Below are 115,343 nucleotides of genomic sequence, written 5' to 3' on the forward strand. Positions count from 1 at the left end.
AAAACAATAATATGGAGGTGTGTTTAAAATGGCATATCAGATTAGCAGCGATTGCATTTCCTGCGGTGCTTGCGCCGGGGAGTGTCCGGTTAACGCAATTTCTGAGGGTGACGGCAAGTACGTCATCGATGAAAGTGCGTGCATTTCCTGTGGTTCCTGCGCAGGTGTCTGCCCTGTCGGAGCTCCGAAAGAGGCTTAATGCGTTGCAAAAGAAAGGGCGGTGTGCCAGACACACCGCCTTTTTTCTATGGCCTTTTATAAAAAATGGGAGTATGGTACAGCATATCTGTGTATTCCCAATTTTTACTTTATTATTAATTATTAGAAAAATTACAGGAATTGTACGGAAAGGAGCGGTAAAATGCAGCTGCAGTACGGGGAACGGCTGGAGCCGATCGGTGGCGGGCGCAGCGTGATTGTCAGTCAGCAGTACCGCTTTACGACAGACACAATTCTGCTGGCAGATTATTCTATGCCGCAGAAAGGCGAGCACTGCGCAGAGCTTGGCACCGGCTGCGGGTTGGTACCGCTTTTGTGGTGCAGCCGCGGGGCCCCGGCAGAGGTCTATGCGCTGGAAATACAGCCGCAGGCCTGTGAAATGGCCCGGCGCAGCGCGGCCGGCGGCGGATTTTCGCAGATTCATGTATTGCAGTATGATTTGAGGAAAATTCGGCAGGAAAAGGCGGCCGATTTGCCGCTTCCCCTGGGGCTTGACCTGGTTGCATGCAACCCGCCTTATCAGCCGCGGACAGATGGCTGCCCAAGCCCGCAGGAAAGTCTTGCAGAGGCTCGGCATGAGCTTAGCTGTACCTTTGCTGAGGTCGCTGAGGCTGCGGCCCGCCTGCTGCGCTGGAGAGGACGCTTTGTCTGCTGCCTGCGCCCACAGCGTATGCCAGAAGCATTTGCCGCCCTGTCAAATGCAGGGCTGGAGCCAAAGCGGATGCGGCTGGTGCAGCACCGCCTGCAGAAAGCACCCTCTCTGTTTTTGCTGGAGGCCCGCCGAGGCGGCCGCCCCGGCCTGAAAGTGGAGCCGGTGCTGCTGATGGAGGATGCTACCGGCGCAGTTTCACACGAGATGGAAAAAATCTACGGACCATACCGGGAGGGAAAATATTGAGCGGTACATTATATGTAGTGGGTACACCGATTGGAAATCTGGGCGACCTTTCCCCGCGCGCGGCCGAGATTTTGGGCAGCGTCGACTTTGTCGCGGCAGAGGATACACGGGTTACACGAAAGCTTTTGACACATTTCGGTATCAAAAAACCTTTAATCAGCTATTTTGAACACAATAAATGGCAGCGTGGCGATATTATTTTAGACCGCATTGAGACGGGCGAAAACTGTGCGCTGGTCAGCGATGCCGGCATGCCGGCTATTTCTGATCCCGGCGAGCTGCTGGTGCGGCAGGCTGCACAGCGCGGTGTGCCGGTTGCGGCTGTGCCGGGGCCGAGCGCGGTTGTTACGGCGCTGGCGGTTTCGGGGCTGCCGACCGGCCGCTTTACGTTTGAGGGGTTCCTGAGCGTCAGCAAAAAGAGCCGCCGCGAACATTTGGAAGAAGTGAAGCACGAACAGCGTACAATGGTCTTTTATGAGGCACCGCATAAGCTGCTGACGACTTTGCAGGATATGCTGGCAACATGGGGCGACCGTGAACTGGCGCTGGTGCGCGAGCTGACAAAGGTACACGAAGAGGTGCGCCGCACAACCCTTTCGGAAGCGGTTGCATATTATACGGAGAATCCGCCGCGCGGCGAGTTTGTCCTGGTTATCCGCGGTGCAGAGGCACCGCAGGAGGAGACAACGTCTTTGGCAGATGCTGCGGCGCGAGCCCGTGCGCTGATGGAAGCGGGCGCCTCTGCTTCTGCCGCGGCAAAACAGGCCGCTGCTGAAACCGGCCGCCGGAAAAATGAAATTTATCGTGCTCTTTCGGAGGAACCGCAGGAATAACGACAGACTTTCAACAAATTTTGCAGATTTGGTTGAAAACAGAAAGCGCCTTCGAGGAATTAGCTGTGCATACGCTGATGAAAGCGGGTGCCTTTAACACAGAAAGAAACGCTGCACCGAAACAAAGCTGCACCCCAAAAGCAAACCAACGAATTGGCATTACTTGGGGTGCAGGTGTAAGTTTCAGTGCGGCGTTTTGCTGCGCTTATTTATTCAGTTTCGTCTAAATCATCTAAGACAATGCGGTTTTCGCGACGGGTTGCATTCAGGTCAATCATCCGCTGATTGCTGCTTCCGCGAAAATGCAGGGTCAGGTCGCGCTGTGCTTCCACATAAGGGCCGTCAACCAGATAGTCGGCTAGGTCCAGCAGGCGCTGTACATCGGGCTCTGACTGGGCCTTTTCCAACAGCTGCTCATAGGTCCAGCCGGAGTAAGTGGTGATGTCCAGTTTGGTCTCTTTTTTCAGGCGCTCGGCAAGGTCTGCAAGACCGCCGGCCTGGCTGAAAGGTTCACCGCCGGAGAAAGTGACTCCCCGCAGAAGCGGATTTTCTTTTATTTCAGCAATAAGAGAATCAATGGAAACCAGGGTTCCGCCGGAAAAATCGTGCGTCTGCGGATTTTGGCAGCCGGGGCAGTCATGCGGGCAGCCCTGTACAAAAACAGTGTAACGAATGCCGCGCCCGTCTACGATAGATTCCGGTTCGGTGCCGGCAAGGCGCAGCTCAGTGCAGGCCATGCTTGACACGATCCCGTTCTTCAGCGCGCTTTGCGTCATTCCAGCGATCCATTGTACCGACCAAGTAGCCGGTGATGCGGCGGATACGGTCAAAGTGAACACCTTCGCCAACGGTGTTGTTTTCTTTATCTACGGTCAACTGCTGTACCATAAAAAACACTCCTTTTGCTTATCTTAAGGTTTATCCTCTATTTTTGAAAATAAACGACCCTGCAGAATTACCGTCCATCACAGCCGCAGCCGTCGACAACCGGTACATTCGGGTACTTTTTGCGCAGTTCATTTAGGCGCTCAATGCTTACCGGCTCACCCTCGCGGCGGCCGCAGCGAGGACAAACGTTGTCGATTACGCCATTGTAGCCGCACACTGGGTCGCGGTCTACCGGGTGGTTGACACTGCCGTAGCCGATACCGGATTCTTTCATGCAGCGAATGACTGCTTCAAAAGCATCCAGGTTTTTGCAGGTATCGCCGTCCAGCTCTACATAAGAGATATGGCCGGCGTTGGTCAGCGCGTGGTAAGGCGCCTCGATTTTAATCTTCTTAAAGGCACTAATGGGGTAATAAACCGGAACATGGAAAGAATTGGTGTAGTATTCGCGGTCTGTAACACCCGGCAGCACGCCGTACTTTACCTTATCAATCTTTACGAATTGGCCAGAAAGGCCCTCTGCCGGGGTTGCCAACAGGGTAAAGTTGAGGTGGCGCTTCTTACTTTCGTCGTCCATACGCTTGCGCATGTGGCCGATAATATCGAGGCCGAGTTTTTGGCTTGCTTCGCTTTCGCCGTGGTGTTTGCCAGTCAAGGCAACCAGTGTTTCGGCAAGACCGATAAAGCCGACCGACAGAGTGCCGTTTTTCAGTACTTCGGCAACGCTGTCATCGGGGCCCAGCTTGTCGGAGTCGATCCACACACCCTGTCCCATCAGGAATGGATAGTTGTACACCTTTTTGCTGCACTGAATTTTAAAGCGGTGCAGCAGCTGCCGAATGCACAGGTCGATGCGATCATCTAAAATTTTATAGAAGCGGTCGATGTCGTGGTGCGCCTCAATGCCGACACGCGGCAGGTTAATGCTGGTAAAGCTCAGGTTGCCGCGCCCGCAGGTCACTTCTTTGTCGGGATTGTATACATTGCCCATCACACGCGTGCGGCAGCCCATATAGGCGACTTCACTGTTGTAGGTTCCATCGTAGTACTGCAGGTTGTACGGTGCGTCGATAAAGCTGAAATTCGGGAACAGACGCTTTGCACTGGTTTTCATGGCGAGTTTAAATAGGTCGTAGTTCGGGTCACCGGGGTTGTAATTTACGCCCTCTTTGACCTTGAAAATCTGTACCGGGAAAATCGGCGTTTCGCCGTCGCCAAGGCCGGCCTCTGTGGCCAAAAGCAGGTCGCGCATTACCATGCGGCCCTCCTGGCTGACGCAGGTGCCGTAGTTGATGCTGGAAAACGGAACCTGTGCGCCAGCGCGGGAATTCATGGTATTCAGATTGTGAATCAGCGCTTCCATTGCCTGGTAAGTTGCTTTGTCTGTTTGATTCCATGCGGTCTGTGCAGCAAAGCGGTGTGCAGCGTGGGCCTGCTCTTCGGTGATTTCCTGGTAGCCGTTTTCACGCTGATGTGTCGGCAGAATTTCTGCCAGCTTTTTGTCCAGTGCATCGCCGTTGTCCATGCGGATTTCGTCGGGATCCAACTGGTCATACAGATAGGCGGCAAGCGCCTCTGCATCGTGAACGCTCATGGAAAGCATGGACTCAAACCAAAGGGCAAGGCCTGTTCGGTACAGTTTGCGGTACGTTTTTGCGACGCCCGGCGCCATGGAATAGTCAAAGTTCGGAACTGCCTGGCCGCCGTGCATTTCGTTTTGGTTTGCCTGAATGGCAATACATGCCAGCGCCGCGTAAGAGCGGATGTCGTTTGGCTCGCGCAGGGTGCCGTGTCCGGTGCAGAAACCGCCGTGAAACAGCTTGAGCAGGTCGATTTGGCAGCAGGTCTCGGTTAGCATATAAAAGTCTTCGTCGTGAATGTGAATGTCGCCGTCAAGGTGGGCAGCGGCAATGTCTTTTGGTAGCACATAGTTGTTGATGAAGTACTTACTGCCCTCACTGCCGTATTTCAGCATGGTGCCCATAGAGGTATCGGCATCAATATTGGCGTTTTCGCGCTTCAGGTCAACATCCTTTGCATCGCAGAAAGTCAGCTCTTTATAAATATCCATCAGGTCACCCTCGGCCTGACGGATCTTATTGTGTTCTGCACGGTAAAGGATATAGGCTTTTGCAGTTTTTGCAAAGTCAGCAGCAATGAGCTGAGCCTCTACTTCGTCCTGCACCTGCTCTACAGCAGGTACTTTGCCAACAGGCAAAGCGGCAACTACTTTGTCGGTTATCGTGTCCAGCTGTCGGGCAGTTATGGTTTCTCCCGCAACGGACTGGTTTGCTTTTTCGATGGCACGGCTGATCTTTTTCCGGTCAAAAGGAACAAGGTCACCGTTTCGTTTGCGAATCTGCGTAAACACTAAGATCACTCACTTATCCGTAAGATTAAAAATTTCTGACCGGTTGGAAACAGAAGCATTGATAAATCAATGCTTCTGTTTTACTGGTCTGTGCTTAAAATAATAGCACGTTGCGCAGGGGTTGTCAATCAAAAAATACCCCATGTAGCTGAAAGGACTTTGCGTACAACTACATATTGTGTATCGAGTAAAAACAGTTTTCAAATTATCCACCGAATATTCCACAGCCTGGTTGAAGAAAGGCGGCCTTTTACAGGGAAATTTTTCTGTTTTCCACTTCTTTCAACCAGTTATCAACAGTAAAATGGTCATAAAAGAAGGTTATGTCATCTACTATCTGTAGTGTCCGCGGGTAAAAAATCTTCAGCCCAGCTGCAAAGCTGTGCAGCCGCCTTTAGGGCATCGGCAGAGTGGCTGGTCAGGCGGTACTCAACCCGTGGCGGAATCTGCGGAAACTGCCGGCGGGCGATGAGCCCGTCGGCACAAAGCTCCTTTAAACTTTGGCTGAGCATCATGTCGGTAATGCCGGTGACGCGGCCGCGAATCTCGCCGTAGCGCAGGCTTTCGCTGCCGGAAAGCGCCAACAGAATCCGTAGCTTCCATTTGCCGCCGATTGCCTGCAGCGCGCGGGTGAGCAGAGCGTCCTGTTTTGCGGCGTCGGCATGGTCGGTTTCAGTTGGTTTGTCGGGGGGCAGAGCGCGCAGGCGCTTTTTGCTTTTTTTCTCTTTGTTTTTTTCTTTTTTCATTGCGGGTCCCCTTTCAGGCGGCGGGCAGCTTCGGCGGCGGAGTATACGCAGCCACAGTAATTTTGGCGGTAAAGATGGTACTGATGTGAAAGCAGAATGCTGCGCTGAAAGCCGCCGCGCTTTTTAAAGTCATTTGGCAGCCAGGCGATGCCGGTAGTTTCTGCCAGCTCTGCGCCGATTTCGTTGAGCTTCTGCGCGTTTTTGTGCGGGCTGATGGAAAGTGTCGTGGCAAAATAATCGAATCCGCCGGCCTTGGCGGCCTTGGCGGCCTCTGACAGGCGCAGCCGGTAGCAGATAAAGCAGCGTTCGCCGCCCTCGGGCAGGTTTTCCAAGCCTTTTATAGCAGCGAAAAAGCGCTCAGGGTCATAGCGCCCCGGCAGAAACTGTACCGGCGTGGGCAGCGGCATTTCCCGGAGCAGGCGGCGGACTTCCGCCACGCGTTTATCGTATTCTTCCTGTGAAGAAATATTCGGATTGTAGTAAAATAGGGTAATTGCAAAGTAAGCGGAGAGGTACTCTAATACATAACTGCTGCAGGGTGCACAGCAGGCGTGCAGCAGCAGCCGCGGCTTTTTCCCCTGCGGCAGATTTTGCAGCACTTTGTCGAGCGCCAGTTGATAATTCTGTTTCTGCAATTTTTAAAACTCCTTTATCGTACAGTGAAGGCCGCGCTTGGTGCCTGCGCGGCCTTTGCAGCAAAAAGCAGTTTATTCTTTCTTTTCGGCTGTGGCAATGTGCAGCTCATCAAGCTGCTGCTGGTCCACAATATCCGGTGCGTGCGACATCAGGTCTGCAGAAGAAGAGACCTTTGGGAAAGCAACTGTGTCGCGCATGTCATCAATGCCCAAAAGGACCATGACCAGGCGCTCGAGGCCCCAGGCCATGCCGCCGTGCGGCGGTGCGCCGTATTTCAGGGCGTTGAGCAGAAAACCAAAGCGGCGCTCGGCTTCTTCTGGTGTAAAGCCGAGGGCTTCCAGCATGCGTTCCTGTAGTTTTGTATCATGAATACGAATGCTGCCGCCGCCGGCCTCATAGCCGTTGATGACCATATCATAGGCAATGGAGCGCACAGAACCGGGGTCGCTTTCCAGCCGGTCCAAATCCTCTGGATTCGGCATGGTAAAGGGGTGGTGCATTGCCATCCAGCGGCCCTCTTCTTTGCTGTACTCAAACATCGGGAAGTCAGTGATCCACAAAAGGCACGGATTGGATTTGTCAATGAGATTAAAGCGGCGTGCAAGCTCGCAGCGCAGGGCGCCTAATGCGGCATAGACAACGGTGTTGTCGTCGCTGGCCACTAAGAACAACACGTCGCCTGGCTGTGCGTCCATGGTTTCACGAATGGCCTTGGTCTCTTCTGGCGCAAGGAACTTTTCGTAGCTGCTGGTTTCTTTGTCGGCAAGACGGGTCCAGGCAAGGCCCTTTGCGCCGTAGCTCTTGATCCATTCGCCCAATTTGTCGATTTCTTTGCGGGAAAGGTCCTTTGCGTGGCCTTTCAGGTTGATGCCGCGTACAGAACCCGCAGGCAGAGCACCGGAAAATACGCGGAATGCCGTATTTTTCACGCAGCTGCTCACATCGTGCAGCTCCATGCCAAAGCGCAGGTCTGGCTTGTCCGAACCGAAGCGGTCCATCGCTTCCTGCCACTTCATGCGCGGCAGAGGCGTGGGAATGTCGATATTCAGCAGCTCTTTGTAGACTTTTTGAATAAAGCCCTCGCCAATGGCCATTACATCGTCCTGTTCGACAAAGCTCATTTCAAAGTCGATTTGGGTAAATTCGGGCTGGCGGTCGGCACGCAGATCTTCATCGCGGAAGCAGCGTGCAATCTGCATATAGCGGTCAAAACCGGAAATCATCAAAAGCTGCTTGTAGAGCTGAGGGCTCTGTGGCAGGGCAAAAAACTTACCGGGGAAAATACGGCTGGGCACCAGATAATCGCGTGCACCCTCTGGGGTGGATTTGATAAGGTCCGGGGTCTCAATTTCCAAAAATCCGTTGTCGTCAAAGTAATCGTGTGCGCACTTCGTAATGCGGTGGCGCGCCATCAGGATACGCTGCATGTCAGGGCGGCGCAGGTCCAAAAAGCGGTAGCGCAGGCGGGTTTCATTTGAAACGTTGGAGTTTTCCTCGATTGCAAAGGGCGGCGTTTCACTTTTGGAAAGAATGCGCAGTTCCCTGACAGCCAGCTCCACATCGCCGGTGGGCAGGTCAGGGTTTTTGCTGGTGCGTTCGCGCACCACGCCGGTTGCCGCCAGAACAAACTCGCTGCGGCAGGTAAAGGCCTTGTGAAAGACCTCTTTGTCGGTTTCTTCGTCAAACGCAAGCTGCATAATGCCAGAGCGGTCGCGCAGGTCAATAAAAATCAGCTGGCCCAGGTCGCGCTGACGCTGTACCCAGCCGCATAAAGTCAGTGTTTTTCCGGCATCGGAAAGCCGCGGCTCGCTGCAGTAACAGCTGCGCTTCAGCCCCGTCATAAATTCTGCCATAATGTGCCTCCAGTAAATAACATTTATATTAAGGACTTTTACTGCATGCAGTAAAAGAAAATATTGAATGGAACTTCTGCTGCCGAGCGGTTACCCTCGCCCGCATCCTTTTATCATGAAGTACTGCTGTTAAAAAGCCTGAATTAAAGAGGAGTACCGGTCCATAGCAGCAAAAGCTTTGGCAAAGTTTTCGTTAAGCGGCAGGTCGTTCTGCTCACCGGTCTCCATATTTTTAACAGAAACCTTTTGGTTGGTGAGTTCGTCGTCGCCAAGCACCATGCTGTAGCGTGCCCCGATTTTATTGGCGTACTTCATCTGTGCTTTCAGCCCGCGGCCCAGGTCATCAAAAGCGGCGGCAATGCCGGATGAGCGCAGTTCTGCAGCGAGTACAAGGCTCTTCTGCCGGGCAGCATCACCAATGCTTGCAATGTACAGGTCACACTTTTGAGCCTGCGGAAATTCAATTTTTTGTGCTTCCATCAAAAGCAGCAGGCGGTCAAGCCCCAGGCCGAAGCCGAGCGCCGGCATAGCGGGACCGCCCAGTTCCTCTACTAAACCGTCATAGCGCCCGCCGCCGCATACGGTGCCCTGGCTGCCGAGGTCGTTGGTTGTAAATTCAAAAACGGTACGGGTATAGTAATCCAACCCACGCACAATGCGGTCGTTGATTTGATAGGAAATGCCCAGGGCAGTCAGCGCTGCTTTCACTTTTTCAAAGTGTGCTTTGCAGTCCTCACAGAGATAGTCGAGAATTGAGGGCGCATTTTCGCCGATTTTATGGCAGATTTCCGACTTGCAGTCTAAAATGCGCATGGGGTTGCGGTCAAGCCGGGAAAGGCAGGTTTCGCACAGCTGGTCTTTATATTGGCCAAAGTAGTCCTGCAGGGCTTTGGTATAAGCCGCGCGGCAGGTCGGGCAGCCGATAGAGTTGAGTTCAAGTGCCAGGTCTTTTACGCCCAGGCGTTTAAAAATAGAGTCTGCAATCGAGATGACTTCGGCGTCGGCCAGCGGGTCGGCAGAGCCGTACATTTCCACACCGAACTGGTGAAATTCACGCAGACGGCCTTTCTGTGCCTTTTCATAGCGGTAACAGGAAGTTTCATACCACAGTTTCTGCGGCAGAGCAGCGGCATAAAGGCCGTGCTCAAGCAGGGCGCGGGTCGCGCCGGCAGTGCCTTCTGGCCGCAGCGTAATGGAACGGTCACCTCTGTCGCGGAAGGTATACATTTCTTTTTGCACAACGTCGGTGGTGTCGCCTACACCGCGCTGAAACAGTTCCGTATGTTCAAAAACCGGTGTGCGCACTTCCGCAAAGCCGTGCAGAGCGGCTTCTTCGCGCAGTACCTGCTCAACAGTCTGCCACTTTTCGCTTTGCCCGGGCAAAATATCTTGTGTGCCGCGGGGCGCTTGTGTAATCAGTTCCATGAAAATTCCCTCCTGTATTCTGACCTGCTCATTATAACATATTAAAATAGCAAAGGAAAGGGCAAAGTACCCCTGCCGCAAAGACGCCGCGGGCGGCCATCTGAAGACGTATGCCTGTCATAAAGTGCAGTTTTCACGCTCCGTTCAGCTCTTTCCCGACTGCTTATTTTTACACTTCTTTGATTTCACAAGGTGCGCCGCCGGGCCTTTCGACATAAAAAGCAACAAAAAAATTTTGCACGATGTAATTTCGTTATTGACAAATTAAAAGGGAATAGTATACCTTGGACAATAAAAAATAACGGAATTTTAAACAAAAAGAAAAGCTTTACACGATTTCGCGTACAAAGTAAGATTAAAATCCAATGCAAGGACAATCAATGCAGTTTGTGGCAAATCGCACCAACAAGAATCCCCTAAAGCACGGCAGCCAGGAATATTTGTATGTGAACTGCTTGTCCTTTTTATCGGCTGAAAAAGCGCAGGCGGTTTGACATAGGTACTTAAAATTCAACTTCTGAAAAGATAAGTAAAATGACAAGAGACCAAAAAATTCTTGCCGCAGCCGCATCTTTTGCAATTATGGCTGCGTGCGCTGTTCCTGCTTTTGCAGGGAGTGATGGCTGGACTGATTGTGGATTGCCAATGTACCGCAATGGATCTACATTAGCCGTTGCACCGGTCTGGAGTGGTTATCCTGCCGTTTCAACTTCCAGAGGCGTTGAGCCGGCGATAATGTGGCAAGCCACACATTTCTAAACGTTTACACGGAAAAAGTATTGACCTTCGGCCTGCGGAAGTGGCGGAAAAAATTTGATTTGAACATTGGGAGTCAGACACTGCAATTGGCCAAAAAAGAAGGGCGGACCGGTGACGTTCACGATTGTGGAACGCCTGACCGGCGGGGTACTATCTTACCATTCGTATTCAGGAGAAAACGACACAGGGCGTTGCGGATGTCATGCGGCAGCTGCACCATGAATTATGCAGTCAGTTTTCCAAAGCTTTTCGCACGATGACTACCAATAATGGTAGCGAGTTCGCCGCTTTATGCCCAAAGGAATATCTACGAACAACTACACTGATGAACAGGTCCTCATATTCTCTGATGGAATCAATGCGATGCCCAGAAAGCGGCTGAACTTATATACTCCTGAGAAATTGTTTGAAGAACACCTTGACCTAATTTACAAACTTAAAATTTGGGATACTTTATTCTGACGCAGTGTTCAATTCGTTATTATGATTTTATAATTTTCGAAAGATATTGCGGAAACCGAAAATGCCTAATTGTTTACGCATGGAAGTGTTTTGCAGAGAGATTCGTTTATTTGCCGCATTCATAAAGGAAAGGTGCGGGTCCTGAAAAGAATATAAAAAGCCGCACAGCGATAAAAGCTGTGCGGCTTTTTGATTGTAGAGGGAAATAGAAAGGAAACTTAACCTTTTGGATTTAAAATATTGCGCCAGTCAAGGTCGCCGCGCTCCAGTCCGTGAATCAGGACTTCAGCGGTGGCAATGTTGGTGGCAACCGGGATATTGTGCATGTCGCACAGGCGCAGCATATTCATATCGTTTGGTTCGCTCGGTTTTGCCGTCAGCGGGTCACGGAAAAAGAGCAGCAAATCCACTTCATTGCACGCAATGCGCGCGGCGATTTGCTGGTCGCCGCCCTGGCTGCCGCTCAAGAATTTCTGAATTGGAAGGCCGGTCGCTTCGCTGACCAGCTTGCCGGTCGTCCCTGTCGCGCACAGATCATGCCGGCTGAGTACACCGCAGTATGCGATACAAAACTGTACCATCAATTCTTTTTTTGCGTCATGCGCAATCAATGCAATGTTCATGGAACCAAAGGCCTCCTTCAAAGGCACCCCTGCATGTGCAGAGGGGAGATATATGTAAGGTAAAATCACGAAGAACAAATCAGTCTAAAGCTTTTGCAGCGAGGGCAGCGGTACATCGCGGCCCTCCAGGCGCAGCGCAAGCCGGGCAAATGCCATAGCGGCCGGGCTGTTTTTAGGCGGCAGTTCTTTGGCTGCGGTTGCCTGCAGGGCGGGGTCCTCGGGAATAACGGCGATCAGCTGAATACCAGTCGCATCAATGACGGCGTCCAAATCACTGAAAAAGTGGGCACGGCGGAAACACTCCGGCGAAAAGCGGTTGATTACCAGGCGCTGTTCACGAATCCCCTGCTCTAACAGCTGACCACGCACCTTTGCTGCTGCTGCTGCGCTGACTCCGTCCGGTGTAGAGACAACAACCGCGCGGTCAGCTGCAGCGCACGCGCTGCGAAAACCAGCGCCTACGCCGGCGGGGCAGTCGATGAGGATATGGTCATAGTGGCGCGCGAGCGCTGGAACCAGCTGACGCATGACGCCCGTACTGACAAGATCCTCTTCATGGAGCGGGGCAGGAATTAGGAATAGACCGGGCATAAAGGGACTTTGGTAAATGGCCTTTGCCGGTGAGGTGGTGCCGGCGACAACATCAGAAAGGTCAAAGACGCGCCGTTGTGAAACGCCCAGCAGCATGTCCAGGCAGCCCAATCCCGCATCACAATCCAGCAGCAAAACCCGTCTGCCGCGTGCAGCGAGGGCAAGGCCCATATGCGCGGTTGTGGTGGATTTGCCAACCCCGCCTTTTCCAGATGTAATTACCGTTACTGCTCCCATACTAACAACCTCATGATAATACTAGCACATTAAACCGATATAGTCAAAGATTTTATCTTTCGTTTTCATTTCTTTGTGAAATGTACCCAAAAAACAGGCCTTAAATTTTATAAAGCAACTTGCACAAAAACAATTAACATACTTATGCACTATTGCGACGCTGAAGAACTTGATGAGGACTGGTTTACTTTGAAGTAGGCATCGTAAATAGCCTTTGCCACGTTTTGGCTGTACTTACCTTTTTCGCCGTGCTCAATCACCACTGCAATTGCAATCTGTGGGTTATCGTAAGGCGCAAAAGTAATGAATGTCGTGTTGGAGGCGCGACTGGTTTCTGCGGTACCGGTTTTTGCAGCCACCGCAATGGGGTAACTGGCAAAGGTACCAGAGGCAGTGCCACTGGTGCACACTTTGCGCATACCGGCTTTTACAATATCCAGATTTTCTTTGGAAAGAAAACTGTAAGAGCTGTTGTCGGTGTACGTTTCAGGTGTTACAGTGGAAATAACTTTCTTGCGGCTGTAGTCGGTCACGTGGTCTACCAGATGCTCTTGCTTGCGGGTGCCGTTGTTTGCGATTGTAGCTACATAAGAGGCCAGCTGTGCCGGCGTAAAGGCGTTATCGCTCTGTCCGATAGCGGCCTGAATGGTATCTGTTTCGTACCAAGTGCCGCCGCTGGCTTTCTTCTCACCGGGGCCGGCAAGGGTGCCGGTGCTTTCTGCTATTTCCACGCCGGTTTTTTCACCAAGACCGAGCTTTTTGCAGTAGACGTTCATGTTTGCAATTTTTGTATGATAGCCGGTCTCAAAGAAGAAAATGTTGCAGGACTTTGCCAGTGCATCTTCCACGGTAATTGCGCCGTGGTTGCCTTCACAGGTCGGGGTGTAGCCGCTGCTTTCAAAGCGCAGGTAGCGGTGGTTGCACACAAAGGTCGTGTTGCTGTTGATAATGCCCTCCTGCAGTGCGGCAAGAGCAACCGCCGGCTTAAAAATAGAACCAGGCGTATAGGCGCTGCCAAAAGAGCGGTCAATCAGCGGATTAGAGGAATCGCTGAGCAGCTTTTCTGTATAAGCCGTGTCCGAGGGGTACTTGGAAAGGTCATACGTGGGATAAGAGGCCGCAGCCAGTACAGAAAAATCTTTTACATTTAATACAACAACGCCGCCGCCTTTGCACATGCTCTGTGCAGAGTGGGCAGCCTGCACGTTTGTGGCCAACGCCTGCGCGGCCACTTTCTGCAGGTTTGCATCAATCGTCAAAAAAACGGTGTTGCCGTTGACCGGCGCAGTCAAGACGGTCGAGCCAGTCACCTTGCCTTTTGAGTCGACAACCAGATTCTTTTTGCCTTCTGTGCCGCGCAGGGTGCTTTCCATAGCGCTTTCAATACCGGAAGTGCCCAGCCGGTCGTCCAGGTGGTAGCCTTTACTTTTCAGCTTGCTGTACTGCTTTTCAGAAATGGCGCCCATTGTACCCACAACCTGGGGAATCAGAGAACTGTTTGGATTTTGGCGGGTCGTGGTGACTTTTGATACTACACCGGGCAGGCTGTCGCTGTTTTCGCTGACGATTTCTACGGTCTCGCGGCTGATGTCCTCTGCAAACGTGTAGGGCGTATTTAAAGAATAATCAAATCCCTGCAGGGTCATTGCGTAGCGCACCGAAACAACTTTGCGCAGGTCTGCTTTGCTGTAGCCGGCGGTAGGGCTGCTGCTGGACGTGGTGCTTTTAAAGTATTTGCTGATGAGATTCTGCATGCAGGTCTGTGCGTTTGCATAGGTGTTTACATCCAGAAAGTCTTTCGATTTTAAATATTTGATTTCCGACTCAGAATTGGCCTTAAAGGAATAGTTTCCGCTTGCGTCCATGACAATCGGCAGGGTATCCAGCCACTTTTCGCCGCGCTTTTCCAGCAGGTTTATCAGCCGCAGAATTGTGGAGTTCTCTGAAGAAGAAGTCATATAGGCGTGGTCAAACTGCAGAGAATAGCCGGTTTTGTTGGTGGCAAGGCCGACACCGTTTTTGTCAACGATTTCGCCGCGATTTGTGGACATAGTCACTGAGGTCTGGCTGCTTTTTTCGGCGTCTTGCAGAGCAGCGGCACCGTCGACAATCTGCCACTGAAAAAGGCGCGCAATAAACACCGCTGCCAGCAGCAGCGACACAGCGGCGCAAAAAATGTAGCGGCCGGTAAGTGTATGTTTGCGTTTTATGGGACGGCGCATTAGAGGATCCTCCTTTTCTGCAGAAATCGCAGCTTTACAATATGCGCAGGGCTATGACACGGTTTAGCGCATAAATCGGGAAAGAAAGCGCGATAGTATAAAGGAACTGCGGCAAATAGTGCTGTAGCAGCGCGTAGGCGGGGTCTGCATACCCCAGAGAAACGTAAAACAGAAGCCACTGCAGCAAAACGGTAATCGCCATGGCAATGCTGCACACAAGAAAGGCAGTCATAACATTTGCCTGCAGCAGCTCGGTTGCAAGATAACTGACAATAAAACAGACAACAGTTAAGATAATTGCGTGCAGGCCAAGAACCCCGCTGTTTGTGCCCGCGTCGATGAGCAGGCCGCAGAACAGGCCAAATACGGTAGAGGCTGTCTGCGGCTCAAACAGGGCAATGGTCACCGCGGCCGGCACCAGCAGCAGCGGCCGCGCATAGTGGATAACCGGCAGAAGATCCGGTGTCTGTTGCAATAGGAAAAACAGCAGAATCTCTAGGAAAAATGCCAGATACCGCAGGTGCTTTGCGTGCTTCATTTCGATGCCCCGCTTGCAGAGGAAGAACTGCTGCTTTGGCTCGACGCAGCCTTGGCAGACTCTGCTTTGCCGGCGAAGTCGGTAATCACCATGACATCGCGCACTTTGGCAGGCGAAACATAGGGCTTGATTTCTGCATAAAGAGAAACATCATAGGGGCTGCTCTTGACAGCGGTCACTTTGCCTACCGGCAGTCCGCGCGGAAATTTCCCGCCAAAGCCGCTTTCCACAGCCAGACCGCTGGTGACAATCTGGTCGCCGGCCTTTACGGTGGTGCCGCTCGCCAGATATGACATTTTCACCAGGCCGCTGTCGGCAAGCTTTAGCTCGCTGCCCAAGACACCGGTGTCGCGGTTGGCGGTGTCACGTACGCCAAACTGCGCGCTGGTGTCGTAAATAGTGGTTACTTTAGCGGAAAGTGCGCTGACCTCACTGACCCAGCCAACCAAACCTGCCGAGGTGATAACCGGGCAGTCTTTGGTTACGCCCGAAGAAGAGCCTTGGTCGATGGTAAAGCTGTTGGAAAGGGAATTGGGGTCGCGGGCGATCACCGTGGCCGAGAGTAGCTGGTAATCTTTATTTTCATTTTTAATGCCTAAAAACTGCTTGTACTGTTCGTTTTGCTGCAAAGCGGTGTAATAATTTGTCAGCTTTTGGTTGAGTTCATTTACCTGCTTTTGCAGCTGGTTGTTTTCGCTTAAAAGCTCCTCTTTGCTTTTGCTGATGCTTTCGGTACTGGTGGCGGCTTTGCCGCTGAGTACAGAAATCACCTTTTGCATAGGCATGACCGCGCTGTTCAGCAAGTCGCCTACTGCGCCCTGCCCAGCGGTACTGGTGTACAAAAGCAGACTGAAAAGCAGAAACAGCACAATGATAAGGCCTTTGAATTTATTTGTCTGAAAGAACCGGTTCACAAAGAGCCTCCTTCATCAAATAGGGGAATGCCAACGTTTTTGCTTATTCTTCCGGCTTTTGCGCGGAGGTGTCCGGCGTGCTTCTCTGGGTGCTGCCACGGGAAATGGCTTCCAGGTATTTGCCTGCGCCGTTTGCAACGCAGTCCAGCGGGCTTTCGGCTACCCGCACTGGCATGCCGGTTTCCTGGTGCAGTAGGGGCGCCATGCCGTGCAGCAGCGCACCGCCGCCGGTGATGGTGATACCGTGGTCGATAATATCGGCACACAGTTCCGGCGGGGTCTTTTCCAGTGTTGCATGGACAGCGTCTACAATCAGGTGCAGAGAATCCGAAAGTGCTTCGCGTACTTCCTCTGCGGTGACCGTGATGTTCTTTGCCAGGCCGTCGACTAAGCTGCGGCCCTTTACCTGTAAAGCAGCATTGGCGGTGTCGTCTGTCGGGTAGGCGGAGCCAATCTGTTTTTTGATTTCTTCAGCGGTCTGCTGACCAATCAGCAGATCGTATTTTTTGCGGATATACTGAATAATAGATTCATCAAATTTGTTGCCGGCCACCCGGATGCTTTCGTAGGCGACAATGTCACCCAGAGAGATGACGGCCACTTCACTGGTGCCGCCGCCAATATCCAGTACCATAGAGCCAACCGGGTCATCTACCGGAAGCCCGGCGCCGATGGCTGCGGCCTTTGGTTCAGGCAGAAAGTCCAGCACGCGCGCGCCGGCTTTTTCTATCGCATCTTTTACGGCCTGCCGCTCAACTTCTGTTACGCCGGAAGGAATGCAGACGACGACATTTGCTTTGGAAAAGCGGCCGGCTTTTGTAGCCATTTGTATAAAATGCTTCAGCATGGTGGCTGTAATATCAAAGTCGGCGATTACGCCGTCGCGCAGCGGGCTTACTGCCACAATCGAGCCCGGCGTGCGGCCAATCATATCTTTTGCCTTGCTGCCTACTTCTACCACCGCGTCAGTGCGCACATCCACCGCGACGACGGAGGGTTCGCGCATAATAATGCCTTTTCCTTTCATATATGCCAGCGTGTTCGCTGTGCCAAGGTCAATGCCGATTTCTTTCGCCATAGTTTTAAAATTACCCCTTTCGGCGCAGAATGCGCACGTGGATTCTTTCTATTATACATCTCATAGGCAAAGTTCTCAACCAAATCCCGTATAAAATTATGTAAACGAATTGCGTGCAGCGCTACTTTCCTGTAGAACCAAAACCGCCTGCGCCGCGCGCAGTCTGCGGCAAATCTTCTGTTTCCTGCAGTGCCGGGGAAAAAACCGGCAGAACCAAAAGCTGCGCAAAGCGCTCGCCGGGTGTCAGTGTATAGGGTGTTTCGCCTACATTGCACAGGCCTACCAGAATTTCGCCCCGGTAGTCGCTGTCGATGACGCCGACGCTGTTGCTCGGGGTGATGCCGTGCTTTACGCCAAGGCCGCTGCGCCCGCACAAAAGACCAACGGTGTTTTCCGGCAGAGCCACCGCAATGCCAGTGGGCACGCGGCAAAGCTGCCCGGGCGCAATGGTCAGCGGGGCATCAAGGCAGGCGCACAGATCAAGCCCGGCGGAACCGCCGGTTGCGCGTACGGGCAGCACAGCGTTTTCGCGCAGTTTCTTCATATATAAGGTCATTCTTAAATTACTCCTCTATCATAGAGTCCGTGCGTTACACTGCCGGCAAGCGGCCGGTCTGCGGCAGCCAGCTGCAAAATATGCGCGCGCTCCTCAGGTGTTTCGGTTGTAAAGCGCAGCATACCGAAATCTTCCCGTCCAGAAAGCTCCCCCAGCCGCCCCAAAAGCGACAACGGCACACTGTTGAGCACTTCACTGCAGCCGCCGAAGCACTGTACCGGGAACTTAATTCCTTTGCGGTCAGTTAAAGCAGCGGCTGTTTTGCAGTGCCGGCAGCCGCCGCCGTTTGCAATCGGGCAGTTGCGCGTCAGCATCAGGGGAAGGCGGCCGTAAATCAACAGACCGCGCGGCAGCTCCCCGCCAATTTCCGCCGCCTGGTGCAGGGTTAACTCAAAGCTTAATTCTGTGTCGGAAAGACCGAATTCAGTATACCAGCGAAGTGCAGCGGAATTTGTCACATTCAGCGAAAAACCGCCGTGCAGCGTAAGCCCCAGTTCTTTAGCAAGGGCGGCGCTGTTCAGGGTGCCGGCCCACACTTCATAGAAGCCGGCACCTGCCGCGCGCCGCAGCACCGTACGGATCGGCTCTTCGGTGCCAAACATGCCGCGCGGCAGCTCCAGCACAACGGAAAGGCCGCGCTGGTTGAGTGTCTGCAGTTCGGAAAGGGGCAAATCGTACGGTACCAGAATGCTTTCGCACAGGGCCGCTTCTTTTGGCACATTCCCGTCTGGAAAACGCGCGCGCAGCCGCAAAGGAGCTGCCTTGTGCGGCACGGCAGCAAAGGGAACCGGCGTAAACGGAACTGGCCGGCGGGCTCCCCGCTTTGCCAGCAGCTGTGCCAGTGCATCCCGGCGCAGATGGTTTAAAACTGCGGCCGGCAGCGACAGTCCCTCGTCAATTTGGCAGGTGACTGTCTTTGCGTAAAATGGTGTGCCGCCGGTTTTCTGCAGGTGTTCTATACAGTATGGTTCTGTCAGCGGCTGACTGCGCGCGGGCTGCGGAGGGTCGGCGCTCTGCACAGCGGTATTGCCCGCTATGTCGCGCACCTGCAGCAGCACAGGCTTTCCGGCCTGCACGGTCAGCAAAAACGCGACTGGTATGCGGGAAAGCTCCCGTCGGTATAGCCCGCGCAGACGGGAGCAGGCCTCAGACGTTTGGGCAGTATCTTCTCTGCTGCGCGTACCGAACATTTCCCGCCCAAGGCGGCCGTCCGGGTATCCGGTGGTAAAACCGGAGCGCGAAAAGACGCTGTGCAGGTCCTGCAGCAGCTGCGGGGGCAGCGGCTCACCGTCGGCGGCAAGCCGGCAGGCGCGGGTCGCTGCGGCAACGTACTCGGGGCGTTTCATGCGGCCCTCAATTTTAAAGGAATCAATGCCCGCGTCAGAAAGTTCCTGCAGGCGCGGAATCATAGACAAATCTTTTAAGGAAAGGTCATGCCCGGTGCCGCCCGGCGCAGCAAACGGCAGCCGGCAGGGCTGTGCACATTGGCCGCGGTTGCCGCTGCGCCGGCCTAAGATAGCACTGAACCAGCACTGCCCGGAAACACTCATGCACAAAGCACCGTGCACGAAAGATTCCAGTTCCGCCTGCGGGCAGGCTCGGCGAATTTCCCGGATTTCCGGCAGACTGAGTTCGCGCGAAAGGACCACACGCGAAAAGCCCGCTTCAAGGCACGCACGCACGCCGGCGGGCGTGTGAATGCTCATCTGTGTGCTGGCGTGCAGCGGCAGCTTTGGGCAGCAGCGCCGCAGCAGGGACAAAAGACCGGGGTCCTGCACCAGCACCGCATCAACTGGCAGCGTGCAGGCCCAGCGAATCAAATCGAGCGCAGCAGGCAATTCATCGTTTCGCAGCAGAATATTTACCGCGAGATGCACCCGCACCCCGCGTTCGTGGCAAAAACGGACGGCTGCCGACAGCTCTTCCCGGGAAAAATTGTGGGCGCCGGCCCTTGCAGAAAAAGAGCTGGCACCCAAATAGACAGCGTCTGCGCCGGCCCGCACAGCGGCGGTCAGGCTCTCCGGGCTGCCGGCAGGCGCCAGAACTTCAGTATTATTCTTTCGTTTCATGTTCATCCTCGAAATACTGCAGAAAGGACTCTGAGTCTTTCTCTGAAGCCGGCAGCGGCCGGGTAAAGCTGCCGGTGCTGCTGCGCTGCAGCGGGCCTGCGTCAGCTGCCTTTTCGGGCAGAGGGACAGACTCTTGGCTAAGGCGGCTGCGCAGGGCGGCGTTTTCCCGGTGCAGGCGCTCTGTTTCCTGCCGGGCCTGCTGGGCTTCGCGGTGTGCTTCTTCACTGTCTTTTAAGCAGACCTGCAGCTGCTTTTGCAGCGTGTCTGCCTGTTCTTTGATTTTATGAGAATCATCGCAGAAAGAGAGAGCCGCCACGATTGCGGTTACGGCCCCGGAGGCATGACAGCTTTGGCGGGAAAGCGAGAGCATGCAGGCCTGCACTTCACTGGCAAGCGAGCGCACGTACGCCTCGTTGTTATCTGTGCCGACAATACACTCGGTACCGCACACGGTCAGCCGGATGCTGTTTTTGCTCATCTGCAAAGGACTCCTTTCTTTAGAAAGAGTGCTGGTAACATTATACCCTATTTTAGCGCTGGAAGAAAGCACTTTCGGCAAATTTCGCGCGTCTGACGTTTCACACAAGAAAAACGACAAAAAATTTTGATTTTATGCAAACTGTACAATAATTCGGGGATATTTCTACATAGGGAGGCCCCCTTTTTTAGACATAAAAAAGGCCGAAAAACCGCATGAATCAGCCATAATTCATGAAAAACAGGGCAAAACGGCAAATTTACCTTCGGTCATTGAAAAGCTGTGCAATTTGGCATATAATAGATGCAAATACAGTTGCTGCTTTCTGCAGCACAGAAAAAAGAATACCCTGCCCGAAACGGAGGAATTTGCTCATGGAATATAAGCATTCGGTCCCGCAGATCAAAAAACAGATTCTTGCAAAGCTGGAACACAACTTTGGTGTCGACTTGGAAAATGCCACAAACGACCAGATTTACAAGTCTGTTGCGTTGATTGCCCGCGAAATGATGGAGCAGGGACGCAGCGAATTTATGGCAGAGGCCGAAAAAACAGAGACAAAGCATGTGTACTATCTCTGTATGGAATTTCTGCTTGGCCGCAGCCTGAAAAACACCCTGTTTAACCTTGGAATAGAGGACGAATTCCGCGAGGCACTGAAAGAAATGGATGTCAAGCTGGATTCCCTGTATGAATGTGAGCCGGATGCCGGCCTTGGCAACGGCGGCTTGGGGCGTTTGGCTGCCTGCTTTATGGATGCACTGGCAACGCAGCGCTACCCTGCCACCGGCTACAGCCTGTGCTATGAGTACGGTATTTTCCGCCAAAAGCTGGTTGACGGCTGGCAGACAGAACTGCCCGATTTTTGGCTGCCCGGCGGGCGTATTTGGATGCGCGAAATCCCCGAAAAAGCGGTGGAAGTGCATTTCCGCGGCCATGTGGAGGAGCGCTGGGATAAAAATTACCATGAGTCTATTCATAAAGACTACACCACCATTATGGCAATTCCCTGTGATATGTTTATCGCGGGTATGGGCGGCAAAGGCATTTCCCGTCTGCGTCTGTGGAAAAGCAAAGGCCATGAGTTCGATATGGGCCTGTTTAATTCCGGCAACTATATGCGCGCGATGGAGCAAAATGCAATGGCTGAGTCCATTACAAAGGTGCTTTACCCCGAGGACAACCACCCCGAGGGCAAAAGCCTGCGCCTGACGCAGCAGTATTTCCTGGTTTCTGCTTCAATTCAGGATATTATTCGTACACATCTGTTTAAATACAATACATTGGATAACCTGCCCGATATGGTTGCCATTCACCTGAACGATACCCACCCGGTCCTTGCTATTCCCGAGCTGATGCGCATTATGCTGGATGAGTGCGGCTATGATTGGGACCACGCGTGGGATATCACCACCCGCACTGTTGCCTATACCAACCACACTGTTATGAAAGAAGCGCTGGAGTGCTGGGGACAGGACCTGTTCCAGATGCAGCTGCCGCGTATTTACCAGATTGTAGAGGAAATCAACCGCCGCTTCTGCCAGCAGATGCACGACCTTGGCGTAGACGGCTACAAAGTGGGCCGCATGGCACCGCTGAACGACGGCTATGTCAAAATGGCAAACCTTGCGGTTGTCGGCAGCCACAGCGTCAACGGCGTGTCCGGTCTGCACAGTGAAATTCTGAAAAACACCGTGTTTCATGACTTCTATACTGAAATGCCCGATAAATTCACCAATGTTACAAACGGCATTGCCCACCGCCGCTGGCTCAATCAGTCCAATCCCGCGCTTGCCGCGCTGCTCACCAAAAAGATCGGCAAGGGCTATATTTACGATGCCTCCAAACTAAAAAAGTTTGAGGCCTTTAAAGACGACAAAAATGTGCTACAGGAGCTTGCTACAATTAAACACAGCAACAAAGAGCGGCTGGCAGCATACATCAAGAAAGCAAACAACGTGGTCGTTGACCCCGATTCTATTTTTGATGTACAGGTCAAGCGCATGCATGAATACAAGCGCCAGCACCTGAATGCTTTGAATATCCTTGCGACCTACCTGTGGCTGAAAGACAACCCGAATGCTGACTTTACGCCGCACACCTATGTTTTTGGTGCCAAAGCTGCACCCGGCTACTACTTTGCCAAGCAGATGATTCGCTTTATCTATGAACTGGGCCAGATTATCAACAACGACCCCGCTGTCAAAGATAAAATGAAAGTCGTTTATATCGAAGACTACCGTGTTACACTGGCAGAATTGCTGATTCCCGCAGCAGATATCAGCGAGCAGATTTCCCTTGCCGGTACAGAGGCTTCTGGTACCAGCAACATGAAATTTATGATTAACGGCGCTGTGACCTTGGGTACACTGGATGGCGCAAATGTCGAAATCCATGATTCCGTCGGCGACGACAATATGCTGTTGTTTGGTATGACAACACCAGAGGTCGAGACCCTGCGTTCAGACGGCTATCACCCGGACCAGATTTACTACAACAATCCGGCGGCACACCGCGCAATTGATTTTCTGCGTGGTGGTCTCAATGGCGTGGACTTCGGCGATATTGTGCAGTCCCTGACGGAAAATGACCCCTATATGGTGCTGGCGGATTTTGACAGCTACCAGAAAGCGCAGGAGCGGGCCATGCAGCTTTACGGCGACCAGGAAACCTGGCAGCGCATGTGCCTGATCAATATTGCAAATGCGGGCCGCTTTGCAGCAGACCGCGCAATCCGCGAATATGCGGACAACATCTGGCACTGTCAGCCGGTGCCGCGCGCTGTGGAAGCTGGCAAAAATCCTTTTGCTGAGGAATAAGCGCACTGCTTTAACCGGCAAGTATCTTTTCAGGTCACCAAAGGAGTAAGCAGAGTATGTTCAATTCACGCAACCCGGCTTTTCGCTATCCGACAGGTGCGGTGGCGAACTGCCTGCCTGTTCATTTTAAAATCGATATGCCCCGCGACCTGCACTGCAGCGCGGCCCGCCTGCTGGTCCAAGAGGACAGCACGGGAAAAACGCAGACATTAGATATGTTTTGGTGTGGAATGAACGGCGACAACCACGAGTGGTGGGAGTGTCACTTTGCCGCGCAGAACCCCGGCCTGTATTTTTATCATTTTGAGGTGACGACCTGGCGCGGCGTGCTGCAGATGCACCGTACGTTCGGTGCGACTGGCACCCTTTCGCCCGACGTTAAAGAGGATTGGCAGATGACCGTGTACGACCGCTCTTTTCATACACCCGAGTGGCTGGTCGGCGGCATTATGTACCAGGTCTTTCCGGACCGCTTCTTTTCTTCCGGAAAACCCAAGACAGATGTGCCCAAAGACCGCACACTGCATAAAGACTGGTCGGAAGAACCCGAATGGAAGCCAAATGAAAAAGGAATTGTATCCAATTCGGATTATTTCGGCGGCGACCTTGCGGGAATTACCGAAAAGCTGGACTACTTAAAGAGTTTAGGTGTGACCTGCCTGTACCTGAACCCAATTTTCGAGGCGCATTCTAACCACCGCTACAATACAGCCAATTATGAAAAGGTTGACCCGCTTTTAGGAAATGAAGAGGATTTTCGCACCCTGTGCCAAGAAGCGAAGAAACGCGGAATCCATGTTTTGCTGGACGGCGTTTTCAGCCATACCGGCAGCGATAGCGTCTACTTTAACCGCGAGGGCCGCTACAAAACCGCTGGCGCCTACAACAGTAAGGAATCGCCATACAGTTCTTGGTATCATTTTCGAAACTGGCCGGATGATTATGAATGCTGGTGGAATTTCAATACGCTGCCGGATGTAACGGAAACAAACCCCGCGTATGACCAGTATATCAATGGAAAAGGCGGTATTGTGCGCCGCTGGCTAAAAGCCGGGGCTTCCGGCTGGCGGCTGGATGTGGCAGATGAGCTGCCCGATGCTTTTTTGGACAATTTGCGTATGGCGGCAAAAATGGAAGACACAAATGCACTGGTTTTGGGCGAGGTATGGGAAGACGCCAGTACAAAATCGGCGTACGGCAAGCGCCGCAAGTATCTTTTGGGCGGCCAGCTGGACAGTGTCATGAATTATCCGTTCCGTGACGCAATCCTGGGGTACTTAAAGGGCGGGGATCCAGCACAGATGCTGGAGATTATTCTGAATATTCTGGAAAATTATCCCCCGCAGGTGATTCGCCTGCTGATGAACCATATTGGTACGCATGATACCGAGCGCGCGCTGACTATGCTGGGCGGGGAACCTACAGGCAGCCATGACCGCGCGTGGCAGGCGCAGCAGGAGCTGACCCCGCAGCAGCGGGAGCTTGGCCTCAAGCGCCTGAAATTGGCGGCAGTAATGCAGTATACCCTGCCAGGTGTCCCGTGCGTGTATTATGGCGATGAGGCCGGTATGGAGGGATACAAAGATCCCTTTAACCGCGGTACTTTTCCGTGGGGAAAAGAAAATGCAGACCTGCTGGCATGGTACCGCAAACTGGGCAAACTGCGCGGTATGCTTTCCTGCTTGAAAGAGGGCAGCTTTGCGCCTCTGAAAGCGGATGAACATACGCTGGTCTATTTCCGTGAAGACTCTATTGATGCAATTTTAGTGGCACTGAATGCGGGGGAAAACCCGTATGAACTTTACCTGCCCGATGAGTGGCGTACAGCTGAGCCGGTTTTTGGCGAAGCACCTGACCGCAACAGCGGAATTGACCTGCTGCCGCTCTCTGCAACGGTTTTGGTACGCCAGAAAAACCCGTCTCCCTCTGGGCCGTTTCCGCTGGGAAAACCAGAGACGCCGGAAGAAGCGGTAGAATCCATAAAAGATAAGATTATGGAGAATATTGAAAAGCAGCCGGAAATCAAAAAAGAACTTTTGGATTTTTTGAAAAAAGTCTAAAAAGAGCTTGACTTTTCATGCGCGTTCCCTTATAATAATTAAGCTGTCTTTCATAAGAGAGACAGCAAATATGCGCTCGTAGCTCAGCTGGATAGAGTGTCTGACTACGAATCAGAAGGTCCTGGGTTCGAATCCCCGCGGGCGCACCAAAGCAAAAGCCGTACAGCAAACTTTTTAAGTTTGCTGTACGGCTTTTTTTGCTCCTATGTTTTAAAAAAGCCAAACGTCTGCTATTTGATCTTTGTCAAAAAAGAAAACAAAGCATGCACATGTGCATGTATCAGGGAAGCGCAATCGCTTTGATAACTCTATTTGCAGAAGGAGCATTGCTCTTTTCCTGCTTTTGTTTGACAATTTTTGCGAAAGATTTGTGTACACGCAAATCTTTGGTCAGCTCTGGATGAAACGCGGTGACAAGCTGATTCCCCTGCCGGGCAGCCACAATTTTGCTGTCTGCTTTTTTGTACTGTATTTTGAAATAATCATTAAGCGAGAATTACAAGCTTTCCCAATTCGGGAAAGCTTTTTGTTTTATGCTGGGATACCAAGATACCATTTTTGCGCGTAGCCTTTTATGACAGGATCTTTTCCCCACTGCTCACTTTTATAGAAGCTATTTAAGCTTGATAGAATTTAATTGAAAAAGCATTCATAGAACCCATAAAATCAAGGAAAAGTTAAATCAAAATGGTAAACTCATGCAATCCATTGTGCAACTACTTGCAATAAAAGGCAGCATGCTTTATAATACTCTATGGTAAGGAAAAATACGGTATTTTTAGTTCTTTAGATGAAAAGTGGCGAGATGTAGGATGAAATCAAATACTGGATTTTCAATCCTTCTTGGAAGATCAGTGGAAAACCAGAAAGAAATAAATGCAGCATAATAAAATCATGCGGATTCAGCTGTCCCTCTTCCTTTCAATTTCAAATGGAGGACGACTACCGACAAAGGAACAGCACAAAAAACGAGTCGGATTTTGAGATACGGAATCAGAATGAGAGCAGGCTGTGGGACAGCATATGCAGGTGCAGATGGGAGAGCAGACGTGGGAAACTGAAAGATTATCCAGAACTACATTAGCTGCAGCAATTTATTTATAGAGTATGAATTCAGCCTGTCCGTACCGACTGCTGACTTTCTTTAGACCTGCGAAAAAGCCATGCGTTCTTTGAAGAGATGCGCAGCTTATGCAGCGAGTGAAGGGCAAAAAATTTAATTAGCTGCTTCATGCAGCTTCCTAACTGGCAAAGAAATTTTGAATTGCAGCACCTAAAAAATTTTATAGCAGGCGTACTACGACAAAACCTGTCAAAGAGTGGCAGGGCACTTTACAAGAAGAAATCGTTTTATGGTTGCGGCAAGCTCTTGAAAATGCGTGAAGTAAAGTCACGATCTGACAATACTAATACTGCTACATGGCTTATTGCTTAAAATTCATTTTTTTAAAAATTAAAACAAGATAGTTATGATATTCATCATTCAATAAAAAATAGAATTAAAACGAAATAAATGATTGACTGTAGGATACTGCCAATCATTTTGATGTGTAGAATACCAATGGATAGGGGCGTATGTTATGGGAAAACGCAGAGTTTATTCTGTCAAAAAGGTGAAAAAGCACAGGAAAATAACCATTATCTGTGTAGTGACGATTTGTGTTTGCGTGCTGTCAGTTCTTTTTAATATCAACAATACAATTTCAAAAATCCATTATATGCCGACAACTGCGTCAAACAAGCAAATATCTGTTTCGTCCTCTGTACCGGAGGGCGTCAAGTACCATGAGGATGTACTAAATGTTCTGCTGATTGGAACAGATAACCGGGCGGGTGTAGAGGGCAGCCGCTCAGATACAATGATTTTACTTTCTATTAACCGCAATACTTCAAAGGTAGTAATGACTTCCTTTATGCGCGATATTTATCTGCCAATACCGGGGCATGGAAGCAACCGCTTAAATGCGGCATATTCTTTTGGCGGCGCAGATCTATTGATGCAGACATTAGAGCAAAATTTTAAAATTCCGATTGACCGGTATGCACAGGTTGATTTCTCGTCCTTTGTAGATATTATAGATCATCTGGGCGGGATCCAGGTGGATGTAACAGAACAGGAATTGCCCATTTTAAATCAGTACGTCAAAGAAATCAATACTTTGCAAAAAAAGCCTGCGGCAGACGGGCTTTTGCAGCATGCAGGAAAGAACGTCACTTTAAGCGGGAAGCAGGCTCTTAGTTATTCTCGTATCCGCTATGTGGGGAACGGAGATTACCAGCGTACAGAGCGCCAGCGTACGATATTGATGAAAGTCGTGGAAAAAATGAAAAGCCTCAATTTGGTACAGCTCAATGAAACCATGAACCGCTTGCTTCCAGATATTAGCACAAATTTCACCCAGAATGAAGTTTGGTCGCTGGTTCGCTCTAGCCTTTCTATTATGAAGTACAAGTTTGTACAGGATAGGATTCCAATCGACGGCTCGCAAACAAGCAAAACTGTGAATGGAATGGATGTTCTGCAAGTTGACTTTGATAAGAACATCACAGAACTACAAGGAAAAATCTATGGATAGAGCATCTATTTTCGTCCTGCTTGAAAAAGACACATGGTTATCACTCCAAGAACAAAACCAATTACAATACCGACCATCAGTTGCATAATTGCTCCTTACTTTGATTCCTATTAGCCTTTTCATTATATCATGATTTATACGATTTTGATAATATAAAACGTCCTTTTAAAAGAAAATTTGGATGAAACTTGATTGTGTACTGCGTAGAGGGAAGAATTTAGATGAGAAGTGTCGAACGTGCGAATGCCTTAGGAAACGGCAACAATCCAAGTTCAAGCTGTGAACATTTTCAGGTAAAAATGATTACACGGACAAAAAGAAAAAACCAATTATACATATATTCTTTTATGAAGAGAATGGTGGACTGCATTTTCAGCTTACTGGCACTTATTCTATTGTCCCCGCTGATGCTTCTTGCTGCCATTGCAATTAAAATGGATACCCCAGGCCCTGTCTTTTTTATACAGGAGCGGGTAGGGAAAAACAAAAAACGCTTTCGAATGTACAAATTTCGAAGTATGTGTGAGGATGCAGAGCAAAGGCTGCAGGATTTCAAAGAAAAAAATGAGCGGGATGGGCCGGCGTTTAAACTATCGGATGACCCGAGAATTACCAGAGTCGGAAAGATCCTTAGAGAGACCTGTATTGATGAGCTTCCTCAGCTGCTAAATATTTTAAAAGGGGATATGAGCATTGTCGGGCCGCGCCCACCGCTGCCCGAAGAAGTAGAACAGTATTCCGCGTATCAGTGTAGGCGCCTTGAGGTAAAACCAGGATTGACTTGCTATTGGCAGATTCATAAGGGTGAAGTAAAAACATTTGATGAGTGGGTCAACCTGGATTTACGGTACATAGAAGAACGAAACTTGTGGGTGGACTTAAAGCTGATTTTTAAAACGGTTGCTTTTGTTTTGCATCGCAGAGGTGAGGAATAAGCTTGATTCTCTATTCAAATTATTGTGTTAAAGGAATGAAATTATGAAGAACGAAGCGAGCGAAGACATGGAAATTGACTTAAGCCGGGTGCTGTTTGCACTGAAACGCCATATCATCTGGCTTTTGATTGGACTTCTTGTCGGTGCAGTTAGCGTTTATGCTGTTTCCGCTTATCTGGTGCCGAAAAAGTATACGTCATCCGTTTCCCTGTATGTCAACAACACAAAAAATACGACTTCGCAACAATACAGTGTCCAGGAAGCGGATATTAACGCCTCACAAAAGTTGGTGGATACCTACATTGTTATTTTAAATGATGACCAAATTATGCAGGAAGTAGCTGACAAATTGAGCCAGCGTCTGTCCGTAAAAGAATTGAAGCAGCTGATCAAAATGGAAACAGTCAATAATACAGAGGTTCTGAAAATTTCCGCGGAAACAGGGAACGCAGACTTTTCTGCCGAAATCTGCAATACGGTTGCGAAAGTAGCACCGGATGTATTAAAACGAGTGGTGAAAGCAGGCTCGGTGGAGGTGATCGGAAAGGCTACACCGGCGGTCAACCCTTCTTCTCCAAATGTCATCCGCAACACAGCGATTGGCGCAGTGATAGGGCTGCTCATTATGATAATTGCAGCGATTGCCGCTGAACTGCTGGACCGGACCGTGAAAGGGGAAGCAGATGTGAAAGAACATTTGGACGTGCCTGTTTTAGGAGAAATCCCACACATTAAAAAGGAGGACGGAAAATGAAATGGAATGGGAAAAAGTCGGATTTGCAGTACCATGCGCTTCGATTGGGAGACCATACTGACTTCCGCACGACGGAAGCCTATAAGATGCTTCGCACAAACCTCCTTTTTACATTAGCTTCCTCCAAAAGCAATGTCGTGCTTTTTTCAAGTGTAGAGGCTTCAGTGGGGAAATCCGTTATCTGTGCGAATTTAGCCGTTTCTATGATACAAAACGGAGCAACCGCTTTAATCATTGATGCAGATATGCGAAAGCCTGTGCAGCACCGCATCTTTCAAATCCCAAATCGGCAAGGGCTCTCTACACTTTTAAGCGGTCAAGTACAGTTGAGTGACGTGCAGTATACCAGTAACAGTATGTCCTTTTCCGTCATCACGGCAGGGTCAATTCCACCCAATCCGGTAGAGCTGCTCGGTTCTCAAAGAATGGAGGACCTGCTAAATACTGTTTCCACTCAATTTGACTATGTATTTGTTGATTTGCCACCCATTAATATCCTTTCAGACTGCCTTGTGCTTGCTTGGAAAACAGCCGGTGTCGTATTAGTCGCGAGGCAAAACCAAACGACATATGATGCCCTGCAGCGGGCCGTAGAGAGTGTTAAACAAGCCAAAGGGAAAGTGCTGGGTGTAGTTGTCAATGATGTTGATGATAAGCACAAGCCATATGGCTATAAATATGGAAAACGTGATGGCAAATATGGTGCGTACGATCACTATAGTCAGCCGTAACGCAAAAATTAAGGTGGATTTTAAATCCTGTTAGGAGAAAGCTTGCAGTATGTGGACTGACTTCCATTTGCACGTCCTGCCAGGAATAGACGACGGCGCAGAAAGAGAAAATGTTTCTATTAAAATGCTTTCTATTTTGCAGCAGCAGCAGGTTGATGCTGTCTTTGCGACGCCTCATTTCTATTTGCATCGACAGGCGGTTCCTGATTTCGTCGAGAACCGCGCGAAAGCGTACCAAACGCTTTCCCAAAACGAACAGTATGCTGCGTTGCCGCAAGTGCGGTTAGCCGCTGAAGTTGCTTTGGAGCCCGGCCTTTCCCGCCAGAATTGTCAGCCTTTATGTTATGAAGGTTTGCCGGCAATCTTACTGGAATTGCCCCGCGCCGAATATCAGCCATGGATTATGGAAGAAATCGAAAATATCCACTACGGATTTTCTGTGGTACCGGTGTTGGCACATCTCGAAAGGTACCTCTGGTATCGCCCTGCTGTTTTACGGGAGCTACTTCAAATTCCGGAAGTCATTGTGCAAATAAATGCTGCCGCCTTTGCCACAAAAGACGGAATAAAATTGGTGAAGGAACTGTATGAAGCCGATAAGCCGGTTCTTATCGGCTCTGATTCACATCATTGTGAGAGCCGGCCGCCAGATTTTAATATTGTGAATACAGTTTTGCAAAAGAGGCATTATCAAGTCAACCATCGATTCAAGAGCCTGGCTTCGTGGCTTTTAGACAATCAGGAGTGGTTTCTATCGAAATGAAAAAAAAGAAGCAAACGAAAATGGAACTTCCATTTCTTTTTCTGGGGTTAGCCTGTGTTTGTCTGGTTATGATTTTTTGTTTTTCCAGTCAGACGTTCTCACAAAGCAATACATTAAGCGGATATTTGGCCAACTCTATTTGCAGGCTTTTAGAAAAAGGACATTTTCGTGTTCCTGATTCTCAGAATATCAACTTGATCATTCGAAAATGCGCACATTTTACAGAGTATTTTTTACTGGGGCTCTGCTTAAGTTGTTTTTCTTTTTTCCGGAGAGAGCATTTCCTGAAGAAGGGCATTCTGTGTGTGACACTTTTGTCCTTTTTGTTTGCCTGCAGCGATGAAATCCATCAAATTTTTGTTTCTGCAAGAACAGCTTCCTTTTGGGATGTCCTCCTTGATACAGGAGGCGCCTTTTTTGCTGCACTGCTGCTGAATCTTCTGCTGAAGAGAAGGAAACGTACAAAAAGCTGATTTAAGCCTGCGGCGAATGGTGAGTGTTTTTGATTTGCTGTGGATCACCACTATGGTATGGAAATATTCCGATTTTTATATTGAAAAATACACACGAAAACTGACCTTTTTATTAAAAAAATATTCAAAGAATTGGGGAGAGTCAAGAAATGCAAGCAATGCCTGTTTTCAAAGGAAAAACACTGATGATTACGGGCGGCACCGGCAGCTTTGGCCATGCCGTACTGAAAAAATTTCTGGTTACTGAAATTCATGAGATACGCATTTTTTCTCGCGATGAAAAAAAGCAAGATGAGATGCGCCATGAATTGCAGGCAAAATACCCCGAATATTTTCACAAAGTAAAATTTTACATTGGGGATGTACGAAATATACAGTCGCTGAATGACGCAATGCCCGGAGTGGATTATGTATTTCATGCTGCGGCATTAAAAGAGGTGCCTAGCTGCGAATTTTTCCCGATGGAGGCTGTGCGCACAAATAATATTGGTACAGATAATGTCATCCATGCGGCTGTTCATAATCATGTAAAAAATGTTGTCTGCTTATCGACTGATAAAGCAGCTTATCCTATTAACGCAATGGGTGTTTCAAAAGCAATGATGGAGCATATCGTATATGCGAATGCTCGCGTTGCAGCAGCGTACGGGACGGTACTGTGCTGCACACGCTATGGGAATGTCATGTGCAGCCGCGGCAGTGTTATTCCATTATTTGTAGATCAGATTCGCAATCATCACCCGATTACAATTACGGACCCCAATATGACGCGATTTATGATGAATTTGGATGAAGCGGTTGACTTAGTGATGTTTGCTTTCCAACATGCAAATCCGGGTGATTTGTTTATCCAAAAAGCTGACGCTTCCACCATTCATGACTTAGCAAAAGCTATTCAGGAATTGTTTGGAGATACGGGAACCCGTATCATTGGCACACGTCACGGAGAAAAACTTTTTGAAACATTGATGACCCGTGAAGAGCGTCTGCGCAGTGAAAATATGGGAAACTATTATCGCGTAGCGGCTGACAGCCGTGACCTCAATTATGATCAGTTTGTGGTAAAGGGAGAAGTGCAGACGATGGCAAATGAATCCTACACCAGCCACAATACCAGACGGCTTGATGTAGAGGAAACCAAACAAAAATTACTGACCACAGATTACATAAGGGAACAGTTAGCTGAGTGGAAAAATAAAAAATAGCCAGCAAGGAACGAATAAGACAGTTTAGAAAAAATGCCTTAAAGGAGAATCACATACATGAATCAATCATCACCAATCTTAATTACAGGTTCAGGGGGATTTGTGGGGAAAAATTTGGTTGCCACCTTAAAGGCAGCCGGTTATAAAGATTTGATGTGCTTTGAAAAAGAGGATACGCCTGAAACACTGAAAGCATTTTGCAAACGCGCAGATTTTGTGATTCACTTGGCGGGTATCAACCGCCCAAAGAACCCGTCTGAATTTTATGTTGGCAACGCTGGCCTTACGGAAACGCTTCTTTCAAATTTGGAAGAAGCCGGCAGCCACGCCCCTGTGCTGGTAACTTCCAGTACACAGGCAGCGCTTGATAATGATTACGGAAAGAGCAAGCTGGAAGCGGAAAATGCTGTTTTTGCTCATGGGGAAAAGCTGGGGTCTAAAGTCTACGTATTTCGCATGGAAGGGGTATTTGGAAAGTGGTGCCGGCCAAATTACAATAGTGTAGTGGCTACTTTTTGCTATAATGTCGCACATGGAATGCCAATCCAGGTGCGGGACCCTGACTATGAATTGCCGCTTGTCTATATTGATGATGTTGTTCGGTGCATTTTAGAGGCAATGGATGGAAAAGTCAGTGAAGATTCATCGCCGCGCCCTATTTGCCATATTCATCCGGTACATAAGACGACTCTTGGACATTTAGCTGAAACCATTCAAAAGTTTGCAGAAAGCCGCACAACACTTGCTGTCCCCAGCTTAGCCCAAGGCACCTTTGAAAAAAAGCTCTACAGCACCTATGTATCTTATCTTCCGGAAGAAGCTTTTTTTTACCCGCTTACCATGCATGCTGATCAGCGAGGCAGCTTTACGGAAATTTTGCGCACACCCGAGCGCGGTCAGTTCAGTGTAAATATCATACATCCGGGTATTGTAAAAGGAAATCACTGGCATCATTCTAAGACAGAAAAGTATCTGGTCGTATCTGGTACCTGCACCACGCGGCTGCGCAAACTGGGTACGGACAAAGTATATGAAATTGTTACTTCCAGTAAAGAAATGAAGATCATTGATATTCCTACTGGCTATACGCACAATATTGAAAATACCGGCAGCACAGATGCGGCTGTTTTTATGTGGGTCAATGAGCCGTTTGACCCACAAAACCCGGATACTTTTATGCTGAAAGTGTGAAAAAATATGAAAAAGATCAAACTTATGACGATCATCGGTACAAGGCCAGAGATTATCCGTTTGTCGGCTGTCATTAAAAAATGCGATCAGTATTTTGACCAGATACTGGTTCATACAGGCCAAAATTATGATTATTGCCTCAATCAGGTTTTTTTTGAAGATTTGGGCCTGCGTGCACCGGATTTTTATTTAGATGCAGTAGGGAAAAATTTGGGAGAAACGATCGGCAGCATTATTTCAAAAAGCTATACCTTAATGACAGAGCAAAAACCGGATGCGCTGTTGATCTTAGGAGATACCAACAGCTGCTTAGCCGCAATTTCAGCCAAGCGCCTTCATATTCCCATTTTTCACATGGAGGCAGGAAACCGCTGCTTTGATGAATGCTTGCCGGAAGAAACCAACCGGCGTATTGTGGACCATATTTCAGATGTGAATCTATGTTATTCTGAGCATGCCCGCCGGTATTTGAATGCAGAGGGTATTTGCAAAGAACGTACTTTTGTTACAGGCAGCCCTATGGCCGAAGTGCTGCATGCAAATTTTAAACAGATAGAAGCCAGCAATATTCTTGAGCGGTTGCAATTAGAGCCGCAGAAATATATGCTTCTTTCCGCACACCGAGAAGAGAATATTGATACAGAGAAGAATTTCGTAGATTTGTTTACAAGCATCAATGCCTTGGCGGAAAAATACGATCTTCCCATTTTGTATTCCTGCCACCCGCGCAGCAAAAAATATTTGGCCGCTCGGCATTTCAAGCTGGATCCGCGCGTGAAACTCCATGAACCTTTGGGTTTTCATGATTACAACCATTTGCAGATGAATGCGTATTGTGTCATTTCCGATTCCGGGACACTGCCGGAAGAATCCAGTTTCTTCACCAGTGTGGGTCATCCGTTCCCCGCCGTATGTATTCGCACCTCTACAGAGCGCCCTGAAGCATTGGATAAAGGCTGCTTTGTGTTAGCGGGTATTTCACAGGGCGGAGTCGAACAAGCTGTGGAAACGGCAATTGCCATGAACAAGAATGGGGATATCGGCACCCCTGTACCGTGTTATATGGAATCTGTTTCGACAAAAGTTGTAAAAATCATCCAGAGCTATACGGGCATCGTCAACAAAACAGTTTGGAAAAAATATTGAATAGAAAAGGATGAATCCGTTGGAAAGCAAACAAAAAGTCCTTCTCGTTCATAATTTTTATAAAATTGGTGGAGGCGAACACACGGTTTATGAAAATGAACGGCGTCTTCTTCAGGAACATGGACATGAAGTATATACATATACCCGCGACAATCATGAATTAGATACTTCACTGACAAAAAAATTGCTTTTGCCCTTTACAACAGTATTTTCTTTTAAAACATTCCGGGAAGCAAAGTCGCTAATTCAAGAAAAGCATATAGACTTAGTTCATTGTCATAACACATTCCCGCTCATAAGTCCTTCCATTTATTACGCCGCCCAAAGCTGCGGCATACCGATCCTTCAAACGATTCATAATTTCCGCTTTTTGTGCCCATGCGGAATCTTTTACCGCAATGGGCAGATATGCGAAGATTGTGTAAACAATGGCCTCCACTGTGCTATTCAGCACGGCTGTTACCGTCAATCAAAATTACAGACAGCAGTTGTTGTTAATATGCTTTGGCTGCACCGAAAGATGGGTACCTATCAAAAAATCCATTACATATTTTTAACGGAATTCAACCGCCAAAAGTTTCAAAAGCTTTTGGGCACCCATCTGAAAACGGAGTTTGTAAAACCAAATTTTGAGTATGTCAATATACAGCCTGCACCACAGAAATGTATCCATCACAGAAGGTATGTTTTCGTTGGCAGACTCGACGAAAGCAAAGGAATTGGCTTTTTGCTAAAGGTTTGGGCAAAGGCCAAAGGAAGAGAATTAGTGATTTTCGGGTCTGGTGCAATGGAACCACAGGTCAAAAATGCCGCTGCCAAGAATGCTAAAATTATTTTTAAAGGCTTTCAAAACAGGGAAACAATTTTGAAAGAATTGAGCACAGCGGAGGCCATGATATTTTCGAGTGAATGGTATGAAGGCTTTAGTATGACATTAATAGAAGCCTTTGCCGCGGGGACACCAGTTGTTTGCTCAAACATAGGGAATTCTGCAGATATTGTCCAAAACGCGAAAGCGGGCTGTTTATATAAGCTCTATGATGCAGAAGACTTTATACGGCAAATTGAGAACATTGAGAGAAAAAACACGGAATTTAGAACAAACGCACGTCGTGCCTATGAGCAGTTTTATACTCCAGATAAAAATTACGAAATATTAAAGCACATATATGATAAGGTGTGTGAATCAAATCATGAGAGAACCGCGGGTTAATATTATTGGCGTACCAATCTCTGCTGTGAATATGGAAAGCTGTATAAAGAATATTTTTGCTAATTGGGAAGCCGCGTGTGGAAATTATATTTGTGTTTCTAATGTACATACGACAGTCATGGCACACAATCATCCGGAGTACCTCAAAATACAGAAAGATTCATTTCTTTCTGTACCAGATGGCAAACCGCTTTCTGTCCTCGGCAAAAAACAATATCCGGAAATGGGCCGAGTCACAGGGCCTGATCTCATGCGGCGAATTTTTGAAGAGTCCAAAGTCAGACCGCTCCGTCATTACTTTTATGGAAACACGCGGGAACATTTGGACCAACTTCTGCAAAAGCTTGCGGTAGACTATCCGTGGGTGAAAATTGTGGGGAGTGAGCCCTCTGTTTTTCGGGATATGACTCCCCAGGAGGAGCAACAGCTTGTTGAGCGCATTAACTCAACCAATCCGGATTTCGTTTGGGTAGCACTAGGAGCACCGCGGCAGGAATTCTTTTGCTCACGAATGAAAGGAAAAATTCAGGGCCTTATGGTGGGAGTAGGCGGCGCGTTCAATGTGTTGGCGGGCATTGTTCCAGAGGCCCCAAAATGGATGCAGAACTGTAGCCTGGAATGGCTTTATCGCTTAATGCAGGAGCCAAGGCGGCTTTTCAAGCGGTACTTTGCAACCAACTTAGAATTTATCTTTTATCTAATTCATTAATGGAGTGTTCAACTCATGCTGCGAGTTTCAAAACAATTTCTGCTGTGGGTTCCTTTTGTCATTGCATATTCGGTTACTTTTCATCAGGTGTTCCTCTGGATTCCCTTTGCTTTGCTGTGTGCCCGCCTGTTGATGAATGCCACACATAAGATTACTGCCGATCATTTATTGGAATTGATATTATACAGCATCATTATTCCGAATAACTACGTTATTATAGCGGTTGTTGTTCTTGCAATGCTTTTTGCTGTTTTCAATCCGGTTAAGCGCCATGTGTTTCCGGCTCCGCTTGTGGTAGTAACCGTGGTTTATCTGATAGGGAATATGTTGGTTTGCAAAACGCCGTGGATGAATTCCCTCTTTGTATGTATATATCTTTGTGCAATACCGGCTGTTTGCTGTTTGCTCTCACATCTTGAATTTACACCCACTTTACAAATACATATTAAACAAACTGTGAAAGATATTATTTTGCTGCAATTAGTTTGGCTGATTTTCTATACAGCTTCCCATCTTTCAGCCATAAAATCATCGCCAGATATGGATTGGGTGGCAGGTACTTTTGGTGTCAAACAGGGAAATATATTCTTTCTGTTTTGTGCTTTTTCTTCTTTCATTTTTCTACAGTCTTTTTTAAAAACTTTCTGCAAAAAAGATATGGCTTATTATATTATCTGTGTTGGTTTGATCATGTGTACAGGCTCCATAGGCCTTTGTGCCATATACTTGTTTACTATTCTAGTTTTTGTGCTGATGCAGCCGACGGTTCGCCTAAAGTATAAAGCTGTGGGTTTGGTGACGATTGGAATTGCTGTTGTCATAGTGATGCAGGTGAATCCAACTTGGGTGGTAAATGATATTTTAAAAATGAATAATATAAATTCTGCCAGCCATCGAGTCGCGAAAACTGTAATCTATCAGCGTGTATTTTGCACTTTACCGTCTGAAGACCCTACCTTTGCAGTCTTTGGGACTGGAATCGGGCAGGGATGTTCCCGTGCGAGTATTACCTGTACAGGGTGGTATATTGATTCTTATTCTAAAAATTTTCCAATCTACATTTCCAGCTTCATTCAAAACAATATTTTTTCGGATTTAAAAGTCTTTCTTGCAGGACAGGGCGGAATGGCACAGGCTCCTTTTTCCTCTATTTTGTCGGTACAATCCGAACTGGGGTGGATTGGTACTGTCTTATTAGCCGTACATTTTGGATATCTTTTAAAAAGCAGCAGCAAATTTTCCAAAATCGTTATTTTGTTTTTTGCCTTCACATTATTTTGGGACAATTATTTGGAATATGCAAAAGTTATAGCCTCTTTCGCAATTGTACTGTTTTGGTGCAATTCTTCTACTTACAATACCCCCAAAAATGTTTTACAAAAGAATACGGATAATCAAGGAGAGGAGTAGCACAAGCATGAGCGCAAAGGTTTCCGTTGTCGTTCCAGTTTACAAAGTAGAAAAATACCTGAATGCCTGTGTGAGCAGTCTTGTAAATCAGACCTTAAAGGAAATGGAAATCATTTTGGTCGATGACGGATCTTCAGATAACTGCCCCCAAATGTGCGATAACTGGGCGCTGCGCGATAAACGGATAAAAGTTGTTCATCAGAAAAACAGAGGGATCTCTGCCGCAAGGAATGTGGGTGTCTCAGTGGCTTCAGGAACTTACCTTGCGTTTGTGGACAGCGATGATACCGTTATGCCGCAGATGTATGAGCGCCTTTTGAAAACGGCGGAGGAAAAGCAGGCCGACGTTGTATTTTGCGGATTACAAAGAGTCAATGTGGCTCATGTGCCGAAAATGAAGGAAACAGCTATTTCGCCAGAGCTACTCACCACGGAGTCAGCACTGGTCTTAGGCCTGACCGGAAAAATGCCGCTATACGGTTGTAACTTTTTGGTGAAATTAAGTGACTGGAACCACCTGCCTTTGAAATTTGATGAAACTCTTTGTTTCCAGGAAGATGCCGAGCTGGTTTTTCGCATGATTGCAAATGCAGAGAAAATAGCGTATTTGCCAGAGCCGCTCTATTGTTACTGGAGACATGGCGGTGCCATGACAGTTGCTCCAAAACTGCAGTATGTTGCGGCAATCCCTGTACTTCTAAAAAAAATCAAGTTGACACTGAAAGGGTCAAAGGATTCTGTTTGCCGGGCGCTTTCTGTGTATGAAGTATCAGAATATACATTTGCCTATCATCTTTATCTTTGCAGCAAAGAACCAAACAAGCCCAAACAACTTAGAGCGGAAGTGCTGACGGACTTGCGTGAGGGGGTGCGCCGGTGCCCTTTTCATGACTGGCGAAAAAACAGCAATGCGCTGGAGACGCTTTTATCTGTGCTCCATTTGCTGCCACTTGCTGTTTGGGTTCGTTATGGGAGGAAAGACTAATATGAATACTCTGATTTCAATTATTGTGCCTGTTTACAAAACGGAACCGTATTTACAAAAATGTTTGCAGAGTATTGTCAATCAAACTTATCGCAATCTTGAGATTATTCTGGTGGATGATGGTTCGCCGGATCGTTGTCCACAGATATGCGATGAGTGGGCAAAAAAAGACAGCCGCATTTCGGTCATTCATCAGGAAAACAGTGGCCTTGGCAAAGCGCGGAACAGTGGAATAGAAAAAGCAAAGGGTAGCTATCTCGCGTTTGTGGATTCTGATGATGAGATAGAGCCAGATATGTATGAAAAATTATTAGCTGCAGCCGAAAGCTGTAAAGCCGATATTTGTTACTGTGGGTGCAAAGATGTTTCATCTAAGGGAGTGGTTGCCGGAACGCCGCCTTTGAAATTTTCTTATAAAGGCGATGAGATCCGTACGGAATTCATTCCACAGGTTTTAGGGACGCTCCCTTCCGACCGGCATACTGTCTTTTGCGGGGTCTCGTCAACGTCGGCATTGTACCATGCTGCGCTGCTTCAAAAAGCTGGAATTCGGTTCCTTTCGGAACGAAGCGACAATATTTCAGAGGATTTAGATTTTAATCTCAAGACTTGCTGCCATGCTGAAATCATTCAGATTATTCCTGATACGCCGTATTTATACATAAAGCGCGAGATCAATTCTCTTACAAGTTCTTATCGCAGCGACAGGTTTGAGATGGTAAAAAAACTTTACCGGTAGCTAATGTCCTTTGCGGAAAGCCAGAGGATTGCGCCCGTTTGCCAGCAGAGGATTGAAACCACTTTTCTAAATGGGATGATTGGTGTTATCAAAACGCTTGTAGCAGCCAAGAAAGCGAAGATTTTTACAGGCGATCTTCATGAAGAAATGAACCAAATATGCCGTGACCCGATGGTTTCCAGTGTCCTGAAAGACTATCCGATTTTTCAGCTGCCATGGAAACAAAAAGTACTTTGGTATACCGTAAAATGGCACTGGAGCAGCATTGCCATCCTTATAACGAAAATACGCATGAAAAGCAACTGAGAACAGGCAACAAAGCTACATTGGGGGGACAGAAGAAATTGCGGAAAAAGGGTGGCGGCAACAGATTATTACAGGGTGGCATTTCGGTCTTTATTGCGCTTCTTTTTGTGAAATGTTTTGGCCTGCTTTTGCAGATCGGAATCGCTTGTGTTTTTGGTGCATCTGCAGCAAGTGACGCGTTTTTGACGGCATTTTCTATACCCAATATTTTACTCGCCGGAATCATCGCGGCCGCCGGGAACGTTTACATCCCACTTTATCAAAAACAACTTAACATTGACAAAAAGCATCTAAAGCAGTTTAATGGAAATATTACAGCACTGCTCACCTTGATAGGCATTGCCATGGCTGTTCTTCTTGCACTTTTCCCACAGGTTGGCATTTCTTTGTTTGCAAGCGGTTTGGAAAAGAAATCCTTTCAAACCGCTTGTATTCTGCTGCGCATTATGGCTGTTGTATCGATACCGATTACCATACAAAGCATTTTCAATGGCTATTTACAGATAAAAGGGAAATTTTTTCTTTCCAGCGTGGCACCCGCATTGGTCAATCTTCCAATCCTTGCAGCGCTGTTTTTTGCCTCTAAACATCAAGAGGTTACATCGCTGGCATATGGTACCGTTATCGGTTATCTGCTCAGTGCCGCCGTGCTATGGATAGGGTGTTTACGCAGTGACTTTCCATTTCGACCGTACTTTAATCTCAAGTGTGGGTACATGCGCTCTTTCTTTTCGCTGTTCTTTCCGATCTATCTTAGCATAATGGTTTCTCAACTCAATACCATGATTGACCGGAATTTTGCTTCCACTTTGGTGGCAGGGACAGTGTCGGCGCTTATTTACGCCGATAAAATAAATGAAGCAATCGGGCGGATCTGTATTTCCCCCGTAACGACAGTCATTTATCCAGAACTTTCAAAATGCGCAGCGAACCACGATAAGGAGAAGTTAAAAAAGTATCTTTCGGAAAGCATGACAATGGTATTTTTGATTATGCTCCCTGTATCAGCGGCGCTTTTCTGCTTCTCTGGTCCATTGGTAAACATCCTGTTTCGGCGCGGTCAATTCAATGAGCAGGCTGTACAAATAACCAGTGAGTACTTAAAATTCCTTGCCATTGGTTTTAGCTTTCCACATGTTAGTAATCTTTTGGAATTGGTTTGTTACTCGCTCAACGATGGGAAAATACCGATGGTCAATTCTTTGCTGGCCCTAGGTATAAATATCATATTGAATTTTTTGCTGATTGGCCCGCTAAAGCATATTGGTCTTGCGGTGGCAACCAGTGTGTCCGGAATTGTTACGACAGTATTGCTCATTTTTTCGCTGCATCGAAAAATTGGCACCTTCGTTTTACCTGACTTCCGAAAGGACTTATTGAAAATGATAGCGGCAACAGGCTTGATGTGTGCGGTCTGTCTGCCAGTTTATCGGCTGCTGCAGCCGCAGATTAGCGGCAACCTGTCTTTTTTGATTTGCGCTGTAATAGGAATCCTAGTTTATAGTGTCTGTATGCAAAATATGAAGGTGAGCATTTGGAAGAGATACATAACCAGCTGCCTGCATAAGATAAAGAAAGATGTTAAGCAGTGATAATTGATTTTTATCACATGAAATGGCGGCAGTGCATCACGCGTGTGCAGGCTGGCAAATTTTGCAAATTGCTGTACAGCAGAGCGCGTCTGCTCTTGTGAGGCCAGAGAGTTTATAGCTGGCTTTACTTTTTGTAGGTGCTTTTTTCTCACTTTGATCTGAGGCAATCCTAGCGGTAGGGTTGCCTCTCTTTTTGCATATAGGAAACCTCTTGCTGGGTTGTTTCTCACTTGCTTTTCTTTCTACTCAAAGGAAAAGCGGCAAAAACGGCGATGCTTGCAAATGCTGTTGTACGGATTAAAAAGCCAAGCATTCCTGTGCTGGGTGGGAAGATCGGGTATCAATGGAGCTGCAAACCGTATATAAACAGTAATATAGCTATGGACAAAGGCTCAAAAAATGAGGGAATAACAAGTAAAATAAAAGGCAGCGTCCATCCTCTTCGTAGAGTTAGACAGCAGCCTTTATTATGTCGATATTGTCTTAAAAGTTTTGGTTAGCATGGCCTAGCAGATCCATTAGACGAAAAGATACTCTGCAACAATTTTACAGAGTATCGGGACAAGCAATATCCGTCCATTCCAAAACAGCTCTTCTGTGGCTATATAAAATTCACAAGCTCTGTTTTACGCCGATCTCAGCCTTTACACAAAATTCAGGATACGCCCTTACGCTGCTAGATATCCAACTGGGATTTTTCAGAATCATTTTTAAATCTGATTTGAACAGCTTGTTTTCGCACCTTGTTCGCATACATTGTATGGTAGTCTGCCTTTCCCCAGCAGATAAAGTTTGCTGTACGGCTTTGTTTTAAAGGTTAAACGCCTGCTGTTCGATCTTTGTCAAAAAAGAAAACAAAGCATACGCATATGTGTGTATACAGGGGAACTCAATCGCTTAGCTGCATTTTACAGAATCGCTTTCGATCACTCTATTTGCAGAAGGAGCATTGCTCCTCTCCTGATTTTGTTTGACAATTTTTGCGAAATATTGGTGTACACGCAAATCTTTGGTCAGCTCTGGGTGAAACGCGGTGACAAGCTGATTCCCCTGCCGGGCAGCCACAATTTTGCTGCCCACTTGTGCTAATGCTTCTGTATTGTCAGAAATAGACGCAATATACGGTGCGCGAATAAACGTCATGGGAAGCGTTCCAATTCCTTTGAATGCAGCTGCAGTTTCAAAGCTGCCCAGCTGTCTGCCATAAGCGTTTCGTACTGCTTTTATGTCCATTGTAGAAAGATAGAGCCGCCTGTCGTTATCTATGTTTTTTGCGAGGAGCAGAAGCCCCGCGCAAGTGCCAAATACCGGCAGCCCATTTTGTATCTTTTTTTGTAGGGGCTCAAATAGCCCGAGCTCCCGCAGAAGCTTTCCTTGTACGGTGCTTTCACCGCCGGGAATAATCAATCCGTCAAAAGGAGCCTGCATATCTTTCACCTGCCTGATTTCAAAGGACGCAATCCCTAAAGCGGAAAGCATTTTTTCATGTTCGATAAATGCTCCCTGCAGAGCAAGAACGCCGATACGCATTTTATTTTCCTCTTTCTGCCATGAGCAGGTCTATTTCCTGTTCATTGATTCCCACCATTGCTTCCCCTAGGTCTTCTGAAAGCAGCGCAATTTGTTCTGCATCGGTAAAGTTGGTGACTGCCTTGACGATAGCAGCAGCACGCTTTTCTGGATTGCCGGATTTAAAAATGCCGGAACCGACAAATACGCCTTCTGCGCCCAGCTGCATCATCAGGGCTGCATCGGCAGGCGTAGCAATTCCCCCGGCGGCAAAATTGACGACAGGCAGTCTCTTGTTTTTATGGACGGAGGCCACTAAATCGTAGGGAACCTGCAGCTGCTTTGCGGCATCGTACAGTTCATCGCTGGCCATAGCGCTAATGCGACGGATTTCCCCCTGCATCATGCGCATATGGCGAACAGCCTGTACAACATCGCCGGTGCCCGGCTCTCCTTTGGTGCGAATCATAGCCGCGCCCTCATTGATGCGGCGGAGCGCTTCTCCCAAGTCCTTTGCACCGCAGACAAAAGGAACGTTAAACGCGGTTTTATCAATGTGATATTTGTCATCGGCAGGAGAAAGGACCTCACTTTCATCAATATAATCAATCTCGATAGCCTGCAAAATCTGTGCTTCTACAAAATGCCCGATACGGCATTTTGCCATGACGGGAATTGACACTGCATTTTGAATCCCTTTAATCATTTTGGGGTCGCTCATGCGAGAGACGCCGCCTGCTGCACGAATATCGGCGGGAATCCGCTCAAGAGCCATTACCGCACAGGCCCCGGCCGCTTCGGCAATTTTTGCCTGCTCTGGAGTAGTGACATCCATAATGACGCCGCCTTTTAACATTTGCGCAAGGTTTTTATTTAATTCAAATCTTTTGTTTTCCATCAAATCCGTCTCCTTGTATAATAATGGTTACAAATATTATACGAGAACTCAATTATATGTAAATATTCAAAACGGATTCTTTTTATGTATCCAGATTACGGAACTGCTTCCTTTTTTTACGCCTCACTCGGTTTATGTGCCGCTCAAAATCGCCGCTGCTTATCAGTTCTGCCAATACGTACTGGTCAAATACAGGAACGGTACAGGAATAAAAACCGAGCCTTTCTTCATAGCGCGGTACCATAGAGGGCGGCAGCACCATATATCCAACGCGCACAGAGGGGGATATGGTTTGCGAAAAAGTGTTGATGTACAGGACACGGCCGCTATTGTCCAGAGAAAACACGGTATCTTCATTCGTTTTAGATATTGTCAGTTCCGAGTCGTAATTATCTTCTACGAGAAAGCCGTGCCGCTCTGCAGCCCAGCGCAGGTATTCCTGACGCTTTGGTGCGCTTGCAGTGATGTGACTTGGATAGCTGTTAAAGGGCGTAATATGCAGAACAGCAGCATTCGTTGCCTTTAGCAGGGAAGTCTTTATGCCGTTTGCACCTAAATCAAGGAGTTCACACCGAACGCCGTGGGCTTTGTACACCTGCTGTATTTTTTGATAAGATGGTTTTTCCAATGCGTAAATTTTGTCTTTGCCCAAAAGCTGTACAACAAGACTGTACAGATACTCGGCACCTGCACCGATAATTACTTGCCGCGGGTCAGCGGTGATACCCACGGACCGTTTCAAGTACGTACAGATTACTTCCCTAAGTCGCAGGCACCCTTTGTTATGAGATCTTTCAAAGATAGACGGCCCGTAGTCAGACAAAACCTTTCTCATCGTTTTTGCCACAACAGAAAAGGGAAATCCCGTGGCTGAAGCCGCGAGGTTGTGTATTGGGGGAGCGGCGCACAAAGCAGCATCTTTTCCGGGTGACATAAAGTCGCTTTTCTGATAAATGATAAAGTATCCGCTGCGCTGCCGGGACTCTATGTAGCCCTCATCACCCAAAAGAGAGTAGGCGTGCTGTACAGTAACGACGCTTAGCCCCATTTCTTCTGCCAGAATCCTTTTCGAGGGTAATTTGCTGCCCAAAGGATATGCGCCTGATACAATATCATTGCGCAGCTGGCTGTATAATTGCAAATAAGCCGGCTTATCGCTTTGCTTAAAAATAGTGTATTTCATGATTGCAGGTTGCTCCTTTACAAGGTTTCTTTACGGCTTTTTTCAAAGCCATTGGCGGTATGCCGGTGTGGACAGAAGATAGAGAAAGCAGTGCATATTATACACCAAATTCAATTATTTGGGAAATATTAGGTTTGACAATTTCGATGGAAAACATTGTTATATAGAAGGGGAAGGGGTTTCTTTACTTCTGTGATAAAATGTGTCAAAAAGGCGCAAAGGATTTCTTCCTTTGCGCCTTTTTGTAACAAAATACTTTAATGGAGGGGCTTTTTTAAAATGTTGTACTCTTTATTGAACTTTTGTGTTGGCAAGTGCATACTTTTCAATGGCAAGGGCAGCGCCATCTTTTGTGTTTGTGTCTGTAGTGTTGTCAGCAGCTTTGCGTACCGATTCTGGAGCATTGCCCATGGCAATGCCAATGCCGCATTCTGTAAGCATTTCTATATCATTTTCACTGTCACCGATAGCCATGATGTTCTCTTTTTTTAAGGTGGTTCCATTCTTTTTCAGCCAATCACAAAAGCCGTGCAGTCCCTGCGCTTTGGTTGAGACTGCATTCATTATTTCAAAGCCATGCTGGGTTTGCAAAATGGAAAAGCGGGAATCTTTGTAGAACTTTTGCTGCAAAGTTTTGCAATAAGCATCGGGAAAAGTCGGCAGATTGATTTTTTCAATCCGTTCTGGCAGAAGCTCGGGATCCCGGAGAGATCCATTTACAGGAACACCAATTTTTTTGAGAACTTCTAGGTGGAAAGGGTTTTGTGGATATTCGTTTTTCTTATTAATCAAGCGGTTTTCTATGTAGATATTGCCTTCAGACCAAACTTCTATCCATGAAGATTCTGGAAGCAATCGAAGAAGCTGCAGAGCTTTTTCCTTAGGAATATAGTTAGAATAGATAACTTTTTTGTCTTTTAGCTGATAAGCAAGAGAACCATTCGAAGTAATAGCATATTGAATACCAGGAACAGAAAGAACAGCTTGCGGCAGTACGGTTAAAATACGGCCGCTTGTTGGAACAACCAGAATATTTTGTTTGGCTGCCTTTATGAGTACATTTTTTGTTCGCTCAGAAATACTTTTATGGTCATTTAAAAGGGTCGTTCCATCCAAGTCCAGAGCAATTAATTTAATCTTCACAGGGACCCCCCATGCTGCTATTTTATCTGATTGATGATTTCCTTTGTTTTTACCAAGTACTCTTTTGTTAAGCTGATATTTTCTTTTGCAAGGCCCAGATACAAGAGGTCTGTTATGGCAAGAGACGCATTTCTTGAAGCGATAGCGCCCAGACGCAGCTCACGCTCAGTGGTTGGAATATAAAGATTGATATCAGCGAGCTTACATAACGGCGTCTTGCTGAACTGTGTAATCGCGATTGTAGCGGCACCATGCTCTTTTGCGTATTTTACTGCGGTATTTACATCATGTGTTCTTCCGCCGTAACTGATAGCCAGAGCGGCATCCTTCGAGGTGATATGTGCTTCAGCGGCCAGCTGATTGTGAAAGTCGCTGTGATAAACCGCCCTGCGGTTAATGCGGGACAGCTTTTCCATAAAGTCCATACAGACAATACCGGAACCGCTAATGCCAAACAGATACACAGTATCGCAGTTCAGCAAAATATTTACGGCCTTTTCCAGGCTTTCAAAATTAATCAGTCGGTATGTCTGCTCTAAAAGCATGCTGCTTAAGTTCTTTGACTTTTGCACAACGACGTCCATAGAGTCGTTTTCTTTTATGACATCATCAAAATCCAAAACTTCTTTGCTGCTGTCTCTGGCGAGGTCTACTTTTAATGCCGTAAATCCCTTATATCCAATTTTATGGGAAAATCGAATCACTGCAGATGCAGAAACGCCGATGCGTTCGCCAAGAGTCTGCACAGAATTTTGAATCACTTCATTTTTGTTTTGAAGAATGTAATCTGCAATTTTCTTTTCTGTACTGGTATAGCTGCCCATACCGGTGCGGATTTTGTAAACACAACTCATTTATGCATCACCCCGATTTCAAGTAAATAAAACAGGAAATTATTCCGCAGTTAAAGAATGAATTGCTTTGGAAATATTTCCGCCGGCCTTTCTCAGTATTATATCACAATCTTCTTTAGAGCGGTGTGTAATTGTCATACAGATTGCGAGTTTTACATTAGAACCGCTTTTTTCGAGGTACTTGTCGGCTTCTTGATAGCAGCAGCCACTGCTTTCCATAATGATTTGTTTTGCGCGCTCAATGAGCTTTTCGTTGGTAGGTTGTACATCTACCATAAGATTATGATAAACCTTGCCATACTGAATCATTAAGGAAGTTGAAATCATATTTAAAATCATTTTTTGTGCAGTACCGGCTTTCATGCGAGTGGAACCTGTGATAACTTCTGGGCCAACGATCGCTTCGATTTTCACATCTGCATGGCTGGAAATGCGGGCATTTGTGACACAGCTGATGGCACCGGTGAGTGCGCCGATAGAATGGGCATAATCAAGACCACCAATGACATAAGGTGTTCTGCCGCTGGCAGCAAGACCGATAACGGTATCTTTATCGGTTAAGCCGGCATTCATCAGGTCTTTTGCTGCGAGGTCCATATCATCTTCTGCGCCCTCTTTTGCGGTTAAAAGAGCGCCATACCCCCCGGCAATCAATCCTTTTATCAGGTTTGGATCAACGCCATAGGTTGGCGGGCATTCACTGGCATCTAGGACACCAAGACGACCAGATGTGCCGGCACCAATGTAAATGACATGGCCGCCTTCGGCCATGTTGGGTGCAATACGGTCGATGAGTTCACTTATTTTGGGGAGGACTGTTTCAACTGCTCCTGCAACCTGCTGATCTTCATGGTTGATAACATGCAGAATCTGAATGGTATCCATGGTATCAATATCTCTGCTGTTTGGGTTTGACTGCTCTGTTTCCAGCGCATTTAAGTTAATTGGCATAGTTAAGGTCTCCTTTACCGTTGTCTGTTGTCTGCATTCTAAAAGCAGCATCGGAATTTGTAAAAAATCAAGATACGCTGCGTTTGTATTTCTTCTACTTCATTATAACAAAATAAAATATTATTTCAATATAATTATATAAAATAGTAAATAATATTTTTAAAATAGTGGGGAAAAAGAAAAGCATGAAGTAGAAACAGAGAAAATACGGAAATCTCAAACGAAAAATAAAGAAAAATATCTTTTGAAATAAGCAACTAATTTTTTAATGATTACGACATTATTTTATTTAATACAGAACTCAAAATGCATGAAAAAGATTAGATGCGTGGAAATGATTTCTAAAAAATAGGGCAAAAGCTTTATTTTCCACTGAATTATGATTTTACATAGCAGTATAGAGAAAAAACATGTTTTTGAGAAATTCGATATAATCGCTTCAATATTATTGAGGGCATATAAAATAAAGTTTTATAAATTTATCAAAAATTTGTGAAATAATATTGACAAAAGAAATTAACTAGTTATAATTATGGATATGAGCGAAAGGAAAAATTGACTAATTCGACAGAGAAAGAAGGAAGAAATTATGAATTATGAACAAACAGCTCAAAAGGTACTAACTGCAATTGGGGGGAAAGCAAATGTTGTGGCAAATATGACCTGCATGACACGGCTTCGGGTGAGTCTGCGTGATGCAAGCAAAGTCAATATGGACACCCTGAAAAAAATTGATGGGGTGCTTGGCGTTGTTCAGTCGGAGAATCTGCAGATCGTTTTTGGCCCGGGCGTAGTCAGAAAAGTCGGCGATGAATTTGCAAAGCTCACAGGACTAGCCTTGGGCGCAGACAACGCCGACAATACAACCGATGTTAAAGCAGTTGCAAAGGAAAACAAGGCAGCTAACAAGAAAAAACACGACGGACCGGTACAAAGATTTTTAAAGCACATTGCAAATGTCTTTATTCCTATCTTGCCCGGTATTATTGCTGCTGGTTTGATCAATGGTATTATTAATGTTATCAATGTCTCTACAAAGAATGCTTTTGCCGGAGTATGGTGGTATCAGACAATCCATGTAATAGGCTGGGCACTGTTCCTTTATCTGCCTATTTTTGTGGGCATGAATGCGGCAAAAGAGTTTCGTGGTTCCCCCATTCTTGGTGCACTGGCTGGTTCGTATTTCGTGGTTCACCCGCTGATGCCTTTGATTGCGAAAGCGGCCAGCGGCCAGCAGATCCTTCTTCCGCTGACGGGCAAGGTCTTTAACCCCGCCAACGGCGGCTTGATTTCCGCTCTGATTGCAGGAATCCTTTTTGCCTATTTGGAAAGAGGAATCCGGAAAATTATGCCGAATATCCTTGATACATTTTTCACACCGCTGTTAACAGTTGTTTTTGGCGGCCTGATTACAGTTATTGTACTGCAGCCTATCGGCACATGGCTTACAAACGGCATTTATTTTGTACTGGACTTTTTCTATAAAGACCTTGGTGCAGTTGGCGGATATCTGCTGTCTGCTGGTTTTCTGCCTATGGTTTCTGTTGGTCTTCATCAGGCACTTACACCTATCCATGCAATGCTGAATGATCCTGCCGGTCCTACAAAGGGCATTAACTACCTGCTGCCGATTTTGATGATGGCAGGCGGCGGCCAGGTCGGTGCAGGCATTGCTATTGCAATGAAGACAAAGAATAAGAAGCTGAAGAAGATGACGATGGATTCTCTTCCTGTAGGTGTCCTCGGTGTTGGTGAGCCCCTGATGTATGCAGTTACACTTCCTCTTGGCAGACCGTTTGTTACTGCTTGCCTTGGTGCAGGTGTCGGCGGCGTTTTGGCTTCTTTGTTCCACATTGGTACAGTTTCTCAGGGCGTTTCCGGCCTGTTTGGGCTTTTGATTGTTGTACCGGGACAGCAGCTGCAATATGTTATTTCAATCGCTGCAGCATATCTCTGCGGTTTCCTTCTGACATATTTCTTTGGTGTCGATGAAACGCGCATCAACGAAATTTATGGAGATAATGAAGACTAAAGTTTGCGGCAGTGCCAAAGACCAGAAAAATATCTGAAGCGCTTCAGCAAAAAAGTAGATGTGCAGAGCAGATAAAGGAGACTTGTATGAACGACTTTGGGATTTCTCTTTATTTAAGTACAGGAATTGAAAAAAACACGGAAATACTTCAAAAAGCACATGCCTCCGGCATTTGTCACGCATTTACATCTTTTCATATTCCAGAAGAGGACGCGCAGGACGCAGCCCGGCAGATTGCCCTTTTGCTGGCGGCTTGTAAGACATATCAAGTTTCACTGATGGCTGATGTTGGCCCTGAAACGCTGCAGAAACTGGGCATAAAAAGTTTTGCAGAGCTAAAAAAAACAGCCATTACATATTTGCGAATTGATTATGGATTTTCGCCAGCTGAAATTTACAGCTTGTCTCAAGATTTTCATTTGGTGTTTAATGCCAGTACCCTTTGTGAAACTGAAATAGCGGAGCTAGAGCGGCTTGGTACAGATTTTTCGCGCCTTTTTGCCTGCCATAACTTTTACCCGAAGCCGTTGACAGGTCTGTCCTTAGAGCGAATCCACAGCGTAAACGAGCGTCTGCATGCCTTTGGTATGCGGACAATGGCCTTTGTTTCGGGAGATCGGGAATTGCGTGGTCCCCTGCAAGAGGGGCTGCCTACAGCAGAGACACATAGAAACGGAAATGTCCTATACAATATGCTCCAGCTGATTAAAGACTGTGAGACAGATATCTGCTTTATTGGGGACATCGATGTCAGTGATTCTGTCTATCGGCAGATAAAGGAATTGAAAAATGGCTATGTTCGGTTAGATGTATCGCTTCTGCCTGCGTATAGATTCCTTGGCGATACAGTTCACCATGATCGTCCGGACTCCAGTGAGTATGTTATTCGTTCGCAAGAATCCAGACAGTACAAAGTGAAAGGAATGCGTTTTCCCAAAGAGCCGCTGCGGCCGCGAAAGGCCGGCAGCATTTCTGTGAGCAATGAAGCGTACCAGAGGTATGCTGGCGAAGTGGAGATAGCGCGAAAAGATTTGCCAGAAGAAGAGCGCGTCAATATCGTTGGACAGGTTGCAGAAGAATCCATGCAGTATCTGCCATATATAACAGACGGAATGGGCTTTCAATTAGAGGTAAAAACAGAGTGAATAAAAGAAGAAGGGAAGAATGAAAGTTGGCATTGTTTAGCAAAAAAGAGGAGAACATTTTTTTTGCTCCACAAAGTGGACAAATCGTTCCTTTGGAAGAAATACCGGATGAAGTGTTTTCTGGTAAAGTGCTAGGCGATGGGGCGGCGGTTATTCCAACACAGAATCGAGTCGTTGCTCCGGTATCCGGAGAAATTGTGCAGATAGCTGATACACTGCATGCAGTTTGTATGGAATCCGATGATGGTTTGGAAATTTTAATTCATATGGGCTTGGAAACTGTGAATTTGAAAGGGAAAGGGTTTACGTGCCATACGAAAGTCGGAAAGCATGTAAAGGCCGGTGAGCTTCTGATGGAAATGGACGTAAATTTCATGCGCAAAAACGGCTACAATCCGGTGACCCCCTGCTTGATTACGAATATGGATGCAATCAATGCACTGACGTGTGAAAAGGGACAATCGGAAGCCGGAAAGACAGAGCTTTTATCTTATCGGCTAAAATAATGGAAAGCACATCCGTTGGATATCAGAAAGAAGGATAAGGTTTGAAAATATTGGAGGCACCAGATTACGCTGGAATGAGCCGAAAAGCGGCGAATATTATTTCTGCGCAGGTTATTCTGTTCCCGAGAAGCGTGCTTGGTCTTGCAACGGGTTCTACACCGCTGGGCATTTACAAGCAGTTGATCGAATGGTATGACAAAGGCGATATCGACTTTTCAAATACGACAAGCGTGAATTTGGATGAGTACTGCGGCATTTCCCCGGACAATCCGAAAAGCTACCATTATTATATGAAACATAATTTTTTTGCTCATATCAATATAAAGCCGGAAAGGACACATATCCCAAACGGGCAGGCGAAAGACATTGAAACCGAGTGCCAAAACTATGACCATTTAATCAATGACCTAGGCGGCATTGACCTGCAGCTTTTGGGCATTGGGAATACAGGCCACATCGGTTTTAATGAGCCGGACGACAGCTTTGATAAAATGACACACCGCGTTGCGCTAAAAGAAAAAACCATCTCTGCCAATTCACGCTTTTTTGACAGCATTGAGGAAGTGCCAAAGTCGGCAGTCACAATGGGTATTAAGGCAATCATGCAGGCAAAAAAGATTCTATTGGTGGCAAGCGGCGAAAATAAGGCTGACGTGCTGGAAAAGGCACTGTTTGGTCCGGTTACGCCAGAGGTGCCGGCTTCCATTCTGCAGCTTCATCCTGATGTAACAGTTGTGGCAGACAGCGCGTCCATGCATCTTGTTCACTTAAAGCATCCGCTGGGAGAATAGCCCATGATTCTTAAAAATGCGAAAATTTTTGACAGCCGGTTTCATCTTATCCAGAAAGATATTTCTGTAGAAGAAGGAAAAATTAAAGAAATCGGTGACGATTTGCAGGACGGTCAGATTTGCAGCCTGACGGGCTGTATGATTGCGCCTGGATTTGTGGATATTCATATTCATGGCTGTGTCGGGGCAGATACAGGTGACAAAAAACGCAGTTCTCTGGTGGCAATGGCAAAACATTTGCAGGGGCTGGGAGTGACTTCTTTTTGTCCGACAACGATGACGACATCTACACAGGACATTTCTGAAGAAATCGAGAATGTGCGCGATTGTATGGATCACCCTACAGAAGGGGCGGCTATCTGCGGCGTGAATATGGAAGGCCCCTATATTTCACCGGAACGCTGTGGCGCCCAAAAGGATATTTTTATCCGCAAACCAGACTGGAAAGAGTTTGAAAAACTGTACCGGGAAACAGGAAAAATCATCAAGCTGGTCGATATTGCACCCGAAAGAGAGGGCGGCAAAGAGTTTATTCAAAAGGTTAGCCCCTACTGCTGTGTTTCCCTTGCGCATACAAATGCGGATTACGAGATGGCTTCTTGGGCCTTTCAGCATGGCATTTCTCATGTAACGCATTTGTTTAATGCAATGCAGGGAATGCAACATAGAGCTCCCGGTGCTGTAGGTGCTGTATTCGATGCCCCAAATGTAAAAGCAGAGATTATTTGCGATGGATTTCATATTCATCCTGCTGTGCTGCGTATCGCCTTTCGCATACTTGGCGAAGACCGTACCATTATCATCAGTGATTCTATGCGTGCAGCTGGTATGCCAGACGGCGAATCGGAACTTGGCGGCCAAAAGGTTTTTGTAAAGAACAGCCGGGCCTATTTGAAAGATGGAACCATTGCAGGGTCCACTACAAATATGCTGGAAGAGATACAAAATTTAATTCAATTTGGTGTTCCTGTCCGGCAGGTTATCAAGTCGGCTACTATCAATCCGGCAAAAGAAATTGGTTTAGATAAAACAATCGGCAGTATTGAAGAAGGCAAGCGGGCTGATTTTGCTGTTTTGTCAAATCATTTAGACCTTGTTGCTGTTATGCAGGCGGGCAGGATGATCTTTAACAAAGCGTGATAAGGCGGGAATTTTCCTGTCCTTTATAAAAGGAGAGAGCTACCTGCTAAAGCGGGGATAAAGGAAACCAAGACAATCAGAGCAAAAACAAAATGAAACGGGGGAAAATCGAGAATTATGAAGATAGTATTCAAAAAAGTTCTAAGTATGGTACTGTCAGTAGGAATTGCTGCGTCAACAGTGCCAATGGGCTTTTGTCTGAGTGCGCAGGCCGCAGATACAAAAACAGCCTATACGCTGCAGGAAAGCACTGCGCCGACAGGGCTGCAGGCAAATTTGACTTTTCCGGACTGGGCTGGCTATGTAGACGATACATTGATTATGAATAACAAGTATAGCTTTAAAGGGTATCGCGGCCAGGGCACCATGTACATTACGTGCAAAAACATAAAGAGTGCACGTTTCTTTATCAATGGACATGAAATGGATATTTCAACGGCTCTTAACAATAACGGGAAAACATACAAACTGGATATTTCTAATTATACAACAAATGGTACGAACAGCCTGCAGATAAATGATTTTAATCCCAGCACTGGCACCATTAATGTAAAAATTCCTTATCCAACCGTTATTTCTGGAAAAGCCGCCGATGTAAATGTCAGCCAAGATAACCTGAATTTGATTGATACATTGATCAACAATGACGTTAAGTATGGCTTTACCAGTGCAGAGCTGGCAGTTATAAAAGATGGTGTCATGATTAAAAATTCTGCCTATGGCTCTCTCAATTCCTACAACCAGGACGGAACCAAAAAGACGGATTCTCAGAAAGTTACGACAAACACACTTTATGACCTTGCTTCTAATACAAAGATGTATGCGACCAACTACGCTTTGCAGAAGCTGACCAGTGAAGGGAAAATCAGCATTAACGACAAAGTTACAAAGTATTTCCCGGAGTTTAAAGATGGCGCCAATGATCCCATTAAGGGGAAAGCGGACTTGACGCTGAAAGAAATTATGGAGCATCAGGCTGGTTTCCCGGCCGATCCGCAGTACTTTAATGATCATTATAACCAGACAACGCAGAAGACGGATCCGAATGTATCTAATACGCTGTTTTCACAGGACAAGGCAACAACCATAAAGAGAATTATGGCCACGCCGCTGACCTATGTACCCGGCACAAATACAAAATATTCTGATGTCGACTACATGCTGCTTGGTTTGATTGTCGAAAAAGTAACAGGCCAAAACCTTGATACCTATGTCGAAAATAATATTTATAAACCAATGGGCCTGAAGCGAATTATGTATAATCCGCTTCAAAAAGGTCTGGGGGTAAATGATTGTGCTGCAACGGAACTGAATGGTAATACTAGAGATGGCGCAGTCAACTTTGTCAATATTCGCAAGAACACGCTTCAGGGACAGGTGCACGATGAAAAAGCCTATTACTGCATGGGTGGTGTTTCTGGTCATGCAGGCCTGTTCTCTACCGCGGGAGACCTGGCAAAGCTCTGCCAAGTTATGCTCAACGGCGGTGGATACGGCGGCAGCAAATTCTTTGATAAAAACACGATTGCCCAGTTTACTAAGCGCAAAGATTCCAGCTCTGTATGGGGACTCGGCTGGTGGCGCGAAGGCGACCAGGGCCGGCCGTGGTATTTCGGCGTAGATTCATCGGAAAATACGATTGGCCATCAGGGCTGGACCGGTACTTTGACCATGATTGACCCTGACAAAAACTTGGTTATTGTCCTGCTGACCAACAAAATCAATTCTCCGGTTATCGATAAAAAGGCGAACCCCAATGATTTCGCAGGCAACAAGTTTACAACTGCAACACTGGGTACGATTCCGGAAATCGTTTATCAGGCAATTAACAATTACAGCGACAAAGCGGTAAATGCCAATATTGCAGCCATGGTTACAGAAAAGATGAAACTGTACAATGAGGAAAAGGGAGAATATGACCAGAAAGCGGTTCTTCAGGCTGTTTATCCTCTGGTAGATACTGCAATTAACAGAGCAGAAACCTGCACGAGCAAAGAAACCATTGACTATGCAAAGAGCTCTTTTGCACAGCTGCCGCAGGAAGCAGATCAAAAGATTTCTGCAGCTTTTGCAAAAAGGATTGCTGCACTGCACACCTTTAAGAGCGACACAAACCATGACCTTGTTGTAAATGATTCCTACACGTTCCGTATTACCAGTCTTGACGGTGAAGTTCCGGCAATGACCTTTGATAAAAAGAATGTATTTACCCAGCAGATGGTTAACCACAGCGGAAACGATTATTACATTAAAATCACGGCTGTCGGCAAAAAAGGAGACAGCTGCGGCATTTCTGTTAACGGTGAAAAAATGCTGACTGCAACAGTAGGCACAAATAATTCGCAGAATGGAAACGCTGCTGTGAAGTGCGATACGGACTATGCCTTCACTTTGCCGCAGGGCGAAGAGTACACTTACCGTTTTGAAGTCTCTGGTTCACAAAAGCAGAATTTGGCCATCTATCCGACAAACACATCTGTACTGCAGCCATTACGCTGCAAAAAGACGGTTGAAAAAGACCACGATGTTTACTATTACACGGTCAAAGCTGTTGGCGCAGCTGGGAGCAAAGCAGCGGTTTATACCCGCTTGCCCGGTCAGAAGAGTGTTACCCATGGCACTGCAATGATTAAGGCGGCCGCTGTAAAGTGCGATACAGATTATGCGTTTATTTTACCGTATGGCAAAGCATATACCTATCGCTTTGAAGTCTTAAGCGCACAGGGGCAGAATCTGGCGATTTTCCCGACCGATACGTCTGTTTTGCAGCCGGTACGCTGCCAAAAGACTGCAGAAAACGGCCATGATGTCTATTATTATACAATTAAAGCTGTTGGTACAGCTGGCAGCAAGGCAACAGTTTATACGCGCCTTCCGAATCAGCAGGCGGTGAAACACGGCGCAGCAACAGTAAAATAATCAAATTCATTTCGGCGGATAGCATAAAATGAATGGCACCTCATTTGTTAGACAGTATGATCTAACAGATGAGGTGATTTTTTATACCTAACAGGAAATCAAGCAGGCGCTGTACGCCAAAATTCAGAAAAGCGGCGTGTAAAAATGCCTGCTTTTTGTTTTCAGCTGCGCAGCATTTTTTGTGATTTCATAAATAAAGCGGGCAGAAGCTGTAAAGAATACTGGAAGCAGCGACAATGCAGTATAAAAAGGGGGATGCTGTGTGCATGGACAGAGAAACTTTTAAAGTAAAGGCGCAATAAAGTTAGTCATAATAGACAAATATAATCAATTAAATACGTTAAATATATTCCGTTGACAAGTACACAGCAATTCATTATACTTTGATTAGTGAATCGATTAACCTACAAAATATCTGAATAAAATAAAGATATTAAAGAAAAATTAGAGAAAATGTAGTGAATCGATTAAACAAATCATATTGCAATAGGCAATGGGAGGAATTCAAAATGAAAAGAGTCATATCGTTTCTGTTGGCTGCAGCCATGATGACAGGTGCATTCGCCGGATGCGGTCAGTCACAGTCAAGCTCGTCTTCTCAGGCAGCGGGTTCCACTGCAGCCTCAGCGGCAGCGTCTGAGAATGTTTCGGGTCAAAGCGTCACAATTACGACATGGAATGAACCGAGCAAAGACGATGCGCTCAACATGTACAAGCAGGCCGAAAAAGCGACCGGCGTGAAAGTCAATGTTACGGTTATTCCGGAAAGCGACTATTCTTCAAAACTTGGCCAGATGGTTTCCACAAAAGACACTTCAACCGACATTATGGTTGTCTGGGAAAATGACCTGAAAAATTTCGCCGAGGCAAAGGGCATTGTTTCTCTTGACAGCTATCTTCAGAAATCCACAATCAATACAAAAGACTTTATCCCGGCTGTTTCGCAGCTCTCCAGCGGCATGGGTGCAACCTATGGACTTCCCTGGTGCGCAGCTACTGAAATCCTTTACTACAACAAGGATATGTTTAAAGCGGCCGGCATTTCTCTGCCGACAAACAACTGGAAATATGATGACTTTAAAGCAGCAGCGAAAAAGCTGACAAAGAACGGCGTATACGGCTGTGCACTGCCAAATACGCAGACTTGGTGGGCAGGCGTTGGCGGAGCGGGCGACAAGATTTATGCCCCCTCCAATGGACAAATGGTCATCGGCAGCGGCGCAACTTCCTTTATTAAGGACTGCAAGGTAATGGTTGATGCGAAAGAAATGCCTGCACCTTCTTCTGACACAACAGACCTGTTTGCAGCCGGAAAAGCGGCAATGGCATGGCAGGGCAGCTGGAACATCGGCACGTATGCGGATAAACTCAAGTTTGATTGGGACATTGCTTCTCTTCCTACCAACAAAGTAAAGTACAACACCCTGCACACAGGCTTTTATACCATCAATGCCAACAGCAAAAAGCAGACAGCAGCATGGAAAGTCATTGAATACCTGATGAGTGAAGAGGGACAGACGATTAACTCTAAAGCAAGCGGCAACCCTTCTGCTTTAAAGACCATCGCAAATAAAGGCGCATGGAAAGTAGAGGCCGCCAAAAAGGTGACGAACTGGGATGCTATTACGGATTCACTGAATTCCGGCATTTTTGGCTATACCTGCCTGCCATCTGGTGTTACGAACAACGCGGTCAGCAAGTTTAACTCTTCACTGCTTGGGGAGATTACGCCGGCTGATGCAGTCAAGCAGGCTTCAGATTATGCGGCTGAAACCATCGGTTACTGATTCGTAAAAAACTGAGAATTTATAGTTCAGTGAAAAGATGCTTCCGAGCACCGCTCGGAAGCATTTTCTCAGAAAGGAGAGCATTATGCGGCGACAAAGATCAGACAGCAGGTCAGCGTATGTCTTTATTTTGCCGTGGCTCATCGGTTTCCTCTGCTTTACGCTGTTCCCCATCGTTTTCATGGTTCAGCAGAGCTTGACGAACCGAAAGCTCAATGGTGTATCAAAATTTATCGGTTTGGCAAACTACAAAAATATGTTTAAGAGTGCGGTCTTTTGGAACTCTTTTCGGGTAACGATTCTATTTACGGTAGTAATGGTTGTGGTAACGACCGTATGGGCTGTGATTTTGGCTCTGCTGCTCAACCGAAAACAGAAATTCAACAGTATCTTTCAGTTCTGCTACTTCCTGCCCTCTGTAGTACCTACAGTTGCGCTGGCCTATGCTTTTAGGACCATCTTTGGCAAGAATGCCGGCCTTTTCAACAACATTCTTTCGACCTTCATGGGGCATACTGTAGAAATAAACTGGCTTTATCAAAAGAACACCGTCTATTTTGTGGTATTCTTCATTACGCTGTTCACCTATGGCACCGGGCAGATGATGCTGATTTTCCGCTCCGGCTTGGCCGATGTTCCCCAGGAACTTTACGAAGCGAGCAGCCTGGACGGCGCCACTTTCCTGCAGAAGTTTTTTCATATTACACTGCCGATGATTTCTCCGCTCATTCTGTTTAATGCGGTCAGCGGCTGTGTAAGCGCACTGAACGGCTCTTTCGCATTGCTGTATCCTTTAACCAGTGAAAACGGCGACCCCAACGGAATGACCCAGGTGCTGAGTCTTTTGATTTACAAAGAAGCATTCAGTAATATGAAGGTTGGCTATGCCTGTGCTTTGTCTGTTGTGCTGTTCCTGGTTGCGGCTGCCTTTGGCGGGCTGATCTTTGGCATCTCTAAAAAGACAGTATATTATGAAGACTAAGTGGGTGAGATCATGAAATCTACTCGTACAAAGGCGCGTCTGTGTTCTTTCGGGCTTTATCTTTTAAAAATTCTTGTAGCACTGATTATGTTTACGCCGATTATCTGGATTTTGACGGGCGGCTTCAAGACTTTGACGGAATTCACAACGACTGCAAATCTGTTTCCGGCGCAGCCCACCCTGGAAAATTATCAATATATCTTTCAGCACAGCCATATCTGGCGGTATATGGGCAACACGTTTCTCTTGATGTTTGGCGCGACCATCGGCACACTGCTGTCCTCCGCTTTGGTAGCCTATCCTTTGGCAAGGATGGATTTTAAGGGGAAGAAACTGATTTTCTCTATTATTATTGCCACCATGCTAATTCCAAACATTGCGCTGATTATTCCGCAGTACATCATGTTTGGCAAAATCGGCTGGCTCGATTCTCTGCTGCCGATGATTATTCCGGCATGGTTTGCCTACCCGTACAATGTGTTCCTTTTCAGGCAGTTCTTCCGCTCTATTCCAAAAGAACTGGACGAAGCGGCCATTATTGATGGCTGCACCCGCCCGCAGGTCTTTTTCAAGGTGATTCTGCCCATCAGCAAACCGACAACCGTAACCATCGGCATTCTCTCCTGTGTGTTCTGGTGGAATGAATTGACACAGCCTGTCTTTTATATCAACAGCGACCAGTGGAGGACGATGACTATTGCATTGATGACCAGCTTCATGTATACTTCAGGTAATGCATTTGTTATAAATTGGGCGTCTATTATGGCTGCTTCCACCTTTATGCTCATTCCGCCAATGCTCCTTTACGCATTCGGTTCCAAGTACCTTGTGGGTGGAATTAAAACAAGCGGTCTGAAATAAACAAATGTAAAGAAAACCTTACCCGAAGGAGAAATCCTATATGACACTGAAAGAAATTGCAGAACGCGCCGGGGTTTCCACTGCGACGGTCTCTTATGTCTTAAACGGCTCGCCGAAAATAGGGGAAGAAACGCGCCGCCGAGTGGAAAAAATCATCAAGGAGGCGGGGTACCATTCCAATTTCCTTGCACAGGGGCTGCGCACGAACAAAACCTATCTTGTAGGTGTCATTGTAGAGGATATTACAGTTCGTCACATGCCCTATATTATCGACGGTATCAATGAGGCGGCAGACAAAACCAGCTATGAAATCCTGCTGAGCAATCTGCGTCTGCTCAGCAAAATTGAATCGCAGTTTGAGCACATCTCAAAATTTCAAAAAGATATCGATAAAGCGGTTGATACCCTGATGCACATGCAGGTGGACGGCATCATTTATGTCGGCATGCACGACCGCATGATTCGCGATGTCCTGCACGATGTTGACAAGCCGGTTGTGTACTGCTACTGCTATACATACGGCGAGGGTTCTTCTGTTGGCTACAGCAATGAAAAAGTCGCTTTTGAGCTGACCAATGAATTTATCCACAAAGGGCACCGCCGTTTTGGTATTATGAAAGGTGCAGAGTCATCAGAGCCCTGTCAGCTGCGTATGAAGGGCATCAAGACGGCACTGGATGAAGCGGGCGTTGTACTGGACCCCGCGGCAGTCAAAGTTGGCGACTGGCAGTACAGTACTGCAAAAAAGGCGGCAACAGAGCTTTTGCAGCAGAACGACAATCTGGACGCAGTGATTGCGATGAATGATGATATGGCTGTCGGCTGTATGGACGCTGCGCGAAAGCTCGGCATCTCTGTTCCGCAGGACCTTTCTCTGAGCGGATTCGATAACTCTGCCATCATTCAGTATGTGACACCGCGTATTACCACGGTAGACCGCCCCCTGCGCGAAATGGGCGCAAGGGCAATGGAACTTCTAATAGATAAAATGGAGAAAAAGACAAACGAAGATATCAATATTACACTGCCGTGCCGGATTATCGAGGGAGACTCGATTCGAGATATAAAGGACTGAAACCTATGGAATCACAACGTTTAACAAACATGAAGCTCTCAGATATTACGATTAACGACCCGTTTTGGAATCATTATATTGATTTGGTGGAAACCGTTATTCTGCCATTTCAGTGGAAACTGATTAACGACCAGGTAGAGGGCGCTGAAAAAAGTTACTGCATGCAGAATTTTCGAGTTGCGTGCGGCGATGAAAAAGGCGGGCACAGCGGAACGGTGTTTCAGGATACGGACGTTGCCAAATGGCTGGAGGCAGTGGCCTATACCATTGCCAAAAAGCCAAACAGCCAGCTGGAAAAGCTGGCAGACAGTGCAGTAGACCTTATCAGCAGAGCACAGTGCCCCGACGGCTATTTGGATACGTACTATATCATTACAAAAAAGAAGCGCTGGTCGGATCTTTACGAGGGACATGAACTATACACAGCCGGCCATATGATAGAGGCAGCGGTTGCCTATTATGAGGCGACCGGAAAGCGGAAGCTTTTGGATACTGTCTGCCGGCTGGCAGACTGCATCTGCAGGACCTTTGGCACGGAAAAAGGCAGGCTGCACGGCTACCCGGGCCACCCGGAAATTGAGCTTGCGCTGGTGCGGTTGTACCGGGTCACCAAGGAAAAGCGCTATCTTGATTTAGCCGATTATTTTATTCACGAAAGAGGCAGAAAGCCCTGCTGGTTTTTGGGCGAAGACTGCAGAAAGAGCGGAGATTATATTTTCCGTGAGTTTGCTGATTTCGGCCTGGACTACATGATGGCGCAGAAGCCGCTGCAGGAGCAGACAACAGCAGAGGGACATGCGGTCCGTGCGGTTTACCTGATGAGCGGCATGGCAGACGTCGCTTATGAAACGCGGGACAGCAAGCTGCTGAAGCAATGCGAGACTTTGTGGGACAACATTACCCAAAAGCGCATGTACATCACAGGCAGTATCGGATCGGCGGCCTATGGGGAGCGCTTTACTTGTGACTATGACCTGCCGAATAATACAAATTACTCAGAATCCTGTGCGACGATTGGACTTGCGCAGTTTTCCAACCGAATGTTTCAAATTACGCATAGCGGGAAGTACATGGATACCGTAGAGCAGGCCTTTTACAATACTCTGCTCGCCGGCATTGCCCTTGACGGCAAGCATTTCTTTTATGTAAATCCGCTGGAAGTTACCCCGGAAGTAGCAGAACACAACCCGACCATGAGGCACATTAAGACCGTGCGGCAGCAATGGTTTGGTGTGGCGTGCTGTCCCCCAAATATCGCGCGCACGCTTGCTTCCCTGAGCAACTATATTTATGCGTACAACGAAGATACACTTTATGTAAATCTATTTATCCAAAGCGAAGTAAAGGCAGCGGGCCGCCGGTTTCGCCTTTCTGCAGATTACCCGGCAAGCGGAAAAATTGAGATTACAGCCGAAGATGCGGGCAGCGGGCCGTTTTGCCTAGCGGTGCGCAAGCCCGGCTATGTGCAGAAGTACCAAGTGCTGCTCAACGGCAGAGAGTGCACCTGTCAGGAACGGGACGGCTGCATTTATACGGTACACAGCTGGCAAAAAGGCGATGTGCTGTCTGTTGATTTTGATGTTCCTTTCCGCTTCGTTTACTGCAATCCACAGTGCGGCGACAACATCGGCAAAACAGCGTTAATGAAAGGGCCGGTTGCCTACTGCTTGGAAGAAGCAGACAATGGCCGGCACTTGGCGGGGGTCTATGCGGATACCCAAAAGCCAGTGAAGAAAACGGTTGTGCCGGACATTCCAAAAGAAGCAGAAGGTGCCATTTTCAGCGGGAAAAGAGCCGCTGTGTCAGAGGCTGAAAATCAGCCTCTCTATGGTTCGGAAAAGCCAGCGTATCAGGACTGTACCTTGACGGCTGTTCCGTATGCGCTTTGGAATAACCGCGGAAAAGGGGAAATGCGTGTATGGCTCAATGACCTGCACCCGAATCGGTAGCCCCCAGCTATAAAGCATCAGACTGTAAAAAACACTTCCGGCCGCTGCAGCGTGCTGCCGCGGAACGGTACAAAAATATGCTCCCTTGATAGGTGACAGTGACAGCAAGCACTGCTGACTAGGAAGGGAGCATTTCTGCGACTGCTTTTCTGTCTGTTTCCCATGTCCTTTCTCATAAAATCTCGCTCAAGGTATTGTTTTTCTGGGCAGTGCTGCTCTTTGTGTTGCAGTGTAGAGCAGCTGTCCCTTTCCTATCTACAACTCAAACAAAAAAATGACTTTACAGAAAGACACGGACTGCCGCGGGAATATACACCGTGACAGTCCGTATCTAATTCATACAGCTGCTTTCCAAAGGCCGTGCAGGTTACAGTAAGCATAGGCTGCAACGGGCGCATCGTCTTCAGTAAGCAGAAAAGCAGCTTCCGGGGCATCGCCTGGCTGCAGAGCTTTGCGCTGCAGACCTTTTTTGGTCTCCAGAGCAATCCACTGAATGTAGTGCTTTTCAAGCATGGGGTGGGCTGTGCTGCCGACAGACACGGTCACTTTTCCGCCTGCTGTGCGGATGACAGGAACGTGCTTTTCCACAGCGGCATCTGTTGTATTTGGCTCAAGCTTTTTCATCTTTTGTCCGCAGCACGTCAGCGGCGTACCTTTGTTTACGACATAAGTTACAATATTTCCGCAGCGTTCACAAATGTAAAAATCCATAGCTGACATCCTTTCTGTTTTGTAAAAATATTGATGATAGAGATTCTTTGTACAGTATAAATAAAAATATAGAAAAAATCAATGAAAAATCAGAAAATAAGTTAAAAAATATTGTGAATGGGTTACAGACAGCTGTAGACTTTGACAGCATCTTTGATATGGGCGCCGTTTGCTACAGCATGCGCGGTGACAAGAATGTACTCTTTTCCGTTTATATTAGCGAGGCTGGCAAGGCAGTGCCCCGCTTTGTTGGTGTAGCCGGTTTTGCCGCCCAGGATTTTTCCATTGGGAAGGGCAGTGCTGTATTTGCTGCCGAAGAGTGTGCTAGTGAGTGTTATGCTTTTTGACTGGCTGGTGCCGAGGGAATCTGTTGTGTGTGAATGTGCTGTAAAGATTTTGCGAAATGTAGAGTCCTGCAGAGCGTAGTCCAGCAGTAGGGCAATGTCTTTTGCGGTGGAGTAGTGTTTGGCGTTGGGCAGGCCGGTTGAGTTGGCAAAGTGTGTGCTGGTCATGCCGATCTTTTTCGCCTGCTGGTTCATTAAGTCGGCAAAGTTTGTCTCAGAGCCGGCCACGTCGCGTGCGAGGGCGATACAGCATTCGCCGCCGCTTGGCAGCAGGGCACCGTACATCAGGTCAATGGCTTTTATTCGTTGGCCAGACTGGAAGCCAGCCAGAGAAGCGTCCTGCTTTTGGGCATACGCCAAAATATCACTGGTCATTTCGATTCTGTGGTTTAAAAAGGGCATTTTCTGCAGAGCAACCAGTACTGTCATGATTTTTGTCATAGAAGCAGGGTAAATGCGCTGTGTGCTGTTTTTGTCCATTAGAATTTGTCCGTCCTGCCGGCGCACCAAGACAGCATAGCTGCTGGTGAGTCCTTTTGCAGAAACCTGCCCGCTGCTCGTTTGGGAGAAAGAGACAGAAGACAGGTGACTGCGCTGCTGACAGACAAAAAGCGGCAGGAAGATCTGCCAGACCAGCACAATGATTAAAAGAAGAATGAGGAGACCAGCCAGCAGGCGGTGCCTTTTGTGCGGGCGCCGGCGCCTGCCTGCCGGCCGGTGTGCCGGCGGCGCTCTTCGGCTGTCTGCATAGCGGACAGAAGAACGTCTTTGCTGCATAATGTACGACCTTTCGTGCAAAATCAATTCTTTTATGTGTCTTTTCCTGTTGTATTGTAACATGGAGAGAATTGTGTGTAAAGCTTATGTGCTTTCCATTTCCCAGTCCCATTTCCGTATACAGAAAGCCCCCAGCAACCGCCGGGGGCAGGCAATCAAATATAGGCGGATACAGAAATTTACAAAAGCAGGTTTCTTCGCAAAGGTTAGATGACCTTGTGGGAGAGCCATTTGCGGCTGTGAAAACGCAGCGCAAAGAAGATGCCGCGCACGGTCCAGTCGGTAAACATGCCGATCCAGACAGCAAGCGGCCCCATGTGGAATGTCCGGACCAGGAAAATGCAGAGGGCCACGCGGCATACCCACATGCTGATACAGGAAACAATCATGGAAAAACGGACATCTCCGGCTGCGCGCATCCCATAAGCCGGAATAAATGCCCAAATCCAGACAATCGGCTTTACGATGGTAATGTAAGTTGTAAGGCGGTAACACAGCGCTGCACTGCTGCTTTCCATGTGGCCGATGCCGGTGATAACCGGAGTTAAAACCCAGAAAAGCAGACAGCCCGCCGCCAAGACGATTTCAGCAAACCAAGACAGCCGCTTGATGGACTGCACAGCTTCTTTTTTGTGCCCGGCGCCCAGGCATTCCCCGACCACTGTCATCATTCCAATCCCTACACCGGAAGCGGCAATGCCACTCAGGTTTTCAATGGTGTTGGTCATGGCCTGCGCAGCAATGGCAACCGTGCCCATGGTCGAAACAGTGGACTGTACAGCGAGCTTGCCAAATTGAAACATGCTGTTTTCGATGCCGGAGGGAACGCCAATCCGCAGGATTCGCTTAATAATCGGAAAGTCGGGGCGAATGCGCAGGTAATTCCGTACCGAAACAAGCAGGTTTTCATTGCGCAGAAACAGCAGGATAAAAATGGCCCCGAATATTCTGGAAACCAGTGTTGGCACTGCGCAGCCGGCAACGCCCTGATGCAGCACAAAAATGCCTACCGCATTTCCAGCAATATTCATCATGTTGGAAAGAACGGCCGCGACAAGCGGCAGCCGTGTGTTTGCCTGCGAGCGAAACACAGCCGAGCCAGAGTCATAAAGCGCAATAAACGGATAGGAAAGCGCTGTATAGAAAAAATACGTTTGCGCGTCTGCCATGATTTTTTCGTCTACCTGACCGAAAAGAAAGGACAGCAGCGGCGCTCTGACAGACATTAAAATAACTGTCAGCAAAAGAGAAATAAACAAAACAGAGAGCAAAAGCTGGCGCGCTGCGTGCTTTGCGTCTTCATAGCGTTCGCTGCCCACGTAGTGAGAGCAGACAATGGCACCGCCCGTGGTAAGGGCAGCAAATGCCTGTATCACCAGGGTGTTGAGGGAATCAACAAGCGAAACGGCCGAAATGGCTTCTGACCCGACATTGCTGACCATAATCGTGTCGACAGTGCCCATTAAAGCAGTTAAAATCTGCTCTGCCATCACGGGAATCAGCAGCCGCAGCAGACTTTTCCTACTGAAAAGAGGCGGGCTTTCCTGTACAGTATCTTTCACTTTATTCAAATACTCCTGTATGATGTATTTCAAAAAAGGACTTTGTCGAGTATACCATTCTGTACCCGAAAGTGCAACTTTGCGGGGTGTAAGCGGCCGAAAATCATTTTCAGCAGAACAATTCTGTTTAAGGCGGCGGAGAAAAGTACCTGAACCTGCTGCAGACAGGGGTGGCAGGGCTTTTTCACACCATAAAGAACAGGCTGCCCATTCCCCACAAAGGAGAACAGAGCAGCCTGTCCGTTTTTTGCATGATACAATTACAGCGAAACCTTACTTTTTGCAGGCTTCATAAACTGCAACTGCGCAGGCAACAGTAGCACCAACCATCGGGTTGTTGCCCATGCCGATCAGACCCATCATCTCAACGTGCGCAGGCACAGAGGAGGAACCGGCAAACTGTGCATCGCTGTGCATACGGCCCATGGAGTCAGTCAGACCATAGGAAGCAGGGCCGGCGCCCATGTTGTCGGGATGCAGGGTACGGCCTGTGCCGCCGCCGGAAGCAACGGAGAAATACGGGCGCTTGTTCTCAATGCACCACTTCTTGTAAGTGCCCGCTACCAGATGCTGGAAGCGGACCGGGTTTGTGGAGTTGCCGGTAATGGAAACATCCACGCCCTCTTCACGCATAATGGCTACGCCTTCCTGTACGTCGTTTGCGCCATAGCACTTAATGGCGGCGCGGTCGCCCTCAGAGAAAGGAATCGTCTTTACGATATTCAGCTTCTCATTAAAGAAGTCATAGTCTGTCTGTACATAAGTAAAGCCGTTGATACGGGAAATAATGTAAGCGGCATCTTTGCCCAGGCCGTTCAGAATAACGCGCAGCGGCTCTTTGCGGGCACGGTTTGCAGTGCGGGCAATGCCGATAGCGCCCTCAGCGGCGGCGAAGCTTTCGTGGCCGGCCAAGAAAGCGAAACACTTGGTTTCGTCGTGCAGCAGACGTGCACCCAGATTGCCATGGCCAATACCGACCTGGCGGTGCTCAGCGACAGAGCCGGGTACACAGAAAGCCTGCAGGCCGACACCGATTTTTTCGCTTGCTTCAGAGGCAGAGGTAACGCCGGTCTTAAGACCCAGCGCAGTGCCCAGAATGTAGGCCCACACAGCGTTATCAAAAGCGATAGGCTGTACGCCCTTTACAATTTTCTCAACGTCAATGCCTTTTGAAAGGCACAGGTCGCGTGCGTCTTCCAGGCTGCCAAGGTCATATTTTTTCAGGAATGCCTCGATTTTCGGCATTCTTCTTTCTTTACCTTCAAAAATGACATCATTTGCCATTGTCTTGAATCCTCCTTTTATGTTTCTTATTCTTCGCGGGGGTCAATGTACTTGGCAGCACCGTCAAAGCGGCCGTACTGGCCAACGTTCTTTTTATAGGCCTCGTCCGGGGAAACACCATGGCGGATGTCATCCATCATCTTGCCGAGTTTTACGAACTGATAGCCGATGACTTCATCGTTGTCATCCAAAGCCATTTTCAGCACATAGCCCTCGGTCATTTCCATGTAACGCACGCCTTTGGCCTCGGTGCTGTACATGGTGCCTACCATGCTGCGCAGGCCCTTGCCCAGGTCTTCCAGACCAGCGCCGATCGGCAGACCACCCTCGGAGAAAGCAGTCTGGCTGCGGCCGTAAACGATTTGTTTAAAGAGCTCGCGCATGGCTACGTTGATTGCGTCACACACAAGGTCTGTATTCAGGCACTCCAAAATGGTTTTGCCTGGCAGAATCTCTGCGGCCATAGCGGCAGAGTGTGTCATGCCGGAGCAGCCAATGGTTTCTACCAATGCTTCTTTTACAACGCCGTCTTTTATGTTCAGCGTCAGCTTGCAGGCACCCTGCTGCGGGGCACACCAGCCGACACCATGTGTCAGGCCGGAAATGTCTTTGATATCATAAGCCTTTACCCATTTGCCTTCCTCGGGGATGGGAGCCGGGCCGTGCTTAGGGCCTTTCGTGACTGTGCACATTTTTTCCACTTCTGCGGAATAGTTCATAGCGGTACTCCTTTCGATTTCAAGTCCTTGGTTTCGCTGAATACACAGGGCCTGCATCTGCTGCAGAGACCCCAACCAATGATGTCTATATTATAGGGCAAGTGCGGAAAAATCGCAACCGAATTTGCGAAAAAAGCAAGTCCCGCAAAAGCCTGAAAATAACGCCTAAAGCCGCCTTTGGTAGCACCTATTTTCTTAAAAACAAGATGTCTAAGAAAGGAAACTACTAGAAAATTTGAAATTTTGCTAAAATATTAAAATAGAAATAAAATAGAATGTTTAAAATAGCAAAGTGCACTTGCAAAAAATGCCGTGGGCTTTTTCTGCAGGAGGAAAAACAGGCTGCAAGGAAAGCTCTTCTCTGCGAAAAAGTGCTGCCGCCGCTGCAAAAGCGGCCGCCTTTTTTCCTGCGGCTTTTGCGGAAATTTCTTTTCTTTTACCCGGCACTATGCTATAATCTAATTTAGTATGTAAATATTTAGGAGTCAGACGTTGATTAAAGAACGCTATGAGGTGACAATATGCCAAATAATATCCTGACCAAATTTTTCGGGAACTACAGCAAGCGGGAGCTGAAGCGCCTGAAACCCACCTGCGATGAGGTGCTTGCCCTGGAGGACAAGTATAAGGCCCTGTCAGATGAAGAACTGCAGGCGCAGACCCCGGCACTGAAAGAGCGCCTTGCAAACGGCGAAAATCTGGACGATATCTTGCCGGATGCCTTTGCGGTCTGCCGCGAGGCCAGTACCCGTGTACTGGGAATGCGGCACTTCCCGGTGCAGGTGCTGGGTGGCATTGTGCTGCATCAGGGGCGTATCGCCGAGATGAAGACCGGCGAAGGTAAAACCCTGGTTGCAACCCTGCCGGCGTACCTAAACGGCCTTGCCGGCAAGGGTGTTCATATTGTCACGGTCAACGATTACCTGGCTCGCCGCGACAGCGAGTGGATGGGCAAGGTTTACCGCTTCCTTGGGCTTTCCGTTGGTCTGATTACCCATGAAAAAGACAACAATGCCCGGAAAGAAGCTTATGCTGCCGATATCACGTACGGCACCAACAACGAATTTGGATTTGACTACCTGCGTGACAACATGGTCATCTACAAAGAGGATAAGGTGCAGCGCGGCCACAGCTTTGCCATCGTCGATGAGGTCGACTCCATTTTAATTGATGAGGCCCGCACCCCGCTGATTATTTCCGGCCCCGGCGAAAAATCCACCGAGATGTACACGGTTGCTGACAAATTTGCCCAGACTTTAAAAGTCGTAAAGGTGGCTGAGCTGAACGAAAAAGAGGACAACGACGCAATTTACGCCGATGCCGACTATATCGTCGACGAAAAGGCAAAAACCGCGACCTTGACCCCCTCTGGTATTAAAAAGACAGAGTCTTACTTTCATATTGAAAACCTAACGGATGCCGATAATATCGGCTTACAGCATTATGTGAATCAGGCAATCAAGGCCCGCGGTGTTATGACCCGCGATGTCGATTACGTGGTCAAAGACGGTGAAGTCATTATTGTTGATGAGTTTACCGGCCGCCTGATGTATGGCCGCCGCTACAACGAGGGTCTGCACCAGGCCATTGAGGCCAAAGAAGGCGTGCATGTTGCGCGCGAAAGCAAGACCTTGGCTACCATCACCTTCCAGAACTTCTTCCGCCTATACGACAAACTTTCTGGTATGACCGGTACCGCCATGACCGAAGAGGACGAATTCCGTGAGATCTATAAACTGGATGTCATTGAGATTCCGACCAACAAGCCCATGATCCGCAAAGACCTGCATGACGTGGTCTATAAAACCGAAAAGGCAAAGTTTAATGCCGTCATTGACGACATTGAGGAGCACCACAAGACCGGCCAGCCGGTGCTGGTGGGCACGATCTCCATTGATAAGAGCGAAAAGCTCTCGAAGCTGCTGGATCAGCGCGGTATTAAGCATGTTGTGCTGAACGCAAAGTACCACGAAAAAGAAGCGGAAATTGTTGCACAGGCCGGTAAAAAAGGTGCTGTGACCATCGCCACCAACATGGCCGGCCGTGGTACCGATATCGTGCTGGGCGGCAACAGCGAGTATATGGCGAAAGACGAAATGCGCCGCATGGGCTTCAGCGACGACCTGATTGCACAGGCCACCGCCTACGGCGAGACCGACAATACCGACATCGTCAATGCCCGCAAGACTTTTCGCGATTTAGAGGATAAGTATAAAGCAGAAATTAAGCCTGAGGCAGCGGAAGTTTGTAAGCTGGGCGGCTTGTATATCATCGGCACCGAGCGCCATGAGTCCCGCCGTATCGACAACCAGCTGCGCGGCCGTTCTGGACGTCAAGGCGACCCCGGCATGTCCCGCTTCTATATCTCTCTGGAAGATGACCTGATGCGCCTGTTTGGCGGTGAGCGGGTCTCTGCTATGATGGATACCTTAAAAGTAGAAGAAGATACGCCGATTGAGAACAAAATGCTGACCAAAACCATTGAAAACGCCCAGCGCAAGATTGAGGGCCGCAACTTTGGTATTCGTAAAGATGTGCTCAAATATGACGATGTCAATTCGCGCCAGCGCGAGGTCATCTACAAGCAACGCGACCAGGTACTTGACGGCGAAGATGTGCATGAGCAGGTTATGAGCATGGTCAAGCAGGCCATTGAAAACCAGGTGAAGATTTACCTGCCAATGGATGAAAACAACATTGACGACCCACGTCATGATTGGAATATAGACGGCCTGCGCGACCGCTATATGGGCTGGCTTTTAAAAGAGGACGACCTGACCTATACCGCGGAAGAGCGCAAAGAGCTCAAACCGCAGGATATCTCTAAAACCCTGTACGAAAAGGCAGAGGAAATCTGCAATGAACGTGAAGAAAAGTTTGGCAAAGAAATCTGCCGCGAACTGGAACGCGTTGTCTTGCTGAAAAACGTGGATACCGAGTGGATGGACCATATCGATGCGATGGAAGAACTGCAGCGCGGCATTCGCCTGCGCGCCTATGGCCAGAAAGACCCAGTTGTCGAGTATCGTATGGAAAGCTACGATATGTTTGACGCCATGATCGATACCATTCGTGAAAATACGGCCCGTATGCTGCTGACCGTGCGCCTGCAGGCACAAGAAGAGCCGCAGCGCGAACAGGTTATGGACCCGACCGCCGCTTCCGGTGCAGAGGATACAACCGACGAGCATGCAGCCCCGCAGAAGCACAAAGGCCATAAAATCGGCCGCAACGAGCCCTGCCCCTGCGGCAGCGGCCTGAAGTGGAAAAAGTGCACCTGTGAAAAGTATCATCCCAAAGATGGCAGCCAGCCGTATGTGTAAACCAATCTAAAAAAGAAGCCGCAGGCCCCGCGTCTGTGGCTTTTTCTATACCAAGAATATCTCTTCGTTTACAGAGAGCAGTTACAGGAAAAAGGAGCTTACGGCATTGATTCAAATCTATACGGGCGATGGAAAAGGAAAGACTACAGCGGCAGTGGGGCTTGCTGTGCGCTGCGCGGGCAGCGGCGGCCGGGTGCTGTTTGGGCAGTTCTTAAAGGACAATACCTCCAGTGAACTGCGCATTTTAAGTGGAATTTCCAATATTCAGCAGATTCCGCCTGTCGTGTGCCGGAAGTTTTATTACCAAATGAAAGCAGAAGAAAAAGAAAACTTAAAAAAGCAGGAAGAGAACTATTTTCGGGCGCTGGTTTCCACAGCGGAAAAGACCCGCTGCGACATGGTTGTGCTGGATGAGGCGCTGCCCGCAGTCAATTTGAAGCTGATTGCCCTGCAGGAGATGGAGAATTTCTTAAAAGCACAGGGTACCAAGCGGGAAATTGTCCTGACAGGCAGGGACGCCCCGGACTCACTGATAGAATTGGCGGATTACGTTTCGGAAATCTGCAAAAGGAAGCATCCCTACGACCGTGGAACAGGGGCGCGAAAAGGAATTGAGTATTAATAGACAGAAAGAATGGATTCCGCACAGCGGTGGTAGAAAAATAGACAGGCCCTTTTCGCAGTGGTAAAATGATGAAATTCCTATTTTTCGGAAAAGGAGAAACAACATGCAGGAAGCTTTTGCAAAATGCCATCCGGTTATCAACTTCCTGTTTTTTGCGGGCGCGGTAGTGCTGGGTGTGTGTTTCCTGCATCCATATTTTCTGATGTGTTCGGCCGGCTTGGCGGCCCTTTATTATCTACTGCTGAACAAAGGCAGAAAAAAGCGCTTTTTCTTCGGCATCCTTGCGGTTTCGGTGGTTATTGTACTGCTAAATCCGCTCTTTAATGCAAACGGTGCCACGGTGCTGTTTTGCTGGGCTGCCGGCCGACCCTATACCCTGGAAGCGCTGCTTTACGGTGCCGCGGCGGGAAGCATGTTCTTTTCGGTGATGCTGTGGTTTGCCTGCTGGCAGCGCGTGATGAGCGGGGACCGCCTGCTCTGTGTTTTTGGCAGGCTGGCGCCTGCGGCTTCGCTGCTGCTGACAATGGTGTTCCGCTTGCTGCCGTACCTGCAGAGAAAGGCAAAAGAGATTGCTGCAGCAGCAAGGTGTGCCGGAAGCCGCACCGGCAGCAGAAAACAGAGGCTGCAGGTCAGCGCCGCAGAACTTTCTGCGCTGACTTCGTTTGCGCTGGAGGGCTCTCAGATTACGGCGGACGCAATGAAAAGCCGCGGCTACGGCAGCGGAAAACGCACCAGCTTTGCGCGCTTCCGCGTTTCCGCCGCAGATGCCGCCGCGCTTGCTTATCTATGCAGTTGTCTTGTGGCGGTCGCTGTCGGGGCGGCATTTGGCAAAACGGCGGTTTCTTTTTCGCCGCGGCTTTTCTTTGCACGGAGCGGGGCGGCGCTTTGGCTTTCCCTTGGCGGCTGCGCGGCTTTCCTGCTGTTTCCGAGTATTCTGCAGATAAAAGAGGATATTTTATGGAGCTTTTTTCGGTCGAAAATTTAACTTTCCGCTATCCGGGCGCACAGAAAGAGGCCCTGCGGAATGTCAGCCTTTCGGTACATCCCGGGGAGTACATTGCACTGTGTGGCAAAAGCGGCAGCGGCAAAACCACGCTGCTGCGCCACCTAAAAACGGTGCTGACCCCCCACGGAACCCGCACGGGGAAAATCACGTTTGCGGGCAGGCCGCTGCAAGGGGTCGGACTGCGTGAGCAGAGCAGCAGGATCGGCTATGTGATGCAGAATCCCGAAAATCAGATTGTCACCGACAAAGTATGGCATGAGCTGGCCTTTGGCCTAGAAAGCCTTGGAACAGACCAAAAGACCATGCGCCTGCGGGTTGCCGAGATGGCAAGCTATTTCGGTATTGAATCTTGGTTTTACAAGAATGTCAGCACGCTTTCCGGCGGGCAGAAGCAGCTTTTAAATCTTGCCTCCATTATGGCTATGCAGCCGGACGTACTGATTTTAGATGAACCAACCAGTCAGCTTGACCCGATCGCTGCGTCTGATTTTTTAAATACAGTGCGTAAATTAAATCGGGAACTCGGCACGACCATTTTCATTTCCGAACACCGTCTGGAAGAAATCTTTCCTTATGCGGACCGTGTTGTTGTCATGGACAGCGGCGCCGTCTTTGCCGATGCAGAACCGCGCAAAGCAGGGGAAAGCATTTTTACCGGGAAACAGGAACTGGCACAGTCACTGCCGGCGCCGATGCAGGTGTACTATTCCCTGGGCGGCGGCGGAACCTGCCCAGTCACAGTGCGAGAGGGGCGCAGCTGGCTTTCAGAAAAGCTTGCTGGCAGCAGCCTGCGGGTGCGCCGCCTTGAAAAACCGGCGGTGAATTTTGAAAAAGACGAGTGTGCACTGGAGCTCAAGGACGTTTGGTTTCGCTATGAGAAGGAAACACCAGATGTACTGAAAGGGGTTTCCTTGCAGGTGCCCAAAGGACGGCTTTCAGCCATTGTGGGTGGCAATGGAACCGGAAAATCAACCATGCTGAAGTCAGTCTGCGGTATCTGCCGTCCTTACCGCGGTAAAATCAGCATTTTTCAGCAGCCGCTGCGCCGCTTCCGTTCTCAGGAACTTTTTGAAAACTGCCTCGCCATGCTGCCGCAGGACCCCCAGTGTCTGTTTGTAAAAAAGACTGTACAGGAAGATTTAGAGGAAATGCTTGCCGGACAAAAGCTGACCCATTCCCAGAAAGAGGAACGCCTGCACCAGGTGGTTGCCGAGTGCGGCATTACACCGCTGCTTTCGTCGCACCCCTATGACCTTTCCGGTGGGGAGCAGCAAAAGGCGGCGCTTGCCAAGGTGCTGCTGTGCCGGCCGAAGATTTTGCTGCTGGACGAGCCAACCAAGGGCATTGACAGCTGCTTTAAACAGCAGCTTGCGGAAATTTTTGCCCGCTTGAAAGCGCAGGGAGTGACTATTGTCATGGTTTCGCATGATATTGAGTTCTGTGCGCAGCACGCTGATTTGGTTTCCCTTTTCTTTGATGGGGCTGTTTTAACGACCAGTACGCCTGAAATGTTTTTTTCCAGCAACAGCTTTTACACCACAGCGGCAAATCGCATGAGCCGCCATCTTTTTGAAAATGCTGTTACCTGTAAGGATGTGATAACCCTATGTCAAAAGAATCTGCAGGAAAACGAAATACAGCCAGAGGAATGATCTTGTCAATTTTTTGTATGGCCGCCATTGTTTTGCTTTTGGTCTTTGGCGGAAAATTTTTTGGCAGCGGCCATGCCTACGGGGCAAGCCTTGTGGTTGTGGTGCTTTCCATGCTGCCTTTTTTCTTTGCCTTTGAGGGCCGCAGGCCGCAGGCGCGAGAAATGATTACCTTGGCGGTCTTGTGTGCGATTGCGGTGGTTTCGCGGGTGCTGTTTATCTGGCTGCCAAACTTTAAGCCGATGACAGCCATTATCATCATTGTCGGCGCGGCACTGGGTGCACAGGCGGGCTTTATGACCGGCGCAATGGCGGCTTTTGTTTCCAACTTCATTTTCGGGCAGGGCCCTTGGACTCCCTGGCAGATGCTTGCCTTTGGTGTGGCGGGCTTTTTGGCGGGCGTGCTGTGCAAAAACGGCCCTGTCAGCAAAAAGCGGCTGCCGCTCTCTATCTTTGGCGCGGCAATGGTAATGGTGCTGATTGGACCGATCCTTGACACCAGCGCTTTGTTTATGATGAATTCGGTGATTACGCCGGCAAACGCTGCGGCGGTGTATCTTTCGGGGATACCGGTGAACGCGGTGCATGCGGCAGCCACGTTTTTGACGCTGCTGGTTCTTTCCCAGCCGATGTTTGAAAAATTGGACCGCATGCAGCAGAAATACGGAATACTGGAGGAATCGGCGTGAGATTTGATTCCTATCATCCGGGGGTAAATCTGCTGTTTTTCGCGGCGGTGCTGCTGTTTGCTTTTACATTTAATCAGCCGGTATTCCTGTTTCTTTCGTGGACCTGCGCTTTTGCCTACTCTGTAAAGCTGCGCGGCAGGCGGGCGCTGCTTTTTAATCTCTGCCTTGTGCCCTGTGCGGTGTTGTTTGCGCTGTTTTATGCGTCTTACAATCATTTTGGTGTAACAGGACTGGCAGTCAACTGGATTGGCAATGAAATTACAGCAGAATCCCTGCTGTACGGGCTGGCGCTGGGTGCTATGGCGAGTGCCGTGATGATGTGGTTTTCGTGTATTCATGTGTTGTTTTCAACAGACCGAATTGTCTATTTGTTTGGACGCATTGCACCGAAAGGTTCGCTGCTTCTGTCAATCCTGCTGCGCACAGTTCCGCGGGTGAGTGCTAAGGCAAAACAGATTGCCGCCGCGCAGCAGTGCATTGGCCGCGGGCCGGGGCAGGGAAATTTCTTGCGTCGCTGTGCAAATGCCTGCCGCAGGGTTTCTATTTTGATCACATGGCTGCTCGAAAATGCGGTGCAGACAGCTGACTCTATGAGAAGCCGGGGCTGTACGCTGAAAAAACGCAGTGCCTACTCTATCTATCGTTTTGACGGCCGCGACCGTGCGCTTGTGCTCCTGCTCTGTGTGCTGCTTACGGCCATTGGTGCGGCCGCGGCTTTTTCCCAGACCTTTGCCCAGTATGACCCGATTATCCAGTTCCCCAGAATGACGGCTGCCAGCTGGTTCTTTTGCGGAGCTTACGCATTTTTTTGCCTGCTGCCGATGCTGCTGCAGTGTCTGCAGGAATGGTCCTTTGACCGACAGAGAAAGCGCGCGGATTTTTCAAACTCGCACAGCGGAAAACAATCATAAAAGATCTTTACGCCCCGCGCAGCTGCAAGGTGGCTGCAGGCATTTCCAGCGATACGAGATGAAATAAGCAATAACAAAGGCCCGCACCCTGTGTAAAACAGAGCGCGGGCCAAATTGTTTTTACAGAAATCAGGCCTTGCCGTCGCAGCCCATAACGTCTGTAATCTTGTGTGCAACCATGTTCTTGACTGCTTCACGTGCAGGCGCAAGGTACTGGCGCGGGTCGAAGTGATCCGGATGATCATGGAAGTATTTGCGGATAACAGCAGTCATAGCCAGACGAATGTCGGAGTCGACGTTGATCTTGCAGACAGCCATCTTTGCGGCTTTGCGCAGCTCGCTCTCGGGAATACCGATTGCGTTGGGCATGTTGCCGCCATAGGTGTTGATCATCTTTACGAATTCCTGCGGTACACTGGAGGAACCGTGCAGAACGATCGGGAAACCAGGCAGACGCTTGGAAACTTCTTCGAGGATATCCAGGCGGAGCTTCGGGTTCTGGCCAGGCTTAAACTTGTAGGCGCCGTGGCTGGTGCCAATGGCGATTGCCAGGCTGTCAACACCGGTGCGCTTGACAAAATCCTGTACCTGGTCGGGGTCCGTGTACATTGCTTTGTCAGACTCTACGGAAACGTCGTCTTCTACACCGCCCAGGGTGCCCAGTTCCGCTTCTACGGTAACATTGTATTTATGTGCGTACTCCACGACTTTTGCAGATTCGGCAACGTTTTCTTCATAGGGCTTAGAAGAGCCGTCGAACATAACAGAAGTAAAGCCGTCATCAACGCACGCTTTGCACATCTCATAAGACGGGCCGTGGTCAAGATGCAGAGCGATCGGGATGTCCGGGTTTACAGAAACAGCGGCCTCTACCAGCTTTACCAGGTAGGTGGGGTTGGCATAAGCGCGCGCGCCCTTAGAAACCTGCAGAATAACAGGTGCCTTCAGCTCGCCGGCTGCCTCTGTGATGCCCTGGATGATTTCCATGTTGTTCACGTTGAAAGCACCGATTGCGTAGCCGCCGTCGTATGCTTTTTTGAACATATCCTTCGTGTTTACTAATGCCATGGGTTTCACACTCCTATACTTTTATTGGCAGGTTCATTATACAACAAATTGAAGTGAAAAGAAATATAAACTTGAGGGGAATTGTGCAGGATAGAAAAAGAACTGTAAAAATGCTGCGGCCGCGGTTTTAGGCAGGAACTTTTCCCGCCTGCTGCCGCACCCACCAAAAGATATACTGCTGCGCCAGACCTGCGGCGGGGCCGAAATCAGCCGGATTTACCCCCGAAAACCACTGCTTCATGGCGCGGTTGATCCACACGTCTTTTGGAAAAGACTCCATGCGGTGCAGACCGTACAGCAGGGCGCAGTCCGCGACCTTTGGCCCGACGCCCACAATCGTCATAAGGGTGCGGCGGGCTTCCTGCAGCGGGGCAGTGCGCAGCGCTTCCAGCGAAACGGCACCGCCTGCCACTTTTTGGGCGGCGTCCAGCAGATAACGTGCCCGAAAGCCGCAGCGCAGCGGTGCAAGGCCGGCTTCTGTCAAAGCGGCAAGTGTTTTCGCCGAAGGGAATGGATGGGCGCTTTTCTGCTGATGCAGGCCGCTGCTCGTGGGCAGTTCTGCTTCTGCCCGCCCGCCGCACAGCCGGTCGATAATCCCCTGGATACGCGGAATATTGTTGTTTTGCGAGAGAATAAACGAACATAGCGCCTCCCAGGGGTCTTGCCGCAGGATATGAATGCCTGCACCGCAGCAGGCGGCTTCTTTCAGGTTGGGATGCAGTGCCGCTAAGTGCTGCTGCAGAGTAACATAGTCGGTGTCAAGGTCGAAATAGCTGCGCCAAAATGGGTCCGCTTGTAAAAGAGGCACGTCTTTTTGTGTCAGCACCAGGTGCCGCCCGCCGACGACGCCGGAAAAAACCCCTGGCTTTATTTCGCGCCAGCGAAAGCACTGCCCGCACAGCAGTGTTTTGCGCAGATCCATTGCGCTTCCTCCTTAATATGTACCATTTAATGGATATCATCATATTTAACTTGAAAATAAGCTATAATATGATATATTCGTAATAAAGCAGACAGACTTTTGCCTTTCTGCACGCCAAGTATAACATGAAAATACGGAAAGTTAAAGAAAAAGCAAGCAAAAGGTTTACATAATATAAATTTTGCTAAAAGATGAATAAACCATGAAATTGCTGTTTCAAGCGGCTTTTCCACATTTTCAACTGTGTTTTCCACATTGTTGACCGGGTTTTCAACTTGTATTATGTAAACCTGTGCAAATACGGTTTGTATAAATGCCGCAGCGGCAGGGAAAATTCGATGTATATTCTTTAAAGAAAATTTAAAACAGTATTTCAGCCACCTGTTTTACAAGCAGACGGTATGCAGAACCCACCGGCTGCTCAGTGCGGTTTCTGTTTCGAAAGCGTGAACTTTCTACATTTTTTCCGAAAGAACGTGCAGGAGCGACAGCCTTGTGGTATAATTAATCATTATGGGAAATGTATCTGGAGGCACAAAATGAAACCCAATCAATCAGAAGAAAACGGCCGCGTACGCGGCGATGATGTAATAGCTGGGCGCAATGCCGTTATGGAAGCACTGAAAAGCGGCCGCGCACTGGAAAGTTTATATTTAGCCCGCGGCGTGCATGGCGGCAGCCTGGGGGCAATTATTGCCCGCGCAAAGGAAGCCGGCGTGCCTGTCAAAGAGGCCGATTCGCGTAAGCTCGATGCTATGTGCGGCGGTGCCGCACACCAGGGCGTGGTTGCCTTGGCCTCAGTAAAGCCGTATGCTGAGCTGGACGATATTTTTAATTTGGCAAAAGAGCGCGGCGAGCAGCCTTTTCTTATCATTGCAGATGGCCTGGAAGATCCGCACAACTTGGGTGCGGTGCTGCGTGTCGCAGAGTGCGCGGGTGCGCACGGCGTCATTATCCCCAAACGGCGCAGTGTCGGGCTGACCTATGCGGTCGGTAAAGCCAGCGCGGGCGCGGTAGAATACGTGCCGGTGGTGCGGGTAAACAGCTTGCCCGAGGTGCTGGAAGAACTTAAAAAACGGGGTGTATGGCTGTATGTTGCCGATATGGAAGGCGAGCCGTGGTGCAATGTGGATTACGCTGGGCCGTGTGCAGTTATTATTGGCAGCGAGGGCTTTGGCATTGGCCGCTTGGTAAAAGAAAAAAGCGACTTTACCATTTCCCTGCCGATGGAAGGACAAATCAATTCTCTGAACGCTTCCGTAGCTTGTGGAATCATTTGTTACGAAGTGTTGCGCCAGCGCAAAGGAATCCACTCTAAACAGTAAGTGCAGAAAGTGGGGGAGACTATATGGAGCATCAGAACGATGAAAATCTGTATATAAATCATGCACAGGATGAAAAAACACCGGAAGAGCCAATGGCTGATGCCATGGCCTTTTCCTCCAGTGCACTAAAAGCCCGCAGAGAAAAAGAACAGCAGGAAGCACAGCGCCGTGAAGCAGAGACCGAGCAGCAAAGGCAGCAGGAAGCACAGCGCCGTGAAGCAGAGACCGAGCAGCAAAGGCAGCAGGAAGCACAGCGCCGTGAAGCAGAAGCCGAGCAGCAAAGGCAGCAGGAAGCACAGCGCCGTAAAGCAGAAGCCGAGCAGCAAAGGCAGCAGGAAGAGCAGCGCCGTCTAGACAGTATGAAACAGCAGCAGGAGCAGCTGAAAAAAATAGAAGAAGAACGCCAACAGGCCGAAGAAGAGCCTGAGAAAAAACCGCATAAGCGCAGTAGACAGGAAAAGAACAACCTGAAAAAATTAAAAAAGCAGGATAAACTGCGCCGCAAGCAGGCAGGGACCGTCAAAGAGGATGATTTGTACTATGGCCTCAAGCTAAAGTCCCGGCAGGAATATCAAAAAGAATATGAGGAAACCCAGTCATTTAAGCCGATACGGCCGGAAGAAAACGGCGTCAGCGATAAAACCGGTACGTTTTCTTATTTATTTGATAAAGACGACAAGGGCACCAGCCCGGAAATGACACAAAAACTGGCGCAGCTGCATGAAAAACGCCGCCGCCGTGTCAAGAAAGTGGCGGAAGAGACTGGTGTAATCGGCAGCGATGTTGCAAAAGAAGATATCTATTCAATTACTACAGCAATCAGCCTCAAGGATATCCGCAAAGAGGCAGCAAAAAAGGGAGTTCACCTGCAGCCGAAATCCGGCGAAGAGCAGGCGCCTGTGAAAGAACCACCGCAGCCGCAAAAAGAACCCCGCAAAGAAATGGTGCTGCCGGTGGTGCAGGAGCCGATTGAGCGTCCTGCTCCGCCTGCGGGCAGCCCGGTCACGTACCGTCCAAGCGGTACGCCGGTACATATTGTCCCGCTGGAGGATCTGCTGACCCCGGTCTTTAATGAATCACGCAAGTACCCGCATGTGGTGCCACAGCCGGTAGAAGAGCTGAAAGAGGAGCTGGAAGCTCCGCAGAAACCCGCTGTAAAAGAAACAGCAGCCGAAGAAGTACAGAAACCGGCACAGCCCGCGGCAGAAATGCCGGAACGGCCTGCTGCGGCCGTACAGGAGCCGGAAGTTCCGCAGAAACCCGTTGTAGAAGAAACAGCAGCCGAAGAAGTACAGAAACCGGCACAGCCTGCGGCAGAAATGCCGGAACGGCCTGCTGCGGCCGTACAGGAGCTGGAAGCTCCGCAGAAACCCGCTGTAAAAGAAACAGCAGCCGAAGAAGTACAGAAACCGGCACAGCCTGCGGCAGAAATGCCGGAACGGCCTGCTGCGGCCGTACAGGAGCTGGAAGCTCCGCAGAAACCCGCTGTAAAAGAAACAGCAGCCGAAGAAGTACAGAAACCGGCACAGCCTGCGGCAGAAATGCCGGAACGGCCTGCTGCGGCCGTACAGGAGCCGGAAGTTCGGCGGAAACCCGCTGTAGAAAAAGCAGCAGCCGAAGAAGCGCCGAAACCGGCACAGCCTGCGGCAGAAATGCCGGAACGGCCTGTTGTGACAATGCAGAAGCCGGAAGTTCGGCGGAAACCCGCTGTAGAAAAAGCAGCAGCCGAAGAAGTACAGAAACCGGCACAGCCTGCGGCAGAAATGGCGGAACGGCCTGTTGTGACAATGCAGAAGCCGGAAGTTCGGCGGAAACCCGCTGTAGAAAAAGCAGCAGCCGAAGAAGTACAGAAACCGGCACAGCCTGCGGCAGAAATGGCGGAACGGCCTGTTGTGACAATGCAGAAGCCGGAAGTTCGGCGGAAACCCGCTGTAGAAGAAACAGCAGCCGAAGAAGTACAGAAACCGGCACAGCCTGCGGCAGAAATGCCGGAACGGCCTGTTGTGACAATGCAGAATGTACCTGACCGTTTTGCGGACGAAGAGGTGCCTGCAGAAGCTGTGGAGGAACAGGACAAGCTGGAAATTCCGGTGCCGTCTCAGAAAGCACCAAAACGGAAAATTCTGCGCCGGCGCCAGCCGATACAGGAAGTGCCCGCGAAAGAGCAGGCAGATGCCGCACAGAAGAACGAAGACCTTAACTTTGACGAAGATGAACCTTTGCGTCTGTTGGACAACGACAGCAAAGAGGATGAACTGGACGATTACAATGAACCGGAAGATGCTGCTGCAATTTTCCACCAGCTTGGCGGCGATATGCGCGAATTGGTGCTGCGCCTGACAGTTACGGGAATCTGCGGCATTTTAGAGCTGCTCTTTGGCGTGCTGGGTGAGTTTGGCTTGTTCGGTATGCAGCCACTCAATATCACAGCTTATCTTCTTTGCAGCCTGATTTTTATGGCTGTTGCAGTTGGGTTCTGTGGCACTACGATTTTCAGCGGACTGAAAGCCCTGGCAAAGCTGCAGGCCAATGCCGACAGCGGAATTGCTGTTGCAAGCGTGGTTGGGCTGGTGCAGGGGGTTTCTTCCCTTTTCATGCAGAACATTTTTGCACATGGCCAGCTGCATCTGTACGCAGTCATTGTGTGCGGGGCGCTGTTCCTCAATACCTTAGGTAAGTTTTCGCTGGTGCGCCGGGTCAATCATAATTTCCATTATATTACTTCACCAGATAAAAAATATGCAGTCGAAAAGTTTAATGACCATAACATAGCTTTGCAAATGGCTGAGGGAGTCACCATTGATACCCCGCAGATTGCCTATGAGCATGAGACTGGATTTTTCCAGCATTTTCTGCGCCTTTCCTACAGCGATGACCCCAGCGACCACAGCAGCCAGTTCTTGGCACCGGTTCTGTTCTGCGCCAGTTTGGTGCTGTTCTTAGTCATGCTGCTGTTTGTTCAGCCAAAAGATGTTGGCAGTGCGCTGACAGCCTTTGCTGCAGCCACTTGTGTGAGTGTTCCGCTGATGAATATGCTTTCCGTGAACCTTTCTCTGTCGTACCTGAGCCGGGTGGCTTCGCAGTGCGGCGGTATGGTTGTTGGATTCCCGGCGGTGCAGTATTTTTCAAATGTCAATTCTGTACTGATCGATGCACAGGACCTCTTCCCGCGCGGCAGTGTTATGCTCAATGGCATTAAAACATTCCGTGGGAAGCAGATGGATGATGCGATTGTGGATGCCGCTGCCTTGCTGCATGCGGCCGGCGGGCCTTTATGCAGCTTGTTTGGCCAAGTTACGCAGAGCCGGCAGGACGGTATGCCAAAAGTAGAGAATGTACAGTATGAAGACGGAATGGGAATTTCCGGTTGGGTCGGCGGCCGCCGGGTGTTTATTGGCAACCGCCGCCTGATGAGCGCCCATAATGTCACCCCGCCCAGTGAAATGCTGGAAGCGAAATATGTAAAGGGTGGCAGACAGGTTGTTTACCTTTCAGTGAGCGGAGAGCTTTCGGCGATGTTTATTGTCACATATCGTGCCGACCGCCACCGTACACAGGAGCTGCAGCGCATGGAGAATAACGGTATTGCCATTATCGTGCGCAGCAATGATGCAAATGTCACAGCACCGTTTTTAGCGGCGCTGTTCCATCTAGATGCACACTCCATTCGTGTGCTGCCAGAGCGTTTGGGGCAGGTGTATGAAGCCGCAAAGAAGCCGGCGCGCAAAGCCAATGCGCTGATTGCAACAAAGGGCCGCCCGACCACGATGATGCGACTGGTTACAGCTTGTGTACGTCAGCGTGCAAATATTTCGCTGGCGGTTGTTCTGCAGAATGTCAGTGCTGTTTTGGGCTTTGTTTTGGTGGCATTCCTCTGCTGCCAAAAGGGAATGCAGCAGGTCAGTACATTGAGTATGTTTATTTACGAAGCTTTCTGGTGCCTGGCAATTTGGCTGGTGCCGAAGTTCCGCAGACCGTAAAAGTCAATTATTAAACGAGAAGCCGGGTGGCCCTGCGGGGCATCCGGCTTTTTGCTTTTCTGTTTTGGGTTATACGCAAAGAGAATGGAAAGAATGACTGGGGTAATAAAGTACCGCAGAGGTGGGCAGAAACAATTTGTCATTTTGCCCAAAATAGAGAGGGAAACTCTGTGCTGGCTATAGAAATTTCCTAAACGCCTTGCCATATGTAGTAATATGATATATAATTATTGCAATCATTGAATAAATATTTATTAAATATTACTACCCGCGAAGGGGGAAAACCAAATGAAACCGTATTCTGCAAAAAACATCTTAAATATCGCGCTGGCAGGCCATTCCGGCGCCGGAAAGACCAGTATCGCCGAGGCAATGCTCAAACTTTCCGGCGCGACCGACCGCCTGGGCAAAGTCAATGCCGGCAGCACTGTGTGCGACTACGATCCGGAGGAGACCCGCCGCGGGGTCAGTGTTTCCACTGCGGTAGCGCCGCTGGAGTGGAAAGGTCATAAAATCAACCTGCTCGACGCGCCGGGTCTGTTTGACTTTGCGGGCGCCGCGGCAGAGGCTGTGCGCGCTGCAGACAGCGTGCTGATTGCTGTCAGCGGACGCGGCGGCGTTTCGGTAGGTACGGAAAAGGCGGTTGCCGCCGCCGACAGCCGCGGCCTTGCAAAAGTTTTCTTTGTCAACGGCCTGTGCGACGAAAGCGCACGCTTTTACCACGTCTTTGAAGACCTGAAAGCCAGTTTCGGCCCGGCAGTCTGCCCGGTCGTAGTCCCCTATATCGAAAACGGCCAGGCGAATATTTACATCAATCTGCTGGAGTATAAGGCCTACGACTACGCAAATGGTGCACCGGTTGAGGTGAAAATGCCCGATATGGGCGACCACCGCCTGCAGGGGCTGCGCACAGCGATTTGTGAAGCGGTTGCTGAAACCAGCGATGAAATGTTTGAAAAGTATTTTTCTGGTCAGGAATTTACACCGGAAGAAGTTATTGTCGGCGTTTCCCACGGGGTTAAGGCCGGCACCATTATGCCGGTTTTCTGCGGCGATGCACTGCTGATGCGCGGCATGGAGCAGTTCTTGGATGGCATCGTCTGGCTGCTGCCCAGTGCACAGGAAAAAGCGGCGGAAATCGGTGCTGATATGAACGGCGACCCAGTAGAATTGACAGTCAATGAAGATGCGGCTGCTGCGGCAATTTGCTTTAAGACGATTGCGGACCCCTTTGTCGGCAAAGTCAGCTTTTTAAAGTGCATTTCCGGCAAAGTAGTGCAGGACGGCAGCTTAATTGATATGCGTACCGGGGAAAGCGAACACATCGGCAAAGTGGTGCTGGTGCGCGGCAAAAAGCAGGAGGATATGCATGTCATTCCTGCAGGTGATATTGGTGCTGTGCTGAAGCTGTCGGGTGTGGCCACCGGCGATACCCTGTGTGCACCTGCACGCAAAGTGATGCTGGACGGTGTCGATTACCCGAATGCACCGCTGCGTATGGCGATTGTGCCTAAGACAAAGGGCGAAGAAGACAAAATCGCGCAGGCTGTTTTCCGCTTGATGGAGGAAGACCCCACCATTGGCTACGAAAACAATGCTGAAACGCATGAAATGATTATTTCCGGTCTGGGCGAACAGCATTTGGATGTAGTGCTGTCAAAGCTGCAGAACCGCTATAATGTAGAGGCAACGCTGAAAACCCCGCGTGTGCCTTACCGCGAGACAATCCGCAAGACCGTAAAAGTGCAGGGCCGGCATAAAAAGCAGACAGGCGGCCATGGGCAATTTGGCGATGTGTGGATTGAGTTTAGTCCCTGTGACAGTGAGAATATGGTCTTTGATGAAAAGGTCGTAGGCGGCAGTGTACCGAAAGGATACTTCCCAGCGGTAGAAAAAGGCCTGCGCGAAAGCATCAGCAAAGGGCCGCTGGCGGGGTACCCGGTAGTTGGTCTGCATGCAACGCTGTACGATGGCTCTTATCATCCGGTGGACAGCTCTGAAATGGCCTTTAAAACAGCTGCAGGCATTGCTTACCGGGCAGGTATGCCAAAGGCAGACCCGGTCTTGCTGGAGCCAATCGGTCAGTTGAAAGCAGCTGTGCCCGACAGCAACATGGGCGATGTGATGGGCGAGGTAAATAAACGCCGTGGCCGTGTGCAGGGCATTGCCCCCGCACAGACCGGCTACCAGACCATTGAGGCAGAAGTGCCAATGGCTGAAATGGCTGATTTTGCAACCTTCCTGCGTCAGACAACCCAGGGACGCGGCAGCTATACGTTCGACTTCATTCGGTATGAAGAGTGCCCGCCACAGGTGGCAGAAAAAGTGATTGCTGCCGCGAGCGAAGAATAAGCATACTTTCTTTGGCATTTGCCAAACTTCCTCCATAACAAAAGACAGGGCCACCGGAAATTGCCGGCAGCCTTGTCTTTTACTTTATGCTTTTTTAGGCGGTGTCTCTTTTTCCGGCTTTACAGGCGGCGCTTTGGTGCGGCTGTGCTGTCGGTTTTCGTGCTGCGGAAACAGCGTATCCACCAAAATAATGTCTTCACCAATCAGGCGGATATCCGCCCACGGAATCATGCGGTCATCTTCCCGCCCAAACAGGCCGAAAAAGCGCAGCCTGCCGTAAATGACAAGCGCCGCGACTGAAGCAGTCACGGTGTCAATCTCTACATCTCCCACATTGCCCAGGCGCACCCCGTCGCGGATATTGATTACCTCTTTGCGATGCAGGTCATACACTCTGCTGTGCACGCAGATCACCCCTTATGCAGCTTTACGCAGAGAAGAGAAAAAATATTCCTGTACAGAATGCTTTTTAAGCAGTACGGTAAACCACAAGGCTGTGCCGGCCCAGCGCTTCATAGCGGCTGTTTACCAGCGGCTTTTTCCAGTAAGTCGGCCCGCTGTCCCCCATGGGGTCCTCGAGCCAGCAGCCATTTGGGTCGTACCCCACCAGCACCATGCAGTCTGTATTTTTAGGCCAAAAGCAGGTGCCCCCGGCTGGCATCTGCCAAGAAAGGGCGGCAGCGGGCATGTCCATCTTTTCGGTAGCCCAAAGCAGTACCGGCTGCCCGGCGGAAACATATTTTTGTATTAGTGTCTCTAAAGAAGTACCGGAAGTATCCTGTGCCTTTAAAAGCGGCGGCAAAAACTGCGCCAAAGACTGCTTGACCGGCCGTGCAAAACACCCGCCGCTGCCCTTTTTGCGCGGGCTGCCGGCAAAGGATTTTTCCGGATCCGGGCCGGTCAGGGTGCCGCTAAGCGTCTGCAGCGGCGTTTGGCTTAAAGAACTGACCACATTGTCAAGTCCGGCGGGAATACCCCAATAGTGCAGCAGCATCAGTTCGCTGACAGCTTCGGTGCCATAGGGCAGCACCTTTTTGGCACTGCAGTAGGGCAGCCACAGCTGCAGGGAAATCGGCGCTTTGCCTGTGCCTTGCAAGGAAGAAGAAGTCGGCGGCAGCGCACAGGCACAGGCGAACCCGACTGCCCCAAAGCCAAGTGCCCCGGCCACAACAAGACTTAAAATCTTTTTCCGCAGATGTACGGCGCGCTCTTTTGGCGAGCAGCGGCAGCCCCGGTATGGCAGCCTTTTTCTTTCAGCTATTTTTTTCCGCAGCAGCGCGCAAGCGTTTTGCATGTTTATCAACTCCTGCCGCTATTTTACGTTGTTTTCCAAAAGAAGCAGGGCTGTTCCTGTCGAATGCACAAAAAAGAGTTTGTCCCTTTTGGCGGGCGGCTGTATAAACTCATTTTATAATTAAAATTGTGTTTACAAATATTATAAATAAATATATAATATGTTTATGATATTACGAGAAAGAGGTAAAAAGCGTTGAGCAGCAAAGAAGAAACGATAGAAGAATTGGCAGCCGGAGTTGCACACAGGGAAGACGGCGCGCTGGTCTGCCTCTGCTGTGGGAAAGTCTTTGCACCGGACGAGATCTTTCCGGCAGACGGCAGGTTTTACACCGCAGCGCGCGCGGCAGCTCTGCATGTGCAGCAGATGCACCCCAGCCGCTTTCAGGAATTCGTCAGTGCAAATGCCCGCAGCCTTTCCATAACAGAAAATCAGAAAGAACTGCTGCAGCTTTTCCATGATGGTGTGCCTGACAGCGAGATTGCAAAGCAGCTGCACATTTCGCAGTCCACTGTGCGGCATCAGCGCTTTCGCTTTCGAGAAAAAGCAAAAAACGCCAAGCTTTACCTTGCAGTGTGGAAAATGGCGGAAAAAGGGAAGATAGAGCAGCAGGCTGAGCTTTTGCCTGTACATAAGGGGGCAAAAATGGTGGATGACCGCTATGCAGTTACAAAGGAGGAATATGAGACAATTCTGGAAAATGTCTTTGAAAGCCAGAATCCGCTGAAGCTGAAAGTGTTTTCTTCTAAAGAAAAGAAGAAAATTGTGATTTTGCACCGGCTGGCAGAAGAATTTGAGCCGGGGCGCCAATACACCGAGAAAGAGGTTAATCGGATTTTGGGCAGTGTGGATGAGGATTACGCAATGCTGCGGCGATATTTGGTAGAGTACGGTTACCTTGGCCGCACCAGGGATTGTAGCAGATATTGGCGCAAATGATTTTTTGAGACAGACAACAAACGGGACTCTCTGCACAATCCATGCAGAGAGCCCCGTTCGCATATGATTTCTGTTGTCAGTTTACAGCGCTATCATTTTGAAAATAGGTAGAGCGTACCGGAACTCTTTCCGGAAGTGGAAGAAGAGCTGCTGTAGGCGCTGGAGTCAATCTTCTTCGCATTTTTTGTTACATAAGAAGTAATCTCACTGTTTGAGGTTCCGCCGCCTTCATCAGATACCAGGAAGTAAGTGATTTTTCCTTCTGCAACCAAAGATTTCAGCTTTGTCAGTGTCAGCGAGTTATCGCTGCCGAGGAAGCCACCATAGGCATAACAGGGCAGCCCTGTGTCAATAATGAGCTGCGCAATGGTATCAGAGCGGCAGGCGGTCAGCAGAAAACTGCCTTGTTTGTAGTTCTTCTTCAGGTAAGTTTCCAGCCCGCTGTCTGTAAAGGATTCGCCGCCAGAAGTGCCGCCCTGCTGGCCGTTAGTGCCGTTGCCGGGTGCCTGCCCATTAGGCATTTGACCGGACTGGCTGCTGGAAGAGGAAGTGCCGCCCTGCTGGCCGTTAGTGCCGTTGCCGGGCACCTGTCCGCTGGGCATTTGACCGGACTGGCTGCTGGAAGAGGAGGTGCCGCCCTGCTGGCCGTTAGTACCGTTGCCGGGCGCCTGCCCATTAGGCATTTGACCGGACTGGCTGCTGGAAGAGGAGGTGCCGCCCTGCTGGCCGTTAGTGCCGTTGCCGGGCGCCTGTCCGCTGGGCATTTGACCGGACTGGCTGCTGGAAGAGGAGGTGCCGCCCTGCTGGCCGTTAGTACCGTTGCCGGGCGCCTGTCCGCTGGGCATTTGACCGGACTGGCTGCTGGAAGAGGAGGTGCCGCCCTGCTGGCCGTTAGTGCCGTTGCCGGGTGCCTGCCCATTAGGCATTTGACCGGACTGGCTGCTGGAAGAGGAGGTACCGCCCTGCTGGCCGTTAGTGCCGTTGCCGGGCGCCTGTCCGCTGGGCATTTGACCGGACTGCGTGCCGCCCATGCCGCCGGAGGCTGTGTTACTCGGCCCAGCAGTTGGAATAGTTGCATTCGGTGGAGTTTGTACAGGGGTCCATGCCCAATAGGCGCTGCCGGCCATTAGAGAGACCGCCAGAAGTACACATGCCGAGCGCAGAAACACTTTTTTGGGGGAAAGCCAATGCATTGCCAGCAGCACTGCTCCTACAATGCACGGAACCAAAATAAGTGGTGCCAGCCATGCAGAAACGGAAGAATACTGTAAAACGTAAAGGAAAGAAATCAGAATGTTGATAAACAGTGACGCCAACAACAGCCATGGGCGCAGAGTGTTCAGTGTTAATTTCCGCTTTGGCTTTGCAGGAGTGGTGTCCTGGGGTGTTTCAGTGCCGGGGACTGCCGTATTTGCTGCGGAAGGAGGCACAGCAGATAGAAGTGCCTGCTTCGCCGCTGCTTTTTTGGTGGTGCGGCGGGCGGCAAAGAAACGGTAAAGCTGCCACAAACCTACGCCGCTCAGGACAGCAACCGGTGGTGCAATCATGCACAGATAGTAGGCGTGGAAGAATCCGGCAAAGCTAAAGAATCCGGCGGCTGTAAGCAGCCACATACCCCAGAAAACCAGATTGCGCTGTGCAGGGTCCTTTTTCTTCAGGCCTTTTTTGCGCAGGCCCAGTACACAGGCTGCGGCTGCGAACAGAAGCAGCCAGCTGCCCTGTCCATACAATTCAGTATTCCATAGGCGAAGCGGAGAAGCAGAGCCGAGGCTGTTGACATTGTTGCCGCCGCCTTGTTTTCCGCCTGTCTGCTGCATACCCTGCTGTGTGTTTCCACTTTGCGGGCCGCCTTGCTGCCCGGTGCTGCCGGAACTGCTACCAGAATTTGTGCCCGCCGGTGCAGTCGGCTGCTGTGCAGCTGTACTGCCAGAACTTGTGCTGCTTGTACTGGAAGCAGTACCTGAGGAAGTACCTGAACTGGTACCGGAAGAAGTGCCCGCTGGCGCAGTTGGCTGCTGTGCGGCGATGGTCGTAGAGCCGCTGACAACAGCACTGCCAGAACTTGTGCTGCTTGTACTGGAAGCAGTACCCGAGGAAGTACCCGAACTGCTACCGGAAGAGGTGCCAGAGCCTTGAGTTGCGCCGGTGCTGCCGTCGGACTTTCCACCCTGTGCTCCCTGCATACCGGAAGGCGCGGTGCCTTGAGTACCACCACCGCCGCCGCTGCCGGTCAGCCGCTCTATGCCGTTATGGCCAAAGACCAGTTCCAGTTCTGAATTATTGCTGGTGCTGTCCACATAGGGGCGCTGAGAGGCGGGTGTCAGGTCGACCACGGTGATCCATGAAAACGAAACAGCCAGCATGACCGCTGTTGCCAGTGCGCCCGCAGCAAAGCGTTTCCATACTTTTCCCTTTGAAAAAATCAGGTAAGTGACTACGACCGCAGGCACAATCAGATAAGCCTGCAGCATCTTCACATTGAAGCCGAGGCCGATGAGCACCCCGCAGACGATAAGCCACCGCCATTTGCCGGTGTCGATGGATTTCATCAGGAACCACACTGCTAAAAGCAGCCAGAAAATCAGCTGCATGTCGATGGTGCTGTTGCGGGAAACCAGCACTACGGCGGGGGTCAGTGCAAAGATAAAGGCCGCTGCCAAACCGGCATTTTTGTGAAAAAAGCGGCTGGTCAGCAGGTAAATTAGAAGACAGGAAAGTGTTCCCGCCACTGCCTGCGGCAGCAGCATGGCCCACCCGCTGTAGCCAAACACTTTGCACGAAAGTGCCTGCATCCACAGCCCCAGGGGCGGTTTGTCGACGCTGACCATGCCGGCGGGGTCAAAGCTGACAAAGAAAAAATTGTGCCAGCTTTGTGTCATACTTTTTATACAGGCCGCATAGTACGCATTGCAGGTGCCGTTTTTCCCTATATTCCAAAAATTCATAAAGAAAGAGAGGGCTAGGATTCCTATTAGAATCCATAAAGAAGGCCCGGCCTTACGGGCCTTTTCTTTCGCCTGCAGAATAGTTTGCTTCATGCAGATTCCTCCTGCGAAAAATTTTGTAGCAGCCGCGTGCGGCTGTCGCTGTATTTTATCGTAAGAGTGCTGCGTGACTGTTTGCTGAACATTAGAAGAAACTTAAGATAAACTTTATCGCAGTCATAGGTCTTTTTTTACTTTTTGCAGGGCGGCTTTCTCCAGCCGCGAAACCTGCGCCTGACTAATGCCGATTTCTTTTGCAACCTCCATCTGTGTCTTTCCCTGAAAGAAGCGCATGGAAAGAATGTGTTTTTCCCGGTCCGATAAATCGCGGATAGCCTGCTTAAGCACAATTTCGTCAATCCAGTTGTTGTCATCGTTGTTGTCGCCGACCTGGTCCATCACGTAAATGGTGTCGCCGCCATCGGAAAAGACAGGCTCATACAGCGAAACGGGGTCTACAATCGACTCCAGTGCCATGACAACATCTGCCCTGTCGATACCCAAAATCTTTGCCAGCTCGTCAGTTGTGGGTTCACGGTCGTGTTCGGCGGTAAAGGCCTCTTTTGCTTTCATTGCCTTATAGGCGGTATCGCGCAGGGAACGCGATACGCGAATGGAATTGTTGTCGCGCAGGTAGCGGCGGATTTCCCCGATAATCATGGGTACGCCATAGGTCGAAAACTTGACTCCCTGGCTGATGTCAAAGTGATCAATTGCTTTCATAAGGCCGATGCACCCTACCTGAAACAGGTCGTCCAGGTTTTCGCCGCGGTTTGTAAAGCGCTGAATGACGCTAAGCACCAGGCGCAGATTGCCGCTGATGAGTTCATCGCGTGCGTGCGGGTCGCCCGCATGCATTTTGCGCAGCAGGTCCATTTTTTCTGCCTCGGTCAGTACTTTGAGTTTGGAAGTATTCACCCCGCAGATTTCTACTTTATTGTTCTGCATCATACCGCTCCTTTCCAGTTGCAGTATGGCCGTTTTGGAGTGGCAGTATGCGGGGAAGACCGGTTGCTTCCAGAAAGTGGATATGATATACTATTGAGGCAATATGATAAAATTAGAGTACTATGCGGAAGAGGAGAAATCTATGAACAAAAAAAACAGAAAATGGCTTTTGTATCTGCCGTTTTTTGCGGGGCTGCTTTGGCTGCTTTTTCTATACCACTATGATTTCCCACAGGGGGATGATTTTGCATTTACGGTAAGCGGTGGAAGCCTGCCGCGCATCTGGAGCTTTTACAAATACTATTACCAAGTGGCGGGGTCACGCATGGCAAACCTGCTGGCGCAGCTTTTTCTGCTCAGCGGCATGACAGTCTGGAAAATTGTTACGCCATTTGTCAGCGTAGGCTTGTCTTTGCTGCTGTTTTACTGGGTGACAGGCCGTATGACACCGCAGCAAGGCAGCCTTAGGCGTGACTTTGCGCTGGGCAGCGTGTGTGCTTTTCTGCCGGGCCTTTTGCCCGTGGCCTGCAATTTGTTTGCAGACACATTTTTGTGGTTGGACGGCTCCTGTAATTACCTGTACCCGCTTTTTCTGGCCTTATTAGGTGCTCTGCCGTTTTGGAATGCCCTGCACGGGCGCAGCCTGCCGCGGGCGTTTATCTGGCTTAGCCCAGTCTGCCTAGTGCTTTCCGGCCTGCTGCATGAGCAGACTGCCGTGGGTTTGTTCGTTTTCGCGGTGTTTTCCCTTATTTTGCTGCGGCATAACGAAAAAAATCCCGCTCTGCTGAAAGTGATGGCATTGCTTTCTACCGCTGTAGTTATCTTTGCATTTACCTGCCCCGGCGCGTATTACCGTCTGCATGAGGTACAGAATTCGGTTTCCGGCAGTTTCCTTTACCGCGTGTATCGCGGGCTGGTCGTTTACATTTCGGCATTCAGCAATGGCTTTTGGCCGATTGCGTCGGTACAGGGGCTGTGCGCGCTGTATCTGCTGTACCGTCGTCATACGAAAGGCAGCGCGGTGCTGAAAATTTTCCTAGGCTTTGGTGTCCTGCTTGCGCCTTTGTCGACCATTCTGCCGACAGCGGCACTGAGCGAAAATGCACCGCTTGACCGCAAAACTATGGCCCTTTTTGCTTTATGGGTACTCTACTTTATTGCCGTTTTTTCGGTATTCCTCTGGGATGCGCATGACGACAAAAGCCACCGGTATCTGCTTGCCCTGTGGCTCTTTATGTGGGGAACGCAGGTGATTCCTGCGCCGCTTGGCAGCCTTGGCCGGCCGACGATGTCCCTGGCTGTGCTGACCATTCTGCTTGCCCTGTGCGTCATGCAGCTTGCTGAGCGCCCGGCATTTACGCTCGCGCAGGCTTCTATTGCGGCAGTCGGTCTGTTTACCCTGCTGTGCATGGTCTTTCCCATGCGCGCAAATGCCGCAGTGTATCAGAATATTCTTCGTCAGGTCGCTGCTGCCAAGGCGGGTCAGACTCAGACAGTGGTTATTGACCAGAGAAAAATGCAGAAGGGGTATTTTTACTGCAATGCCTTTTCAAAGGCTTATTATCAAAAGGAAATTCGGCAGTATTATCATCTGCCGGAAAATGTACAGCTGATTTTTGCGGGACAGTAGAGTCTGCACTGTACGGGAAGGAGAAAGTGGGTTGGAGCTTTTGGTACCGGAATATGTGCAGAAAGTACTGTGCGCACTGCACAGCGCTGGATGGCAGGCATACCTGGTGGGTGGCTGCGTGCGCGATAGCCTGCTTGACAAAGTGCCCAGCGATTGGGATATCGCCGCGGAAAGTGAGCCGTTGCAGACAAAAAAGGCGCTTTCCGCTTTTCACTGTATCGAGACCGGGTTGCAGCACGGTACCATTACAGCTGTTTCTGATGGGCACCCGGTGGAAGTTACTACTTTTCGTATAGACGGCAACTATAGCGACAACCGCCGCCCCGATGGCGTGACCTTTACGCGCAGCTTGGTGGAAGATTTGCGCCGGCGTGATTTTACGATTAATGCCATGGCGTGGCAGGGCGGTGACTTAGTGGATTTGTTTGCTGGACAAGCCGACCTGCAAAATGGGGTGGTGCGCTGCGTTGGTGAGCCGAAAGTCCGTTTTGCAGAGGATGGCCTGCGCATTCTGCGTGCCCTGCGCTTTGCCAGTGTACTGGATTTTAAAGTAGAGGAAAGCACTGCGCAGGCGGTGCACCGGCAGCGCGGCCTGCTTCGTAACATTGCCTTTGAGCGCATCAGCGTGGAACTGACAAAGTTTTTGTGCGGGCCGGGTGCCGGGCGCATTTTAGCGGAATTTTCCGATGTGCTCTTTACGGTGATTCCGGAACTTGCCGCACAAAAAGGCTGCCTGCAGCGCGGTCCCTATCATCTTTACGATGTTTGGGGGCATACCCTGCATGCAGTAGAGGCAGCGCCGCCAAAGCCGGAGCTGCGCCTGGCAATGCTGCTGCATGATATTGGCAAGCCTGCCTGCCGTACGACAGACGAAAAAGGAATGGATCACTTTTACCGACATGAAGAAGTCGGCGCCGAAATGGCACAGCAAGTTCTGCGGCGCCTGCGTTTTTCGGGAAAACAGAGCCATGTCGTCTGTGAGGGAATCCGCCGTCACATGCTGTTTTTGGCGCCGGACGAAAAGCTTTTAAAGCGGCGGCTGCGGCAGTTCGGACCGGATTTTTGTTTTTTTCTGCTGGAGATGCAGCGGGCTGACACCCGCGCACAGGCCCCGGCGGTTTTTGGTCGGCTGCGGGAACTGAACCATACAGAAGCGCTGCTGAAGAAAATCGTAGCAGAGCAGGCCTGCTTTTCGCGGGCACAGCTCGCGGTGAGTGGAAACGACCTGCTTGCACTGGGGCTGCAGGGGCATGCGGTCGGCCGGGCGCTGGGCTGGATGCTGGACGCGGTAATCGCCGGCCGCTGCCAAAATGAAAAACAGGCGCTTTTGCAGTGCTGGAAGCAGCAAGCAGAGGCACCTGATAAATTGAAAAATGAGTAAGAATAAAAGGAGAACAAAAATGGAAAGTGTAGCGGTGCTGATTCCATGTTATAACGAAGCAAAGACGATTGAAAAAGTTGTCAGGGAGTATCACGAAAGCCTGCCAGACGCCACAATTTATGTTTATGACAACAATTCGACCGATAATACTGCGGAATTGGCGGCAGAGGCCGGGGCGGTTGTGCGGCATGAGTACCGGCAGGGAAAAGGCAACGTGATGCGCTCGATGTTTCGGGAAGTGGAGGCGGACTGCTACTTGATTACTGACGGCGACGATACCTACCCGCCGGACAAAGCACCGGAAATGGTGCAGCTGATCTTAGACGGCAAGGCGGATATGGTTAATGGCGACCGCCTTTCTTCCACGTATTTTACAGAGAACAAACGCCCGTTTCACAATTCGGGTAATGTGCTGGTCAGGAATTTAATCAACCGCATTTTTAAAACGCAGGTTAATGATATAATGACAGGGATGCGGGCCTTTAGCCGCAGCTTTGTCAAAAACTTTCCAGTACTTTCGCAGGGCTTTGAAATCGAGACGGAAATGACGATTTACGCGGTAGAGCGCAACTTCGTTGTACGCGAAATTCCGGTGGCTTACCGGGACCGGCCGAGCGGCAGTGTATCAAAGCTCAACACCTACTCTGATGGGTTCCGGGTGCTGCGCACAATTTTCCGGCTTTACCGTGACTACAAGCCTTTTTCGTTTTTCGGCCTGTTTGCGCTGCTGTTTTTGGTGGCGGCGCTGTGCTTCCTGATTCCGGTTCTGCGTGAATATTTTCTTACAGGAATGGTGCCGCGCTTCCCGACCTTGATTGTCGGCGTGGCGCTGGGCATTTGTGCGCTTCTTTCTTTCTTTTCTGGAATCATTCTGGAAGTTTCGGTGAAACAGAGGAACCGGATTACCGAAATGCTGATGAATCTGTATGCGGAGATGAACCAACATGGGAAAAAATAAAACAGCTCGCTCTGTTTTGGAAATTTGTCTTGCGGCAGTGTGCAGCATACTGCTGGCATTTTTAGAGATTCGCTATTTTCGTGTGCCGGTGCTGTGGCTGCCGCTGGCGGCAGTTGTGCTTTTCCTGCTTCTGCGGTACCTCAGGAAAATACACGGAAAGCGGCTGTTTATCTGTAATGCGGTCTTTTCACTGCTGCTGGCGCTTGCCTTTGTCGCGGGCGGCAAAGCAGATGCAAAGGACGAAAAAGACTTGGCGCCGCTTTACCATTCTGACTTTTTATATTTTGCAGCACTTGCGGTCATATTCTTTATCTGTTTTTCCTGCCTTTCAGATTTCCTCCGGCGGCACCCGGTGACGCTGCGGGAGGAAGTTTGCAGACACCCCAAATTGGTTTGGCTGCTTTCTGCTCTGGTTTTGTTTTTGTGCTGGATTCCCTGTCTGCTGATTTTTTATCCCGGCAATGTCACCGGTGATTCGGTGGCTTGCATTTCAGGCGCTTTGGGGAAAGTTCCTCTTTCTAATCAACAGCCGGTGTTTTACATTTTGCTGATACGGCTGGTTTTGCACTTTGCGCTTGCGATCGGAAAAAGCGTTACCTTTGGTGTGGCGTTGTTTTTGGCGCTGCAGACCTTGGTGGCGGCCTTTGCGATTGGCTACTTTTTCAGCTGGCTTGTAAAAAATGGATTTCCTAAAATCGCTTTTCTTTTATGTGCGGTTTATTTCATTGCAAACCCGCTTTTCTCTGTCTATGCGGTCACGATGTGGAAAGATATCTTTTTTGGCGACTTTATGCTGGTTTACCTGACACTTTTGTATGACTGCATACACAGTAAAGGTGAAAAGCTGAAACGACCGGGATTTTTGGCGGGCTTTTTAGCAGTGAATCTGCTGCTGTGCTTTTTGCGCAACAACGGCTATTATATTGTGTTCCTTACACTGATTGTGCTGGCGGTGCTTTACCGAAAACTGTGGAAGCGCGTGGTGCCGGCTTTCCTGGCGCTGCTGGTGCTGGTACCGGTGATTCAGGGACCGGTGTATAAGGCGGCAAACATTAAGGAAAGCCCGTTTGCAGAGTCTGTTGCCATACCGCTGCAGCAGATTGGATACACTGTGGTGAAAAACGGAAAGATGACTGCGGAACAAAAAGCTTTTGTCGATCAGCTGCTGCCGTTGGAAACCATAAAACAAGTGTATATGCCGCGCACAGCAGATAAAATTAAATTCGATAAAGGCTTTAATAACGCATTCCTTGAAAAAAACAAAGTGCAGTTTATCAAAGTCTGGGCAGGTATGCTGGGGCCAAATCTCAAATACTATATCAAGGCATATATAGGTGAAACGCTGGGCTACTGGCATATTGGCACAACCAACTGGGTTGCTCTATACGGAACAGTCGATAAAGCGTCCTGCCGCGGAGTCGGTGTTGTTGAGGCGGATATTCCCGGTTTCTCACAGCTGCGCGGTATCGTAGAAGGTGCTATGTCTGTTTTGCAGTATAATATTCCGGTATTGTCGTTGCTTTTGAGTATTGGCTTCCTGTTCTGGGTGGCCGCCTATGCGGCATTTCAGATGATTGTACAGAAACGGAAAAAGCAGCTGATCAGTTTACTGCCGCTGTTCCTTTTGTGGTTGACGCTGATGGTGGCTACGCCGACTTTCTGCGAGTTCCGGTATATGTTTGCGTATGCCACTGCATTCCCGCTGATTGTGCTGCTGGCGTTTCCCCAAAAGCTGGCGAAGAAAGGAGCTCTGCCAAAAACACCCCAGAACTATACAAAAAGAGAATAGCTGCTTCTTGATTTAAATAGACAAAAAACGCGGCGTATCCGCAAATGGGATACGCCGCGTTTTCCTGTTCTTTTATAGGAGTCAGCGTTTTAGCAGCAGGCTCTTGATGTCGACAGACTTTGAAATCATGCCGGCCTCTTTCAAAAAGGCTTCGGTCGACTGCAAAGAAGCAATGTCTGTGTCAGAAATCGTGCTGTCAAAGTCATAGAGCTTGTACATTTCTTTGACAGCGCCGATGTCAAGGTCAGTGGCCTTAGCAGTCATTTTCATAGAATTTTCGTAATTTTTGCTGATGTACTGTAAGGTTCCTTTCTGTACCTGAAGGAAAGTATTCACCAAATCTTTATTTTCATTGTAAAACTTCTGTGTGGTGGCGGTCACACTGGTCCCGGTAATCAGGCCGTCGCCATTGGTAACCATGTGAAAGCCTTTTTTCTGGCAGTTGTAGGCATTTGGCCCGGCAAGAAGGGCAGCGTCTACGCTGCCGCCCTCCAGCGCTGCGCGCGCGTTGGGGATACTCATGGAAACAAAGTGAACGTCCTTTAGGGTCAGGCCGCCGGTCTTCAGGTAGGCAGCAAGCATCTCATGCAGGGTGGTGCCTTTTGGTCCGGCAATGGTTTTTCCTTTCAGGTCGGCAGGCGACTTGACCGCTGCATTTTTGGAAAACAGCATAAAGGCCTTTGGCGCACGGCAATACATACTCAATATTTTAATATCTGCACCGCCTGCGGCTGAGATAATAACCGAGGCGCCGCCCACGTTGTTGAGCAGCTGAATTTTCCCGGAAGCAAGCGCTGCAGTCTGGTCTGCGCCGGAGGTCAGGTTCGAGTACTCCATACCCACGCCTTTTGCCTTGTAGGCGGTTTCAAAACTGGAACGCGCTTTTTCGACGATCGTCGGTACATTTAAAGGGGACTGCACATAGGTAATGACAACTTTGTCTGCGCTGTGTGACGCTGCACTGCTCTGAGCGGCAGACGAAATGGCGGCGCTTTTGCCGCAGCCGGCTAGAGACAGGGCCAAAAGACTGCCGCACAGCAGGGCGGCGGTCAGGCGCTTGATTATCGTTTTGTTCTTTTTCATTTTTTAGCTCCTCTGGTAAGATTTATTTCTATCCATACGGATTGATAGCTACGATGTTTTCATAACGCTTAAAATTTCGCGTTTGATGCCGATAAACGGCTCTGAAAGAATGTCACGTGCACCGCTCGCAGGAAGGGAAAAAGTCTTTGCGGCGGTCCCGCCTGAGAGCACGGTAATGGTATCGCCCAAAATCAGCGCCTCGTCAATGTTGTGTGTGACAAAGACAATGCCGGTTCCGGCTATTTTCTTGATACGCAGCAGTTCCTGCTGCATAGTGCCGCGGGTAAAGTAATCCAGTGCAGCAAAGGGCTCGTCCATTAAAATGAGGCGGCTGTCACGCGCAAGGGTGCGGGCAAGGGCGGCGCGCTGCTGCATGCCACCCGAAAGCTGAGCGGGATAGGCATTTTCAAAGCCCTGTAGCCCGACGGTTTGAATCAGCGCACGGATGCGTGTGTGGTCGTATGTCTTTGGCAGACCAAAAGTGATGTTCTTTTCACAAGTGAGCCACGGCATCAGCCGGGCTTCCTGAAACATCATGCCGCATTTGGTGTTTGGCGGCAGAGAAATGGTGCCGCTGTCGGGTACTTCCAACCCGCAGATCAGGCGCAGCAGGGTAGTCTTACCGCAGCCGCTTTTACCGACCAATACGGTAATGCTGCCGCAATCTGCGGAAAGATTCAACCCCTTTAAAACCGTGTGCGTTTTGCCGCCAATTTGGTAGCTTTTGTGCAGGTCCTCAATTTTCAATTCTGGCATTCCTGCACCTCCCGGCGCCCATGCGAAACCAGGCGGATGACCAGCTTAAACAGCTGATCGATTACAAGGCCGATTGCGCCGATAACCACAATGCCCACAATCACCTTGTCAGTGCGTGACATGGTTTGTGCGTCCAAAATCATATAGCCGAGTCCGCTTGCCGCGGCAATCATTTCGGCGCCCACAATGGCGCGCAGACTGTAGCCCAGCCCAATACGCATGCCCACCAGAATATCGGGCACCGCGTAGGGCAGCATGATTTTAAAAAACTGCTGGCTTTTTGAAAAACCGAGTGTTTTGCCGACTTCCAAAAGCTTTTTGTCGCAGCCTGCCAAGCCGGAGTCGGTATTGATGAGCATCGGAAAAAACGAAGCCAGAACAATGACGGCGATTTTTGGTGTTTCGCCGATTCCAAACCATAGGATTAAAAGGGGGACCAAGCTGAGCGGCGGCACATGCCGCAGGGCGTTTAGCAGTGGGCGGTAAAATGGTAGCGCTTTCGGAAACAGCGCAGACAAAAGACCGAAAAGAAATGAAAGTACGAAAGAAATGACAAAGCCGGTCAGCACGCGCTTTAGGCTGACCGCAATATTTTGCAGCAGCTCGCCGCTCTGTGACATGTTGAGGAAAGCCCGCCAAACGCTGCCCGGAGAGGGCAGCACATAAGAGCTCCAAATGCCGGCCCGGCACAATAGGTCCCATGCCAGCAAAAGAAGCAGAAAAACCAAAAGGCCTTTCCAAAAATTCTTCCATGTCTTCATAGGTAAAATTCCCCCGAAACCGCGACCTGCGGCAGCGAAAGGAAAGTCCCCGTAAAGCTGCCCAGTGCCCGCTGATAAAAGGGGTCGCCGACGATTACATCAAAGTTTCCGCGGCGGATATAGTCGGTAAATTCGTCTTCGCCAGCAAAGTGCAGGTCGCCAGGCTGCTGTAGGGTTTTCTCTATTTTGAAAAAGCTGCCTGCCGCAATTTTGGCTGTGGGAAATTCTTTTTGCAGTTTTTTGCGTAGGGCATTGCAGACAAACTGTTGGTGAAGCAGTAGAATGCGCACGGCCGGTTTCTTTTCATTTCGCAGCGAAAAGAGAATTTGGTGAAATACCGAATTGTCTGGGAACCAGATTCGATACGGAATACCGTAAAGCTGCTGCAGCTTTTTCGCGGCGGCAAGTCCCGCAGGGGAAACCACCGCGGTCTGTTTAATGCACAAAGGGTTTCGCAGTATGCGCAGAGTGTCGCTTCCCCCGCAAAGTACCGTGCTTTCGCCGAATTCTGTTTTTGCAAGCGCCGTCAGCTGTGCAAGGCTGAGTTTCCCGGGCAGTTCCAGCGGAGTTACACCCAAAAGCAGGGTTGTATCTGCTGCCGCGGGTTTTGCCTTTTCCGGCAGAAAGCGGGCGAGCAGAGCCGCGTATGCTTTTTCTTCGCCGCTGTCATAAAGGTCCATGCCGGTGGTAGGTACGGCAAGGGCGGGCAGACCGGTATTTTGAGTCAAAAGCTTTGCCACAGCGGGCAGGTCTGTGCCGATGACCGACACGACCGGCCCCGCGACCAGCGCAACAAAAGAAACAGTTTCCTTTGAGGCAGCATTGGAAATTTTTTGCACCAAACGGTCGTCACGGCCGAGCACGACATCCATTTCACGCAGGGCGGCGCTGTAAAGCGGCGTTTTGCCCCCGTAAAAGCGCGGCTCATCATAGCCGCAGTAAACGCCGCTGCATCCGCCGGGGTCGCAGATGACAATCATGCCGCCGGCGGCATACAAAACGGAGCAGGCGCCCGAATAATCCGGCGCAAAGGGAGCCAAATACTGATAAAATCCTTTCATAGGCACCTCCTCTTATACGGTTAGGTAAGACCCGCTCATCTGCTGCCGGTGCGGCTTTGGGTGGGCCAGGGTTTCTTCCATGCGCTGCAATAGGGAAGTTAGCAGCTCAAAACCAAAGTGGCTTTCCTGCATGCTCCAGCCGACGCTGACGGCGTTTTCCATAAAATAACCTGCATCAAGGCCTACGGCAAGGTCTGCTGCGGGCAAACGCTGCGGGAACTGCCGCGTTGTCGGGTGCACGCCCGAGTAAATCGGTAGATTTGGGAAATGCGCTGCCAGCCGCGCAAGTACCGCGCGGTCGCCAGGAAACAGCACGTTGCGAAATACAAATGACACAGAAATGCCGGCCTCTAAAAAGGTTTCAGCGAGTTCCAGCGGGCTGCCGATGATGGCTTCTCCTACCGCAATGCGCAGGCCCCTGTGCTGTGCTGCAAAAGCCGACAGTGCCTGCTGTGCTTCTGCCTGAAAGGATTCAGTATGGAATGGGACTCCCAGAAAGCGGGAAAGCTTCTGGTACTCTGCCGCGGTGCGCTTTGGTCCATAGACAGGCGCGAGCGAAACGGTAGGAATGCCGAGCCGCTTTCTGAGGTCCGCCGCAGCGGCTTCCGCCTGAAAATGCAGTACAAGGTTCTTTTCAGCAGAGGACATCTCTAGAAAATCTGAGTAAGTTTGGCAGGTGGCCAGCTGACACACACAGGTGACCCCTGCGCTTTTCAGCAGGGTGTACAGTTCACTGCGCTTGTCGAGTGGAGCAAAATTTCCCAGCAGGTTTACGCTGCCGGGCTCTGTGCTGCACTGCGGCAGACAGCGGGCAATCGCCTGCTGCACCTTGACTGCCGGGGCTTTGTCGCTGTCGCGTACAAAAGGATTCATAAAACAGCCGGTTACCGGAACTTTCAGTGCTTTTTGCAGGCTGCGGCAGATTCCGTCAAGATCAGTGCCCATTAAAGAATCAATGCAGGTCATGCAGATAAGAATCGCCTTAGGGTGCATCTTTTGCAGAATCAGCTGCCCAGCCTCCTTTAAATGGCTCAGGTACCGGCCGGTTACTACGTCACGGTCATCCATATTATAGTAGAAGACCCGCTCTTCAAAGTGGTCTTTTACGCCCACCACCGTGCCAGAGCGTCCGCAGCCGCAGGGGGAAACCATTAGCATGGCGCACTGCGGCAGCAGCATGGTAATGCGCTTTACGCCAAAGCCGGCATCGCCGGGGCCGTTAAAGTGCAGGTGACAGGGAAAAGTGTGGCTGTAGTCGCGCAGGTGCGGCTGCTGTGCCAATGCGGCCGCAGTGACAAAAATAGGCGCGCTTTCGGTTTCAGCAGTCATCATGCAGAATCCTTTCTGCCAGCGTGAGAAACACTTTGCTGATTGGCAGGGAAGTGTCTCCCTCAATCACGGTTTTTCCCGCGTCCTCAAAGGCTTGTATTTCCTGCGAGCGTGGAATGACGGAAACAATTGGTACACCAATGCTTTCGGCAAAGCTGCGCACGCGCGCTTCTTCATCACGGACATCTCGGCGGTTTAGAATGACTCCGCGCACACGGGCATAGCCGCGGTCGGCAAAGTTTGCCACCGCTTCGGCAATGTTTTTCGCGGCAAAGAGAGACATTTTTTCACCAGAGGTGACAATGTAAACATCTTCGGCGTATCCTTCACGAATCGGCGCAGCAAAGCCGCCGCAGACCACATCGCCCAAGACATCGTACAAGACGACTTCAGGCTGCAGAGTCTCAAAAACCTGCAGCTCTTCCAGTAAATGAAACGTCGCGATAATACCGCGCCCGGCGCAGCCGATACCGGGGGCGGGTCCACCGGTTTCAATACAGGAAATCCCCTTATACCCGGTTTTGACAATGGTCTCAATGGTTGGCTCAGCGGTTTCGTCACGCAGTGCGTCCATCACCGGAAAAGGCGGTACGCCGCCTAGCAGGTTAATGGTTGAGTCAGCTTTGGGGTCGCAGCCAATCTGCATCACTTTGTGCCCCAGGTAAGCCATTGCGGCCGAAAGATTGCTTGTGACGGTTGATTTGCCAATACCGCCCTTTCCGTAAACAGCAATTTTTTTCATTTTATTCTTCCCTTCCTTTTTCAGAATCCAACAGTGCTAAAAGGTCGGGGAAAAGGCTTAGGCTGCGCCGTAAAATACCGTTCATATAGGCAATGGCGACCCCATAGTTGGTTACGGGAACTTGCTGGTCGGCGGCACATTTCATGCGGTACCGAATTTCGCGGGCGTTGAGCATGCAGCCGCCGCAGTGCAGCACAAGCGCATAGGGGGAAAGGTCCTCTGGAAAGCCGGTGCCCGAACTGGTGGCAATTTTCAGCTCTTTGCCTGTAAAGTTGTGCAGCCACCGCGGCAGTTTGACGGTGCCGATGTCGCTGCACTGGCGGTGGTGGGTGCAGCCCTCTGCAATCAGCACGGTGTCGCCGTCCTGCAGGCGGTCAATGGCTGCGGCACCTTTTACTGCATCTGGCAGTAAACCTTTGTAGCGGGCCATCAAAATTGAAAAGGAAGTCAGCGGAATGTCCTGTGGAACAATAGCAGCAACCTTGTGAAAGGCCTGGCTGTCGGTAATAACCATAGCTGGCTTTTGTGTAAGAGCCTGCAGCGCCTGCTGCAGGGCATTTTCTTTTACGACAACGTTGACAGCGTCCGCTTCGAGTACGTCGCGAATCATCTGCTGCTGCGGCAGAATCATGCGGCCTTTTGGTGCAGCAGAGTCAATCGGTGTTACCAGCACAGCGACATCGCCGGGCTTTAGCAGGTCGCCAACCAGCTTTTTGGTCATATCATCGGTGCGGGTCAGGTGGCCGATACGCTCTTTGAGTGCTTCGATTCCCTCTTTTGTGGCAGCACTGACGTACATGGCGTTTTCGGCAGGCTGTGGGCGGTCTTTCAGCAGGTCACATTTGTTCAGGGCAATAATGTATGGAATTTCTTTTTCTTTAAAAATGCCGATTAGCTGCTTTTCGCAGCCCGCAAGGCCTGCGGCCGCGTCGGTTACCAGCACAGCCACATCAGATTTGTTGAGCACCTGCTTGGTTTTGCGTATACGCTGCTCGCCCAAAGTGCCCTCGTCGTCAAAGCCGGGGGTGTCAATCATCATCACCGGGCCGAGCGGCAGCAGTTCCATGGATTTGTAAACCGGGTCAGTCGTGGTTCCCTTTGTATCGGAAACAACGGCAAGGTCCTGGTTGGTTACGGCGTTTAGCAGGCTGGATTTGCCGGCGTTGCGCCGCCCGAAAAAGCCGATATGTACACGCTCCCCTGCGGGAGTATCGTTGAGTCCCATTGATGATTTCCTCCTGTAAAAGCGGCATTAAAAGTAAATTTACGGCTGCGGGGTATCCGTGTCGGCAATCAGGTTGGAGTAGGCCGCCTTTACGCTGACGCCGGGCAGGCGCCCCAGCTTGCCGGCAAGGGCGCTGATGACATTTTGCGGCGCATCTACCGCGACACTGATAATATTTACATTCCTTTTGTGATAAGGAATACCCATGCGGCCGATAACGTAGGCACTGTAGGTATGCAGAACCGCGTTGAGTTCGGAAACGGAGCTTTGGTTTTCTACAATAATGCCGATTAAGGCAACTCTGGTTTCCATATCATATACCTTCCTTACTGATTTTTGCGGAACAAAAAGCCGCGCCCTTTGCGAGAAAAGACGCGGCCGAAAATGCGGGCAGAAGCACCCCTTGTCAGAGCGGTACCGGCGAATCTTTCATCTCAATGTGCAATTTCGATGTCAGGCTCTGTGCAGACTTGCAAAATCTTCTTATTTTTATGTAAAAGTATACACTGTTTTTCATATGCCGTCAAGAAAAGGGAAAACCCGGATATCCTATAAAAGCAAAACATTCTGCTAAAATTTCAAAGAACAAAAATAAGGGTATGCGCGGTTGGCCGCACAAGAAAATTCCGCAGAAATACAGCGAGAAAATGCGTTGACACTCTGCAGACACCGTGTTACGCTTAGTGCAAATAAAAAGTCCGGCTTTGTGTGCCGACAGTGCGGCAGCAGAAGCAGAAAGGAATCCGAAAATGCAAAAGATTCTAAACTTCGGTTCTCTGAATATCGACCATGTTTTTACAGTAGACCACTTTGTACAGCCGGGCGAAACCATGGCGGCCCTGGGCCTTTCCCTTTTGCCGGGAGGCAAAGGACTCAACCAGTCTGTAGCGCTTGCCCGCGCCGGCGCAGAAGTTTACCACGCCGGAAAAGTCGGCGCAAACGGCACCTCCCTGGTTTCGCTTTTGCAAAAGGACGGAGTCCATACAGAATGGATTGACCGTACCGGCAGCACGACCGGCATGGCGGTGATTCAGGTGGACCGCACCGGGCAGAACTGTATTTTGGTTAGCCGCGGAGCAAATGGAGAAATGACCGGTGCGCAAATAGACGCGGTGCTCAGCAGCTTTGGCAGGGGAGATTTGCTGCTGCTGCAGAATGAAGTCAACTTGGTTTCACGGATGATTGACAAAGCGGCCGCGCGCGGCATGACCATCGCGCTGAATCCATCCCCAATAGACGAAAGTCTAGGGCATGGTCCGCTTGAAAAGGTATCATATTTTCTGCTGAATGAACTGGAGGGCGAGAGTTTGACGGGGGAAAAGCAGCCAGACCGCATTTGTGAAGCGCTGTTGACCCGTTGCCCCAAAGCAAAGATTGTGCTGACACTCGGCAAAAAAGGCGTGCTGTACCGGGACCAAAATGCCCGCTTTGCGCACGGTGTTTATCGGGTGCCGGTTGTTGATACAACAGGTGCGGGCGATACCTTTACGGGCTTTTTCTTAGCGAGTGTAATTGGCGGGTGCAGCGTGGAAGAATCCCTGAAGCTTGCTTCTGCTGCTTCTTCGCTTGCCATTTCCCGCAAAGGGGCGGCCGACGCAATCCCAACTCTGCAGGAAGTAAAAAACGCACATTTGGAAATGCAACTGTAAAATTTTAAAATAATTTACAAAAAACATACGATAATAATATTCTTTTTTAATGAATTTTGTGCTATATTAAAAGCAATCATGGCGCGGCCGCACAAAGTGGGCGCAGCCCATTTTAAAAACAGCATCACGGGAAAAGGAGTGTTCGCAATGGATCTGTTTGACTTGACGGGAAAAGTAGCAGTGGTGACGGGCGCAAGTGCCGGACTTGGCGCAGACGCGGCTTTGGCTTACGCGCAGGCGGGGGCAGATGTTGCTCTGCTGGCCCGGCGCGCGGAAAAATTAGCCGCTGTAAAACAGGAAATTGAGAAAACCGGCCGCAGGGCCGCCGCAATTCCCTGTGATGTGACAAGCGAGGAAAGTGTAAAAAACGCGATCAATACAGTGATGGGGACTTTTGGCCATATCGACATTCTGCTGAATGACGCAGGTGTAGCGGTGCGCGGCGGTGTGGATACCCTGACTGCTGAGGAGTGGGATAAATCCTTTAACACCAATGTAAAGGGGATTTTCTTAGTCTGCAAGTATGTTGTGCCGCAGATGAAAGTACAGAAGTACGGAAAAATAGTAAATATTGCTTCGGTAAATGCTGTGCTGGGCGATAAAAATGATATGTTTATTCGGCATTCTTACAATGCTTCCAAAGCGGCGGTTTTGGGCTTGACTACCGGCATGGCCTGCTCGTACGCGAAATATGGCATTACTGTCAATGCCATCGGCCCAGCGCTGTTTGAGAGCGAAATGACGGCCAACACCTTGTTTAAATCTGAGAAGTTTCTGCAAGGGTACGATCTGCTAAACCCAAGCGGCCGCCCCGGCAGAAAAGGAGAACTCAACGGCACCGTTTTGTACCTTTCCAGTGATGCTTCCAGTTATGTGCAGGGGCAGTTTATTGTGGTAGACGGCGGCGGGGCTTTGGTATAAGATAAATAATGATCGAAACAAAAGAGGTCCGCCAAAAGGGTGCGCCTACAAGTGATTAAATTAGTTTGAAAAAATCGGCATAGTCGTGAAATGCGGCTATGCCGTTTTTTCATGCTTGCGGAAGGTTGATTTCTCCGCTGCAGTTGAAAATAATCTGGATTCTCTGCTGCCTGCGGCCATTGACCTTTTCTGCCTTGTAAACATTAATACGCTCGACAAAGGTACGGATGATTTCTGCATCCAAGTCCCGGATATCCGTGTACTGCTTTACCAACTTCAGAAAATGACTGATGTTTGCAGATTTCTCTTTGGTGGTTTCGATGGTTTTCTCCAACTCGGACACACGGCTTTCCAGCTCTTTCTGCTCGGCATCGTAGGTGGCGGACATTTTCATGAAGCGCTCATCACTGATTTTGCCTTCCACATTGTCCTCGTAAAGCCGCTGCACGATGGTGTCCAGTTTAGCAATCCGGGCCTTGGCCTGTTCGTACTCCTTGCGACTTTCCCGAAGGGCCTTTTCTGTGTTCTTGGAAGATGCTTTGGTCACCATCTCCACGAATTCATCCTCGTGTTCCCGTGCAAAGGCCGTAACCTCTCGCAGGTGCTGGAGAAGGATTTCTTCAATCACCACATTCCGTATCTGATGGGATGGGCATAACTGCTTACCACGCTTTCGGTAGGTGGCACACACAAAATACTCCTTGTCGTGCGTCCAGCCTCTCCCTCTAACCTGATACATGATGCTGCCGCAGTCTGCACAGAACACCATGCCGGAAAGCGGTGGCATCTCGCCCATTGGTTCCCATCTACGGCGTCCGTCACGGATGCGCTGAACGGTATCGTAGGTTTCTTTGTCGATGATTGCCTCATGTGCATTTTCGAAGACTTTCCAGTCAGCCGGGTCATTAAGTACAGTTTTCTTGATTTTGTAGGATTTTTTGTGGGTCTTGAAATTCACAATGCACCCAGTGTATTCTGGACGTGATAGAATTCCAACCACTGTTTTGGTCTGCCACATACAAGGAACTTCCGGCAGCGGTGAGCGTACTGGTAGTCCGTTTGCCAGATTGTACTCCGTTGGTGTCGGTATCTGACGGCGTGTCAGTTCCTTTGCGATTTGCGTGGGCCCACGCCCGGACATACAAAGCTGATAAATCTCCCGAACCACAACGGCGGCTTTTTCATCAACGAGCCAGTGATGCTTGTCCTCTGGGTCTTTGATGTAACCATAGGGCGGATTGGTAGAAAGTGGCTTCCCGGATTCACCCTTTGCCTTGAACACCGCACGGATTTTCTTACTGGTGTCCTTGGCGTACATTTCGTTGAAAATGTTGATGATGGGCGTCAGGTCGCTCTGCTGCTGGTCTGCGCTGTCTACACCGTTATTGATGGCGATGAAGCGCACATCCGCATTTGGAAATGCAACCTCGGTGTAAAAACGGAGATACCGGGCAGCAGTATTTTTCTATCGTCTACATTGATGCCCTTCAGCACCAGTGGCTGTTCTATGCGGATTACATCGTTATGATGAAGGACGGCACGGTGTGGGTCATTGAGACCAAAGGCGGTGAAAGCCACGGAAAAGACAAGAACATCGATAAGCAGATAGAAAACAAATTCAACGCTTTCAAGAAATATGCATCCGAAAAAGGACTGCATTGGGGTTTTGTCCGGGATAAGGACAGCCAGATTTACATCAATAACACAGAATTTGCTCTGGATATGGCAGATGAGCATTGGGTACCTATTACACAAGAATTTTAATGCCATTCCATAGTTTTGGGCAGCGGAAGTTGATTCTACTGCCCTATTTTTATAACTGGCAACAAAACTTGACAAAATGGCAAGTTAATAATATAATACATTCAGACTAAATAATTGCAGTCTATTAAAGGAGGAAACCACATGGGCAAGGAGTTAGGTAAACGAATATCTGAAGCGTTGAAAAGAAGCAATACTCAACAAAAAGAATTAGCCGAGCGTATTGGAATAACAGAAGCCGTTATGTCACGTTATATTTCAGGAGACAGAGAACCCAAGCCGGATATGCTGGCTAACATCGCCACCGCGCTAAACACGACATCTGATTATCTACTCGGAATTGAACACGATGAATTTGACTATCCTCGTATTCGTAGAATGATTGCACGCAACGCTTCAGCAATGACGGATAGTGAGAAAAAAGAACTGATTAATGCGTTGTTTGGAGAGGAGTAAAAGTTTGGGAATCAAGTTATCAAATCAGCGATGTGAAGAAATCAAGCGAATTGTAGTCCGTATGTATGTAAAGTATGGAATCACTTGCGTACCGGTCAACGGCTTTGAAATTGCATCAAAAATGGGAATCAGGGTTATTCCATATTCTGCAATTCCAGAAAATAAGAGATGGCTTTTGTTCAAGAAAAGCGAAGACGGTTTTTGTGTTGAGCGTAACCCGGGCGAGTGGTACATCTATTATAATGATGCAAGAGATTATGGCAGAGTCAACAATACCATTATGCATGAAATCGGTCACATTGTGTTAGACCACAGCGAAGACAGCGAATTAGCGGAAAAAGGAGTGAAATTCTTTGCCAAATTCGCACTTGCACCGCCCGTGTTAGTTCATAAGTTCAAATTAGCTTCTGCTGAAGAAATCGCAGACATTTTTGAAATTAGCTTTGAAGCTGCCTGTTATGCCTACTCCTACTATAAGAAGTGGCTTCGCTATGGCAGTTCTGAATATACTGATTATGAAGAAGTGATTCTTCGACTGTTTGCACAAGCAAGTTGAGGAGGTGGTTAAGTTGAGGGTAAAAATAAAAACACATTCATGAGCTGTTGGCGCAGCAGACGAATGTGTTTTCATGTGGAATATGCTAAAAGCATACTCAAAACTATTTAATTACTTTAGCATATTCCTTTCAAAATGTCTATTGACAAATTAAACAAAGTGCTGTTGAACAGCAGAAAGGAATATTTATGCAAGTAAATACAAGTAAAAATATGAGGGCTAACACATTATTCATGCGTAATAGTTACGAAAAGCACGGAAAATGGAACATACCTTTAATTAAAAAGCAAGAAATTGACACGACTGATGTTTCGCTTATTGCCTGTTCTGACACAAAAGCAAATGACAAGCAAGAAAACAAAAAAAGTGGAGTTCATTTCTTTGTAGATGATTATCGTTTCAATGGAATATACAACAACCCTAAACGCTCTTTTCAGAGATATGCACAATATGCATTTTTGCTAACACCTGATTTTTCTACATATGCAGATATGGACATGTGGCGTCAGATAGAAAGTGTGGCAAAGAATCGATGGTGTGGTGCCTATTGGCAAAGTAAAGGATTGACGGTAATCCCCACAATCAGCTGGAGTACACCAAGAAGTTATGACTTTTGCTTTGACGGTGTAGAAAAGAACGCTATTGTTGCCATTGGGATGATTGGATGCAAGGGAAACAAAACAGATTTTATGCGTGGCTACAATGCAATGCTGGACAAATTGGAGCCTACTGCCATTATATGCTTCGGCACGCTGTTTGAGGAAATGTCAGGAAACATCATCCCCGTTGACTATCGTTCTTCCAGAAAGGTGGTACGATAATATGGGGGGCAGAGGTACCTTTGCTGCAGGCAATTCTGTGGCATATTCATATGAAACGGTAGATAAAATTGATGGTGTTAAAGTATTACAGAAATTAAACCACAAAGCAAGCGGCGGACTGCCTGAAGAAGCACATTCCAGTTCAGCATATATTATGTTGAATAAAAATGGGGATTTTAGAATGTATCGTGAATATGATAGCAATCATTTTTTGAAATTTGAAATAGCTTATCATCCTGAAAAAAGCATTGATTCTTCAAGAAAGCCAGTGCTTCACGTTCACGAGTACAAACCTGATGATTTCTCTAATCGTCAAGCTCGACCATTGACAAAAAAGGAATACAAAAAATACAAAAAATTTTTTAAGGGGGTTATTTAAATGACTGGTATGTCGATTAATGAGTTCTTGGATAAAATCTATTATGGAGATGAAATTGAATTTACATTGTCGAATAAAACATATTTTATCCAAGGAAATTTTATCAACAATGTTTATAACATAACAGTTGATTATTGGGAAAAGAGTGATGGAACCGAACCACTACATGATTATTTATTGAATGCCTCTTATAAAACACCACAAGAACGCATGGACGCATTTGAACAAGCAAAAATATTTGATGGCAAAACAATTTATGATATTGAGAGCGATGTGAAAGTAATTTGGGGGTAAAATATGATAAACGGTGATGTAAAAGAATTTGTTGACAGAATTTATTCCTGTCAAGATACCATTTTTGTTTTTCAAGGTATTAAATATTGGTTTCAAGGTTACACGATTCCAGACAAGGGGGTGCATATGGAGGTTTTTCAATATCAACCGCCATGTGAAGAGTATGTATGGGAATACGACGGCAAAACAATAACCGAATGTCAAAATGCCTTTCTGAAAGCTCCTATTTTTGGCGGAAAAACTTTTTGGAATGCTGAATCCGAGATTGAATGGGTAGATGATTAGTCCCTAAAATAAAATAGCGAGAGGGTGAGCACGGTGAAAGGAAATAGTTTGCAAGAGTTTATGGATGACCTTTTGGCTACTGGGGGGCCTGAGAAAGAATTCGTTTTTCGTAAGAAACGATATTTTCTCGAAACAGTGTATTATTCAGAAAAAGCAGAAAACGAACTAAGTGTTGATGAAATTGATATGCCTAAAGGAAAAACATACAGCTTCCGTGGAAAAACTCTTCGAGAGTGTGTAGAAAAATTTGAGAATGCACCGATTTTTGATGGATTGACTATATATGAGGCTGAATCAGAAATTGAAGTCTTGTTCGGTTAATGCGACATTTATAAAGCGAGCTCCACACGGGTATCGTGTGGAGCTCACTGAATTATAGACAGGTTAATTACTCGGTAATTGCATGACCTGCGCCTCCTTTCCATGCGCTGTTGCCAGAAAGTCTGCGGAGCAGAATTTTGCGAGAAGCCTTGTACTCGTCACCGATGAAGCCAAGCCGCAGCAGGAAGAAGCGGAATGCGTATTTCTCGTTCTCCGGGTCGATGGCCTTGGCGGTCACTCGCTTCTGGGCCTTGCTCATCTTGCATAGGGAGGCAATCAACTGCGTGTAGGCGTTGACCTCGTCAGGCTCCAGCGGGGTGGAAAACCAAGGAAATGCAATGGTATCCTCGGTAATTTCGATTGGTAGGCTGTCTACGCCGAGGGCCTTTTTGATGAGGCCGCCTTTGGCTTCCAGCAGGTTTGTCAGGTTTCCAGCAGCGACCATATCCAGCGGAATGCTGACCGTCAGGCCGACTTCATCAGGTTTAGCGTATGCCGGAGGGCAATCCTCCTGTGGCTCATCACACTCGATTTCCGGCTGTGGCTGGTCGTACTCCGTGCCCGTGCAGTTGATGCCACGCTGGGCCAGTGCCGTCAGCACCTTGTCGATTTCCTCGCTGTCGGCCATGTCGTTGCAGGAAATGCTGCCGTCTCTGTTGACGGTGAAGTAGCTGATTTCGTAGGCGAAGGTGGGTGCGCCCTTGTAGATGGCCTTAGCCACGGTGATTTCGGCAAGGGCCTTAACCAGTGCCTTGCGGTCGATGTTCTCAAATTTCATTGTCATGATGTGTACCTCCTTCAATTTTGGTAGGTACATATTCGCTCTTATACCAGGATATAGCAAGTCAATTCAGAGTATAATGTGGACAAAGATACCGGGCGCTATTTGTGTATTTCTGGGCATAAAGAAAACGGCCATGCAGGAGTTTTTTACTCTTGCATGGCCGTTATTCTCTTGGGCTTCCAGTTGAAGGCGTCACTAAACGGTGGTTTTTATAAAATCACTTTCTGGCGCTTCCAAAAGGCGGGCCCTTTTTTTATCAGAATGTATTTCGCAGGGAGAGTGCGCGGTGCGGTTGATTTGTAATGACAGCATCGACTTTCTGCCGAAAGGCTTCCACAAGGTCAGCCGGCTGGTCCACTGTCCAGGGACGCACAGCAAGATGCGCGGCGTGACAGTGTGGCACCAACCGGCCGCTTTGCAGCAGGGCCATTTTGGGATGAACAGCGTTTGCGGGAAGATGCGCGGCAAAGCGGCAGACCTGCGGCAGCGCAGCTTTGTAAAGCAGAGCCGTTTGGCTCTTTGGAGAGCGGCGCTTTAATTCCCGCAGAATACGCGGATAAAAGGAAGAATAAAAGACCCGGCCGCACATGCCGCAGGCTTCTTCCGCCGCAAGGACTTTTGGCAGTACCAAAAAGCCGTGCCAATACGCTTTCTCTTTTAGCTCTACATTGACCAGAAGCCCGGTCGGCTGCAGCAGGCGGTAAACTTCCTCTAAGGTAGGAATTTTTGCGCCGGCGTAGCCTACTTTTGACAAAGAGGCGTCCAGTGCCTGCAGCTGCTCCAGTGTCATGTCGTGCACGGTTCCGCTGCTGCCGGTTGTGCGATCGACTTTATCGTCGTGTATTACAACCAAATGTCCGTCTGCACTCAGATGTACATCCAGTTCGACACCGTCGGCATGTGCTGCGGCAGCCTCTTCAAAGGCTGGAATGGTGTTTTCGGGTGCTTTGCAGGAATTTCCCCGATGTGCAAAAACCTGTGTCATGGCGGTTTTCCCTCCTTTTGTCTGTTCCTATTATAAAGGACTCTGTAAGAAATAAAAAGGAATTTTATACAGCTATAAAGCGAGATAAGGGCAGGATTTTTAGCCGAAGCCCGCTCTTGTAGCTTTTGCCATTTTTGCGCTTCTTCGCTAAAATACCGCTGTCGGGACCGTTTCCACAGGAGAAAACCGCAAAAAGTAAATCACAAATTCATAAAATTGTATGAAGATTCCATAAATAATATTGAAAAAGAAACAGGTTTCTATAAAATTTTTCAT

At 49.1% G+C, this 115,343-nt stretch carries 101 protein-coding genes and 1 tRNA gene; 56 read left to right on the forward strand and 46 right to left on the reverse strand.

Annotated features, from left to right (window positions below; all coding sequences use genetic code 11):
- The first annotated feature begins 28 nt into the window (after window positions 1-28).
- The 3 genes from LKE53_11150 (at window position 29) to rsmI (ending at window position 1,950) form a co-directional block, all read left to right on the forward strand.
- Window positions 29-199, forward strand: coding sequence for a 4Fe-4S binding protein (locus LKE53_11150; GenBank protein MCH3973291.1), 171 nt, complete (start codon window positions 29-31; stop codon window positions 197-199).
- Between the two features lie 162 nt (window positions 200-361).
- Window positions 362-1,117: a methyltransferase gene (locus tag LKE53_11155; protein MCH3973292.1), complete on the forward strand. Its 756-nt coding sequence runs from the start codon at window positions 362-364 to the stop codon at window positions 1,115-1,117.
- On the forward strand, window positions 1,114-1,950 hold the full coding sequence (gene rsmI, locus LKE53_11160) for a 16S rRNA (cytidine(1402)-2'-O)-methyltransferase (protein ID MCH3973293.1): 837 nt from the start codon (window positions 1,114-1,116) through the stop codon (window positions 1,948-1,950). Before LKE53_11155 ends, rsmI begins: the two co-directional genes overlap by 4 nt.
- 209 nt (window positions 1,951-2,159) lie before the next feature.
- On the opposite strand, the gene nrdG is transcribed toward rsmI, so the two are convergent.
- The 16 genes from nrdG to LKE53_11240 all read right to left on the reverse strand — a co-directional run bounded on the left by nrdG (window position 2,160) and on the right by LKE53_11240 (window position 20,396).
- Entirely contained in the window at window positions 2,160-2,687 is a 528-nt protein-coding gene (gene nrdG / locus LKE53_11165; GenBank protein ID MCH3973294.1) for an anaerobic ribonucleoside-triphosphate reductase activating protein, read from the reverse strand.
- The gene (locus LKE53_11170; protein MCH3973295.1) at window positions 2,674-2,838 is read right to left on the reverse strand and encodes a hypothetical protein; all 165 of its coding nucleotides are present in this window, start codon (window positions 2,836-2,838) and stop codon (window positions 2,674-2,676) included. Before LKE53_11170 ends, nrdG begins: the two co-directional genes overlap by 14 nt.
- A gap of 67 nt (window positions 2,839-2,905) precedes the next feature.
- Window positions 2,906-5,209, reverse strand: a complete 2,304-nt coding sequence (locus tag LKE53_11175) for an anaerobic ribonucleoside triphosphate reductase (protein ID MCH3973296.1) — start codon at window positions 5,207-5,209, stop codon at window positions 2,906-2,908.
- Window positions 5,210-5,535: 326 nt separating this feature from the next.
- On the reverse strand, window positions 5,536-5,955 hold the full coding sequence (locus tag LKE53_11180; protein MCH3973297.1) for a helix-turn-helix transcriptional regulator: 420 nt from the start codon (window positions 5,953-5,955) through the stop codon (window positions 5,536-5,538).
- Entirely contained in the window at window positions 5,952-6,590 is a 639-nt protein-coding gene (locus tag LKE53_11185; GenBank protein ID MCH3973298.1) for an epoxyqueuosine reductase QueH, read from the reverse strand. Before LKE53_11185 ends, LKE53_11180 begins: the two co-directional genes overlap by 4 nt.
- 72 nt (window positions 6,591-6,662) lie before the next feature.
- Window positions 6,663-8,444 carry an aspartate--tRNA ligase gene (gene aspS / locus LKE53_11190; GenBank protein MCH3973299.1) on the reverse strand — a complete coding sequence of 594 codons (1,782 nt, stop codon included), beginning with the start codon at window positions 8,442-8,444 and terminating at the stop codon, window positions 6,663-6,665.
- Between the two features lie 129 nt (window positions 8,445-8,573).
- Window positions 8,574-9,869, reverse strand: a complete 1,296-nt coding sequence (gene hisS, locus LKE53_11195) for a histidine--tRNA ligase (protein MCH3973300.1) — start codon at window positions 9,867-9,869, stop codon at window positions 8,574-8,576.
- Between the two features lie 1,439 nt (window positions 9,870-11,308).
- Window positions 11,309-11,713, reverse strand: coding sequence for a methylglyoxal synthase (gene mgsA, locus LKE53_11200; GenBank protein MCH3973301.1), 405 nt, complete (start codon window positions 11,711-11,713; stop codon window positions 11,309-11,311).
- Window positions 11,714-11,797: 84 nt separating this feature from the next.
- Window positions 11,798-12,541 (reverse strand): P-loop NTPase, encoded by a 744-nt coding sequence (locus LKE53_11205; protein ID MCH3973302.1) that lies wholly within the window; start codon window positions 12,539-12,541, stop codon window positions 11,798-11,800.
- 149 nt (window positions 12,542-12,690) lie between these two features.
- Complete coding sequence (locus tag LKE53_11210) at window positions 12,691-14,763, reverse strand: penicillin-binding protein (protein MCH3973303.1); 2,073 nt, start codon at window positions 14,761-14,763, stop codon at window positions 12,691-12,693.
- Between the two features lie 34 nt (window positions 14,764-14,797).
- Entirely contained in the window at window positions 14,798-15,301 is a 504-nt protein-coding gene (gene mreD / locus LKE53_11215) for a rod shape-determining protein MreD (protein ID MCH3973304.1), read from the reverse strand.
- Complete coding sequence (mreC, locus tag LKE53_11220; protein MCH3973305.1) at window positions 15,298-16,215, reverse strand: rod shape-determining protein MreC; 918 nt, start codon at window positions 16,213-16,215, stop codon at window positions 15,298-15,300. Before mreC ends, mreD begins: the two co-directional genes overlap by 4 nt.
- A 43-nt stretch (window positions 16,216-16,258) precedes the next feature.
- Window positions 16,259-17,293 (reverse strand): rod shape-determining protein, encoded by a 1,035-nt coding sequence (locus tag LKE53_11225; GenBank protein MCH3973306.1) that lies wholly within the window; start codon window positions 17,291-17,293, stop codon window positions 16,259-16,261.
- Window positions 17,294-17,414: 121 nt separating this feature from the next.
- The gene (gene dut / locus LKE53_11230; protein ID MCH3973307.1) at window positions 17,415-17,849 is read right to left on the reverse strand and encodes a dUTP diphosphatase; all 435 of its coding nucleotides are present in this window, start codon (window positions 17,847-17,849) and stop codon (window positions 17,415-17,417) included.
- A 2-nt stretch (window positions 17,850-17,851) separates the two neighbouring features.
- A complete protein-coding gene (locus LKE53_11235; GenBank protein MCH3973308.1) occupies window positions 17,852-19,918 on the reverse strand; it encodes a U32 family peptidase in 2,067 nt (688 codons plus the stop codon).
- The gene (locus LKE53_11240) at window positions 19,902-20,396 is read right to left on the reverse strand and encodes a cell division protein ZapA (protein MCH3973309.1); all 495 of its coding nucleotides are present in this window, start codon (window positions 20,394-20,396) and stop codon (window positions 19,902-19,904) included. The genes LKE53_11235 and LKE53_11240 overlap by 17 nt, the downstream gene beginning before the upstream one ends.
- Before the next feature lie 374 nt (window positions 20,397-20,770).
- On the opposite strand from LKE53_11240, the gene LKE53_11245 reads away from it, so the two are divergent.
- The 3 genes from LKE53_11245 (at window position 20,771) to LKE53_11255 (ending at window position 25,424) form a co-directional block, all read left to right on the forward strand.
- Window positions 20,771-23,215, forward strand: a complete 2,445-nt coding sequence (locus LKE53_11245; GenBank protein ID MCH3973310.1) for a glycogen/starch/alpha-glucan phosphorylase — start codon at window positions 20,771-20,773, stop codon at window positions 23,213-23,215.
- A 56-nt stretch (window positions 23,216-23,271) separates the two neighbouring features.
- Window positions 23,272-25,275, forward strand: a complete 2,004-nt coding sequence (locus LKE53_11250) for a glycoside hydrolase family 13 protein (GenBank protein ID MCH3973311.1) — start codon at window positions 23,272-23,274, stop codon at window positions 25,273-25,275.
- A gap of 72 nt (window positions 25,276-25,347) precedes the next feature.
- Window positions 25,348-25,424: transfer RNA gene (locus tag LKE53_11255), tRNA-Arg, on the forward strand.
- A gap of 131 nt (window positions 25,425-25,555) precedes the next feature.
- Here LKE53_11255 and LKE53_11260 read toward each other — a convergent pair.
- Window positions 25,556-25,717, reverse strand: coding sequence for a hypothetical protein (locus LKE53_11260; protein MCH3973312.1), 162 nt, complete (start codon window positions 25,715-25,717; stop codon window positions 25,556-25,558).
- Between the two features lie 1,138 nt (window positions 25,718-26,855).
- Between LKE53_11260 and LKE53_11265 the strand changes: the two genes are divergently transcribed.
- The 15 genes from LKE53_11265 (at window position 26,856) to murJ (ending at window position 42,003) form a co-directional block, all read left to right on the forward strand.
- Window positions 26,856-27,851 (forward strand): LCP family protein, encoded by a 996-nt coding sequence (locus tag LKE53_11265; GenBank protein ID MCH3973313.1) that lies wholly within the window; start codon window positions 26,856-26,858, stop codon window positions 27,849-27,851.
- A gap of 299 nt (window positions 27,852-28,150) precedes the next feature.
- Window positions 28,151-28,786, forward strand: coding sequence for a sugar transferase (locus LKE53_11270; protein MCH3973314.1), 636 nt, complete (start codon window positions 28,151-28,153; stop codon window positions 28,784-28,786).
- A gap of 43 nt (window positions 28,787-28,829) precedes the next feature.
- Window positions 28,830-29,540 (forward strand): Wzz/FepE/Etk N-terminal domain-containing protein, encoded by a 711-nt coding sequence (locus LKE53_11275; GenBank protein MCH3973315.1) that lies wholly within the window; start codon window positions 28,830-28,832, stop codon window positions 29,538-29,540.
- Entirely contained in the window at window positions 29,537-30,271 is a 735-nt protein-coding gene (locus tag LKE53_11280; GenBank protein ID MCH3973316.1) for a CpsD/CapB family tyrosine-protein kinase, read from the forward strand. Before LKE53_11275 ends, LKE53_11280 begins: the two co-directional genes overlap by 4 nt.
- 49 nt (window positions 30,272-30,320) lie before the next feature.
- Window positions 30,321-31,034: a capsular polysaccharide biosynthesis protein gene (locus tag LKE53_11285; protein ID MCH3973317.1), complete on the forward strand. Its 714-nt coding sequence runs from the start codon at window positions 30,321-30,323 to the stop codon at window positions 31,032-31,034.
- Window positions 31,031-31,507, forward strand: coding sequence for a VanZ family protein (locus tag LKE53_11290; GenBank protein MCH3973318.1), 477 nt, complete (start codon window positions 31,031-31,033; stop codon window positions 31,505-31,507). The genes LKE53_11285 and LKE53_11290 overlap by 4 nt, the downstream gene beginning before the upstream one ends.
- 158 nt (window positions 31,508-31,665) lie before the next feature.
- Window positions 31,666-32,712, forward strand: a complete 1,047-nt coding sequence (locus LKE53_11295; GenBank protein ID MCH3973319.1) for a polysaccharide biosynthesis protein — start codon at window positions 31,666-31,668, stop codon at window positions 32,710-32,712.
- A gap of 57 nt (window positions 32,713-32,769) precedes the next feature.
- Complete coding sequence (locus tag LKE53_11300; GenBank protein ID MCH3973320.1) at window positions 32,770-33,903, forward strand: NAD-dependent epimerase/dehydratase family protein; 1,134 nt, start codon at window positions 32,770-32,772, stop codon at window positions 33,901-33,903.
- 6 nt (window positions 33,904-33,909) lie between these two features.
- Window positions 33,910-35,049, forward strand: coding sequence for a UDP-N-acetylglucosamine 2-epimerase (non-hydrolyzing) (gene wecB / locus LKE53_11305; GenBank protein MCH3973321.1), 1,140 nt, complete (start codon window positions 33,910-33,912; stop codon window positions 35,047-35,049).
- A 19-nt stretch (window positions 35,050-35,068) separates the two neighbouring features.
- Entirely contained in the window at window positions 35,069-36,262 is a 1,194-nt protein-coding gene (locus LKE53_11310; protein MCH3973322.1) for a glycosyltransferase family 4 protein, read from the forward strand.
- A complete protein-coding gene (locus LKE53_11315) occupies window positions 36,243-36,971 on the forward strand; it encodes a WecB/TagA/CpsF family glycosyltransferase (protein ID MCH3973323.1) in 729 nt (242 codons plus the stop codon). The genes LKE53_11310 and LKE53_11315 overlap by 20 nt, the downstream gene beginning before the upstream one ends.
- A gap of 15 nt (window positions 36,972-36,986) precedes the next feature.
- A complete protein-coding gene (locus LKE53_11320; protein MCH3973324.1) occupies window positions 36,987-38,381 on the forward strand; it encodes a hypothetical protein in 1,395 nt (464 codons plus the stop codon).
- A 7-nt stretch (window positions 38,382-38,388) separates the two neighbouring features.
- The gene (locus tag LKE53_11325; protein MCH3973325.1) at window positions 38,389-39,366 is read left to right on the forward strand and encodes a glycosyltransferase; all 978 of its coding nucleotides are present in this window, start codon (window positions 38,389-38,391) and stop codon (window positions 39,364-39,366) included.
- A 1-nt stretch (window position 39,367) separates the two neighbouring features.
- Window positions 39,368-40,105 (forward strand): glycosyltransferase, encoded by a 738-nt coding sequence (locus tag LKE53_11330; GenBank protein MCH3973326.1) that lies wholly within the window; start codon window positions 39,368-39,370, stop codon window positions 40,103-40,105.
- Between the two features lie 248 nt (window positions 40,106-40,353).
- The gene (gene murJ, locus LKE53_11335) at window positions 40,354-42,003 is read left to right on the forward strand and encodes a murein biosynthesis integral membrane protein MurJ (protein MCH3973327.1); all 1,650 of its coding nucleotides are present in this window, start codon (window positions 40,354-40,356) and stop codon (window positions 42,001-42,003) included.
- Window positions 42,004-42,900: 897 nt separating this feature from the next.
- Here the strand turns inward: murJ and pdxT are convergent.
- From pdxT to murQ, 6 genes are all read right to left on the reverse strand, one after another.
- Window positions 42,901-43,533: a pyridoxal 5'-phosphate synthase glutaminase subunit PdxT gene (gene pdxT / locus LKE53_11340; protein MCH3973328.1), complete on the reverse strand. Its 633-nt coding sequence runs from the start codon at window positions 43,531-43,533 to the stop codon at window positions 42,901-42,903.
- A gap of 1 nt (window position 43,534) precedes the next feature.
- Window positions 43,535-44,410 (reverse strand): pyridoxal 5'-phosphate synthase lyase subunit PdxS, encoded by an 876-nt coding sequence (gene pdxS / locus LKE53_11345; GenBank protein MCH3973329.1) that lies wholly within the window; start codon window positions 44,408-44,410, stop codon window positions 43,535-43,537.
- A gap of 82 nt (window positions 44,411-44,492) precedes the next feature.
- Window positions 44,493-45,500 carry a PLP-dependent aminotransferase family protein gene (locus LKE53_11350; protein ID MCH3973330.1) on the reverse strand — a complete coding sequence of 336 codons (1,008 nt, stop codon included), beginning with the start codon at window positions 45,498-45,500 and terminating at the stop codon, window positions 44,493-44,495.
- Between the two features lie 384 nt (window positions 45,501-45,884).
- Window positions 45,885-46,736, reverse strand: coding sequence for a Cof-type HAD-IIB family hydrolase (locus tag LKE53_11355; GenBank protein MCH3973331.1), 852 nt, complete (start codon window positions 46,734-46,736; stop codon window positions 45,885-45,887).
- Between the two features lie 17 nt (window positions 46,737-46,753).
- The gene (locus LKE53_11360; GenBank protein ID MCH3973332.1) at window positions 46,754-47,590 is read right to left on the reverse strand and encodes a MurR/RpiR family transcriptional regulator; all 837 of its coding nucleotides are present in this window, start codon (window positions 47,588-47,590) and stop codon (window positions 46,754-46,756) included.
- 39 nt (window positions 47,591-47,629) lie between these two features.
- On the reverse strand, window positions 47,630-48,541 hold the full coding sequence (murQ, locus tag LKE53_11365) for an N-acetylmuramic acid 6-phosphate etherase (protein MCH3973333.1): 912 nt from the start codon (window positions 48,539-48,541) through the stop codon (window positions 47,630-47,632).
- 589 nt (window positions 48,542-49,130) lie between these two features.
- Between murQ and LKE53_11370 the strand changes: the two genes are divergently transcribed.
- From LKE53_11370 to LKE53_11420, 11 genes are all read left to right on the forward strand, one after another.
- Window positions 49,131-50,573 (forward strand): PTS transporter subunit EIIC, encoded by a 1,443-nt coding sequence (locus LKE53_11370; GenBank protein MCH3973334.1) that lies wholly within the window; start codon window positions 49,131-49,133, stop codon window positions 50,571-50,573.
- Between the two features lie 86 nt (window positions 50,574-50,659).
- On the forward strand, window positions 50,660-51,718 hold the full coding sequence (locus LKE53_11375) for a MupG family TIM beta-alpha barrel fold protein (protein ID MCH3973335.1): 1,059 nt from the start codon (window positions 50,660-50,662) through the stop codon (window positions 51,716-51,718).
- Window positions 51,719-51,750: 32 nt separating this feature from the next.
- A complete protein-coding gene (locus LKE53_11380; GenBank protein MCH3973336.1) occupies window positions 51,751-52,224 on the forward strand; it encodes a PTS glucose transporter subunit IIA in 474 nt (157 codons plus the stop codon).
- Between the two features lie 41 nt (window positions 52,225-52,265).
- Window positions 52,266-53,015 carry a glucosamine-6-phosphate deaminase gene (nagB, locus tag LKE53_11385; GenBank protein MCH3973337.1) on the forward strand — a complete coding sequence of 250 codons (750 nt, stop codon included), beginning with the start codon at window positions 52,266-52,268 and terminating at the stop codon, window positions 53,013-53,015.
- Between the two features lie 3 nt (window positions 53,016-53,018).
- Window positions 53,019-54,155 carry an N-acetylglucosamine-6-phosphate deacetylase gene (gene nagA, locus LKE53_11390; GenBank protein ID MCH3973338.1) on the forward strand — a complete coding sequence of 379 codons (1,137 nt, stop codon included), beginning with the start codon at window positions 53,019-53,021 and terminating at the stop codon, window positions 54,153-54,155.
- Between the two features lie 147 nt (window positions 54,156-54,302).
- On the forward strand, window positions 54,303-57,074 hold the full coding sequence (pbp4b, locus tag LKE53_11395; protein ID MCH3973339.1) for a penicillin binding protein PBP4B: 2,772 nt from the start codon (window positions 54,303-54,305) through the stop codon (window positions 57,072-57,074).
- A gap of 509 nt (window positions 57,075-57,583) precedes the next feature.
- Window positions 57,584-58,861 (forward strand): sugar ABC transporter substrate-binding protein, encoded by a 1,278-nt coding sequence (locus LKE53_11400; protein MCH3973340.1) that lies wholly within the window; start codon window positions 57,584-57,586, stop codon window positions 58,859-58,861.
- Window positions 58,862-58,946: 85 nt separating this feature from the next.
- Window positions 58,947-59,843, forward strand: coding sequence for a sugar ABC transporter permease (locus LKE53_11405; GenBank protein ID MCH3973341.1), 897 nt, complete (start codon window positions 58,947-58,949; stop codon window positions 59,841-59,843).
- Between the two features lie 12 nt (window positions 59,844-59,855).
- Window positions 59,856-60,704: a carbohydrate ABC transporter permease gene (locus LKE53_11410; GenBank protein MCH3973342.1), complete on the forward strand. Its 849-nt coding sequence runs from the start codon at window positions 59,856-59,858 to the stop codon at window positions 60,702-60,704.
- Window positions 60,705-60,744: 40 nt separating this feature from the next.
- Complete coding sequence (locus LKE53_11415; GenBank protein ID MCH3973343.1) at window positions 60,745-61,779, forward strand: LacI family transcriptional regulator; 1,035 nt, start codon at window positions 60,745-60,747, stop codon at window positions 61,777-61,779.
- Between the two features lie 5 nt (window positions 61,780-61,784).
- Window positions 61,785-63,728 (forward strand): glycoside hydrolase family 127 protein, encoded by a 1,944-nt coding sequence (locus LKE53_11420; protein MCH3973344.1) that lies wholly within the window; start codon window positions 61,785-61,787, stop codon window positions 63,726-63,728.
- A gap of 336 nt (window positions 63,729-64,064) precedes the next feature.
- On the opposite strand, the gene LKE53_11425 is transcribed toward LKE53_11420, so the two are convergent.
- The 6 genes from LKE53_11425 to LKE53_11450 form a co-directional block, all read right to left on the reverse strand.
- A complete protein-coding gene (locus LKE53_11425) occupies window positions 64,065-64,439 on the reverse strand; it encodes a desulfoferrodoxin (protein ID MCH3973345.1) in 375 nt (124 codons plus the stop codon).
- A gap of 122 nt (window positions 64,440-64,561) precedes the next feature.
- Window positions 64,562-65,560 carry a serine hydrolase gene (locus tag LKE53_11430; protein MCH3973346.1) on the reverse strand — a complete coding sequence of 333 codons (999 nt, stop codon included), beginning with the start codon at window positions 65,558-65,560 and terminating at the stop codon, window positions 64,562-64,564.
- Between the two features lie 206 nt (window positions 65,561-65,766).
- A complete protein-coding gene (locus tag LKE53_11435; protein MCH3973347.1) occupies window positions 65,767-67,122 on the reverse strand; it encodes an MATE family efflux transporter in 1,356 nt (451 codons plus the stop codon).
- Between the two features lie 273 nt (window positions 67,123-67,395).
- A complete protein-coding gene (locus LKE53_11440; GenBank protein ID MCH3973348.1) occupies window positions 67,396-68,406 on the reverse strand; it encodes a GGGtGRT protein in 1,011 nt (336 codons plus the stop codon).
- 26 nt (window positions 68,407-68,432) lie between these two features.
- Window positions 68,433-69,125 carry a hypothetical protein gene (locus LKE53_11445; GenBank protein ID MCH3973349.1) on the reverse strand — a complete coding sequence of 231 codons (693 nt, stop codon included), beginning with the start codon at window positions 69,123-69,125 and terminating at the stop codon, window positions 68,433-68,435.
- Between the two features lie 279 nt (window positions 69,126-69,404).
- Window positions 69,405-69,653, reverse strand: coding sequence for a hypothetical protein (locus LKE53_11450; protein MCH3973350.1), 249 nt, complete (start codon window positions 69,651-69,653; stop codon window positions 69,405-69,407).
- Here LKE53_11450 and secA point away from each other — a divergent pair.
- The 6 genes from secA (at window position 69,647) to LKE53_11480 (ending at window position 77,328) form a co-directional block, all read left to right on the forward strand.
- Window positions 69,647-72,448 carry a preprotein translocase subunit SecA gene (secA, locus tag LKE53_11455; protein MCH3973351.1) on the forward strand — a complete coding sequence of 934 codons (2,802 nt, stop codon included), beginning with the start codon at window positions 69,647-69,649 and terminating at the stop codon, window positions 72,446-72,448. The two genes, LKE53_11450 and secA, sit on opposite strands and share 7 nt — an antisense overlap.
- A gap of 106 nt (window positions 72,449-72,554) precedes the next feature.
- A complete protein-coding gene (locus LKE53_11460) occupies window positions 72,555-73,070 on the forward strand; it encodes a cob(I)yrinic acid a,c-diamide adenosyltransferase (GenBank protein MCH3973352.1) in 516 nt (171 codons plus the stop codon).
- A 106-nt stretch (window positions 73,071-73,176) separates the two neighbouring features.
- Window positions 73,177-74,058, forward strand: a complete 882-nt coding sequence (locus LKE53_11465) for an energy-coupling factor transporter transmembrane protein EcfT (GenBank protein MCH3973353.1) — start codon at window positions 73,177-73,179, stop codon at window positions 74,056-74,058.
- Window positions 74,031-75,731, forward strand: coding sequence for an energy-coupling factor transporter ATPase (locus LKE53_11470; protein ID MCH3973354.1), 1,701 nt, complete (start codon window positions 74,031-74,033; stop codon window positions 75,729-75,731). Before LKE53_11465 ends, LKE53_11470 begins: the two co-directional genes overlap by 28 nt.
- A gap of 2 nt (window positions 75,732-75,733) precedes the next feature.
- Entirely contained in the window at window positions 75,734-76,417 is a 684-nt protein-coding gene (locus LKE53_11475; protein MCH3973355.1) for an ECF transporter S component, read from the forward strand.
- Window positions 76,414-77,328, forward strand: a complete 915-nt coding sequence (locus tag LKE53_11480; protein MCH3973356.1) for an energy-coupling factor transporter transmembrane protein EcfT — start codon at window positions 76,414-76,416, stop codon at window positions 77,326-77,328. The genes LKE53_11475 and LKE53_11480 overlap by 4 nt, the downstream gene beginning before the upstream one ends.
- Window positions 77,329-77,457: 129 nt before the next feature.
- On the opposite strand, the gene fba is transcribed toward LKE53_11480, so the two are convergent.
- Window positions 77,458-78,396, reverse strand: a complete 939-nt coding sequence (fba, locus tag LKE53_11485) for a class II fructose-1,6-bisphosphate aldolase (protein ID MCH3973357.1) — start codon at window positions 78,394-78,396, stop codon at window positions 77,458-77,460.
- Window positions 78,397-78,523: 127 nt separating this feature from the next.
- Window positions 78,524-79,318, reverse strand: a complete 795-nt coding sequence (locus LKE53_11490) for a DNA-3-methyladenine glycosylase 2 family protein (GenBank protein MCH3973358.1) — start codon at window positions 79,316-79,318, stop codon at window positions 78,524-78,526.
- 539 nt (window positions 79,319-79,857) lie between these two features.
- Between LKE53_11490 and rlmB the strand changes: the two genes are divergently transcribed.
- From rlmB to LKE53_11505, 3 genes are all read left to right on the forward strand, one after another.
- Window positions 79,858-80,643, forward strand: coding sequence for a 23S rRNA (guanosine(2251)-2'-O)-methyltransferase RlmB (gene rlmB, locus LKE53_11495; protein MCH3973359.1), 786 nt, complete (start codon window positions 79,858-79,860; stop codon window positions 80,641-80,643).
- A gap of 23 nt (window positions 80,644-80,666) precedes the next feature.
- Window positions 80,667-84,623 carry a hypothetical protein gene (locus LKE53_11500; protein MCH3973360.1) on the forward strand — a complete coding sequence of 1,319 codons (3,957 nt, stop codon included), beginning with the start codon at window positions 80,667-80,669 and terminating at the stop codon, window positions 84,621-84,623.
- A 288-nt stretch (window positions 84,624-84,911) separates the two neighbouring features.
- Complete coding sequence (locus tag LKE53_11505; GenBank protein MCH3973361.1) at window positions 84,912-86,975, forward strand: elongation factor G; 2,064 nt, start codon at window positions 84,912-84,914, stop codon at window positions 86,973-86,975.
- An 84-nt stretch (window positions 86,976-87,059) separates the two neighbouring features.
- On the opposite strand, the gene LKE53_11510 is transcribed toward LKE53_11505, so the two are convergent.
- On the reverse strand, window positions 87,060-87,380 hold the full coding sequence (locus tag LKE53_11510; protein ID MCH3973362.1) for a YlmC/YmxH family sporulation protein: 321 nt from the start codon (window positions 87,378-87,380) through the stop codon (window positions 87,060-87,062).
- 64 nt (window positions 87,381-87,444) lie between these two features.
- Window positions 87,445-88,269 (reverse strand): C39 family peptidase, encoded by an 825-nt coding sequence (locus LKE53_11515; GenBank protein MCH3973363.1) that lies wholly within the window; start codon window positions 88,267-88,269, stop codon window positions 87,445-87,447.
- A 195-nt stretch (window positions 88,270-88,464) separates the two neighbouring features.
- On the opposite strand from LKE53_11515, the gene LKE53_11520 reads away from it, so the two are divergent.
- Window positions 88,465-89,208, forward strand: a complete 744-nt coding sequence (locus tag LKE53_11520) for a DUF2087 domain-containing protein (protein MCH3973364.1) — start codon at window positions 88,465-88,467, stop codon at window positions 89,206-89,208.
- 92 nt (window positions 89,209-89,300) lie between these two features.
- On the opposite strand, the gene LKE53_11525 is transcribed toward LKE53_11520, so the two are convergent.
- Together LKE53_11525 and sigG are read right to left on the reverse strand one after the other, a co-directional pair.
- Window positions 89,301-92,246, reverse strand: coding sequence for a glycosyltransferase family 39 protein (locus LKE53_11525; GenBank protein MCH3973365.1), 2,946 nt, complete (start codon window positions 92,244-92,246; stop codon window positions 89,301-89,303).
- A gap of 123 nt (window positions 92,247-92,369) precedes the next feature.
- Window positions 92,370-93,140, reverse strand: a complete 771-nt coding sequence (gene sigG / locus LKE53_11530; protein ID MCH3973366.1) for an RNA polymerase sporulation sigma factor SigG — start codon at window positions 93,138-93,140, stop codon at window positions 92,370-92,372.
- 142 nt (window positions 93,141-93,282) lie between these two features.
- Here sigG and LKE53_11535 point away from each other — a divergent pair, with 142 nt between their 5' ends.
- The 4 genes from LKE53_11535 to LKE53_11550 are packed head-to-tail and all read left to right on the forward strand — an operon-like array spanning window position 93,283 to window position 98,898.
- Window positions 93,283-94,770 carry a DUF6056 family protein gene (locus LKE53_11535; protein ID MCH3973367.1) on the forward strand — a complete coding sequence of 496 codons (1,488 nt, stop codon included), beginning with the start codon at window positions 93,283-93,285 and terminating at the stop codon, window positions 94,768-94,770.
- Between the two features lie 31 nt (window positions 94,771-94,801).
- Window positions 94,802-96,151, forward strand: a complete 1,350-nt coding sequence (locus LKE53_11540; protein MCH3973368.1) for an HD domain-containing protein — start codon at window positions 94,802-94,804, stop codon at window positions 96,149-96,151.
- Window positions 96,152-96,170: 19 nt separating this feature from the next.
- A complete protein-coding gene (locus LKE53_11545) occupies window positions 96,171-97,109 on the forward strand; it encodes a glycosyltransferase family 2 protein (protein ID MCH3973369.1) in 939 nt (312 codons plus the stop codon).
- Complete coding sequence (locus tag LKE53_11550) at window positions 97,096-98,898, forward strand: DUF6020 family protein (protein ID MCH3973370.1); 1,803 nt, start codon at window positions 97,096-97,098, stop codon at window positions 98,896-98,898. Before LKE53_11545 ends, LKE53_11550 begins: the two co-directional genes overlap by 14 nt.
- 81 nt (window positions 98,899-98,979) lie before the next feature.
- Here the strand turns inward: LKE53_11550 and LKE53_11555 are convergent, their stop codons facing one another.
- Genes LKE53_11555 through LKE53_11590 form a run of 8 tightly spaced genes read right to left on the reverse strand, consistent with a single transcriptional unit; the run spans window position 98,980 to window position 106,167 of the window.
- Window positions 98,980-99,981 (reverse strand): NrtA/SsuA/CpmA family ABC transporter substrate-binding protein, encoded by a 1,002-nt coding sequence (locus LKE53_11555; protein MCH3973371.1) that lies wholly within the window; start codon window positions 99,979-99,981, stop codon window positions 98,980-98,982.
- A gap of 48 nt (window positions 99,982-100,029) precedes the next feature.
- A complete protein-coding gene (locus tag LKE53_11560; GenBank protein ID MCH3973372.1) occupies window positions 100,030-100,737 on the reverse strand; it encodes an ABC transporter ATP-binding protein in 708 nt (235 codons plus the stop codon).
- Window positions 100,725-101,498, reverse strand: a complete 774-nt coding sequence (locus LKE53_11565) for an ABC transporter permease (GenBank protein ID MCH3973373.1) — start codon at window positions 101,496-101,498, stop codon at window positions 100,725-100,727. The genes LKE53_11560 and LKE53_11565 overlap by 13 nt, the downstream gene beginning before the upstream one ends.
- Entirely contained in the window at window positions 101,495-102,559 is a 1,065-nt protein-coding gene (locus tag LKE53_11570; protein ID MCH3973374.1) for a nitrogenase component 1, read from the reverse strand. Before LKE53_11570 ends, LKE53_11565 begins: the two co-directional genes overlap by 4 nt.
- Before the next feature lie 12 nt (window positions 102,560-102,571).
- Window positions 102,572-103,891 carry a nitrogenase component 1 gene (locus tag LKE53_11575; protein MCH3973375.1) on the reverse strand — a complete coding sequence of 440 codons (1,320 nt, stop codon included), beginning with the start codon at window positions 103,889-103,891 and terminating at the stop codon, window positions 102,572-102,574.
- Entirely contained in the window at window positions 103,878-104,630 is a 753-nt protein-coding gene (locus LKE53_11580) for a nitrogenase iron protein NifH (protein ID MCH3973376.1), read from the reverse strand. Before LKE53_11580 ends, LKE53_11575 begins: the two co-directional genes overlap by 14 nt.
- A 1-nt stretch (window position 104,631) precedes the next feature.
- Entirely contained in the window at window positions 104,632-105,855 is a 1,224-nt protein-coding gene (hydF, locus tag LKE53_11585; GenBank protein MCH3973377.1) for a [FeFe] hydrogenase H-cluster maturation GTPase HydF, read from the reverse strand.
- 39 nt (window positions 105,856-105,894) lie between these two features.
- Entirely contained in the window at window positions 105,895-106,167 is a 273-nt protein-coding gene (locus LKE53_11590; GenBank protein ID MCH3973378.1) for an iron-only hydrogenase system regulator, read from the reverse strand.
- A gap of 437 nt (window positions 106,168-106,604) precedes the next feature.
- Between LKE53_11590 and LKE53_11595 the strand changes: the two genes are divergently transcribed.
- Together LKE53_11595 and LKE53_11600 are read left to right on the forward strand one after the other, a co-directional pair.
- Entirely contained in the window at window positions 106,605-107,504 is a 900-nt protein-coding gene (locus tag LKE53_11595) for a ribokinase (GenBank protein ID MCH3973379.1), read from the forward strand.
- A 147-nt stretch (window positions 107,505-107,651) separates the two neighbouring features.
- Window positions 107,652-108,425 carry an SDR family oxidoreductase gene (locus tag LKE53_11600; protein MCH3973380.1) on the forward strand — a complete coding sequence of 258 codons (774 nt, stop codon included), beginning with the start codon at window positions 107,652-107,654 and terminating at the stop codon, window positions 108,423-108,425.
- 109 nt (window positions 108,426-108,534) lie between these two features.
- Here the strand turns inward: LKE53_11600 and LKE53_11605 are convergent, their stop codons facing one another.
- A complete protein-coding gene (locus LKE53_11605; protein ID MCH3973381.1) occupies window positions 108,535-109,830 on the reverse strand; it encodes a recombinase family protein in 1,296 nt (431 codons plus the stop codon).
- An 8-nt stretch (window positions 109,831-109,838) separates the two neighbouring features.
- Here LKE53_11605 and LKE53_11610 point away from each other — a divergent pair, with 8 nt between their 5' ends.
- The 8 genes from LKE53_11610 (at window position 109,839) to LKE53_11645 (ending at window position 113,298) form a co-directional block, all read left to right on the forward strand.
- On the forward strand, window positions 109,839-110,189 hold the full coding sequence (locus LKE53_11610) for a hypothetical protein (GenBank protein MCH3973382.1): 351 nt from the start codon (window positions 109,839-109,841) through the stop codon (window positions 110,187-110,189).
- A gap of 141 nt (window positions 110,190-110,330) precedes the next feature.
- A complete protein-coding gene (locus LKE53_11615) occupies window positions 110,331-110,642 on the forward strand; it encodes a helix-turn-helix domain-containing protein (GenBank protein MCH3973383.1) in 312 nt (103 codons plus the stop codon).
- A gap of 4 nt (window positions 110,643-110,646) precedes the next feature.
- A complete protein-coding gene (locus LKE53_11620) occupies window positions 110,647-111,198 on the forward strand; it encodes an ImmA/IrrE family metallo-endopeptidase (protein ID MCH3973384.1) in 552 nt (183 codons plus the stop codon).
- Window positions 111,199-111,386: 188 nt separating this feature from the next.
- A complete protein-coding gene (locus LKE53_11625) occupies window positions 111,387-112,019 on the forward strand; it encodes a DUF4417 domain-containing protein (GenBank protein ID MCH3973385.1) in 633 nt (210 codons plus the stop codon).
- A 1-nt stretch (window position 112,020) separates the two neighbouring features.
- Entirely contained in the window at window positions 112,021-112,398 is a 378-nt protein-coding gene (locus LKE53_11630; protein MCH3973386.1) for a hypothetical protein, read from the forward strand.
- Window positions 112,399-112,692 (forward strand): hypothetical protein, encoded by a 294-nt coding sequence (locus LKE53_11635; protein MCH3973387.1) that lies wholly within the window; start codon window positions 112,399-112,401, stop codon window positions 112,690-112,692.
- Window positions 112,693-112,695: 3 nt separating this feature from the next.
- Window positions 112,696-112,977: a hypothetical protein gene (locus tag LKE53_11640; GenBank protein ID MCH3973388.1), complete on the forward strand. Its 282-nt coding sequence runs from the start codon at window positions 112,696-112,698 to the stop codon at window positions 112,975-112,977.
- Between the two features lie 33 nt (window positions 112,978-113,010).
- Window positions 113,011-113,298 (forward strand): hypothetical protein, encoded by a 288-nt coding sequence (locus LKE53_11645; GenBank protein ID MCH3973389.1) that lies wholly within the window; start codon window positions 113,011-113,013, stop codon window positions 113,296-113,298.
- Window positions 113,299-113,365: 67 nt separating this feature from the next.
- Here LKE53_11645 and LKE53_11650 read toward each other — a convergent pair whose 3' ends face one another.
- The gene (locus LKE53_11650; protein MCH3973390.1) at window positions 113,366-114,076 is read right to left on the reverse strand and encodes a virulence protein; all 711 of its coding nucleotides are present in this window, start codon (window positions 114,074-114,076) and stop codon (window positions 113,366-113,368) included.
- Between the two features lie 262 nt (window positions 114,077-114,338).
- Window positions 114,339-115,067 (reverse strand): glycerophosphodiester phosphodiesterase, encoded by a 729-nt coding sequence (locus LKE53_11655; protein ID MCH3973391.1) that lies wholly within the window; start codon window positions 115,065-115,067, stop codon window positions 114,339-114,341.
- Window positions 115,068-115,343 lie beyond the last annotated feature (276 nt).

The sequence above is a fragment of the Oscillospiraceae bacterium genome (assembly GCA_022483045.1).
GTDB lineage: Bacteria > Bacillota > Clostridia > Oscillospirales > Acutalibacteraceae > Caproicibacterium.

What these genes read in the sequence shown, in the direction of transcription:
- LKE53_11150 (MCH3973291.1), top strand. Translation starts at nt 29, where the DNA reads ATGGCATATCAGATTAGCAGCGATTGCATTTCCTGCGGTGCTTGCGCC.
- LKE53_11155 (MCH3973292.1), top strand. Translation starts at nt 362, where the DNA reads ATGCAGCTGCAGTACGGGGAACGGCTGGAGCCGATCGGTGGCGGGCGC.
- nrdG (MCH3973294.1), bottom strand. Translation starts at nt 2,687, where the DNA reads ATGGCCTGCACTGAGCTGCGCCTTGCCGGCACCGAACCGGAATCTATC.
- LKE53_11170 (MCH3973295.1), bottom strand. Translation starts at nt 2,838, where the DNA reads ATGGTACAGCAGTTGACCGTAGATAAAGAAAACAACACCGTTGGCGAA.
- LKE53_11180 (MCH3973297.1), bottom strand. Translation starts at nt 5,955, where the DNA reads ATGAAAAAAGAAAAAAACAAAGAGAAAAAAAGCAAAAAGCGCCTGCGC.
- aspS (MCH3973299.1), bottom strand. Translation starts at nt 8,444, where the DNA reads ATGGCAGAATTTATGACGGGGCTGAAGCGCAGCTGTTACTGCAGCGAG.
- hisS (MCH3973300.1), bottom strand. Translation starts at nt 9,869, where the DNA reads ATGGAACTGATTACACAAGCGCCCCGCGGCACACAAGATATTTTGCCC.
- mgsA (MCH3973301.1), bottom strand. Translation starts at nt 11,713, where the DNA reads ATGAACATTGCATTGATTGCGCATGACGCAAAAAAAGAATTGATGGTA.
- LKE53_11205 (MCH3973302.1), bottom strand. Translation starts at nt 12,541, where the DNA reads ATGGGAGCAGTAACGGTAATTACATCTGGAAAAGGCGGGGTTGGCAAA.
- LKE53_11210 (MCH3973303.1), bottom strand. Translation starts at nt 14,763, where the DNA reads ATGCGCCGTCCCATAAAACGCAAACATACACTTACCGGCCGCTACATT.
- mreD (MCH3973304.1), bottom strand. Translation starts at nt 15,301, where the DNA reads ATGAAGCACGCAAAGCACCTGCGGTATCTGGCATTTTTCCTAGAGATT.
- LKE53_11225 (MCH3973306.1), bottom strand. Translation starts at nt 17,293, where the DNA reads ATGGCGAAAGAAATCGGCATTGACCTTGGCACAGCGAACACGCTGGCA.
- dut (MCH3973307.1), bottom strand. Translation starts at nt 17,849, where the DNA reads ATGACCTTATATATGAAGAAACTGCGCGAAAACGCTGTGCTGCCCGTA.
- LKE53_11235 (MCH3973308.1), bottom strand. Translation starts at nt 19,918, where the DNA reads ATGAAACGAAAGAATAATACTGAAGTTCTGGCGCCTGCCGGCAGCCCG.
- LKE53_11240 (MCH3973309.1), bottom strand. Translation starts at nt 20,396, where the DNA reads ATGAGCAAAAACAGCATCCGGCTGACCGTGTGCGGTACCGAGTGTATT.
- LKE53_11245 (MCH3973310.1), top strand. Translation starts at nt 20,771, where the DNA reads ATGGAATATAAGCATTCGGTCCCGCAGATCAAAAAACAGATTCTTGCA.
- LKE53_11250 (MCH3973311.1), top strand. Translation starts at nt 23,272, where the DNA reads ATGTTCAATTCACGCAACCCGGCTTTTCGCTATCCGACAGGTGCGGTG.
- LKE53_11265 (MCH3973313.1), top strand. Translation starts at nt 26,856, where the DNA reads ATGGGAAAACGCAGAGTTTATTCTGTCAAAAAGGTGAAAAAGCACAGG.
- LKE53_11270 (MCH3973314.1), top strand. Translation starts at nt 28,151, where the DNA reads ATGATTACACGGACAAAAAGAAAAAACCAATTATACATATATTCTTTT.
- LKE53_11275 (MCH3973315.1), top strand. Translation starts at nt 28,830, where the DNA reads ATGAAGAACGAAGCGAGCGAAGACATGGAAATTGACTTAAGCCGGGTG.
- LKE53_11280 (MCH3973316.1), top strand. Translation starts at nt 29,537, where the DNA reads ATGAAATGGAATGGGAAAAAGTCGGATTTGCAGTACCATGCGCTTCGA.
- LKE53_11285 (MCH3973317.1), top strand. Translation starts at nt 30,321, where the DNA reads ATGTGGACTGACTTCCATTTGCACGTCCTGCCAGGAATAGACGACGGC.
- LKE53_11290 (MCH3973318.1), top strand. Translation starts at nt 31,031, where the DNA reads ATGAAAAAAAAGAAGCAAACGAAAATGGAACTTCCATTTCTTTTTCTG.
- LKE53_11295 (MCH3973319.1), top strand. Translation starts at nt 31,666, where the DNA reads ATGCCTGTTTTCAAAGGAAAAACACTGATGATTACGGGCGGCACCGGC.
- LKE53_11300 (MCH3973320.1), top strand. Translation starts at nt 32,770, where the DNA reads ATGAATCAATCATCACCAATCTTAATTACAGGTTCAGGGGGATTTGTG.
- wecB (MCH3973321.1), top strand. Translation starts at nt 33,910, where the DNA reads ATGAAAAAGATCAAACTTATGACGATCATCGGTACAAGGCCAGAGATT.
- LKE53_11315 (MCH3973323.1), top strand. Translation starts at nt 36,243, where the DNA reads ATGAGAGAACCGCGGGTTAATATTATTGGCGTACCAATCTCTGCTGTG.
- LKE53_11320 (MCH3973324.1), top strand. Translation starts at nt 36,987, where the DNA reads ATGCTGCGAGTTTCAAAACAATTTCTGCTGTGGGTTCCTTTTGTCATT.
- LKE53_11325 (MCH3973325.1), top strand. Translation starts at nt 38,389, where the DNA reads ATGAGCGCAAAGGTTTCCGTTGTCGTTCCAGTTTACAAAGTAGAAAAA.
- LKE53_11330 (MCH3973326.1), top strand. Translation starts at nt 39,368, where the DNA reads ATGAATACTCTGATTTCAATTATTGTGCCTGTTTACAAAACGGAACCG.
- murJ (MCH3973327.1), top strand. Translation starts at nt 40,354, where the DNA reads ATGGCACTGGAGCAGCATTGCCATCCTTATAACGAAAATACGCATGAA.
- pdxT (MCH3973328.1), bottom strand. Translation starts at nt 43,533, where the DNA reads ATGCGTATCGGCGTTCTTGCTCTGCAGGGAGCATTTATCGAACATGAA.
- pdxS (MCH3973329.1), bottom strand. Translation starts at nt 44,410, where the DNA reads ATGGAAAACAAAAGATTTGAATTAAATAAAAACCTTGCGCAAATGTTA.
- LKE53_11360 (MCH3973332.1), bottom strand. Translation starts at nt 47,590, where the DNA reads ATGAGTTGTGTTTACAAAATCCGCACCGGTATGGGCAGCTATACCAGT.
- murQ (MCH3973333.1), bottom strand. Translation starts at nt 48,541, where the DNA reads ATGCCAATTAACTTAAATGCGCTGGAAACAGAGCAGTCAAACCCAAAC.
- LKE53_11370 (MCH3973334.1), top strand. Translation starts at nt 49,131, where the DNA reads ATGAATTATGAACAAACAGCTCAAAAGGTACTAACTGCAATTGGGGGG.
- LKE53_11375 (MCH3973335.1), top strand. Translation starts at nt 50,660, where the DNA reads ATGAACGACTTTGGGATTTCTCTTTATTTAAGTACAGGAATTGAAAAA.
- nagA (MCH3973338.1), top strand. Translation starts at nt 53,019, where the DNA reads ATGATTCTTAAAAATGCGAAAATTTTTGACAGCCGGTTTCATCTTATC.
- pbp4b (MCH3973339.1), top strand. Translation starts at nt 54,303, where the DNA reads ATGGTACTGTCAGTAGGAATTGCTGCGTCAACAGTGCCAATGGGCTTT.
- LKE53_11400 (MCH3973340.1), top strand. Translation starts at nt 57,584, where the DNA reads ATGAAAAGAGTCATATCGTTTCTGTTGGCTGCAGCCATGATGACAGGT.
- LKE53_11405 (MCH3973341.1), top strand. Translation starts at nt 58,947, where the DNA reads ATGCGGCGACAAAGATCAGACAGCAGGTCAGCGTATGTCTTTATTTTG.
- LKE53_11410 (MCH3973342.1), top strand. Translation starts at nt 59,856, where the DNA reads ATGAAATCTACTCGTACAAAGGCGCGTCTGTGTTCTTTCGGGCTTTAT.
- LKE53_11415 (MCH3973343.1), top strand. Translation starts at nt 60,745, where the DNA reads ATGACACTGAAAGAAATTGCAGAACGCGCCGGGGTTTCCACTGCGACG.
- LKE53_11420 (MCH3973344.1), top strand. Translation starts at nt 61,785, where the DNA reads ATGGAATCACAACGTTTAACAAACATGAAGCTCTCAGATATTACGATT.
- LKE53_11425 (MCH3973345.1), bottom strand. Translation starts at nt 64,439, where the DNA reads ATGGATTTTTACATTTGTGAACGCTGCGGAAATATTGTAACTTATGTC.
- LKE53_11430 (MCH3973346.1), bottom strand. Translation starts at nt 65,560, where the DNA reads ATGCAGCAAAGACGTTCTTCTGTCCGCTATGCAGACAGCCGAAGAGCG.
- LKE53_11440 (MCH3973348.1), bottom strand. Translation starts at nt 68,406, where the DNA reads ATGGCAAATGATGTCATTTTTGAAGGTAAAGAAAGAAGAATGCCGAAA.
- LKE53_11445 (MCH3973349.1), bottom strand. Translation starts at nt 69,125, where the DNA reads ATGAACTATTCCGCAGAAGTGGAAAAAATGTGCACAGTCACGAAAGGC.
- secA (MCH3973351.1), top strand. Translation starts at nt 69,647, where the DNA reads ATGCCAAATAATATCCTGACCAAATTTTTCGGGAACTACAGCAAGCGG.
- LKE53_11465 (MCH3973353.1), top strand. Translation starts at nt 73,177, where the DNA reads ATGCAGGAAGCTTTTGCAAAATGCCATCCGGTTATCAACTTCCTGTTT.
- LKE53_11470 (MCH3973354.1), top strand. Translation starts at nt 74,031, where the DNA reads ATGGAGCTTTTTTCGGTCGAAAATTTAACTTTCCGCTATCCGGGCGCA.
- fba (MCH3973357.1), bottom strand. Translation starts at nt 78,396, where the DNA reads ATGGCATTAGTAAACACGAAGGATATGTTCAAAAAAGCATACGACGGC.
- LKE53_11490 (MCH3973358.1), bottom strand. Translation starts at nt 79,318, where the DNA reads ATGGATCTGCGCAAAACACTGCTGTGCGGGCAGTGCTTTCGCTGGCGC.
- rlmB (MCH3973359.1), top strand. Translation starts at nt 79,858, where the DNA reads ATGAAACCCAATCAATCAGAAGAAAACGGCCGCGTACGCGGCGATGAT.
- LKE53_11500 (MCH3973360.1), top strand. Translation starts at nt 80,667, where the DNA reads ATGGAGCATCAGAACGATGAAAATCTGTATATAAATCATGCACAGGAT.
- LKE53_11505 (MCH3973361.1), top strand. Translation starts at nt 84,912, where the DNA reads ATGAAACCGTATTCTGCAAAAAACATCTTAAATATCGCGCTGGCAGGC.
- LKE53_11515 (MCH3973363.1), bottom strand. Translation starts at nt 88,269, where the DNA reads ATGCAAAACGCTTGCGCGCTGCTGCGGAAAAAAATAGCTGAAAGAAAA.
- LKE53_11525 (MCH3973365.1), bottom strand. Translation starts at nt 92,246, where the DNA reads ATGAAGCAAACTATTCTGCAGGCGAAAGAAAAGGCCCGTAAGGCCGGG.
- sigG (MCH3973366.1), bottom strand. Translation starts at nt 93,140, where the DNA reads ATGCAGAACAATAAAGTAGAAATCTGCGGGGTGAATACTTCCAAACTC.
- LKE53_11535 (MCH3973367.1), top strand. Translation starts at nt 93,283, where the DNA reads ATGAACAAAAAAAACAGAAAATGGCTTTTGTATCTGCCGTTTTTTGCG.
- LKE53_11545 (MCH3973369.1), top strand. Translation starts at nt 96,171, where the DNA reads ATGGAAAGTGTAGCGGTGCTGATTCCATGTTATAACGAAGCAAAGACG.
- LKE53_11550 (MCH3973370.1), top strand. Translation starts at nt 97,096, where the DNA reads ATGGGAAAAAATAAAACAGCTCGCTCTGTTTTGGAAATTTGTCTTGCG.
- LKE53_11555 (MCH3973371.1), bottom strand. Translation starts at nt 99,981, where the DNA reads ATGAAAAAGAACAAAACGATAATCAAGCGCCTGACCGCCGCCCTGCTG.
- LKE53_11560 (MCH3973372.1), bottom strand. Translation starts at nt 100,737, where the DNA reads ATGCCAGAATTGAAAATTGAGGACCTGCACAAAAGCTACCAAATTGGC.
- LKE53_11565 (MCH3973373.1), bottom strand. Translation starts at nt 101,498, where the DNA reads ATGAAGACATGGAAGAATTTTTGGAAAGGCCTTTTGGTTTTTCTGCTT.
- LKE53_11570 (MCH3973374.1), bottom strand. Translation starts at nt 102,559, where the DNA reads ATGAAAGGATTTTATCAGTATTTGGCTCCCTTTGCGCCGGATTATTCG.
- LKE53_11575 (MCH3973375.1), bottom strand. Translation starts at nt 103,891, where the DNA reads ATGATGACTGCTGAAACCGAAAGCGCGCCTATTTTTGTCACTGCGGCC.
- LKE53_11580 (MCH3973376.1), bottom strand. Translation starts at nt 104,630, where the DNA reads ATGAAAAAAATTGCTGTTTACGGAAAGGGCGGTATTGGCAAATCAACC.
- hydF (MCH3973377.1), bottom strand. Translation starts at nt 105,855, where the DNA reads ATGGGACTCAACGATACTCCCGCAGGGGAGCGTGTACATATCGGCTTT.
- LKE53_11590 (MCH3973378.1), bottom strand. Translation starts at nt 106,167, where the DNA reads ATGGAAACCAGAGTTGCCTTAATCGGCATTATTGTAGAAAACCAAAGC.
- LKE53_11595 (MCH3973379.1), top strand. Translation starts at nt 106,605, where the DNA reads ATGCAAAAGATTCTAAACTTCGGTTCTCTGAATATCGACCATGTTTTT.
- LKE53_11600 (MCH3973380.1), top strand. Translation starts at nt 107,652, where the DNA reads ATGGATCTGTTTGACTTGACGGGAAAAGTAGCAGTGGTGACGGGCGCA.
- LKE53_11615 (MCH3973383.1), top strand. Translation starts at nt 110,331, where the DNA reads ATGGGCAAGGAGTTAGGTAAACGAATATCTGAAGCGTTGAAAAGAAGC.
- LKE53_11625 (MCH3973385.1), top strand. Translation starts at nt 111,387, where the DNA reads ATGCAAGTAAATACAAGTAAAAATATGAGGGCTAACACATTATTCATG.
- LKE53_11630 (MCH3973386.1), top strand. Translation starts at nt 112,021, where the DNA reads ATGGGGGGCAGAGGTACCTTTGCTGCAGGCAATTCTGTGGCATATTCA.
- LKE53_11635 (MCH3973387.1), top strand. Translation starts at nt 112,399, where the DNA reads ATGACTGGTATGTCGATTAATGAGTTCTTGGATAAAATCTATTATGGA.
- LKE53_11640 (MCH3973388.1), top strand. Translation starts at nt 112,696, where the DNA reads ATGATAAACGGTGATGTAAAAGAATTTGTTGACAGAATTTATTCCTGT.
- LKE53_11650 (MCH3973390.1), bottom strand. Translation starts at nt 114,076, where the DNA reads ATGAAATTTGAGAACATCGACCGCAAGGCACTGGTTAAGGCCCTTGCC.
- LKE53_11655 (MCH3973391.1), bottom strand. Translation starts at nt 115,067, where the DNA reads ATGACACAGGTTTTTGCACATCGGGGAAATTCCTGCAAAGCACCCGAA.